The 112,408-nt window shown below is 72.0% G+C and carries 103 protein-coding genes and 2 riboswitches (1 of these 105 running past the window's edge); of the genes, 53 read left to right on the top strand and 50 right to left on the bottom strand.

Annotation, left to right across the window (positions count from 1 at the left end):
• Positions 1-156: 156 nt before the first annotated feature.
• Complete coding sequence (locus ACFYM2_RS26510; RefSeq protein ID WP_358995397.1) at positions 157-1,497, bottom strand: class II 3-deoxy-7-phosphoheptulonate synthase; 1,341 nt, start codon at positions 1,495-1,497, stop codon at positions 157-159.
• A gap of 191 nt (positions 1,498-1,688) precedes the next feature.
• Between ACFYM2_RS26510 and ACFYM2_RS26515 the strand changes: the two genes are divergently transcribed.
• The 3 genes from ACFYM2_RS26515 to ACFYM2_RS26525 all read left to right on the top strand — a co-directional run bounded on the left by ACFYM2_RS26515 (position 1,689) and on the right by ACFYM2_RS26525 (position 5,735).
• Complete coding sequence (locus ACFYM2_RS26515; protein ID WP_388839679.1) at positions 1,689-3,704, top strand: N-acetylmuramoyl-L-alanine amidase; 2,016 nt, start codon at positions 1,689-1,691, stop codon at positions 3,702-3,704.
• Between the two features lie 21 nt (positions 3,705-3,725).
• Positions 3,726-3,782, top strand: a complete 57-nt coding sequence (locus ACFYM2_RS26520; protein WP_073735655.1) for a trp operon leader peptide — start codon at positions 3,726-3,728, stop codon at positions 3,780-3,782.
• 105 nt (positions 3,783-3,887) lie between these two features.
• Entirely contained in the window at positions 3,888-5,735 is a 1,848-nt protein-coding gene (locus ACFYM2_RS26525) for an anthranilate synthase family protein (protein WP_358995402.1), read from the top strand.
• 98 nt (positions 5,736-5,833) lie between these two features.
• On the opposite strand, the gene ACFYM2_RS26530 is transcribed toward ACFYM2_RS26525, so the two are convergent.
• From ACFYM2_RS26530 to ACFYM2_RS26545, 4 genes are all read right to left on the bottom strand, one after another.
• The gene (locus tag ACFYM2_RS26530; protein WP_358995404.1) at positions 5,834-6,862 is read right to left on the bottom strand and encodes a 6-phosphofructokinase; all 1,029 of its coding nucleotides are present in this window, start codon (positions 6,860-6,862) and stop codon (positions 5,834-5,836) included.
• 162 nt (positions 6,863-7,024) lie between these two features.
• Positions 7,025-7,717, bottom strand: a complete 693-nt coding sequence (locus ACFYM2_RS26535) for a response regulator transcription factor (protein WP_350229852.1) — start codon at positions 7,715-7,717, stop codon at positions 7,025-7,027.
• Entirely contained in the window at positions 7,714-8,946 is a 1,233-nt protein-coding gene (gene macS / locus ACFYM2_RS26540; RefSeq protein ID WP_358995407.1) for a MacS family sensor histidine kinase, read from the bottom strand. The genes ACFYM2_RS26535 and macS overlap by 4 nt, the downstream gene beginning before the upstream one ends.
• 93 nt (positions 8,947-9,039) lie before the next feature.
• Positions 9,040-9,819, bottom strand: a complete 780-nt coding sequence (locus tag ACFYM2_RS26545; protein ID WP_388839682.1) for a 1-acyl-sn-glycerol-3-phosphate acyltransferase — start codon at positions 9,817-9,819, stop codon at positions 9,040-9,042.
• A gap of 156 nt (positions 9,820-9,975) precedes the next feature.
• Between ACFYM2_RS26545 and ACFYM2_RS26550 the strand changes: the two genes are divergently transcribed.
• Both ACFYM2_RS26550 and ACFYM2_RS26555 read left to right on the top strand, forming a co-directional pair.
• Positions 9,976-10,755, top strand: a complete 780-nt coding sequence (locus ACFYM2_RS26550; RefSeq protein WP_350229855.1) for an alpha/beta fold hydrolase — start codon at positions 9,976-9,978, stop codon at positions 10,753-10,755.
• Positions 10,664-11,416: a hypothetical protein gene (locus ACFYM2_RS26555; RefSeq protein WP_388839685.1), complete on the top strand. Its 753-nt coding sequence runs from the start codon at positions 10,664-10,666 to the stop codon at positions 11,414-11,416. The genes ACFYM2_RS26550 and ACFYM2_RS26555 overlap by 92 nt, the downstream gene beginning before the upstream one ends.
• A gap of 570 nt (positions 11,417-11,986) precedes the next feature.
• Here ACFYM2_RS26555 and ACFYM2_RS26560 read toward each other — a convergent pair.
• The 6 genes from ACFYM2_RS26560 to ACFYM2_RS26585 form a co-directional block, all read right to left on the bottom strand.
• Positions 11,987-12,736 (bottom strand): endonuclease/exonuclease/phosphatase family protein, encoded by a 750-nt coding sequence (locus ACFYM2_RS26560; protein ID WP_358995414.1) that lies wholly within the window; start codon positions 12,734-12,736, stop codon positions 11,987-11,989.
• 96 nt (positions 12,737-12,832) lie between these two features.
• On the bottom strand, positions 12,833-13,786 hold the full coding sequence (locus ACFYM2_RS26565) for an ROK family glucokinase (protein WP_350229858.1): 954 nt from the start codon (positions 13,784-13,786) through the stop codon (positions 12,833-12,835).
• Positions 13,787-13,904: 118 nt separating this feature from the next.
• The gene (locus tag ACFYM2_RS26570; RefSeq protein ID WP_358995418.1) at positions 13,905-14,336 is read right to left on the bottom strand and encodes a DUF5304 family protein; all 432 of its coding nucleotides are present in this window, start codon (positions 14,334-14,336) and stop codon (positions 13,905-13,907) included.
• Positions 14,337-14,435: 99 nt separating this feature from the next.
• Positions 14,436-15,566, bottom strand: a complete 1,131-nt coding sequence (locus tag ACFYM2_RS26575) for an ArsA-related P-loop ATPase (protein ID WP_388839688.1) — start codon at positions 15,564-15,566, stop codon at positions 14,436-14,438.
• A 2-nt stretch (positions 15,567-15,568) separates the two neighbouring features.
• On the bottom strand, positions 15,569-16,039 hold the full coding sequence (locus ACFYM2_RS26580) for an SRPBCC family protein (RefSeq protein ID WP_358995424.1): 471 nt from the start codon (positions 16,037-16,039) through the stop codon (positions 15,569-15,571).
• A gap of 160 nt (positions 16,040-16,199) precedes the next feature.
• The gene (locus ACFYM2_RS26585; RefSeq protein ID WP_388839691.1) at positions 16,200-16,961 is read right to left on the bottom strand and encodes a metallophosphoesterase; all 762 of its coding nucleotides are present in this window, start codon (positions 16,959-16,961) and stop codon (positions 16,200-16,202) included.
• A gap of 275 nt (positions 16,962-17,236) precedes the next feature.
• Between ACFYM2_RS26585 and ACFYM2_RS26590 the strand changes: the two genes are divergently transcribed.
• Complete coding sequence (locus ACFYM2_RS26590) at positions 17,237-19,033, top strand: AMP-dependent synthetase/ligase (RefSeq protein ID WP_388839694.1); 1,797 nt, start codon at positions 17,237-17,239, stop codon at positions 19,031-19,033.
• A gap of 477 nt (positions 19,034-19,510) precedes the next feature.
• On the opposite strand, the gene ACFYM2_RS26595 is transcribed toward ACFYM2_RS26590, so the two are convergent.
• Entirely contained in the window at positions 19,511-20,653 is a 1,143-nt protein-coding gene (locus ACFYM2_RS26595) for a glycosyltransferase family 4 protein (protein ID WP_358995432.1), read from the bottom strand.
• A 200-nt stretch (positions 20,654-20,853) separates the two neighbouring features.
• Here ACFYM2_RS26595 and ACFYM2_RS26600 point away from each other — a divergent pair, with 200 nt between their 5' ends.
• Positions 20,854-22,074, top strand: a complete 1,221-nt coding sequence (locus tag ACFYM2_RS26600; protein WP_388839697.1) for a glycosyltransferase 87 family protein — start codon at positions 20,854-20,856, stop codon at positions 22,072-22,074.
• Here ACFYM2_RS26600 and ACFYM2_RS26605 read toward each other — a convergent pair.
• Complete coding sequence (locus ACFYM2_RS26605) at positions 21,990-23,408, bottom strand: MATE family efflux transporter (RefSeq protein ID WP_388839700.1); 1,419 nt, start codon at positions 23,406-23,408, stop codon at positions 21,990-21,992. The genes ACFYM2_RS26600 and ACFYM2_RS26605 overlap by 85 nt on opposite strands.
• 98 nt (positions 23,409-23,506) lie before the next feature.
• On the opposite strand from ACFYM2_RS26605, the gene ACFYM2_RS26610 reads away from it, so the two are divergent.
• Positions 23,507-24,034: a PadR family transcriptional regulator gene (locus tag ACFYM2_RS26610; RefSeq protein ID WP_358995441.1), complete on the top strand. Its 528-nt coding sequence runs from the start codon at positions 23,507-23,509 to the stop codon at positions 24,032-24,034.
• Between the two features lie 54 nt (positions 24,035-24,088).
• Here the strand turns inward: ACFYM2_RS26610 and ACFYM2_RS26615 are convergent, their stop codons facing one another.
• The 5 genes from ACFYM2_RS26615 to ACFYM2_RS26635 form a co-directional block, all read right to left on the bottom strand.
• Positions 24,089-25,327 carry a hypothetical protein gene (locus tag ACFYM2_RS26615; protein WP_358995444.1) on the bottom strand — a complete coding sequence of 413 codons (1,239 nt, stop codon included), beginning with the start codon at positions 25,325-25,327 and terminating at the stop codon, positions 24,089-24,091.
• Between the two features lie 16 nt (positions 25,328-25,343).
• Positions 25,344-26,372, bottom strand: a complete 1,029-nt coding sequence (locus ACFYM2_RS26620) for an NlpC/P60 family protein (protein WP_358995446.1) — start codon at positions 26,370-26,372, stop codon at positions 25,344-25,346.
• A gap of 238 nt (positions 26,373-26,610) precedes the next feature.
• On the bottom strand, positions 26,611-27,642 hold the full coding sequence (locus ACFYM2_RS26625) for an NlpC/P60 family protein (protein ID WP_358995449.1): 1,032 nt from the start codon (positions 27,640-27,642) through the stop codon (positions 26,611-26,613).
• Positions 27,643-27,916: 274 nt separating this feature from the next.
• Positions 27,917-29,278: an NYN domain-containing protein gene (locus tag ACFYM2_RS26630; protein WP_388839704.1), complete on the bottom strand. Its 1,362-nt coding sequence runs from the start codon at positions 29,276-29,278 to the stop codon at positions 27,917-27,919.
• Positions 29,279-29,324: 46 nt separating this feature from the next.
• Entirely contained in the window at positions 29,325-29,579 is a 255-nt protein-coding gene (locus ACFYM2_RS26635; protein WP_388839707.1) for a hypothetical protein, read from the bottom strand.
• Between the two features lie 155 nt (positions 29,580-29,734).
• Here ACFYM2_RS26635 and ACFYM2_RS26640 point away from each other — a divergent pair, with 155 nt between their 5' ends.
• Positions 29,735-30,484, top strand: a complete 750-nt coding sequence (locus tag ACFYM2_RS26640; RefSeq protein WP_388839710.1) for a rhomboid family intramembrane serine protease — start codon at positions 29,735-29,737, stop codon at positions 30,482-30,484.
• A complete protein-coding gene (locus ACFYM2_RS26645) occupies positions 30,481-30,762 on the top strand; it encodes an Lrp/AsnC ligand binding domain-containing protein (protein ID WP_350229870.1) in 282 nt (93 codons plus the stop codon). The genes ACFYM2_RS26640 and ACFYM2_RS26645 overlap by 4 nt, the downstream gene beginning before the upstream one ends.
• A 505-nt stretch (positions 30,763-31,267) precedes the next feature.
• On the opposite strand, the gene ACFYM2_RS26650 is transcribed toward ACFYM2_RS26645, so the two are convergent.
• From ACFYM2_RS26650 to ACFYM2_RS26675, 6 genes are all read right to left on the bottom strand, one after another.
• Positions 31,268-32,695 carry an aminotransferase class V-fold PLP-dependent enzyme gene (locus tag ACFYM2_RS26650; protein WP_388839713.1) on the bottom strand — a complete coding sequence of 476 codons (1,428 nt, stop codon included), beginning with the start codon at positions 32,693-32,695 and terminating at the stop codon, positions 31,268-31,270.
• 245 nt (positions 32,696-32,940) lie between these two features.
• Positions 32,941-33,058: riboswitch (SAM riboswitch) on the bottom strand.
• A 111-nt stretch (positions 33,059-33,169) separates the two neighbouring features.
• Positions 33,170-34,234 (bottom strand): anthranilate phosphoribosyltransferase, encoded by a 1,065-nt coding sequence (gene trpD, locus ACFYM2_RS26655; RefSeq protein ID WP_388839716.1) that lies wholly within the window; start codon positions 34,232-34,234, stop codon positions 33,170-33,172.
• A 173-nt stretch (positions 34,235-34,407) separates the two neighbouring features.
• Positions 34,408-36,030, bottom strand: coding sequence for a cytochrome bc complex cytochrome b subunit (locus ACFYM2_RS26660; protein WP_358995461.1), 1,623 nt, complete (start codon positions 36,028-36,030; stop codon positions 34,408-34,410).
• Between the two features lie 4 nt (positions 36,031-36,034).
• The gene (locus ACFYM2_RS26665) at positions 36,035-37,084 is read right to left on the bottom strand and encodes a Rieske 2Fe-2S domain-containing protein (RefSeq protein WP_358995464.1); all 1,050 of its coding nucleotides are present in this window, start codon (positions 37,082-37,084) and stop codon (positions 36,035-36,037) included.
• Entirely contained in the window at positions 37,081-37,890 is an 810-nt protein-coding gene (locus tag ACFYM2_RS26670) for a c-type cytochrome (RefSeq protein ID WP_350229875.1), read from the bottom strand. The genes ACFYM2_RS26665 and ACFYM2_RS26670 overlap by 4 nt, the downstream gene beginning before the upstream one ends.
• 64 nt (positions 37,891-37,954) lie before the next feature.
• Positions 37,955-38,575 carry a heme-copper oxidase subunit III gene (locus ACFYM2_RS26675; protein WP_358995467.1) on the bottom strand — a complete coding sequence of 207 codons (621 nt, stop codon included), beginning with the start codon at positions 38,573-38,575 and terminating at the stop codon, positions 37,955-37,957.
• A gap of 187 nt (positions 38,576-38,762) precedes the next feature.
• Here ACFYM2_RS26675 and ACFYM2_RS26680 point away from each other — a divergent pair, with 187 nt between their 5' ends.
• The gene (locus ACFYM2_RS26680) at positions 38,763-39,164 is read left to right on the top strand and encodes a hypothetical protein (RefSeq protein WP_388839719.1); all 402 of its coding nucleotides are present in this window, start codon (positions 38,763-38,765) and stop codon (positions 39,162-39,164) included.
• Positions 39,165-39,166: 2 nt separating this feature from the next.
• On the opposite strand, the gene ACFYM2_RS26685 is transcribed toward ACFYM2_RS26680, so the two are convergent.
• The 4 genes from ACFYM2_RS26685 to coxB all read right to left on the bottom strand — a co-directional run bounded on the left by ACFYM2_RS26685 (position 39,167) and on the right by coxB (position 43,664).
• On the bottom strand, positions 39,167-40,420 hold the full coding sequence (locus tag ACFYM2_RS26685) for an Ig-like domain-containing protein (protein WP_388839722.1): 1,254 nt from the start codon (positions 40,418-40,420) through the stop codon (positions 39,167-39,169).
• Positions 40,421-40,531: 111 nt separating this feature from the next.
• On the bottom strand, positions 40,532-40,930 hold the full coding sequence (locus ACFYM2_RS26690) for a cytochrome c oxidase subunit 4 (RefSeq protein WP_358995475.1): 399 nt from the start codon (positions 40,928-40,930) through the stop codon (positions 40,532-40,534).
• Positions 40,927-42,669, bottom strand: a complete 1,743-nt coding sequence (gene ctaD, locus ACFYM2_RS26695; protein WP_328313356.1) for a cytochrome c oxidase subunit I — start codon at positions 42,667-42,669, stop codon at positions 40,927-40,929. Before ctaD ends, ACFYM2_RS26690 begins: the two co-directional genes overlap by 4 nt.
• Entirely contained in the window at positions 42,666-43,664 is a 999-nt protein-coding gene (gene coxB / locus ACFYM2_RS26700; RefSeq protein ID WP_388461594.1) for a cytochrome c oxidase subunit II, read from the bottom strand. The genes ctaD and coxB overlap by 4 nt, the downstream gene beginning before the upstream one ends.
• Positions 43,665-43,937: 273 nt before the next feature.
• Here coxB and ACFYM2_RS26705 point away from each other — a divergent pair, with 273 nt between their 5' ends.
• Positions 43,938-45,344: a cysteine desulfurase/sulfurtransferase TusA family protein gene (locus tag ACFYM2_RS26705; RefSeq protein WP_388839725.1), complete on the top strand. Its 1,407-nt coding sequence runs from the start codon at positions 43,938-43,940 to the stop codon at positions 45,342-45,344.
• Between the two features lie 15 nt (positions 45,345-45,359).
• On the opposite strand, the gene ACFYM2_RS26710 is transcribed toward ACFYM2_RS26705, so the two are convergent.
• Positions 45,360-46,334: a carbohydrate kinase family protein gene (locus ACFYM2_RS26710; protein WP_358995483.1), complete on the bottom strand. Its 975-nt coding sequence runs from the start codon at positions 46,332-46,334 to the stop codon at positions 45,360-45,362.
• 141 nt (positions 46,335-46,475) lie between these two features.
• On the opposite strand from ACFYM2_RS26710, the gene ACFYM2_RS26715 reads away from it, so the two are divergent.
• Both ACFYM2_RS26715 and ACFYM2_RS26720 read left to right on the top strand, forming a co-directional pair.
• Complete coding sequence (locus tag ACFYM2_RS26715) at positions 46,476-46,682, top strand: hypothetical protein (protein WP_350229883.1); 207 nt, start codon at positions 46,476-46,478, stop codon at positions 46,680-46,682.
• A gap of 115 nt (positions 46,683-46,797) precedes the next feature.
• The gene (locus ACFYM2_RS26720; protein ID WP_388839728.1) at positions 46,798-48,345 is read left to right on the top strand and encodes a hypothetical protein; all 1,548 of its coding nucleotides are present in this window, start codon (positions 46,798-46,800) and stop codon (positions 48,343-48,345) included.
• Between the two features lie 128 nt (positions 48,346-48,473).
• Here ACFYM2_RS26720 and ACFYM2_RS26725 read toward each other — a convergent pair whose 3' ends face one another.
• Positions 48,474-48,830 (bottom strand): iron-sulfur cluster assembly accessory protein, encoded by a 357-nt coding sequence (locus ACFYM2_RS26725; RefSeq protein WP_030933606.1) that lies wholly within the window; start codon positions 48,828-48,830, stop codon positions 48,474-48,476.
• Between the two features lie 329 nt (positions 48,831-49,159).
• Between ACFYM2_RS26725 and nadA the strand changes: the two genes are divergently transcribed.
• Positions 49,160-50,386 (top strand): quinolinate synthase NadA, encoded by a 1,227-nt coding sequence (gene nadA / locus ACFYM2_RS26730; protein WP_388839731.1) that lies wholly within the window; start codon positions 49,160-49,162, stop codon positions 50,384-50,386.
• Positions 50,387-50,456: 70 nt separating this feature from the next.
• Here the strand turns inward: nadA and ACFYM2_RS26735 are convergent, their stop codons facing one another.
• The 4 genes from ACFYM2_RS26735 to ACFYM2_RS26750 all read right to left on the bottom strand — a co-directional run bounded on the left by ACFYM2_RS26735 (position 50,457) and on the right by ACFYM2_RS26750 (position 53,568).
• Positions 50,457-51,146 carry a response regulator gene (locus ACFYM2_RS26735; protein WP_388839734.1) on the bottom strand — a complete coding sequence of 230 codons (690 nt, stop codon included), beginning with the start codon at positions 51,144-51,146 and terminating at the stop codon, positions 50,457-50,459.
• Entirely contained in the window at positions 51,143-52,363 is a 1,221-nt protein-coding gene (locus ACFYM2_RS26740; RefSeq protein WP_388839737.1) for a sensor histidine kinase, read from the bottom strand. The genes ACFYM2_RS26735 and ACFYM2_RS26740 overlap by 4 nt, the downstream gene beginning before the upstream one ends.
• A gap of 97 nt (positions 52,364-52,460) precedes the next feature.
• Positions 52,461-52,739 (bottom strand): hypothetical protein, encoded by a 279-nt coding sequence (locus ACFYM2_RS26745; RefSeq protein WP_358995496.1) that lies wholly within the window; start codon positions 52,737-52,739, stop codon positions 52,461-52,463.
• A 19-nt stretch (positions 52,740-52,758) separates the two neighbouring features.
• The gene (locus tag ACFYM2_RS26750) at positions 52,759-53,568 is read right to left on the bottom strand and encodes a PspA/IM30 family protein (protein ID WP_350229889.1); all 810 of its coding nucleotides are present in this window, start codon (positions 53,566-53,568) and stop codon (positions 52,759-52,761) included.
• 263 nt (positions 53,569-53,831) lie between these two features.
• Here ACFYM2_RS26750 and ACFYM2_RS26755 point away from each other — a divergent pair, with 263 nt between their 5' ends.
• The 3 genes from ACFYM2_RS26755 (at position 53,832) to ACFYM2_RS26765 (ending at position 56,517) form a co-directional block, all read left to right on the top strand.
• Positions 53,832-54,428: a DUF3043 domain-containing protein gene (locus tag ACFYM2_RS26755; protein ID WP_358995499.1), complete on the top strand. Its 597-nt coding sequence runs from the start codon at positions 53,832-53,834 to the stop codon at positions 54,426-54,428.
• Between the two features lie 41 nt (positions 54,429-54,469).
• Positions 54,470-55,222, top strand: coding sequence for a methyltransferase domain-containing protein (locus tag ACFYM2_RS26760; RefSeq protein ID WP_358995610.1), 753 nt, complete (start codon positions 54,470-54,472; stop codon positions 55,220-55,222).
• A 197-nt stretch (positions 55,223-55,419) separates the two neighbouring features.
• The gene (locus ACFYM2_RS26765; RefSeq protein WP_358995501.1) at positions 55,420-56,517 is read left to right on the top strand and encodes a trypsin-like peptidase domain-containing protein; all 1,098 of its coding nucleotides are present in this window, start codon (positions 55,420-55,422) and stop codon (positions 56,515-56,517) included.
• 40 nt (positions 56,518-56,557) lie between these two features.
• Here the strand turns inward: ACFYM2_RS26765 and ACFYM2_RS26770 are convergent, their stop codons facing one another.
• Positions 56,558-56,767, bottom strand: coding sequence for a hypothetical protein (locus tag ACFYM2_RS26770; RefSeq protein ID WP_267053613.1), 210 nt, complete (start codon positions 56,765-56,767; stop codon positions 56,558-56,560).
• An 80-nt stretch (positions 56,768-56,847) separates the two neighbouring features.
• On the opposite strand from ACFYM2_RS26770, the gene ACFYM2_RS26775 reads away from it, so the two are divergent.
• From ACFYM2_RS26775 to ACFYM2_RS26790, 4 genes are all read left to right on the top strand, one after another.
• A complete protein-coding gene (locus tag ACFYM2_RS26775; protein ID WP_388461610.1) occupies positions 56,848-58,044 on the top strand; it encodes a bifunctional adenosylcobinamide kinase/adenosylcobinamide-phosphate guanylyltransferase in 1,197 nt (398 codons plus the stop codon).
• A 30-nt stretch (positions 58,045-58,074) separates the two neighbouring features.
• Positions 58,075-59,160, top strand: coding sequence for a nicotinate-nucleotide--dimethylbenzimidazole phosphoribosyltransferase (cobT, locus tag ACFYM2_RS26780; RefSeq protein WP_388839742.1), 1,086 nt, complete (start codon positions 58,075-58,077; stop codon positions 59,158-59,160).
• Positions 59,161-59,241: 81 nt separating this feature from the next.
• Positions 59,242-61,008 (top strand): phosphatidylglycerol lysyltransferase domain-containing protein, encoded by a 1,767-nt coding sequence (locus ACFYM2_RS26785; RefSeq protein ID WP_358995510.1) that lies wholly within the window; start codon positions 59,242-59,244, stop codon positions 61,006-61,008.
• Positions 61,005-61,736 carry a hypothetical protein gene (locus ACFYM2_RS26790; RefSeq protein WP_358995513.1) on the top strand — a complete coding sequence of 244 codons (732 nt, stop codon included), beginning with the start codon at positions 61,005-61,007 and terminating at the stop codon, positions 61,734-61,736. Before ACFYM2_RS26785 ends, ACFYM2_RS26790 begins: the two co-directional genes overlap by 4 nt.
• Here ACFYM2_RS26790 and ACFYM2_RS26795 read toward each other — a convergent pair.
• Entirely contained in the window at positions 61,685-62,440 is a 756-nt protein-coding gene (locus ACFYM2_RS26795; RefSeq protein WP_358995516.1) for a hypothetical protein, read from the bottom strand. The genes ACFYM2_RS26790 and ACFYM2_RS26795 overlap by 52 nt on opposite strands.
• 78 nt (positions 62,441-62,518) lie before the next feature.
• On the opposite strand from ACFYM2_RS26795, the gene ACFYM2_RS26800 reads away from it, so the two are divergent.
• On the top strand, positions 62,519-63,301 hold the full coding sequence (locus ACFYM2_RS26800) for an adenosylcobinamide-GDP ribazoletransferase (RefSeq protein WP_388839744.1): 783 nt from the start codon (positions 62,519-62,521) through the stop codon (positions 63,299-63,301).
• Positions 63,302-63,303: 2 nt separating this feature from the next.
• On the opposite strand, the gene ACFYM2_RS26805 is transcribed toward ACFYM2_RS26800, so the two are convergent.
• The 4 genes from ACFYM2_RS26805 to ACFYM2_RS26820 form a co-directional block, all read right to left on the bottom strand.
• Positions 63,304-63,921, bottom strand: coding sequence for a spherulation-specific family 4 protein (locus ACFYM2_RS26805; RefSeq protein ID WP_358995521.1), 618 nt, complete (start codon positions 63,919-63,921; stop codon positions 63,304-63,306).
• Between the two features lie 76 nt (positions 63,922-63,997).
• The gene (locus ACFYM2_RS26810) at positions 63,998-65,434 is read right to left on the bottom strand and encodes a hypothetical protein (protein ID WP_388839747.1); all 1,437 of its coding nucleotides are present in this window, start codon (positions 65,432-65,434) and stop codon (positions 63,998-64,000) included.
• On the bottom strand, positions 65,431-66,981 hold the full coding sequence (gene pelF / locus ACFYM2_RS26815) for a GT4 family glycosyltransferase PelF (protein WP_388839750.1): 1,551 nt from the start codon (positions 66,979-66,981) through the stop codon (positions 65,431-65,433). Before pelF ends, ACFYM2_RS26810 begins: the two co-directional genes overlap by 4 nt.
• Positions 66,982-67,021: 40 nt before the next feature.
• A complete protein-coding gene (locus ACFYM2_RS26820; protein ID WP_388461621.1) occupies positions 67,022-69,067 on the bottom strand; it encodes a hypothetical protein in 2,046 nt (681 codons plus the stop codon).
• Between the two features lie 308 nt (positions 69,068-69,375).
• Between ACFYM2_RS26820 and ACFYM2_RS26825 the strand changes: the two genes are divergently transcribed.
• From ACFYM2_RS26825 to ACFYM2_RS26855, 7 genes are all read left to right on the top strand, one after another.
• A complete protein-coding gene (locus tag ACFYM2_RS26825; protein WP_358995528.1) occupies positions 69,376-70,896 on the top strand; it encodes a leucyl aminopeptidase in 1,521 nt (506 codons plus the stop codon).
• Between the two features lie 330 nt (positions 70,897-71,226).
• On the top strand, positions 71,227-72,615 hold the full coding sequence (gene lpdA / locus ACFYM2_RS26830; RefSeq protein WP_358995531.1) for a dihydrolipoyl dehydrogenase: 1,389 nt from the start codon (positions 71,227-71,229) through the stop codon (positions 72,613-72,615).
• 55 nt (positions 72,616-72,670) lie between these two features.
• Positions 72,671-74,509, top strand: coding sequence for a 2-oxoglutarate dehydrogenase, E2 component, dihydrolipoamide succinyltransferase (gene sucB / locus ACFYM2_RS26835; RefSeq protein WP_388839753.1), 1,839 nt, complete (start codon positions 72,671-72,673; stop codon positions 74,507-74,509).
• A 129-nt stretch (positions 74,510-74,638) separates the two neighbouring features.
• Positions 74,639-75,265 carry a GntR family transcriptional regulator gene (locus ACFYM2_RS26840; protein WP_358995535.1) on the top strand — a complete coding sequence of 209 codons (627 nt, stop codon included), beginning with the start codon at positions 74,639-74,641 and terminating at the stop codon, positions 75,263-75,265.
• A 224-nt stretch (positions 75,266-75,489) separates the two neighbouring features.
• Entirely contained in the window at positions 75,490-78,186 is a 2,697-nt protein-coding gene (gene aceE / locus ACFYM2_RS26845) for a pyruvate dehydrogenase (acetyl-transferring), homodimeric type (RefSeq protein WP_388461625.1), read from the top strand.
• A 98-nt stretch (positions 78,187-78,284) separates the two neighbouring features.
• Positions 78,285-79,058, top strand: a complete 774-nt coding sequence (locus tag ACFYM2_RS26850) for a VOC family protein (protein ID WP_388839757.1) — start codon at positions 78,285-78,287, stop codon at positions 79,056-79,058.
• A gap of 159 nt (positions 79,059-79,217) precedes the next feature.
• Entirely contained in the window at positions 79,218-80,147 is a 930-nt protein-coding gene (locus ACFYM2_RS26855) for a winged helix-turn-helix domain-containing protein (protein WP_358995543.1), read from the top strand.
• Positions 80,148-80,229: 82 nt separating this feature from the next.
• Here ACFYM2_RS26855 and ACFYM2_RS26860 read toward each other — a convergent pair whose 3' ends face one another.
• On the bottom strand, positions 80,230-80,457 hold the full coding sequence (locus tag ACFYM2_RS26860) for a hypothetical protein (protein WP_350229908.1): 228 nt from the start codon (positions 80,455-80,457) through the stop codon (positions 80,230-80,232).
• A 259-nt stretch (positions 80,458-80,716) separates the two neighbouring features.
• Between ACFYM2_RS26860 and ACFYM2_RS26865 the strand changes: the two genes are divergently transcribed.
• Together ACFYM2_RS26865 and ACFYM2_RS26870 are read left to right on the top strand one after the other, a co-directional pair.
• The gene (locus ACFYM2_RS26865) at positions 80,717-81,589 is read left to right on the top strand and encodes a GntR family transcriptional regulator (RefSeq protein WP_388461628.1); all 873 of its coding nucleotides are present in this window, start codon (positions 80,717-80,719) and stop codon (positions 81,587-81,589) included.
• A 211-nt stretch (positions 81,590-81,800) separates the two neighbouring features.
• Positions 81,801-82,322 (top strand): DUF4240 domain-containing protein, encoded by a 522-nt coding sequence (locus ACFYM2_RS26870; RefSeq protein ID WP_388839852.1) that lies wholly within the window; start codon positions 81,801-81,803, stop codon positions 82,320-82,322.
• A 55-nt stretch (positions 82,323-82,377) separates the two neighbouring features.
• On the opposite strand, the gene ACFYM2_RS26875 is transcribed toward ACFYM2_RS26870, so the two are convergent.
• Entirely contained in the window at positions 82,378-83,181 is an 804-nt protein-coding gene (locus ACFYM2_RS26875; protein ID WP_358995549.1) for an SDR family NAD(P)-dependent oxidoreductase, read from the bottom strand.
• A gap of 173 nt (positions 83,182-83,354) precedes the next feature.
• Here ACFYM2_RS26875 and ACFYM2_RS26880 point away from each other — a divergent pair, with 173 nt between their 5' ends.
• Entirely contained in the window at positions 83,355-84,032 is a 678-nt protein-coding gene (locus ACFYM2_RS26880; protein ID WP_388839760.1) for a TetR/AcrR family transcriptional regulator, read from the top strand.
• Here the strand turns inward: ACFYM2_RS26880 and ACFYM2_RS26885 are convergent.
• Together ACFYM2_RS26885 and ACFYM2_RS26890 are read right to left on the bottom strand one after the other, a co-directional pair.
• Entirely contained in the window at positions 84,029-85,273 is a 1,245-nt protein-coding gene (locus ACFYM2_RS26885) for an amidohydrolase (protein ID WP_388461631.1), read from the bottom strand. The two genes, ACFYM2_RS26880 and ACFYM2_RS26885, sit on opposite strands and share 4 nt — an antisense overlap.
• Positions 85,274-85,360: 87 nt before the next feature.
• Positions 85,361-85,888 (bottom strand): GNAT family N-acetyltransferase, encoded by a 528-nt coding sequence (locus ACFYM2_RS26890; RefSeq protein WP_388461633.1) that lies wholly within the window; start codon positions 85,886-85,888, stop codon positions 85,361-85,363.
• Between the two features lie 36 nt (positions 85,889-85,924).
• On the opposite strand from ACFYM2_RS26890, the gene ACFYM2_RS26895 reads away from it, so the two are divergent.
• Both ACFYM2_RS26895 and ACFYM2_RS26900 read left to right on the top strand, forming a co-directional pair.
• The gene (locus ACFYM2_RS26895) at positions 85,925-86,830 is read left to right on the top strand and encodes a TIGR01777 family oxidoreductase (RefSeq protein WP_388839763.1); all 906 of its coding nucleotides are present in this window, start codon (positions 85,925-85,927) and stop codon (positions 86,828-86,830) included.
• A gap of 744 nt (positions 86,831-87,574) precedes the next feature.
• The gene (locus ACFYM2_RS26900; RefSeq protein WP_358995558.1) at positions 87,575-88,891 is read left to right on the top strand and encodes an NAD(P)/FAD-dependent oxidoreductase; all 1,317 of its coding nucleotides are present in this window, start codon (positions 87,575-87,577) and stop codon (positions 88,889-88,891) included.
• Between the two features lie 78 nt (positions 88,892-88,969).
• Here ACFYM2_RS26900 and ACFYM2_RS26905 read toward each other — a convergent pair whose 3' ends face one another.
• Positions 88,970-90,418, bottom strand: a complete 1,449-nt coding sequence (locus ACFYM2_RS26905) for a regulator (RefSeq protein ID WP_388839767.1) — start codon at positions 90,416-90,418, stop codon at positions 88,970-88,972.
• Positions 90,419-90,659: 241 nt separating this feature from the next.
• Between ACFYM2_RS26905 and lipB the strand changes: the two genes are divergently transcribed.
• The 4 genes from lipB to ACFYM2_RS26925 all read left to right on the top strand — a co-directional run bounded on the left by lipB (position 90,660) and on the right by ACFYM2_RS26925 (position 93,828).
• Complete coding sequence (gene lipB / locus ACFYM2_RS26910) at positions 90,660-91,469, top strand: lipoyl(octanoyl) transferase LipB (RefSeq protein WP_358995562.1); 810 nt, start codon at positions 90,660-90,662, stop codon at positions 91,467-91,469.
• A 155-nt stretch (positions 91,470-91,624) separates the two neighbouring features.
• Positions 91,625-92,581, top strand: a complete 957-nt coding sequence (gene lipA, locus ACFYM2_RS26915) for a lipoyl synthase (protein WP_350229917.1) — start codon at positions 91,625-91,627, stop codon at positions 92,579-92,581.
• A 307-nt stretch (positions 92,582-92,888) separates the two neighbouring features.
• A complete protein-coding gene (locus ACFYM2_RS26920) occupies positions 92,889-93,101 on the top strand; it encodes a hypothetical protein (RefSeq protein ID WP_350229918.1) in 213 nt (70 codons plus the stop codon).
• Positions 93,102-93,120: 19 nt separating this feature from the next.
• On the top strand, positions 93,121-93,828 hold the full coding sequence (locus ACFYM2_RS26925; protein WP_358995565.1) for a DUF4191 domain-containing protein: 708 nt from the start codon (positions 93,121-93,123) through the stop codon (positions 93,826-93,828).
• A 149-nt stretch (positions 93,829-93,977) separates the two neighbouring features.
• On the opposite strand, the gene ACFYM2_RS26930 is transcribed toward ACFYM2_RS26925, so the two are convergent.
• Complete coding sequence (locus ACFYM2_RS26930; RefSeq protein ID WP_358995568.1) at positions 93,978-94,445, bottom strand: RDD family protein; 468 nt, start codon at positions 94,443-94,445, stop codon at positions 93,978-93,980.
• Positions 94,446-94,655: 210 nt separating this feature from the next.
• Between ACFYM2_RS26930 and glnA the strand changes: the two genes are divergently transcribed.
• The gene (gene glnA, locus ACFYM2_RS26935; RefSeq protein WP_350229921.1) at positions 94,656-96,065 is read left to right on the top strand and encodes a type I glutamate--ammonia ligase; all 1,410 of its coding nucleotides are present in this window, start codon (positions 94,656-94,658) and stop codon (positions 96,063-96,065) included.
• Between the two features lie 362 nt (positions 96,066-96,427).
• On the opposite strand, the gene ACFYM2_RS26940 is transcribed toward glnA, so the two are convergent.
• Positions 96,428-96,727, bottom strand: a complete 300-nt coding sequence (locus tag ACFYM2_RS26940; protein ID WP_358995571.1) for a hypothetical protein — start codon at positions 96,725-96,727, stop codon at positions 96,428-96,430.
• 233 nt (positions 96,728-96,960) lie between these two features.
• Between ACFYM2_RS26940 and ACFYM2_RS26945 the strand changes: the two genes are divergently transcribed.
• The 3 genes from ACFYM2_RS26945 (at position 96,961) to ACFYM2_RS26955 (ending at position 99,428) form a co-directional block, all read left to right on the top strand.
• Positions 96,961-98,322, top strand: a complete 1,362-nt coding sequence (locus tag ACFYM2_RS26945; RefSeq protein WP_388839770.1) for a hypothetical protein — start codon at positions 96,961-96,963, stop codon at positions 98,320-98,322.
• A 370-nt stretch (positions 98,323-98,692) separates the two neighbouring features.
• Positions 98,693-99,004, top strand: a complete 312-nt coding sequence (locus tag ACFYM2_RS26950; protein ID WP_358995576.1) for a hypothetical protein — start codon at positions 98,693-98,695, stop codon at positions 99,002-99,004.
• A 169-nt stretch (positions 99,005-99,173) separates the two neighbouring features.
• Positions 99,174-99,428, top strand: coding sequence for a hypothetical protein (locus ACFYM2_RS26955; protein ID WP_388461642.1), 255 nt, complete (start codon positions 99,174-99,176; stop codon positions 99,426-99,428).
• Positions 99,429-99,458: 30 nt separating this feature from the next.
• On the opposite strand, the gene ACFYM2_RS26960 is transcribed toward ACFYM2_RS26955, so the two are convergent.
• Positions 99,459-100,565 (bottom strand): HoxN/HupN/NixA family nickel/cobalt transporter, encoded by a 1,107-nt coding sequence (locus ACFYM2_RS26960; protein WP_358995580.1) that lies wholly within the window; start codon positions 100,563-100,565, stop codon positions 99,459-99,461.
• A 27-nt stretch (positions 100,566-100,592) separates the two neighbouring features.
• A riboswitch (cobalamin riboswitch) is annotated at positions 100,593-100,810 on the bottom strand.
• Between the two features lie 174 nt (positions 100,811-100,984).
• Here ACFYM2_RS26960 and ACFYM2_RS26965 point away from each other — a divergent pair.
• A complete protein-coding gene (locus tag ACFYM2_RS26965; protein WP_388461646.1) occupies positions 100,985-101,374 on the top strand; it encodes an ArsR/SmtB family transcription factor in 390 nt (129 codons plus the stop codon).
• Between the two features lie 40 nt (positions 101,375-101,414).
• Here the strand turns inward: ACFYM2_RS26965 and ACFYM2_RS26970 are convergent, their stop codons facing one another.
• Positions 101,415-101,696 (bottom strand): hypothetical protein, encoded by a 282-nt coding sequence (locus ACFYM2_RS26970; RefSeq protein ID WP_358995586.1) that lies wholly within the window; start codon positions 101,694-101,696, stop codon positions 101,415-101,417.
• A 118-nt stretch (positions 101,697-101,814) separates the two neighbouring features.
• On the opposite strand from ACFYM2_RS26970, the gene ACFYM2_RS26975 reads away from it, so the two are divergent.
• Positions 101,815-102,177: an arsenate reductase family protein gene (locus tag ACFYM2_RS26975; RefSeq protein ID WP_358995589.1), complete on the top strand. Its 363-nt coding sequence runs from the start codon at positions 101,815-101,817 to the stop codon at positions 102,175-102,177.
• A gap of 7 nt (positions 102,178-102,184) precedes the next feature.
• On the opposite strand, the gene ACFYM2_RS26980 is transcribed toward ACFYM2_RS26975, so the two are convergent.
• Complete coding sequence (locus ACFYM2_RS26980) at positions 102,185-103,090, bottom strand: Gfo/Idh/MocA family protein (RefSeq protein WP_388839775.1); 906 nt, start codon at positions 103,088-103,090, stop codon at positions 102,185-102,187.
• Positions 103,091-103,291: 201 nt separating this feature from the next.
• Between ACFYM2_RS26980 and ACFYM2_RS26985 the strand changes: the two genes are divergently transcribed.
• From ACFYM2_RS26985 to ACFYM2_RS27020, 8 genes are all read left to right on the top strand, one after another.
• A complete protein-coding gene (locus ACFYM2_RS26985; RefSeq protein ID WP_388839778.1) occupies positions 103,292-104,713 on the top strand; it encodes a hypothetical protein in 1,422 nt (473 codons plus the stop codon).
• A complete protein-coding gene (locus tag ACFYM2_RS26990) occupies positions 104,710-105,813 on the top strand; it encodes a hypothetical protein (protein WP_388839780.1) in 1,104 nt (367 codons plus the stop codon). The genes ACFYM2_RS26985 and ACFYM2_RS26990 overlap by 4 nt, the downstream gene beginning before the upstream one ends.
• A gap of 151 nt (positions 105,814-105,964) precedes the next feature.
• Positions 105,965-107,005 (top strand): glutamine synthetase, encoded by a 1,041-nt coding sequence (gene glnII, locus ACFYM2_RS26995; protein WP_388839783.1) that lies wholly within the window; start codon positions 105,965-105,967, stop codon positions 107,003-107,005.
• 505 nt (positions 107,006-107,510) lie between these two features.
• Entirely contained in the window at positions 107,511-108,095 is a 585-nt protein-coding gene (locus tag ACFYM2_RS27000; protein WP_358995601.1) for a winged helix-turn-helix domain-containing protein, read from the top strand.
• Positions 108,096-108,233: 138 nt separating this feature from the next.
• Positions 108,234-109,499 carry a sensor histidine kinase gene (locus ACFYM2_RS27005; protein ID WP_388839786.1) on the top strand — a complete coding sequence of 422 codons (1,266 nt, stop codon included), beginning with the start codon at positions 108,234-108,236 and terminating at the stop codon, positions 109,497-109,499.
• Entirely contained in the window at positions 109,484-110,131 is a 648-nt protein-coding gene (locus tag ACFYM2_RS27010) for a response regulator transcription factor (RefSeq protein WP_359007003.1), read from the top strand. Before ACFYM2_RS27005 ends, ACFYM2_RS27010 begins: the two co-directional genes overlap by 16 nt.
• Before the next feature lie 53 nt (positions 110,132-110,184).
• Complete coding sequence (locus ACFYM2_RS27015; protein WP_359007006.1) at positions 110,185-111,339, top strand: methyltransferase; 1,155 nt, start codon at positions 110,185-110,187, stop codon at positions 111,337-111,339.
• A 97-nt stretch (positions 111,340-111,436) separates the two neighbouring features.
• On the top strand, positions 111,437-112,408 hold the 5' portion of the coding sequence (locus ACFYM2_RS27020; RefSeq protein WP_388839789.1) for a DUF1996 domain-containing protein. It continues 432 nt past the right edge of the window; only the first 972 of its 1,404 coding nucleotides appear in the window; it begins with the start codon at positions 111,437-111,439; the stop codon falls past the right edge of the window.

Genomic DNA, 112,408 nt, shown 5'->3' on the forward strand with positions numbered 1-112,408 from the left:
ACCGGCGCTTGTGGATCTTCAGGAGTAAGTAGCGGATGCTCCGCGACGTCATCCCGAAATGACACCCGCGGCGGGCCGGGGGGCGCCCCCCCCCCGTACCCCGGTGGGGGCGGCCAAAAATGGAAACCGCCCCCCACTGCTGTGAACGGCGAAAAACTACTGGTCGCGGTACATCTCGGCGACCAGGAACGCCAGGTCGAGCGACTGGCTCCGGTTCAGACGCGGGTCGCAGGCCGTCTCGTAGCGCTGGTGGAGGTCGTCGACGAAGATCTCGTGACCGCCGCCCACACACTCGGTGACGTCGTCACCGGTGAGCTCGACATGGATGCCGCCCGGGTGGGTGCCGAGCGCCTTGTGGACCTCGAAGAAGCCCTTGACCTCGTCCAGGACGTCGTCGAAGCGGCGCGTCTTGTGGCCCGATGCCGCCTCGAAGGTGTTGCCGTGCATCGGGTCGGTGACCCAGGCGACGACCGCGCCGGAGGCCGTGACCTTCTCGACCAGCTCGGGGAGCTTGTCGCGGACCTTGTCGGCACCCATGCGCACGACGAAGGTCAGCCGGCCCGGCTCGCGGTCCGGGTCGAGGCGGTCCACGTAGGTGAGCGCTTCGTCGACGGAGGTCGAGGGACCGAGCTTGATGCCGATCGGGTTGCGGATCCTGGCGGCGAACTCGATGTGCGCCCCGTCCAGCTGCCGGGTGCGCTCACCGATCCAGACCATGTGGCCCGAGGTGTCGTACAGCTGCCCGGTGCGCGAGTCGACGCGGGTGAGCGCCGACTCGTAGTCGAGCAGCAGCGCCTCGTGCGAGGCGTAGAACTCCACGGCCTTGAACTCGGCCGGGTCGGTGCCGCAGGCCTTCATGAAGTTCAGCGCGTTGTCGATCTCGCGGGCCAGCTGCTCGTAGCGCTGGCCGGACGGGGAGGACTTCACGAAGTCCTGGTTCCAGGCGTGCACCTGGCGCAGGTCGGCGTAGCCGCCGGTGGTGAAGGCGCGGACCAGGTTGAGCGTGGAGGCGGACGCGTGGTACATCCGCTTCAGGCGCTCGGGGTCGGGCACCCGGTCCTTCTCGGTGAAGGCGAAGCCGTTCACCGAGTCGCCCCGGTAGGTGGGCAGGGTCACGCCGTCGCGGGTCTCGGTGCCCTTGGAGCGGGGCTTGGAGTACTGGCCGGCGATGCGGCCGACCTTCACCACGGGCACGGAGGCCGCGTAGGTGAGGACGGCGCTCATCTGGAGGAGGGTCTTCAGCTTGGCCCGGATGTGATCGGCCGACACGGCGTCGAAGGCCTCGGCGCAGTCACCGCCCTGGAGCAGGAACGCCTCGCCCCGGGCGACGGCTCCCAGCCGGGCACGCAGCTGGTCGCACTCGCCCGCGAAGACGAGTGGCGGATACGACTCGAGGTCCGCGATCACATCGCGCAGAGCCTCGGCATCCGGGTACTCGGGCTGCTGCGCCGCGGGAAGGTCACGCCAGGTGTTTACGTTCACGGTCACCGCACCCACATTACGGGGTCCGTCCGGCCGTCCAGCCCGGCGACCACCTAATGAGACACCGGCCACGCGGACATGACCGGAAGGGCAGGCATGCCGTCCGGGCGGTCCTCGGGCGTGACCGACCATGATCATCCCCTGTTACTGTCACGCCAGTTACTTAATTCCGGACAAAGGCGACCAGGGGGGGCGTGATCCGAAGCATGACCAGCGGGCAGCGGAAACACAGGAACCGCACGGGCGGGAAGCTCGTGGGGTACGCGGCGGCGGGGGCCCTGGCGTTCACCGCGCTCGGCCCCCAGGCGTTCGCCGCGCAAGGTCCGGGGGCGACGGTGGCGGCCGGGACCCAGGGCGCCGCCGGCGCCGGCGCCTCGGCCCTTCAGGACCAATTCGCCCGCGCGGCAAGGGAGTTCAAGGTTCCCCAGAGCGTCCTGATGGCGGTCTCCTACCGCCAGACGCGCTGGGAGGACCACGACGGAGAGCCCAGCACGTCGGGCGCGTACAACGTCATGGGCCTGACCCGGGTGCGGCCCGGCGACGTGGAGCGGCCGAGCGCCGCCGACCGGCTCGCCCATCTCGACCTGAGCGGCGACCCGGCCGTCATGAAGCGGTTCGACGCGCGCCGGGCGCCGCTCGCCGACCCCGCCGTCGACACCACCGACCCCCGGCTGCACACCCTGGAGGAGGCCGCGCGGCTCATCGGCGAGCCGGTGGAGACCGTACGCGCCGACGCCGGGCAGAGCGTCCGGGCGGGCGCGGCCCTGCTGGCCCGCTACCAGCGGGCGGCGACCGGCTCGCTGCCGGCCGACCCCGGCGCCTGGTACCCGGCGGTCGCCCGCTACAGCCAGGCCCCCGACGCCAGGAGCGCCGACGCCTTCGCCGGGCGCGTCTTCGACTCGGTGCGCTCCGGCGAGCGCCGCGTCACCGGCGACGGCCAGGTGCTCGCGCTGCCCGCCGACCCCGGCATCGAGCCGGCGAAGCCCGCCACGAGGGCGCCCGCGGCGGACCCTGCGGCCCCGGCCCCCGAGTGCCCGGCCGGGCTCACCTGCGACTACCGGCCGGCCGACCCGAACAACTACAACGTGGCGATGCGGCCGCAGGGCGGGTACGACATCCGCCAGATCGTCATCCACGACACCGAGGGCTCCTACGACGGCTCCGTCAAGACCTTCCAGGACCCCAAGAGCTCGGCCAGCACGCACTACCTCGTCAAGGACGACGGCAGCCTGGTCACGCAGGTGGTGGCGACCAAGGACGAGGCCTACCACGCGGGCAACAAGACGGTGAACATGCACGCGCTCGGCATCGAGCACGTGGGCTTCGCCATGAAGCAGGGCAGCTGGTACGGCGAGCCGCTGTACGACGCGTCCGCGACGCTCGTGAAGTACCTGGCCGGCCGGTTCTCCATCCCCCTGGACCGTGAGCACATCATCGGCCACGACGAGGTGCCCGGTCCCCTGGACGGCTACGTCGCAGGGCAGCACTGGGACCCGGGCCCGTTCTGGGACTGGAACCACTACATGTCCCTGCTCGGCGCCGACGACTGCGCGCGCGCCAAGATGCCCGTCGCCGGGCAGGTCGTGAAGGTCGCGCCGCCGTTCGAGGCCGGCACGACGACGACGTACTACGACCCCGCCACCAAGGTCCGCACCACCTTCGACCAGCCGGTCAACTTCGGCTATCTCTACGCCGCCCCGTCCACCGACGCCGCCCCGCTGAGCGACCCCTACCTGGGACAGCAGGTCGCCACGGAGGGCCCGAACTGGGCCAACAAGGTCGTCGCGGGCGGCCGGTACGTCGTCGCGGACCAGCAGGGCGACTGGACGGCGATCTGGTACGGCGGCCAGAAGGCCTGGTTCCACAACCCGGGCGGCCGCTACACCTCCGTCGTGGGACGCTCGGCGGCCCCGGTCGTCCTCACGGCCAAGGGCAGCGACCCGGTGGCGGTCTACGGGCGCTCCTACCCCGAGGACGCCGCCTACGCGGGCACCGGGGTGCCGGTGCAGGGCAGCAACTCCGCGTCCCTGACCAAGTACGGCATCCCCGCCGGCCAGGCCTACGTGGCCGCGGGTGACATGGTCGCGGGCGACTACTACTACGGCGGCACCACGCTCGGCACCCTGGTCAAGGGCGCCCAGACCTTCTACCCGATCCGCTACAACCACCGGATCGCCTGGGTGCGGGCGGCCGACGTCCAGCAGGTCACCCCCGGCCGCTAGACATCGGGTACAGTGCCCGGCATGTTCGCGCACTCGACCCGTAACTGGTGGTGGACCGCTCATCCGGCGGCCCACTGATTCCCGCGCGTACCCACAGACGCACGAAGGCCGCCCCGAGGGGCGGCCTTCACTGTTTTCCCGGGCCGCTCCTCCCGCTCACCACCGGAAGGAAGCCGCCACCTCATGCTCATCCAGAGGCTGTTGGAAGAGAACTGCCCGCCGTTCGCGCTGCTGCGCAGACGCACCCCCGGCCGTGACCACGACACCGTCGAGGTACTGATCGGCCCGGTCCACGAGGTTGAGCGCCTGGCCGACCTGCCGGTCGGGGAGCGGCCCGCGCTCGCCCTGGTGCCGTTCCGCCAGATCAGGGAGCGCGGCTTCGACGTACGCGACGACGAGACGCCGCTGGCGGTACTGGTCGCGGACGAGAGGTACGAACTGCCGCTCGCGGACGTGCTCGCCGCGCTGCCCGCGCACGAGGTCCGGGTCGAGGGCGGCGGCTTCGACGTCGGCGACGAGGAGTACGCGAGCACCGTGCGCCGGGTCGTCGACGACGAGATCGGCCGGGGCGAGGGCGCCAACTTCGTCATCCGGCGCACCTACACGGGCGAGATCCCGGGCTTTTGCCGGGCCGACGCGCTGGCCCTGTTCGGCCGGCTCCTGGCGGGCGAGCGGGGGGCGTACTGGACGTATGTGGTGCACACCGGAGACCGTGTGCTGGTGGGGGCGAGCCCCGAGGTGCATGTGCGGATGTCCGGCGGCACGGTGGTCATGAACCCGATCAGCGGGACCTACCGCTACCCGGCGGGCGGCCCCACCGCCGATGGCCTGCTGGCCTTCCTCGCCGACCGCAAGGAGACCGACGAGCTGTCGATGGTCGTCGACGAAGAGCTCAAGATGATGTGCACGGTCGGCGACATGGGCGGCGTGGTGATCGGGCCCCGCCTGAAGGAGATGGCCCATCTCGCGCACACCGAGTACGAGTTGAGGGGCCGCTCCTCGCTCGATGTGCGCGACGTCCTGCGGGAGACGATGTTCGCGGCGACGGTCACCGGCTCGCCGGTGCAGAACGCGTGCCGGGTCATCGAGCGGTACGAGCACGGCGGGCGCGGCTACTACGCGGGCGCGCTCGCGCTGCTCGGCCAGGACGCGGGCGGCAACCAGACGCTCGACTCGCCCATCCTGATCCGCACGGCGGACATCGCGGCCTCGGGCCGTCTGCGGGTGCCGGTCGGCGCCACCCTCGTACGGCACTCGGATCCGGCGGGCGAGGTCGCCGAGACACACGCCAAGGCGGCGGGCGTCCTCGCGGCGCTCGGCGTGCGGCCCGCCCGCCCCGCCACCGAGCCCGGGCAGGCGCGCCTGGCCGACGATCCCCGGGTGCGGGCCGCGCTGGACGGGCGGCGGGCCGGCCTCGCGCCGTTCTGGCTGCGGATGCGGGACCGTCCGCAGGCGCCGGCCGGCTCGGCGCTCGTGGTGGACGGCGAGGACACCTTCACCGCGATGCTCGCGCACATGCTGCGCTCGCTCGGCCTGGACGTGGCGGTGCTGCGCTACGACGCGCCCGGGCTGCGCGAACGGGTGCGGGGCCACGAGGGTCCGCTGGTCCTCGGCCCGGGGCCCGGCGACCCGCTGGACGCGGACGATCCCAAGATGCGCCTGCTTCGCCCGCTCGCGGCCGAACTGCTGCGCTCGCACCGGCACGGGCTGCTCGGGGTGTGCCTCGGCCATGAGCTGATCGCGGCGGAACTCGGCCTGGAGATCGTGCGCAAGCAGGAGCCGCACCAGGGGGCGCAAGCGGTGATCGACCTGTTCGGGCGCGAGGAGACGGTGGGGTTCTACAACAGCTTCGCGGCGCGCTGCGAGGTGGCGCCCTCGGGCGTGGAGGTGTCGCTCGACCCGGTGACGAGGGAGGTGCACGCGCTGCGGGGCCCGGGGTACGCGGGGATCCAGTTCCACCCGGAGTCGGTGCTGACGCTGCGCGGGCCCGAGGTGGTCCGCGAACTGCTGGCCGGGGTGAGGGTGAGCTGACCCCGGCCCTGGGGCGCGGGGCGGCCGGGGCGGGGCGGCCGGGGTGGGCCGGACATCGACGGTGTCCGGCCCGGCCCCGGGCGCGCCCCCTGGCCGTTTCAGCCGAAGAAGACGCCCACCTCGGCGTAGAGCGCGGGGTCCACGGTCTTCAGCTTCGAGGTGGCCTGCGAGATCGGTACCCGGACGATGTCCGTGCCGCGCAGCGCCACCATCGAGCCGAAGGCGCCGTCGCGCACCGCGTCGATTGCGTGCAGGCCGAAGCGGGTCGCGAGCCACCGGTCGAACGCGCTCGGAGTGCCGCCGCGCTGGACATGGCCAAGCACGGTGGTCCTGGCCTCCTTGCCGGTGCGCTTCTCGATCTCCTTGGCCAGCCACTCGCCGACGCCGGACAGGCGTACGTGGCCGAAGGAGTCGAGCGTGCCGTCCTTGAGCACCAGCTCGCCGTCCTTGGGCATGGCGCCCTCGGCGATGACGACGATGGGGGCGTAAGAGGCCTTGAAGCGGGAGGTGATCCAGCCGCAGACCTGGTCGATGTCGAAGCGCTGCTCGGGGATGAGGATGACGTTGGCGCCGCCGGCCAGGCCCGAGTGCAGGGCGATCCAGCCCGCGTGCCGGCCCATGACCTCGACGACGAGGACGCGCATGTGCGACTCCGCCGTGGTGTGCAGCCGGTCGATGGCCTCGGTCGCGATGCCCACGGCGGTGTCGAAGCCGAAGGTGTAGTCGGTGGCGGAGAGGTCGTTGTCGATCGTCTTGGGCACGCCGACGCAAGGGATGCCGTACTCGTCGCTCAGGCGGGCCGCGACGCCCAGGGTGTCCTCGCCGCCGATCGCGATCACCGCGTCGATCTCGTACTTGGCGAGGTTCTCCTTGATGCGGCGCACACCGTTCTCGGCCTTGAGGGGGTTGGTGCGCGAGGAGCCGAGGATGGTGCCGCCGCGCGGCAGGATGCCGCGCACCGCCGGGATGTCGAGGGGGACGGTGACGCCCTCCAGCGGGCCGCGCCAGCCGTCCTTGAACCCGGTGAACTCGTATCCGTACTCCTGCACACCCTTGCGGACGATGCCCCGGATGACGGCGTTGAGTCCGGGGCAGTCACCGCCTCCGGTCAGTACTCCGACCCGCATGGAATGGTCCCTTCACCTGGGAGTGACGTACGCGGTCCACGCTAGTGGTGACGTACGTCACTCCGGGATGGGGCGAAAGGTCAATTCCCGGGACAATCAAGGAAGTTGACGCCCCGTCGTTCACCCGTACGAGGGATGGTCCTCGGCCTTGGCCGCGCGGCCTCAGCCGACGCTGTCGAGGCCGCGTTCTATCGCGTACCGCACGAGCTCCACCCTGTTGTGCAGCTGGAGCTTGCCCAGGGTGTTCTGGACGTGGTTCTGCACCGTGCGGTGCGAGATGACCAGGCGCTCGGCGATCTGCTTGTAGCTCAGGCCCTTGGCGACCAGGCGCAGCACCTCGGTCTCGCGCTCGGTGAGCTGGGGGGCCTTGGGCTCGTCGGGGGTCGCGGGCGCCGGGTCGCTCGCGAGCCTGCGGTACTCACCGAGGACCAGGCCGGCCAGGCCGGGCGTGAACACCGGGTCGCCGACGGCCGTGCGGCGCACGGCGTCGGTCAGCTCCTCGGCGCTCGCCGACTTCAGGAGGTAGCCGAGCGCGCCGGACTTCACCGCCTCCAGGACGTCGGCGTGCTCGGCCGACGCCGAAAGGACCAGGACCCGCAGCGCCGGGTTGGCGGCGACCAGCTCCTTGCAGACCTGGGCGCCGGGCATGCCCGGCAGGTTGAGGTCGAGTACCAGGACGTCGGGCGCCACGGCCTGGGCCCTGCGCACCGCCTGCGGTCCGTCGCCCGCCGTGGCCACCACGTCGAAGCCGGCGGCCGCGAGGTCACGGGCGACCGCGTCGCGCCACATCGGGTGGTCGTCGACCACCATCACCCGTACCGTCGCGTCCGCCCGCGCCGTCTGCTGCTCCGTCATCCGTACCGTCCTGCCTTCCCCCGAGGGACCTTCAGTTCCACTTCCGTACCCTGGCCCGGCACCGAGATCAGCTCCGCCGTGCCGCCCAGGTCGCGCAGCCGACCCCGGATCGAGAGAGCGACGCCCATGCGCCCCTCCCCCTCGGCCTTCTCAAGCCGGCCCGCCGGGATGCCGGGCCCGTCGTCCCGCACCGTCACGATCACTTCGTCCCCCCAGTCCTCCACCAGGATCCAGGCCCGGGCCGCCTCGCCCGCGTGCCTGCGGACATTGTCCAGGGCGGCACTGACAGCGGCCGCGAGCTCCCGCGCGGCGGCGGGCGCCAGCAGCACCGGAGCGCCCGGTTCCGCGAAGGAGACCCGCGATCCCGCGTGCGGGGCGAGCAGCGAGCGCAGATCGACGGTGCCGGCCCCCTCCGACCCGGCGCGCTCATCGGCCTCGTCGGGGACCTCCACCACGCGGACGACGGCGCCGTTGGCCGCGTCCTCGGAGGCCCGGCTCGTGGCCACCATGCCGCTGGAGACCAGGGTGCGCAGGGCGACCTCCTGCTCGCCCGCCATCCGTCCGAGCTCCGCCGCCTCGCCGCCTAGCGCGCTGCCCCTGCGCTGCACCATGGCGAGCACCTGGAGCACGCTGTCGTGGATGTCGCGGGCCAGGCGCTCGCGTTCGCGCGTGGCCGCCTCGATCTCCAGGGCGCGCGCGAGCGTGGCCTCACTGGCCCGGGCCACCTCGACGATGTAGCCGATCGCGATGGAGGCGATCCACACCAGGAGCACGTTGTGGAAGGTGTCCCGGGTGGGGTGGGCGCGCTCCACGATGTTGGCGACGGCCACCAGGGAGGAGGCGAACGCGGCCCAGCGCCAGCCGCCCTTGATCGCACACGCGAGCACCGCGCCGGCCGCCGCTATCGACGGCAGCGTCGGGCCGTCGATGTGCTGGGCGTCCAGGTCGGCGAGCGGGGTCAGCAGGATGCCGGTGAGGACGACGGTGAGGTCGATGGCCAGAAAGCGCTTGGTGCAGGCGGCCGCGCCCGCCACCCTGGGCAGCGTCGCGGCGTTCCACAGGGTGAGCACCGCGAGGTAGCCGATGCCGACCCAGGGCCGTTCGAACTTCGCGTACCCGTTGGCGAAGAGCGCCAGGGCGTAGAGAGTGGTGAGCACCCGGTAGCCCGTCAGGGCACGCCACAGCGGCAGCTCCACCGACATGCGTACGACTCGTTCGCGCTTCGCCATCTCCCCCACCCCGCGCCCGCCCCCTGGAAGAACGCGGCTAGGGGGTGTCTGGTGGACCATGGCCGGGGGCGCGCCTGATCCACCAGACACCCCCTAGTCGCCCGGTCGTTCCGCCCGCTTGGCCTGCTCGGCCTCGCGGGCCCTCTCCGCCTTCTCAACGGCCTTCTGCTCGTCGGCGGCCCGCTTGGCCTCGTCCGCGATCTGCCGCTTGGCCGCGGTCGCGTAGATGTCGACGTACTCCTGGCCGGAGAGCTTCATGATCTCGTACATGACCTCGTCGGTCACCGACCGCAGGATGAAGCGGTCGCCCTCCATGCCCTGGTAACGGCTGAAGTCGAGCGGCTTGCCGATCCTGATGCCGGGTCGCATCAGCTTGGGGACGACCTTGCCGGGCGGCTGGATCTTCTCGGTGTCGATCATGGCGACCGGGATGACGGGGGCACCGGTGGCCAGCGCGACCCGGGCGAGGCCGCCCGGCTTGCCCCGGTAGAGGCGGCCGTCGGGCGAGCGGGTGCCCTCGGGGTAGATGCCGAAGAGGCCGCCGCTCTTGATCACGTCGATGCCGGCCTTGATCGCGGCCTCGCCGGCGCCGCGCGCGCCCGAGCGGTCCACCGGGAGCTGGCCGACGCCCTTGAAGAACGCGGCCGTCAGCCTGCCCTTGACTCCGGGTGAGGTGAAGTACTCGGCCTTGGCGATGAAGGTCACTTTCCGGTCGAGTACGGCCGGCAGGAAGAAGGAGTCCGAGAACGAGAGGTGATTGCTCGCGAGGATGGCCGGGCCCTCGGCGGGGATGTTCTCCAGGCCCTCCACCCACGGCCTGAAGGCGAGCTTCAGCGAGCCGCCGATGGAGAACTTCATTGCGCCGTAGATCACTCGGATGCCTTCCTGTGCTTGTCGAACAGACCTTAACCCGTGCGGGGGCCGCCCTCCCCGCGTGACGGCTCTGGTCGGTGTCGGTCCGGTCGCGTACCGTGAAGTACGACTCCCCCGCAACACCCCTCGCCCCCGCTCATGAACAGGAGACCCCTGGTGCCGGTCCTCCCTGGAGCCGAGCCGTTCCGCCACGAGGGCGGAGAGGTCGGCGTCCTCCTCTGTCACGGTTTCACCGGTTCCCCGCAGTCGCTGCGCCCCTGGGCCGATCACCTCGCGGAGCGCGGTTTCACCGTCTCGCTGCCGCTCCTGCCCGGCCACGGCACGCGCTGGCAGGACATGCAGCTCACGGGCTGGCAGGACTGGTACGCGGAGGTGGACCGCGCCCTGTGCGAGCTCCTTGAGCGCTGCTCCCGGGTCTTCGTCTTCGGGCTCTCGATGGGCGGCGCGCTCGCGCTGCGCCTCGCCGCCAAGCACGGCGACGCGGTGGCGGGCCTCGTGCTCGTCAACCCGGGCAACAAGGTGCACGGTCTGGCCGCCCACGCGCTGCCGGTGGTGCGCCACCTCGTGCCCTCCACCAAGGGCATCGCGAGCGACATCGCCAAGGAGGGCTCCCGGGAGATCGGCTACGACCGGGTGCCGCTGCACGCGGCGCACTCGCTGCGCACCTTCTTCACCCTGGTCGACGGTGAACTGCCGCAGGTCACGCAGCCGTTGGTGATCCTGCACAGCCCGCAGGACCATGTGGTGCCGCCCGCCGACACGGCGCGGATCCTCAGCCGGGTCTCCTCCACGGACGTCAAGGAGATCCTGCTGGAACAGAGCTACCACGTGGCGACGTTGGACCATGACGCGGAGCGGATCTTCGAAGAGAGCCTTGCCTTCATCGGCCGCCTCGCTCCTGGGGTCGGGACGAAGGGGAGCACGAGCGGTGGCTGAGCACGACGCGGACCGCGAGCCGCAGCCGATCGACGAAGAGGCTGCGTGGGCGGCGATCGTGGCGGGGTACGGCGAGGAGCCGGCCGACCCGCCCGGTAGCAGACCGTTCAGATCCGTGGAGGATCTGGCGCTGATCGAGGAAGAGCCGGACGGGCGGGGTGCGGCGGGCGTGGTGCCGGGTGCGCCCGGTGCGCCGGACGCGGCTGGGGACGAGGGTGGCGCGGCCGAGGCCGAGGAGTCCGAGAAGGACCGGGACAAGGGGCCGGACACCGGGCCCGACAAGGGGCTGGGCAAGCCGGCGCTGGGCAGCTCGGTGGTGTTCGCGCCGGGCGTGCGCGGGCCGCGTGACTTCTCGCCCGCCGAGCCGTCGGGTGGTGCGCGGGACGACGCGGACGGCTCGGACGGCTCGGACGAGGGCCACTTCGTGCCGCCGGAGCCGCCGCCGCTGCCGGAGGCCGACGCGACGGCGAAGTTCGCGTGGCTCGGCGTGGTGGGCGGCCCGCTGCTGCTCGTCCTGGCGGCGGTGTTCGCCTGGGACATGACGTGGTGGCTCACGGCGCTGGGGGTGGGCGGGTTCTTGGGTGGCATCGCGACGTTGTTCGCGCGGATGCGGCCGGATGACGAGGATGACGACGACCCGGGTCGCGGCGCGGTCGTCTGAGACCCCGCCGGGCCGGTGCGGGGTGGGTTGCGCGGGGTGGGTCGGCGCGGGCCCGGTCGCACGACCCGGGTTGCCGTTCGCGCAGTTCCCCGCGCCCCTGACTACTCGGCGCGGGCCGGCATTGGCATCCTCAGCCCGTCCGGCGTTTGAGGACGAGGCCGTTCAGGCCGATCGGGAACCCCGGCTGCCGGCCGTGGGTGGCTGGTCGCGCAGTTCCCCGCGCCCCTGGCAGGGTCGGTGCGGGCCAGCATTGGCATCCCCAGCCCTACGCGGCGCGGGCCAGCATGGGCATCCCCAGCCCGTCCGGCGTTTGAGGACGAGGGCCCTTCAGGCCCGAACGGGGTCTGGGGCGGAGCCCCAGGGACCCCGGCTGCGGACCGTGCGTGGCTGAGCGCGCAGTTCCCCGCGCCCCTTAACTACTCGGCGCGGGCCGGCATTGGCAACCTCAGCCTGCCATGGGGGTCCCCCTGGCCCTTAAGGCCTTGGGGGAGTTTGAGGGCGAGCGCCTTCAGCGCGAACGGGGTCTGGGGCGGAGCCCCAGGGAGCCGGGCGCCGCATGGGTATCGTGGCTCACCGGGTTGGGACGCGGAGGGTGGCCAGGACGGGGAGGTGGTCCGTCGCGGCCAGGAGGTCGTCCCGCCGCGTCAAGGACAACGGCACCCCGCAGGCCAGCACTTCGATCCCCGCCGTGACGAAGACCGCGTCGATCCGCTGGTGCGGATCACCCGGCGTGGAGGTGAACTCCCCTCCCCACGGGGCGACTTCCCAGCAGTCCCGCAGCGTCCCGGCGATCCGGGCGAAGGCCCGCCCGCCGGGACGCTCGTTCAGGTCGCCACCCGCGACCGCGTGGTCCACCCCCATCGCGGCGAGCTTGTCGAGCAGCGCGCCCGCCTGCCCGTACCGCTCGGCCTCCTGAAGGCTGAGATGCGCGCTCAGGACGCCGATCCTGGCGCCCCCGATCCGTACCACGGCGGTCGCGAAACCACGCCGGTGCAGCCCTGGAGTGAGCGGAAGCAGCACGTCCTCGGTGCGTTCCACGGTGGCACGCAGGGAGCAGAGCAGCATCGGGCCCGCGGCCGTGGCCCCGCCGCCAAGGATCACCAGATCGCTCGCCGCCGCGAGGCGCGCCGCGGCCTTGCGCCAGCGGAAGAAGCGCGGCGCCTCCTGGATGAGGACCAGATCGGGTTCGCAGGCCCGGATCACCCGGGCGAGCGCCGCGTTGTCGTCGCGCATCGAGCGGATGTTGTAGCTGAGGACGCGGATCACGGCCGCGCCGTTCTCCGTCGCGGACGCGGGCAGTTCGCCGCCGGGGGTCGTCATGGTCCACAACGTATGACAGCGCCCGCCGGTCCGGACAGGACGCGGCGGGCGCCGATGACGCACGCGGCGCCGACGGGGTCGCCGGCGCGGCGTGCGCTACATGATCGGGTCGGGCTGGCGCGCCAGGTCGGCGGCGCCGACCAGCCCGGCCTTGTTGCCGAGCTGGGCCGCGATGACGTCGGCGACCGGGCGCCAGTTGCCGCCGACCAGCCAGCGCTTGTAGGACTTGCGGATCGGGTCGAGCACCAGCTCGCCCTCGTCCGAGAGCCCGCCGCCCACGATGAACGCGGAGGGGTCGAAGAGCGAGGCCAGATCGGCCAGGCCCGCGCCCGCCCAGCGCGCCAGCTCCCGGTAGGAGTCGACCGCGACCGGGTCGCCCTGACGCGCGGCCATCGAGATGTGCTTGCCCTCGATGCCCTCGGGGGTGCCGTCGCCGAGCCCGAGCAGGAACTCGGCGCGCTCGGGGGTGGCGTTGGCGCGCTGCATCGCGTACCGCACGAGGGCGCGGCCCGAGGCGTACTGCTCCCAGCAGCCCTGGCTGCCGCAGCCGCACAGCAGCCCGTCCGGCACCATCCGGATGTGACCGAACTCGGCGGCCACCCCGAAGTGTCCGCGGCGCAGCTTGTTCCCGATGATGATGCCGCCGCCGAGGCCGGTGCCGAGCGTGATGCAGATGACGTTGCGGTGGCCCTTGCCCGCGCCGAAGCGGTACTCGCCCCAGGCGGCCGCGTTGGCGTCGTTCTCGACGACGACGGGGAGGCCGACGCGCAGCTCGACCTTCTCCTTGAGCGGTTCCTGGCGCCAGTCGATGTTGGGCGCGAAGTAGACGGTGGAGCGCTGGCGGTTGACGTAACCGGCGGCCCCGATGCCCACGCCCACGATCTCGTGTCCGGCGCGCGCTCCCTCGACGGCCGAGGCGATCGCGTCCACGATGGCTTCGGGCGTGCCGGGGGTCGGCACCTTGTGGGTCGAGAGGATGTTGCCCTCCTCGTCGACCACGCCCGCCGCGATCTTCGTGCCGCCGATATCGACACCGATGGTGAGTCCCATGAATCCCTCAGTTCGGTCGAGCCCCGCTACGGCCAACCGTACCCGAGGCGGGGCGGCCCTCAGCGTGCCGCGTCCGCGTTCGTCCGGGGTGTGAGACCAGCGCCGTCTCCCGGCCGTCTCAGTCGAGGTCGATGTGCTCGGCCGCTCCCGGACCCTCGTCGCGCTTGGCGTCGTCGGCGGCCGTCCAGCGGCGCTCGTGCCGCTCGACGGCGGAGCGGTAGGCCGCGAGCAGTTCGCCGCCGGCCGCGGCGAGGTGGTCGAAGACCTCGGGGTTGCGCTCGATGACGGGCTCGACGGCGGACTTCGCCTGGCTGATCAGCTGCTGCACGGCCCCCTGGGCGGCGAGCCCGGAGAGCCCGGCCGGGCCGGTGAAGAGCCCGCCGACCTTGTCGCTCACGGCCTCGAACAGCTTGCGCAGCTCCTCGGCGGCGGAACCCGGTGGGGTGCCGTACTGGGCGCGGCGGCGCTCCTTCTCGGCGGCCAGGTCCTCGGCGCAGGCGTCGGCCCAGGCATCCGCGTCGGGTGCGGGGCGCTCGGTGGCTTCGCTCATGGCGGACTCCAGCGGCTGGTTCCTACGGGCTGTTTCCCTCGACGTTACCCGAACGGGGGTATCGCGTTCAGTGTCCGCGGGGCCATGGGCCGGGATGTCTCAGTGTCCGCGGGGCCACAGGCCCGGATCGGGCGCGAAGCGGATGTCCAGTACGCCCTCGCGCAGCGCCGCCCCGGCCACCGAGCAGCGGCGCAGCGCGGAGGGCAGCGCCGCGACGCGCCGGAACGGGCCGACGGTGAGCAGGAGTTCGTCGCCGCGCCGCACCAGGGAGAGACCGTCCTTGACGGCGCCGGGCAGCGGCAGGCGCCACACCAGGACGCCGTCCTCGGCGAGCCGGTCCTCGACGGTCCACGCCGGGGCCGGCACCGTCGCGCGGTCCGGATCGAGGCCGGGGTCGAGCAGGTCGAGGTCGTCGTCGCCGCGTGGGTCGCGGCCCAGGTGGGCCACCTCGCGCACGGTGGGGAACTCCTCGTTCAACGCGTCGAGGTGCTTGCGCTGCTGGGCGACGAGCCCGGCGAGCCAGGGATCGGGGGTCTCGGCGGGCAGCAGCCGGTTGGCGATCACCGCGTCGAGGGCGAGGCGCTGCACGGCGAGGCCGAGCCGCGCGGTGCGCAGGGCGTCGGCGGCGGCAGGTCCCGGCTCCACGACGAGCCGTACGACGGTGTCCTTGTCCTCGATCACGGCCTGCACGGCGGCCAGTTCCAGGTCCCAGCGCGCGGCGGTCTCATACAGCCACCGCGCGGGCATCGGCACCCCGGCGAGCTGGGCGAGGACCGGGCGCAGCGAGCGGGCTGCCTGGCGCTCGGGCGGCAGAAGACGGCGCAGATAGCGGCGCAGCTGCTCGGGCAGAGCGAGCGTGGCGAGCGCGGTCGCGGTCGGCGGGAGGTCGACGACGAGCAGACCGGGTGCGTCGGCTGCGGCCTCGCGCAGGGCGCTGAGCAGGGCGAGCTGTTCGGCGCCGGGGAGTTCGGTGAGTTCGTCGGCGTCCAGGCGGGAGGCGCCGAGCAGATCGAGCGCGGCGCCCGCGCGGTCCTGGAAGGCGAGGAGTTCGGCGCGGAAGTGCGCGGCGGCGTCGATCCGCCGCACGGTGACCCCGGCCAGCTCGCCGGGGAGGGGGTCCGAGGTCAGCAGGGTGACCAGGGCGCCCCGACGGGCGGCGGCGAGCGCGGTCGCCGCCGCGTGGATGGTGCGGCCCGCGCCGCCGGGGCCGGTGACCAGGACCGTACGCACGTCTACGGCTTCTCGGCTCCGTCGGCGGCGGGGGCGCCCGGGCCGCTTTCGACGCGCTTCTTCAGGCCGGCGAGCGCGCGGTCGATGATGACCTTCTCGGCCTTGCGCTTGATCATGCCGAGCATCGGGATCTTGACGTCCACGGTCAGCTGGTAGGTGACCTCGGTGTGGCCGCCGGGGGCGTCGGCGAGCGTGTACGAACCGTCGAGGGTGCGCAGCATCTGGGACTTGACCAGGGTCCAGCTGACCTGGTTGCCGTTCCAGCGGTAGGCGAGGGTGTGGTCGTCCTTGATGGCGCCCGCGTCGAGCAGGAGGCGCACCTTCTCGGCGTGGCCATCGGCGTCGGTGGCGAGCACTTCGGCCTCCTTCACCTCGCCGGTCCACTCCGGGTAGCGGGCGAAGTCCGCGATCACGCCCATGACGTCGGCGGGGGCCGCCTCGATGGTGATAGACGAGCTGGTGTGTTCCGCCATCGTCGTGGCTCCTCCAGTGCGCGGTCCGGTGGGTCTGGGTCTCCCCCGCCCGGCGGTGCCGGCGGCGGCGGGGAGGTGGGTGCAGGCTATCGCGTACCGGCCGGTGGCCCGTCCAGTGGCCGGTGGGCCGGGAACGGGCGGCTCCGCGCGGGTGGCCGGATCACCACTCCAGGGCGAACGGCCGGGAGGTGGCCGCGAAATGGCCGACGTTCACGCACTCGGTGCGGCCGATCCGCATCCGGCGGGCCAGCGGCTGGTGGACGTGGCCGAACAGGGAGTAGCGCGGCCGGGTCTTCCTGATCGCGGCGAGCAGCGCGCGTGAGCCGCGTTCGAAGCGGCGGGCGACGGTGTCGTACACGAGCTCGGGGACCTCGGGCGGGATGTGCGAGCAGAGCACGTCGACCTCGCCAAGCGCCTCGACCTTCGCGGCGTACTCCTCGTCGGAGATTTCGAAGGGCGTGCGCATCGGGGTGCGAAGGCCCCCGCCGACGAAGCCGAAGACGCGCCCCGCTATCTCGACGCGCTCGCCGTCCAGGACGGTGGTGCCGGGGCCCGCGTACTGCGGCCACAGGTGAGGCAGGTCGACGTTTCCGTAGGTGGCGTACGTCGGGGCGGGGAAGGCGGCGAACAGCTCGGCGTACTGGCGGCGCACCGCGGCCTCGATCGCGGCCTCGCGGTCGAGACCGGCCCACAGGGAACGGCCCAGCTCACGGGCCTCCTCGAAGCGCCGTGCGGTGCGCAGCGCGACGATCCGATGGGCGTTCTCGACGCCGAACAGGTCGGGGAAGATGCCGCGCGCGTGGTCGGCGTAGTCGAGGAAGAGGACCAGGTCACCCAGGCAGACCAGGGCGTCGGCCCCCTCGCCCGCCTTGGCCAGACCCTCGGCGTTCCCGTGCACGTCACTGACCACATGAACTCGCATGGCTGCCACCTTAGGCCGTCGGACCTGCGGTTACTTCCGGGTGGTGAGCGGGGTGGACTACTGTGCGCGAAGCAGAGTCAAAGTTGTGTGACGCACCGAACATCTGGCCGGAACCCCCTATCGGGAACCCACTACCCATGGGTAACGTCCGGGCAGTCCAGTCGTGCTCGGATGATCCGCCCCCACGGAATCCCCCGGGCACCTGCCCGATCTTGGACCGCAGCCGGCGCGTCACACAGAGCCGTGGCGCCGGCGCCCGATGAGGAGCAGCAGTCTTGCGCGAGTTCAGCCTTCCGGCCCTGTACGAGGTCCCTTCGGACGGCAACCTGACGGATCTGATCCGCCGCAATGCCACGCAGCATCCCGATGTCGCGGTGATGGGCCGCAAGATCGCGGGCGCCTGGGCCGATGTCACCGCCCGCCAGTTCCTCGCGGAGGTCCGCGCCGTCGCCAAGGGCCTGATCGCCTCCGGCGTCGAGGCCGGCGACCGGGTGGCGCTGCTCTCGCGCACCCGCTACGAGTGGGTGCTCCTCGACTTCGCGATCTGGAGCGCGGGCGCGGTGACCGTGCCGGTGTACGAGACGAGCTCGCCCGAGCAGATCCAGTGGATCCTCGGTGACTCCGCCGCGACGCTGGCCCTGGTGGAGTCCGAGGCGCACGAGGCGTCCGTGGAGTCCGTGCGGGCCGCTCTGCCCGCGCTCAAGGGCATCTGGCGCATCGAGGCCGACGCCGTGGCCCGGCTCACCGCCGCCGGCGCGGACGTCTCCGACGCCCTGCTCGACCAGCGGATGTCCTCGGCGCACGCCGACGACCCGGCCACCATCGTCTACACCTCGGGCACCACAGGCCGCCCCAAGGGCTGTGTGCTGACCCACCGCGCCTTCTTCGCGGAGTGCGGCAACGTGGTGGAGCGTCTGAAGCCCCTCTTCCGTACCGGCGAGTGTTCGGTCCTCCTCTTCCTGCCGGCGGCCCATGTCTTTGGGCGGCTGGTCGAGGTGGCCTCGGTGATGGCGCCGATCAAGCTCGGCTGCGTCCCCGACATCAAGAACCTCACCGACGAACTCGCCTCGTTCCGGCCGACGTTGATCCTCGGCGTGCCGCGCGTCTTCGAGAAGGTCTACAACTCGGCCCGCGCCAAGGCGCAGGCGGACGGCAAGGGCGCGATCTTCGACAAGGCGGCCAACACGGCGATCGCCTACAGCACCGCGCTCAGCACGCAGGCGGGTCCCTCCGTCGGCCTTCGGATCAAGCACAAGGTGTTCGACAAGCTCGTCTTCAGCAAGCTGCGGGCGGTGCTCGGCGGGCGCGGCGAGTACGCGATCTCCGGGGGCGCGCCGCTCGGTGAGCGCCTTGGCCACTTCTTCCGGGGCATCGGCTTCACGGTCCTTGAGGGCTACGGTCTCACCGAGTCCTGCGCGGCGACCGCGTTCAACCCCTGGGACCGGCCCAAGATCGGCACGGTCGGGCAGCCGCTGCCGGGCTCGGTGGTACGGATCGCGGACGACGGCGAGGTGCTGCTGCACGGCGAGCACCTGTTCCAGGGGTACTGGAACAACGAGGCCGCGACCGCCGAGGCGCTGGCCGACGGCTGGTTCCACACCGGTGACATCGGCACCCTGGACGAGGACGGCTACCTCGCGATCACCGGCCGCAAGAAGGAGATCATCGTGACGGCGGGCGGCAAGAACGTCGCGCCGGCGGTGATCGAGGACCGCATCCGGGCGCACGCGCTGGTCGCCGAGTGCATGGTGGTCGGCGACGGGCGGCCGTTCGTGGGCGCGCTCATCACGCTGGACGAGGAGTTCCTTGGCCGCTGGGCCGAGGAGCACGGCAAGCCGGCGGGGGCGACGGCGCTCTCGCTGCGCGACGACGTGGAGCTCCTGGCGGAGGTGCAGCGGGCGGTGGACGACGGGAACGCGGCGGTCTCCAAGGCGGAGTCGGTACGGAAGTTCCGGGTCCTCGGGGCGCAGTTCACGGAGGAGGCGGGGCACATCACGCCTTCGCTGAAGCTGAAGCGGAATGTGGTGGCGAAGGATTTCGCCCCGGAGATCGAAGCGATCTACACGACCTGACCGGGCCGCGGGTTTCCAGCCCGGGCCGGCGGCAGGTGCCCAGGGTCGCGGCTTTCCGGCGCGGGCGGATGCCGGGTTGCCCAGGGGCGCGGCTTCCCGGTGCGGGCGGACGCCAGGTGCCCAGGGGCGCGGCTTCCCGGTGCGGGCGGACGCCAGGTGCCCAGGGGCGCGGGGAACTGCGCGACCAGCCAGCCACGGTCCGCAGCCAGGGTCCCTGGGGCTCCGCCCCAGACCCCGATCGGCCTGAACGGCCTCGTCCTCAAACGCCGGACAGGCTGAGGTTGCCGGTACGGGCCAGCACGAGCCCTGCCAGGGGCGCGGGGAACTGCGCGCCCAGCCACGTACAACCCGCACCCGAAGCGAACCGAAGTCCCCAGGGGCGCGGGGAACTGCGCAAAACGCGCCCGGCCCGCACGGACACGCCGCCCCGCACGGGCAGAGGCAACCCGCCCCGCCCCGCACGGGCAGACGCACTCGCTACAGCAACCCCCGCAACTTCTCCGCCAGGAGGTCCCAGCGCCACCTCCGCTCAACCCACTCCCGCCCCCGCTCCCCCATCCGCCGCCGCAGAGCCGCATCCTGGAGCAGGGTCACGACGCGCTCCGCCACCGGCTCCGGCGTGGCGCCCGGGACCACCCAGCCCGTCTCCCCGTCGAGGACCGCGTCCGGCGCCCCGCCGGAGTCGCCGGCGATCACGGGCAGGCCGGTCGCCGAGGCCTCCAGGTACACGATGCCAAGGCCCTCGACGTCCAGACCCCCGCGCCGCGTCCGGCACGGCATCGCGAAGACGTCACCGGCGCCGTAGTGCGCGGGCAGCTCCGCCCACGGCACCGCCCCGGTGAAGCGGACCGACGCCGAGACCCCGGCATCCGCCGCGAGCCCCCGCAGCTTCGACTCGTACGGCCCGCCCCCCACGATGAGCAGCACCGCGTCCGGCACCGCCGCCAGGATCGCCGGCATCGCGCGGATCAGCGTGTCCTGGCCCTTACGCGGCACCAGGCGCGACACGCAGACCACGACGGGCCGCTCGGCGAGCCCGAGCCGGGCGCGTACGGCGTCGCCGCCCGAGCCGGGGTGGAAGGTCTTCTCGTCGACGCCCGGCGGGAGGTGGACCATGCGGGCCGCGGCCTGCGGGGTCAGCGCGCCGGCGATCCGGGACCGGGTGTACTCGCCGAGGTAGGTGATCGTGTCCGTACCCTCACCGATCCGCCGCAACAGCTGCCGCGCGGCGGGCAGTTGGGCCCACCCCGCCTCGTGTCCGTGCGTCGTCGCCACCAGGCGTTCGGCCCCGGCGGCGCGCAGCGCGGGCCCCATGAGGCCGAGCGGCGCGGCCGCCCCGAACCACACCGAGGCGCAGCCGTGTTCGCGCAGCAGGCCGACGGCGCGCCGGGTGACCCGGGGCGTCGGCAGCAGCATCGTGGCGCGGTCCCGTACGACGGTGAACGGCTGCTCGGCGTCGAAGGCCGCGGTCGCCTCGACGCCCTCCCGGCCCCGCTTCCACGTCGAGGCGTAGACGACGATCCGCTCGGGATCCAGCCGCAGCGCCATGTTGTGCAGGAACGCCTGGATCCCGCCGGGGCGCGGCGGGAAGTCATTGGTCACGATCAAGGTCTTGTGCATCGCCGCCGACAGTACCGAACCCGGGGCGCGGAGCCGAAGGGCCGCCCGGGCGGCGGTGGCGCGCAAGCGGACGGCGCGCGGCCGCGCCTGACGGCCGGGCCGCGGGGGCACCCGGCATCATGGCTGGTTCCGGACCCCTCAACCGAGCCTCTTGGACCTTGAACAAGGACGCAAGAAGGACGCAAGGACGACACGGACACATGAGCATCCCCCGGCGCACCCTCGCGGTGGCGGCCACCTGGGCCGCGACCCGCTATCTCCTGCTGCTCTGCGTCTTCAGGGTGCTGGTCCTGCCCGGCCCCGACGTGACCAGCGACGTCCACGTCATCTACCGGGGCTGGGCGCAGGTGCTCGGCGCGGGAACGTACCCGCTCGACGACGTGACCTGGCAGTACCCGCCGCTCGCCGCCCTCGCGGTGCTCTCCCCCGAGGCGCTGCCCTTCCTCGGCTACGCCTCGGCGTTCTTCGTGCTCGCCTTCCTCGCGGACGTACTGGTGTTCGGGCTGCTGATGCACGCGGCGGACCGGCCGGGCACGTCCTTGAACGGCGCGTGGATGTGGACGCTCGGCGTGCCGCTGCTGGGCCCGACCGCGTACGCCCGTTACGACCTGATGGTGACCGCCGTCGCGGTGGCGGCGCTGCTCGCGGGCGTCCGCCGCCCCCGGCTCCTGGGCGCGCTCGCCTCCGTGGGGGCGCTGCTCAAGGTGTGGCCCGTGCTGCTCCTGGTGCGTGCCCCGCGCCGCGCCCTGACGAGCGCGGCGGTGAGCGCCGCCGCGCTCCTGGCGGCCTGCGTCGCGGCGGCGCCCGGCGCGCTCGCCTTCCTCACCTTCCAGCGCGAGCGCGGCACGGAGGTCGAGTCGCTGGGCGCGCTGGTCTTCCATGTGGCCCGGCACTTCGGCTGGCGCGGCGAGGTGCGGCTGAACTACGGCTCGGTGGAATTCCTCGGGCCGTACGTGTCGCTGGTCTCCGCGCTGTCGATGGCGCTGAGCGCGCTCGCCCTGGGCTGGCTCGTGCTGTGGCGCGCCAGGGCCCGGGGCCCGCTGGGGGCGAGCACCCTGGCGGACGCGGCGTTCACGGCGGTGCTGCTGTCCACGGCGACCAGCCGGGTCATCAGCCCCCAGTACCTGCTCTGGCTGGTCGGACTCGCCGCGGTGTGCCTGGTCTTCCGGCGCGGTCCGATGGCACGGCCCGCGCTGCTGGTCCTGGTCGCCACCGGTGTGACGGTCCTGGAGTTCCCCATCTGGTTCTCCCACGTGGTGGCCAGCGACCGGCTCGGCGTGCTCCTGCTGCTCGTGCGCAACGGTCTCCTGGTGGCCGCGTCCCTGATCGCCTGCCGTCAGCTGTGGCGCTCGACCGTGTCCGCCCGAGAGGCGCTGCCCCCGCGCCCGGCCCGCGCCGCCGCGCCGTCCGCCGTCGGCTGAGCCGGCGTACGGGTACGGCGCCTCAGCCGCGCCAGGGCCGCGCACTGGACGCCCATGGCCAGCGCCATGGCGAGGCACACCCCGGGCAGTCCGAGCCCCGACAGGCCCTGGGCGAGCGCCAGTTGGAGCGCCACGCCGCACCCGGTGATCCTGGCGAGCGCCGGCCCCGAGCCCCCGCCCTGGAGTACGCCGCCCAGCGCGATGAAGCAGGCGAGCAGCACCAGGTACGGTCCGAGGCAGCGCAGATACAGCGTCCCGGCGGCGGCCACCTCGCCCCGCGCGCCGAACGCCGCCATGATCCAGGGCGCGCCGCCCGCCAGGACCAGGGCCCCTGCGCACCCCACCGCGCCCGAGAGACCGAGCGCCGCGCGCCCCACGGCCGCCCGCTCGTCCCGGCCTGCGCCCAGCAGACGCGCGGTGTGCAGGGCGGCGGCCTGGCGGATCGCGTAGAAGGCCATGGTCGCCGTATACATCGCCTTGGTCGCGATGCCGTACGCGGCGACCTCGGCGACCCCGATCCTGGCCACCACGGCGACCAGGGCCAGCGCCCCGCCCATGCGCGTGACGAACTCGGCCGAGAGCGGCAGACCGGTAAGGACCGTACGGCGCAGATCCGCGCCCAGGGTGCGCGGCGGGGACCCGGGCGCGGGCGCAAGCGTGCGACGCAGCACCACGAGCCCCCGGGCCAGCGCGGCCGCGCGGCCGGCCACGGTGGCCAGGGCCGCACCCTTGACGCCGAGGCCGCAGCCCAGGATGAGCAGCGGGTCGAGAACGAGGATCAGGCCGTTGGCGAGGAGGGCCAAGCGCATCGGGGTGCGGGTGTCGCCGGTGCCCTTGAGGATGCCGTCCACGACGTTGGCGGCGAAGAAGACGGCGACGCCGGGCAGGGCGACGGAGAAGTATGCGCTCGCCAGGCGCAGCGCCGCGCCGCCGTCCCCGCCGAGCACGAGCCGGGCCAGAGGCTCGCGTCCGCAGAACCCGCCCACCGCGACGAGCGGGGTGAGCAGTGCCCACAGCGCCCACCCGCCCCGCACCGCGGCCCGGGCGCCCCCGGGGTCGTCGCCGCCCCGGGCCCTCGCGACCAGCACGGTGGTGCCCGACCCGGCCATGAGGATGACGCCGAGCAGCACGTTCTCCACGTTCGTGGCGACGGCGACGGCTGCGACCGCCCCGGCGCCGAGCAGGGCCACCCAGACGGTGTTGATGATTCCGGCCGTGACCCCGGACAGCAGCTCGAAGTAGACCGGGTACGCCAGCGACGCGAGCCGCCGCCGATGATCGGCCGGGCCTGCCTCGCGCCCCTTCCTGAAACCCGGTGTGACACCCGTAGCCATGCGACCCCCCGTATCCCGCCCCGACCAATACCTCGATTCGAGGTAACTCGATAAGAGGTAGCATGGCAGGTGTCGGCCGGACAAGACGAGGGGCGCACATGCTGGAGCTGTCGATCCTGGGGTTCCTGTACGAGGAGCCCCTGCACGGGTACGAGCTCAAGGAGCGCATCAAGGGGCTCAGCGGGCACATCCGGCCCGTCAGCGACGGGGCGCTCTACCCGGCGATCACCCGGCTCGTGAAGGCCGGCGCCCTCGACCAGCGCACCGGGCCGGGCAGCGGGGCGGCGCCCCGGCGGATCCTCTCGCTCACCGACGCGGGCCGCGCCGACCTCCTGGCGCGGCTGCGGCACCCGAAGGACGGCGACATCACCGACGGCCAGCGGTTCTTCACCCTGCTGGCCTTCCTGCGGCACCTGCCCGACCCCGCCGAGCAGGCAGCCGTCCTGCGCAGGCGCCAGGCCTTCCTCGCCACCCCGACGAGCTTCTTCTACCGCGAGGGCGAGCCCGTCGCGGCCGAACAGGCCGGCGACCTCTTCCGTCAGGGCATGCTGCGCATCGCGCGCGCCACCTCGGCGGAGGAGAGGGCGTGGCTGACCGAGGCCATCGACCGCCTCACCACCGCCTGACGCCCACGGCGGGCGGCCCGGCGCGGCGCGTGGACGGCCCGGGCGCCGCGTTGGTCAGGAGAGCTGGGCGCGGACGTACGCGCGCCACTGGGTCGTGAACTCCCTTGGGGACAGGCCCAGTTGATCGGAGAGCGCCTTTTCCGTCGCGCCCTCCCGGCGGGGCTGGTCGCCGACCTGCGTGTAGAAGCGGGCCAGCGCCCCCTCACCCCAGCGGGACGCGATCATCCGGCACGCCAGCCAGCCCCCCTCGTACGCCCGCGCCAGCCGGTCCGCGCCGCCGCTGAAGCCGAAGTCGGCGTCGGTGGGCAGGTCGGCGGGGAGGCCGCCGGCCCGGACGGCTCTTTGGAGTTCGGGCGCGGCCTGGGACGCGGTACGGCCGGTGCGGCGGTAGCCGACCCAGTCGGCGTACCCCTCCGAGAGCCACATCGGAGTGGCGGGCGAGGTGTGCGCGCGGGTGGCGACATGGGTGGTCTCGTGGGTGAGGACGACCTCGCGGCCGAGGTCGCCGAGGACCGCGTACGCCTCCGGATTGACGATCACCCGGTCCGCCGGCGCGGCCCCCGCGCCGCCCGCCTCGCCCGTGGTGACGGCCGCGATGCCCCGGTAGGAGGCGGCGGGCGAACCGAGCAGCGCGCCCATGGCGTCCAGGGATGAGGGGACCAGGACGACGACCCGGCCGGCCCATGTGCCGGGCCAGGCCTCGGACACCGAGGGCACCGCCGCGTCCTCCGCCGCCGCGATCGACCGCAGCTTCGCGAGATCCTGGCCCACCCCAAGGATCAGGCAGTGGGCGCCGCGTACGACGGTGACCGGGCCCTGTTGCCACAGCGGTTGGGCGGCGCCGTCGGCGGGCCGGTCGCCGGTGACGTACCAGGTGGCGCCGCGCCGGCCGAGGGTCAGGGTGCGCGCGGTGGTCACGGGCGCGGTGTCGTAGCCCTGGATCCGGTAGCGCAGGTCCACCGAGGCGGTGGCCGTCGTACCGTGCCGCTGGACGCCGGTGACCTGGTACGTCCACGACGTGAGCGGCAGCTTCGTGAGGTTGGCCAGCTCCGCGCGCTGGGCCGTCCGCAGGGTGCTCGCGCCGGGGTCGACGACGGCGAGGTAACCGTCCGCGTCGTGCTTGAGGACGGCCGTCGCGCGCCGGTCGAGCACCCGCTGCACCGCGCCCGTGGTGGCGTCGGGCGCGTGGCCGGGCGCCGAACACCCCGAGGCGGACAGCAGCACGGCGAGCGCGCACCCCGCCGCCCGGCCACGCCATGCTCTTCGTCCGCGCCCGCGTCCCTGACCTGCCACGCCGCCGATCGTACGGTCACACCCGCGTCACCGAGGAAATGGGCATCATCCCGACGGGGTCGTAGCGCACCGGGGCGCCCGGATAGGGGGCGTGCACGACCTGGCCGTTGCCGACGTACATCGCGATGTGGCTGGCGTCGTGCCGGTAGGCGATCAGGTCCCCGGGCTTCGCCTGGGACAGCGGCACCTGACGGCCGGCGTAGCGCTGCTCCTGCGAGGTGCGCGGCAGGCCGACGCCCGCGCGCGCGTACGACCACTGCATCAGGCCCGAACAGTCGAACCCGGAGGGCCCGTTGGCGCCCCAGATGTACGGTTTGCCGACCGCCGAGCGGGCCGCCATGACGGCCGCCGCGGCCCGCGAGGAGGCGGGCGCCGAGCCGGAGAGCGGGGGCGCCTCGCCCCGCCCGGAGCGGGAGGAACGGTCGAAGGCGGCGCGGTCGGCGGTCGGCAGCGCGTTGAGCATCCGGCGCGCCTGGGCCAGCTTCGACTCCACCGCGCGCTTGTGCCGCGCCACTTCGGTGCGGCTGTGTTCGAGCTCGGCGAGCGTGCGGGACGCCTGCGCGCGCCGCTGTGCCAGCCGGCTCTGTTCCCGCTGGAGCTCGCGCAGCTCGCCGCTCTGGCGCTCGCTCAGCCGGTCGAAGGTGAGGGCCCGGTCGAGATAGGTGTCCGGGTCGGAGGACAGGAGCAGTGCGAGCGCGGGGTCGATGCCGCCCGAGCGGTACTGCGCCCCGGCGATCGCGCCGAGCGCGCCCCGCATGCGGTTGATCTTTTCCTGGCCGCGCGCGACGGCGTCCTGCGCGTGCTTGACCTCGACGCGCAGCTTCTCGGCGTGCTCATCGGCCTTGTCGTACTCCTCGGTGGCCTGCTCGGCCTGCGCGAAGAGCCGGTCGACCGCGGCCTGCCCCGTGGGGGCCGGCTCGTGCGGGGCCGCGCTCGCGCCGGGTGCCACGAAGGCGACCGCGGCCGTCGCGGCCGCCGCGGAAAGGACGGTGACGCGGGCGCTCTGGGTCAGGCCCGACTGAGTAGGCCGGCGATGGGACGCCACGGATGCCGCACTCCCTTGCACTGCGTGCGGCCCCTGCCGCCCGGGCGGGCGGCGAGTCACCGGGGAAACCGCACGCCGGACAGTAACCGGGCGGATACCCGCGGGCCAACGACCGCCCCGCCCACACACAGTGACGCCCCGCCGGAGAACACAGGTCACCGGCGGGGCGTCGCGTCAGCGACGGGTGCCGCGATTCGCCCGTTTGGGCGGTGTCGGGCGCTGACGAAGGCGAAGGCGGTCAGCCGATGCGCACACCGAACTGGAAGGGCATGTTGTTGATCGACTCGTAGCGCACGACCGCGCCGGTGTGCGGGGCGTGCAGCACCATGTTGTTGCCGGCGTACAGGCCGATGTGGTGCAGGTCGCCGAAGAAGAGCACGAGGTCGCCGGGCTTGAGGTCGCCGCGGCCGATCCGGGTGCCCCGGGTGGCCTGCTCCTGGGAGGTGCGCGGCAGGTGGACACCGGCCTGGGCGTACGCGTATCCCGTCAGACCCGAGCAGTCCCAGCTCGCCATGCCGGTCGCGCCGTAGCTGTAGGGCTTGCCCAGCTGGGTCTGGGCCGCCGCGAGGGCGGCCGCGCCGACGCCCGAGGCCGGCACGTCCTTGCCGAGGTCGGGGCGTTCGGTGGTGCCGGCGGTGTTGGCCCGCGTGGTGTCGGCGGCGAGCGCCGCCTTCTCCTGCGCGGTCAGCGAGTTGAGCAGCTGCTGCGCGTCGGCGAGCTTGCCCTGGACTTCCTTCTTCTTCGCGTCCAGCACCGCGCGGGTGTCGGCGAGGTCCTTCAGCTTGTCCTGGGCCTCCTTGCGCTCCTGGGTGAGGGTGCGTTGCTTGGCCTGGATCTTCTGAAGGGCCTCGGCCTGCGTGCTGCTCAACTGGTCGAGCGCGGAGGCCTTGTCGAGGAAGTCGTCCGGGTTGGAGGAGAGGAAGAGCGCGAGCGAGGGGTCTATGCCGCCGGAGCGGTACTGGGCCGCCGCCATCGAACCGAGGGTGCCGCGCAGGGCGTTGAGGTCCTGCTGGCCGCGCGCCACCTTGTCCTGCATCTCGTTGACCTGCTTTTCGAGCTGGCCCTGCTTCTCCTTGGCGCCGTTGGCCGCCTCGGTCGCCTGCTCGGCCTCGTCGTAGAGCTTGTCGACCTTGCTCTTGACCTCGTCCTTGGTGGGCTTGGGGTCGGCCTGGGCGGCCTGCGAGGTGAGGGCCACGACCGCGGCGGCGGTGGCGCTGAGCACGGTCACACGAGTGCGGCTCGCGGGCTTGGGACGACGGTGGGACCCCACGAAGGCGAGCTCCTTCTTCCTCTGCCGCCGAACGGCGCGAGTCGGCGGGACCTTCATGGACACCCCGAACGAGTGATCAACCGCATGAAGGTACGAGCCCCGACCCTAGTGACCTTCTTGTGATCAGTTCAAATCCTGATGGCGAAAAAGACGGTCACCGAGAGGATTCTTTACTGTCATCCCACGCGCAGTAGCGGGCACTTGACGGAGCGCTCGGCGGCGATCACCCGAATTCGGGCATTGAACACAGGAGTTGCAGAACGCCCGTTAAGCCTCAGATCCGTGAAAGCCGCTTGAGGAGCAGCAGCGAGGCGACCGGGCGCGCGCCCGCCTTGGCGACGCCGTCCGCGACCTCCTTGTCCGTGGAGACGACCACCACGGGACGCCCCGACGGCTCGGCCCGCACCAGCTGACGGATCAGCTCGTCGGCGGTCACGCCTGGCTTGGAGAACAGCACCCGCACACCCCTGGGCGGGGCGAGCAGCACCGGAGCCGCCAGCTCCGCGCCGTCGAAGACACAGGTGACCTCGGCGCCCGTCTGGGCGGCGAGCACGGAGAGCCCGCCGAGCAGGCGCAGCCGCTGCTTCTCCAACGGCATCGTCGGATAGCCGGTCTTGGTGACGTTGTACCCGTCCACCAGGAGATGCACCTGGGGCAGCCCGAGCAGCTGGTCCAGGAGGGCCGGGTCGGTCTCGGACAGGGCGCGGGCCGCGATGTCCTTGGGCGACATGGTGCCCGGCGCGACCGCGTCCACGGTGTCGGCGGGGCGTACGGAGGCGGGGGGCAGGGCCAGTTCACGACGCAGGCCCTGGGCGCCCTCCAGGACGGTGTCCAGGAGCAGCCGCAGCCGCATGTCCTCCACCGAACGCCCCTCGCGCACCGCGCGCCGGCTCGCCTCCAGGCCCGCCTCCGCCTCGCCGAGACGCGTCTTGAGCCGCCGTGTCTCGCTCTCGGCCGCGGCCACCTGGGCGGCCGCCTCGGCCTTCGCCCCGTCGATCTCGGAGACGACCTTGCGCAGGGCGGCCTCGCCGCGCTTCACATCGCTCTGGGCGCTGCGGAGTTTGCGCTGGAGCGATTCCGCCTCCTTGCGGGCGGCCAGCAGCTCCGCGCGCAGCGTCTCGTTCTCGGACTTGATCAGGGCGCGTGCCTCGGCGAGCTCTTCGCGCAGCCGCTCCAGCTCGCGCCGGCCCTCCTCCTCGGCCCGTTCGGCGAACGCCCGCTGGGCCTCCTCGCCGGCCGCCGCGACCAGCTTGACCCAGCCCACCGGGCGCAGCACATAGGCGACGGCCGCCACGTCCACCGGGTCGGCGGCGGCGGGCGGCGAGCCGGCCTCGACGGCGCCGGCGAGCTCGGGCTGCGACTCCTTGAGGCGTTCGCCGATGCGCTGGCGGAACACCGGCTCGCCCTCCAGGGCCGCGGCCATCGCGTTGCCCGCGAACTTGGCGCGCCTGGTCGGCGTGAAACGGGCGTACTGGCGCAGCTGTCCGGGCAGTTCGGCGACGGTCAGGCCGCCGAACGCCTCGGACACGAAGGCGACGACCCGGCGCCGCACCGCTTCGGGCAGCGGGCGGTCGAGCACCTCGGCGGGGCCGTCATCGGCCGCAGCGGCCGGTTCAGCGCCGCTTGCATGCTCCACAATCCGTCACCCCAACTGTCATGCGTGCCGCCCGGACGGCCGCCTCTCAGGAAGCGGTCGCCGAGTCGGCATCCGGCCGGTCCACGAGTTCGATCTGGTCCACCGCGTTGCACCAGCGGCAGCGGACCGACTCGATGGTCTCACTGACCACCTCGCGTTCCTCCACCTTGGGCTCCCCGGCGAGGTCCAGATGGACGTACTCGATCACTTTCGACGAACGGGTGACATCGAAACGGGTGAGGTTTCCGCAGAGCGTGCAGCGCCACCGGGTTTCGGTGGTCGGCTGGGGAACGGTGGTCATGTGGTGCCGCCCTCTTTTCCACTTCCATGGTCCAGGATCTCGCGGTGCGCCATCGAACTGCGGGAGTACTGCCCGCAACCCTACGGCCTACCCGTCGGCCGCCGACACGGCGAGGCGGTCTGTACCGAAAGCTCCCTTTAGGCCATTCTCTCCCCATGATCAGGTGGCGGGGAGCGGCGATCGTCAGGGGCGCGGTACGGGGCCCGACCGTGACGTACGGGCTGATCGCCGCGTGCTGTCTGCTCTTCGCGCTGAGCCCGGTCTCCGGCCTGGACCCGGGCTACGGCACCGGCGACGCGATCCTCAGCGCCCAGAGCGACTACTTCGCACGCTGGGGCGTCGTACCGGACGAATTGATGGCGGGGCGCCCGCACTCCCTGCTCACGCCCCTCACCGCGCTCTTCGTCCACGGCAGCTGGCTGCACCTGCTGGGCAACATGCTGTTCCTGTACGTGTTCGGCGCGATGGCCGAGGAGCGCGTGGGCCGGATCGAGTTCGCCCTGTTCTACCTCCTGGCGGGCTATCTGGCCCTGCTCGGGTACGCGGTGGCGCACGCGGATTCCGATCAGACGCTGGTGGGGGCGTCCGGGGCGATCTCGGCGGTACTCGGCGCGTTCCTCTACCTCTTCCCCCGGGCCCGGGTGACCAGCGTCTTCCCCTTCCTGCTCTTCCTTCCCCTGCGGTTTCCCGCGTGGATCGTGCTCGTCTTCTGGTTCGCTTTGCAGTGGCTGGCGATCCGGGGCGCGTCGTCCGGGCCCGGGGTCGCCTATCTCGCCCATCTCGTCGGCTTCGGCCTGGGCTTCCTGTACGCGTGGGGCCGTTTCCGGGGGGCGGATAGAGTGCAACCCCGAAAGCCCGTGAAGCCCGCGGGTCCGGCCGCCACCGAGGGAGAAAGCCAGCCGTGATCACCGCGATCGTGCTCATCAAGACCAGCGTGGACCGGATTCCCGAGATCGCGGAGTCCATCGCGGCGCTGGACAGCGTCAGCGAGGTGTACTCGGTGACCGGTACGTACGATCTGATCGCGCTGGTCAGGGTGGCCCGCCACGACGACCTCGCGGATGTCATCCCCGGCCGCATCAGCAAGATTCCCGGGGTCGAGGGGACGGATACGCATGTGGCGTTCCGCACGTATTCCCAGCACGATCTGGAGGCGGCGTTCGCGATCGGCCTCGACGCGTAGCCCCTCCGGGGGTCACACGCCTTCGGTCCGGGCCCACCCCCCGCGCAGTTCCCCGCGCCCCTGACGGGGCTGGTGCCGGCCCACACCGGCACCCTCAGCCCGTCCGGCGATTGAGGACGAGCGCCTTCAGCGCGAACGGGGTCTGGGGCAGAGACCCAGGGAGCTCGGCTGCGGACCGTGGGCGCTTCTCGCGCAGTTCCCCGCGCCCCTGGCGGGGTTGGTGCCGGCCCGCGTGGCTGTCCTGGGGCAGGGCTCGTGCTGGCCCATTCAGGCAACCCCAGCCCGTCCGGCGATTGAGGACGAGCGCGTTCAGCGCGATCGGGGTCTGGGGCGGAGCCCCAGGGAGCTCGGCTGCGGGCCGTTGGCGCTTCTCGCGCAGTTCCCCGCGCCCCTGGACGGGGTCCGTGCTGGCCTGCGCCGGCAACCCCAGCCCGTCCGGCGATTGAGGACGAGCGCGTTCAGCGCGAACGGGGTCTGGGGCGGAGCCCCAGGGGGGCCGGGTGGGTCAGGTGGCTGGGACGCAGCGGCCGGCTTCCGTGTGGTACTGCCACGCCGCCCCGTCCCGGACCAACTCCCCCACCGCCCGCACAAACCGCTCCACATGCTCATCCGGCGTCCCCGCGCCGAAGCTGACCCGGATCGCGTTCAGCGAGCGCTCCCCCGGCTCCGCCTCCGGCGCCCCGCACTCCCCCGGGTCCCCCGGCTCGCTGCCCAGCAGCGTCCGCACCAGCGGGTGGGCGCAGAAGAGCCCGTCGCGCACCCCGATCCCGTACTCCGCCGACAGCGCCGCCGCGAAGTGCGAGCTGTTCCAGCCGTCGACCACGAAGGAGATGACCCCGACCCGGGGCGCGTCGTCCCCGAAGAGGGACAGGACCCGCACCTCGGGGACCTCCGCCAGACCCGCGCGGACCTTCGCGATCAGGTGCCGCTCCCGCTCGACCAGCGCGTCGAACCCCGCCTCGGTCAGCGCCTTGCACGCGGAGGCGATGGAGTAGACGCCGATGACATTGGGCGAGCCGGCCTCGTGGCGCGCGGCCGTGGTGTGCCACTCGACGTGCACCCCGCCGTCCTCACGCCGCGCGACCCGCTTGGAGGCGCCGCCGCCCGCCAGGTACGGCTCCGCCTCCTGGAGCCAGTCCGCCCGGCCGGCCAGCACGCCCGAGCCGAACGGCGCGTACAGCTTGTGCCCGGAGAAGGCGACCCAGTCCACGTCCAACTCCCGTACGGAGACGGGGCGATGGGGCGCGAGCTGAGCCGCGTCGAGCACGATGCGCGCCCCGTGCGCGTGCGCGGCGGCGGCGAGTTCCCTGACCGGCCACAGCTCACCGGTGACGTTGGACGCGCCGGTCACGCAGACGAGCGCGGGCCCGTAGGGGTCCCGGTCGGCGAGCGCGCGCTCCAGCGTCTCGACGGCCTGGCGCGGGGTGCGCGGCGCGTCGAGATACGTCACCCGCGCGTCCTGCCAGGGCAGCAGCGAGGCGTGGTGCTCGGTCTCGAAGACGAAGACCTGGCAGCCGGCGGGGAGCGCGCGGGCGAGCAGGTTGAGCGAGTCCGTGGTGGAGCGGGTGAAGACGACCTGGTCGCTGGGGCGGCAGTCAAGGAACTCCGCGACCGTCACGCGGCTGTTCTCGAACAGGTCGGTGGAGAGCTGCGAGAGGTAGCCGGCCCCTCGGTGCACGCTGCCGTAGTAGGGGGCGTACGCGGCGACGTCGTCCCAGACCCGTTGGAGGGCCGGCGCGCTGGCCGCGTAGTCGAGGGCCGCGTAGACGACCTCGCCGCCGGTGACGAGCGGCACGGTGACATCGCGGCCGAGCACCGCGAGCGGCGCCGCGCAGCAGGGCTCGGCGGGCTCGGAGATGGAGGAGGCCGAGGAGGCGCAGGACGCGGAGGAGGCGGAAGGCGCGTGGGCGGCGGTGGCGGGGCGTGCGGACATGGCGGTATCTCCCAGCAGGGCAAGGCGAGTTGGCTTCTGACCCCGGGTACGGCGGCGCGGCCCCTGATGAGAAAGGGGTCGACTGGCGTGCCGCATACGGGTGTTGTCCTCGGACACGCGACGCGAAGGGGCCGCGCGGAGGAGGGTGGAGAAGGGGCGGATACGCCCTATCGCATTCGCTTGCTCACGAGACTGCTCCCTTGAGGACCAGGACCCCAGGGCTGTGACATCACGCGATGTCCAGGGGTCCGCGCTTGCCGTGGGCCTTGCTGCCCACGACCTGGTCTTCACCCGGGGCACCCCGCCACGGACGGAGGGTTGCCGGACAGCGAGCCGGGGCCTAAATCGCTGTCACTCATGACCTTGGACAGCATCCTGCCACACGTCACCACGTGCGCAAGGCGCAGTCCGCGATCCGGACTGCGCCTTGGGTCACATCATTGGGTCACATCATTGGGTCGCGGCAGCTGCGGCTCAGGCGTTGCTCGCGGCCACCCAGCGCTCCAGCGTGCGCTGCGCCGCCCCGGAGTCGATGGCCTCGGCGGCCCGGGCCATCGCGGCGCCCAGCTGCCCGGCGAGCGGGTCTTCGCCCGGCTCCAGGGCGACCAGCGCGGCCGCCGAGTTCAGCAGGACGGCGTCGCGCACCGGGCCCTGTTCGCCGGCCAGGAGCCGGCGGACGATCTCCGCGTTGTGCGAGGGGTCCCCGCCGCGCAGCGCCTCGATCGGGGTGATCGCGATGCCGACGTCGCGCGGGTCGAAGCGCTCCTCGCGCACGGCGCCGTCGCGCACCACCCACACCCGCGAGGTGGCCGTGGTGGTGAGCTCGTCCAGACCGTCGTCCCCGCGGAAGACCAGCGCGCTGGAGCCGCGCTCGGCCAGCACGCCCGCCACGATGGGCGCCATCCTCGGGTCGGCGACGCCGGTGGCCTGGGCCCGTACCTTCGCCGGGTTGGTGAGCGGCCCCAGCACGTTGAAGGTGGTGCGGATGCCCAACTCCTTGCGCGCGGCGGCCACATAGCGCAGGGCGGGGTGGAACGTCACCGCGAAACACATGGTGATGCCGGCCTCCTGGGCCACCTGGGCCACCCGCTTCGGGGACAGTCCGAGATTGACCCCCAGCTTCTCCAGGACGTCGGAGGCGCCGCTGGCGGAGGAGGCCGCCCGGTTGCCGTGCTTGACGACCTTGGCGCCGGTCCCGGCGACGACGATCGCCGACATGGTGGAGATGTTGACGGTCTTGGCGCCGTCGCCGCCGGTGCCGACGATGTCGACGCTGGGGCCCGGCACCTCGATCAGGTGGGCGTGCTCGTACATGGTGCGTACCAGACCGGTGATCTCGGCGACCGTCTCTCCCTTGGCGCGCAGCGCGACCATGAACCCCGCGATCTGCGCGTTCGTCGCCTCGCCGCTCATGATCTGGTCCATCGCCCAGGCGGTCGCGTCCTCGCTCTGGTCGACGCCGTTCAGGAGCGAGTCGAGGACACCCGGCCAGGAGTGGGCCGCCACGGTGTCGCCTCCGGTGGGGGTAACAGCGCTCATGCTCGCTCCTGGTAATCAGACGGCCGGGATGCCGCCCGTCAGCCTATCGACAGGCGCCGGGCGCCCAGCGCCCGTGCCCGCACTGCGGACGCCGGGAAAAAGACTCCGGCCCGGCCCCCGCGAAGGGGCCGGGCCGGAGCCTCGGTTGTGGCGACCGTCAGGTCAAGCGGAGATCAGTGGTGGCCGTGGCCGCTGGTGATCTCCTCGTACTCCTTGGCCGTCGGCTTGGGGATCTGGTTCCCCTCGCCGTAGTAGCCCTTGCTGAGCTTGGCGCGCAGCTTCTGCGCCCGCGAGATCTTGCGCGTGACACCGTTCTCGTCGGTCTCGGGACCGAGGTCGAGCGGCTTGTACTGCTCGTGCGCGGTGAGCTTGTAGCGCGCACCGGCGTCCAGCGGCTCGTGGATCTCGACGAACTCGCCGTGCGGCAGCCGCTTGATGATGCCGGACTCACGTCCGTGCAGCACCTTCTCGGCGTCGCGCCGCTGAAGACCCAGGCAGATCCGCTTGGTGGCGATGAAGGCCAGGACCGGAGCGACGAAGAACGCGATCCGCACGAACCAGGTGATGACGTTGATCGAGAGGTGGAAGTGGGTGGCCCAGAGGTCGTTTCCACCACCGACGAGCAGCACCAGGTACCAGGTGATCCACGCGACACCGAACGCGGTACGCGTCGGCGCGTTGCGCGGCCGGTCCGCGATGTGGTGCTCGCGCTTGTCGCCGGTGACCCAGGACTCGATGAACGGGTAGACCGCGATGGTCGCGAGGACCAGCGGGAAGATCACCAGCGGGATGAACACACCCAGGACGAGCGTGTGGCCCCACAGGTTGATCTCCCAGCCCGGCATCACACGGATGAGGCCTTCGGAGAAGCCCATGTACCAGTCGGGCTGGGCGCCGGTGGAGACCTGGTCGGGCCGGTAGGGGCCGATCGCCCAGATCGGGTTGATCGAGGCGATCGCCGCGACGACCGCGATGACGCCGAAGACCAGGAAGAAGAAGCCGCCCGCCTTCGCCATGTACACCGGGAGCAGCGGCATGCCGACGACGTTCTTGTTCGTACGTCCCGGACCCGCGAACTGGGTGTGCTTGTGGTAGAAGACCAGGATCAGGTGGGCGACCATCAGGCCCAGCATGATGCCCGGCAGCAGCAGGATGTGGACCGAGTAGAACCGGGCCACGAAGTCGCCGCCGGGGAACTCCCCGCCGAACAGGAAGAACGACAGGTACGTGCCGACGACCGGCACGGACAGGATCGCGCCCTCCATGAAGCGGACACCGGTGCCCGACAGCAGGTCGTCCGGGAGCGAGTAACCGGTGAAGCCGGTGAACATGCCGAGGACGAACAGCAGGAAGCCGAAGAGCCAGTTGACCTCACGCGGCTTGCGGAAGGCGCCCGTGAAGAACACGCGCATCATGTGCACGAACATGCCGGCGAGGAAGATCAGCGCCGCCCAGTGGTGGATCTGCCGGATCAGCAGACCACCGCGCACATCGAAGCTGATGTGCATGGTCGAGTTGAACGCCTCGGACATGTGCATGCCCTGAAGCGGCACGTACGAGCCGTCGTAGACGACCTCGTTCATGCTCGGGTGGAAGAACAGCGTCAGATACACACCCGTGAGGATGATGATGATGAAGCTGTACATGCAGATCTCGCCGAGCATGAAGGACCAGTGGTCCGGGAAGATCTTGCGCATGTTGGCCTTGGCCAGGGAGTAGATCCCCAGCCGGCCGTCGGCCCAGTCCGCGATCCGCTCGCCGGCCGGTGCCTGCTCGCGTGAATCCTTCGCAGTCATCAGGTCAGCCCCTCTCGAAGAAGGCAGGACCGACGGGCTCTTCGAAGTCGCCGAGCGCTTCGAGGTAACCCTCGTCATTCACGCCGATCCGCAGCTGCGGAAGGGCGTGACCGGCCGGGCCGAAGATGACGCGGGCGCCGTCGGAGAGGTCGAAAGTGGACTGGTGGCACGGGCAGAGCACGTGGTGCGTCTGCTGCTCGTACAGGGAGATCGGGCAGCCCACGTGGGTGCAGATCTTCGAGTACGCGACGATGCCCTGGTGCGACCATTCGAGCTCGCGCTTGTCCTTGATGTCCTCCGGCTTGATCCGGACGAGCATCAGGGCGGCCTTGGCGATCTGCGTCTGGAAGTCCTCCGCGTCCTCCTCCAGGCCCTCGGGCTTGGCGAAGGTGAGGGAGCCCACCAGCAGGTCCTCGGGACGCAGCGGCTCGTTGGTGTTCATGTTGATCAGGGCCTTGCCCTTGGACCACATGGTGTGCCGCAGCTTGTCCTCGGGCAGCGTGCCCAGGTCGCGCAGGAGCATCACACCGGAGAGCGGCACCATGGCGAGCGCGCCGAACATGGTGTTGCGGATCAGCTTGCGCCGTCCGAAGCCGGACTCGGCCGCGCCCTGCTTGAAGTCGGCCAGGACCTGCGCCTTGACCTCCGGCGGTGCCGCGATCTCGTGCCGCTCGGCCGGCATCTCGACGTCCGACATCAGGGTGCGGGCCCAGTGGACCGCGCCCGCGCCGATGCAGAACAGCGCCACGCCGAGGGTCAGACCCAGGGCGAAGTTGAGGATGCTGACGTGCCCGAACGGGAAGATGAAGACGATCTTGTCGACCGGGAAGATCACGTACGAGGCGATGAAGCCGACCGTAGCGATCATGGACAGGAGGAACAGGAACGCGACCACGCGCTCCGAGCGCTTGGCCGCCCGCTCGTCGATGTCCTGGACGCGCGGCTTGTGGGCCGGAAGTCCCGGGTCGGCGAAGGGGTCGCCCGCGGTCGCTACCGCGCCGTGCGCGGTGGCCTGCGCTTCAGGCAGGCTCTCGGAATTCTCTTGGCTACTCATGACTTCTTGGCCTTAGCGGTGTGGGCCGCGACCCAGATGGCTACTGCGATGAGGGCACCCAGACCGAAGATCCAGCCGAACAGACCCTCGCTGACCGGGCCGAGCCCGCCGAGCTTGAGACCACCGGGGCTGGCGGACTTGTCGCTGTTCACGGCGTGCAGGTACGCGATGATGTCCTGCTTCTGCTTCTGCGGCATCGTCGTGTCCGGGAAGGACGGCATGTTCTGCGGGCCGGTCTGCATGGCCTCGTAGATGTGCTTGGGGTCCACGTCCTCCAGGCTGGGGGCGAACTTGCCGTTCGTCAGGGCACCGCCCTCACCCGTGAAGTTGTGGCACTGGGCGCAGTTGGTGCGGAACAGCTCGCCACCCTTGGCGATGTCCGCACCGCTCGGGTTGTACTGCGAGTTGGTCGGCACGCTCGGTCCGGCGCCCAGCGAGGCCACGTACGCGGCGAGCTGGTCGATCTCGGACTGCGAGTAGATGACCTTCTTCTTCGGCACCTGCGCGCCGGGCTGCTGCGCCGGCATGCGGCCGGTGCCGACCTGGAAGTCCACCGCGGCGGCGCCGACGCCGACCAGGGAGGGGCCGTCAGAGGTTCCCTGACCGCCGGTCCCGTGGCAGCTGGCGCAGCCGACGGAGTAGAGCTTCTTGCCCTCGTCGATGGCGAGGGACTGGGCGGTTTCGTCAGCCTGAGCCTTGCCCGCGGGCGCGAACGCGGCGTACAGCCCCCCGGTGGCCGCCAGCGCGAGGAGTAGGACGACGACCGCCGCCAGCGGATGGCGTCGTCGTGCGGAGAGCTTTTTCACGGATTACCCCGGTGTCAGGATCTTCTGCGTCGATGGCGGATGTGGTGCGGACCTACGGGTCCGGTTACTGGATCAGGTAGATCGTGGCGAAGAGGCCGATCCACACGACATCGACGAAGTGCCAGTAATAGGACACGACGATCGCCGCGGTCGCCTGTTCGTGGGTGAACCTCTTCGCCGCGTACGTCCGGCCGAGAACCAGCAGGAAGGCGATCAGGCCGCCTGTCACATGCAGTCCGTGGAAGCCCGTGGTCAGGTAGAACACCGAACCGTACGGATCCGAGGACAGCGAGAGGCCGTCCGTCTTGACCAGGTCGGTGTACTCGTAGACCTGGCCACCGATGAAGATCGCACCCATCACGAACGTGATGGTGAACCAGGTGCGGAGCTTCTTCACATCGCCCCGCTCGGCGGCGAAGACGCCGAGCTGGCAGGTGAGGGAGGAGAGCACCAGGATCGTGGTGTTGGTCGCCGAGAACGGAATGTTCAGGGACGAGGCCATCTCTGACCAATGCGCGGCACCCGTTACCGATCGCAGAGTGAAGTACATCGCGAAGAGGGCCGCGAAGAACATCAGCTCGGAACTCAACCAGATGATGGTTCCGACGCTGGTGAGGTTCGGCCGATTGACCGACGGGTGCGCGTGCCCGGTTTCTACTGTCGTTGCTGTCGCCACGACCGACATTATGTCGGTCGCTTATCCCGCCCTCACTCCGGGGGGTGCCGTTCGGTGTGTCAGCGGCGTATGCAGGGCCCGAACGGCCCATCGAAGGGCTGCTCGAACCGGTGTTGACGGGCTGTTGGACGGAGTAGCATCCGCGCATCGGTTCATGAGCCAACGCCGGCGACGCCGCCGGACCTTCGGAGGATCCATGCAGTCGAGCGCCACCGTTCTGGTCTACAGCCACGACGCGAACACCCGCGCGCAGGTCCGGCTCGCGGCCGGGCGCAGGCCCGCCTCGGACGTGCCGCCCGTGAAGTTCCTTGAGTGCGCGACGCTGCCGGCGGTCCTCAAGGAGCTGGACCGCGGCGGTGTGGACGTGTGCGTCCTGGACGGCGAGGCGGTCCCCGCGGGCGGTATGGGCGTGTGCCGCCAGCTCAAGGACGAGATCTTCCGGTGCCCGCCGGTGCTGCTCCTGATCGGCCGCCCGCAGGACGCCTGGCTGGCCACGTGGAGCCGCGCGGACGCCGCGGTGACGCTGCCCGTCGAGCCGGTCGAGTTCGCGGACGCCCTGGCCTCGCTGCTGCGCGGGCGCCTCGCCGTGGGTGCCTGAGCTCACACTCCCGGCCGCAGCCGGGCGGAGTTCGCCTTGCTCTGCCCGGCCTTGAGGTCGGCCGTCAGGACGCTGCCCTCGCGCCACTTGTCCCACGACACGTTCCAGTCGCCGAACCCGTTGTCGAACGGCGTCATCTCCTCGCCGATGCTGTTGACGACGGTGACGATGTCGCCCTCGTTGATGTTCTCGAAGAACCACGCGGCGTTGCCGGTGCTCATGCCGGTGCAGCCGTGGCTGACGTTCTCGGCGCCCTGCGAGCCCACCGACCAGGGCGCGGCGTGCACGTACTCGCCGCTCCAGGTGACCCGGGTCGCGTAGTACACCGGCAGGTCGTAGGCGTCCGAGCTGCCGGCCGAGATGCCCACCGTCGTCCCGCGCATACGTACGAAGTACTGCTTGCCCAGGACCACCTTGACGCCGTTGCGGGTGGCGAATCCGGGCTTGCCGGTGGTGACCGGAATGGTATTGATCACTTCTCCGTTCCGCTTGACCGTCATGGTGTGCCCCGCGGCGTCCGTGATGGCCTCGACGCGGTCGCCCGTGGTGATCGTCAGGGGCTTGGCGGGACCGCCGTACAGCTTGTCGGCGATCTTCACGCCCTCCAGGTTGGAGTGCACGCGGATGGTGGCGTGGGTGGGCCAGTACTCCTTGGGCCGGTAGTGCAGCACCTTGTCGCCCACCCAGTACCAGGCGCCCTCCACCTTCGGGGTGGACTCGACCTTCAGGGCCCGCTCCACGATCGCGCGGGCGGCCTTGTCCTTGACCGGTTTGCTCAGCTGCGCGGTGATGGGCTGTCCGACGCCGTACTTGCCCGCGTCCGGGCCGAATTCGACCTCCACGGCGTCCTTGGCCGCCTCCGTGTCGAACGTCAGCGTGCGCAGCCCCGGAGAGCCGTCCTCGTTCTCCGTGGAGACCTTCACGGTGTAGTGCGCGCCGGCCACCAGAGGGGCGGTGGAGTGCCAGCGGGTGCCGTCGGCGGTCAGCTCGCCCGCCAGGTAGCGCCCGTTGCCGTCGACGGCCGTGACGTCCGTGATGCGGCCGCTCTTGTCCTTGGCGGTGATCTCCAGGGGCTTGTCCGGATCGGCCTTGCGGCTGCCGTCCGGGCCGTTGTACGCGACCTGTCCGGCCGCGTCGTACGGCTTGGCGGAGAGCGGGTTGCCCTGGGACCCGCCGCACCCCGTGACCCCCACACCGAGGGACAGGACCAGGAGGGTGCAGCTCACTACGGTGGGGATGCGCGGTGCGTGGCTCATGACCACACGGTATGAAGATTCATCAGATCCGGCGCGTCGGACGACTGCAAACGAGGGGCCCCCGTCTCGTGGTGAGACGGGGGCCCCTCGGGTGCGGCGCGTGCCAAGGACCTACTGGTTCTGGTTCTCGCCGCGGTAGTACTCGAACACCCAGCCGTACAGGCCGACCAGGATCAGCGGAGCCGAGAAGTACAGCAGCCACCAGCCCATGGCGATCGCGAGGAAGGCCAGGGCGCCGCCGATGCCGAGCGCGAGCGGCTGCCAGGAGTGCGGCGAGAAGAAGCCGACCTCACCGGCGTCGTCCGCGACGTCGGCCTCCTTGTCGTCCTGGGCGCCCACGTCGACCCGCCGGGCCGTGAAGACCAGGTAGAAGCCGATCATGACGCTCAGGCCGAAGGCCATGAAGAGCGCGGTGGTTCCGGCCGTCTCCTTCGACCACACGCCATACACGATGGCCATGATCAGGACGAAGGCGGACAGCCACAGGAACATCTTGCCCTGGATCTTCACTTCCCGGCCTCCTTGCCACCGGTGAGCATGTTGTCACCGTGGACGTCGCCGTGGTTCTCGAGCTGGTCGAGAGCCGCGATCTCCGGGTGGTGAAGGTCGAACGCCGGCGATTCGGAGCGAATGCGCGGCATGGTGAGGAAGTTGTGCCGCGGCGGCGGGCACGACGTCGCCCATTCGAGCGAACGGCCGTAGCCCCACGGGTCGTCGACCTCGATCTTCTTGCCGTACTTGGCGGTCTTCCAGACGTTGTAGAGGAACGGCAGGATCGACAGGCCGAGCAGGAAGGAGGAGATCGTCGAGATCGTGTTCAGCGCGGTGAAGCCGTCGGCCGCGAGGTAGTCCGCGTAACGACGCGGCATGCCCTCGACACCCAGCCAGTGCTGCACCAGGAACGTGCCGTGGAAGCCCACGAACAGCGTCCAGAAGGTGATCTTGCCAAGCCGCTCGTCCAGCATCTTTCCGGTGAACTTCGGCCACCAGAAGTGGAATCCGGAGAACATCGCGAAGACCACGGTGCCGAAGATGACGTAGTGGAAGTGCGCGACGACGAAGTACGAGTCGGAAACGTGGAAGTCCATCGGCGGCGAGGCCAGGATGACGCCGGTCAGACCACCGAAGGTGAAGGTGATCAAGAAGCCGACGGCCCACAGCATGGGCGTCTCGAAGGACAGTGAGCCCTTCCACATCGTGCCGATCCAGTTGAAGAACTTCACGCCTGTCGGCACGGCGATGAGGAACGTCATGAAGGAGAAGAACGGCAGGAGCACGCCACCGGTGACGTACATGTGGTGCGCCCACACGGTCACGGACAGACCCGCGATCGCGATGGTGGCGCCGATCAGACCGCTGTAGCCGAACATCGGCTTTCGACTGAACACCGGGATCACTTCGGAAATGATTCCGAAGAATGGCAACGCGATGATGTACACCTCTGGATGGCCGAAGAACCAGAAGAGGTGTTGCCACAGCAGCGCGCCGCCATTACTGGCGTCGAAGACATGCGCACCGAACTTGCGGTCCGCCTCCAGGGCGAACAGCGCGGCCGCGAGGACCGGGAAGGCCAGCAGGACCAGCACACCGGTCAGCAGGACGTTCCACACGAAGATCGGCATACGGAACATCGTCATGCCGGGAGCGCGCATGCAGATGATCGTGGTGATGAAGTTGACCGAGCCGAGGATCGTGCCGAAGCCGGAGAAGGCAAGACCCATGATCCACATGTCGGCGCCGACGCCCGGCGAGCGGACCGCGTCCGACAGCGGGCTGTAGGCGAACCAGCCGAAGTCGGCCGCGCCCTGCGGGGTGAGGAAGCCACCGACCGCGATGGTCGAGCCGAACAGGTAGAGCCAGTAGGCGAACATGTTCAGCCGCGGGAACGCCACGTCGGGCGCGCCGATCTGAAGCGGCATGATCCAGTTCGCGAATCCGGCGAACAGCGGCGTCGCGAACATCAGCAGCATGATCGTGCCGTGCATCGTGAACGCCTGGTTGAACTGCTCGTTCGACATGATCTGCGTGCCGGGACGGGCGAGTTCGGCGCGCATGAAGAGCGCCATGATGCCGCCGATGCAGAAGAACGCGAACGACGTGACCAGGTACATCGTGCCGATCGTCTTGTGATCAGTGGTGGTCAGCCACTTGATGACGACGTTTCCCGGCTGCTTGCGCCGGACCGGCAGCTCGTTCTCGTACGAGTCGTCTGCTGCCGCGGCACCCTGAGATTCGTTGAGGATGCTCACAGTTTGTTCGTCTCCGCGTTCTTGGCGGGATCGGTCTGGGCGATGCCCGCCGGCACGTAACCGGACTGGCCCTTCGCCGCCAGCTCCTTGAGGTGCTGCTGGTAGCGCTCCGGGGAGACGACCTTCACGTTGAAGAGCATGCGCGAGTGGTCGACGCCGCAGAGCTCGGCGCACTTGCCCAGGAAGGTGCCTTCCTGGTTCGGCGTGACCTCGAACGAGTTGGTGTGCCCAGGAACGACGTCCTGCTTCATCAGGAAGGGCACGATCCAGAAGGAGTGGATGACGTCGCGCGAGGTCAGCACGAAGCGGACCTTCTCGCCCTTGGGCAGCCACAGGGTCGGGCCCGGGTTTCCGGTCTGCGGGTTACGGGTGCCGGGGATGCCGACGTCGTAGACACCGCCCGCGTTGGCGGGGAAGTCCTTCTTGAACCGGTCCGGAATCGCGTCCAGGTTCTTGTCCGTCTTGGCGTCGCCCTTCACACCGGGCACGTCCTCGACGTAGTTGAAGCCCCAGCTCCACTGGTAGCCGACCACGTTGACCGTGTGAGCGGGCTTCGGGGACAGGGCCAGGAGCTTCGATTCGTCGCGTGCCGTGAAGTAGAACAGCACGGAGACGATGATGAGCGGAACCACGGTGTACAGCGCCTCGATGGGCATGTTGTACCGGGTCTGCGGGGGTACCTCGACCTTGGTGCGGCTACGCCGGTGGAAGATGACGCTCCACAGGATCAGGCCCCAGACCAGCACGCCCGTGGCGAGCGCAGCCGCCCACGAGCCCTGCCAGAGGGACAGGATCCTGGGAGCCTCGTCCGTCACCGGAGTGGGCATACCAAGCCGAGGGAAGTCTTTCCAGTTGTACGAGCAACCGGATGCTGTCGCCAGGACCAGGCCCGCAGTCAGCACCTGCGGCAGCTTCCGCCGCATCGGGCGCCTCGACGTGGGGGAACCACCCGCGCCTTCCAGGCAGCGGGGGAGGTCGGAGCCGTTGGGACTCACGTAGCGCCTTCCCGAGAGTCTCGCCCGCGGTGGTCGGCTACGGCCGTCTCGCTGGTCGGTCGCCGCCCTGGCACACGGGCAGGGGTTTGGATGTTTATGCGGAGCAAACCCTACTGGACGCTATTTGGGGTCGCGCGGGGAGGGTGCCCAACGCGCCGTCCGAGTCCCCGAAGGGGTGGAGCCCCGGCGGAATCCCGGCCTCCGGCCGCCATCTGACGGGCCCTCGCCCCGGCCACCGGCGCCCGCCCGGCCGACCGGGGTTAGCGTGGCGCCGTGCCCTACTTCGACGCGGCCTCCTCGGCCCCCCTGCACCCCGTCGCCCACCAGGCCCTGCAAGCCTCCCTGGACGAGGGGTGGGCCGATCCGGCCCGGCTCCACCGGGAGGGACGGCGCGCCCGGCTGCTCCTGGACGCGGCGCGCGAGGCCGCCGCCGAGGCCGTCGGCTGCCGCCCCGACGAGCTCAGCTTCACCGGTTCGGGGACCCAGGCGGTGCACGCGGGAATTTACGGATCCTTGTCCGGGCGTCGGCGTGTCGGGCGGCACCTGGTGGTGTCCGCGGTCGAACACTCCTCGGTCCTCCATTCGGCCGCCTCCCACGCGTCGCACGGCGGCACGGTCACCGAGGTCGCGGTGGACCGTACGGGCCGGGTCTCCCCCGACGCGTACGCCGCGGCCCTGCGCCCCGGCACCGCGCTCGCCTGCCTCCAGTCCGCCAACCACGAGGTGGGCACGGTCCAGCCGGTCGCCGAGGTGGCCGAGGTGTGCCGGGCGGCGGGGGTGCCGCTCCTGGTGGACGCGGCGCAGTCGCTGGGGTGGGGACCGGTCGAGGGCAGCTGGTCCGTCCTGGCGGCGAGTGCCCACAAATGGGGCGGTCCGGCAGGAGTCGGACTGCTCGCGGTGCGCAAGGGCGTACGGTTCGCGCCCCAAGGCCCGGCCGATGAGCGGGAGTCGGGGCGCGCTCCGGGCTTCGAGAACATTCCGGCCGTCGTCGCGGCGGCGGCCTCGCTGCGGGCCGTGCGGGCCGACGCGCAGGCCGAGGGTGCGCGCCTGCGGGTCCTGGTGGACCGGATCAGGGGCCGGGTCGCGGAGCTGGTGCCGGACGTGGAAGTGGTGGGCGATCCCGTGCGGCGGCTGCCGCACCTGGTCACCTTCTCCTGTCTCTATGTCGATGGAGAGACGCTGCTGCACGAGCTGGACCGGGCGGATTTCTCCGTTTCCTCCGGTTCGTCCTGCACGAGCAGCACCCTGACGCCCAGCCATGTGCTGCGCGCGATGGGCGTCCTGAGCGAGGGCAATGTGCGGGTGTCGCTGCCGCTGGGCACGTCGGCGCAGGACGTCGACCGCTTCATCGAGGTGCTGCCCGGCGTCGTCGACTCCGTACGGACCAGGCTCGGGGCTCCGGCCGCGGCCGCCGGGCCCGCTGTCGGCGTCGGCAGTGCCGCCGACGCCGACAGCGCCGAGTTCACGGTGGACTCGCTCGGAAGGCTCTGCCCGATCCCGGTGATCGAGCTGGCGAAGGCCATCGGGAACGTGCCCGTCGGCGGCACGGTGACCGTGCTCGCCGACGATGAGGCGGCCCGTCTGGACATCCCGGCGTGGTGCGAGATGCGCGGCCAGGAGTACCTGGGCGAGCACCCGGCGGCGGCCGGGACCGCCTACCGGGTGCGCCGGGTCGGCTGACCGCCGCCGCGCGGCCTACTTGAGGTGGGCGCGCACCTCGGCGGCGGCCTCCTCGCCGTACGCCTTGGTGAAGCGGTCCATGAAGTCGGCCCGGCGCATCGTGTACTCCTGGGTGCCCAGGGTCTCGATGACCAGCGTGGCCAGCATGCAGCCGACCTGGGCCGCGCGCTCGTGCCCCACGCCCCAGGACAGGCCGGTCAAGAAGCCCGCGCGGAACGCGTCGCCCACGCCCGTCGGGTCGACCTTGGCCTCCTCCTCCGGTACGCCGACGACGATGGGCTCGGCGCCGGTCCGCTCGACGCGCACCCCGCGTGAGCCGAGGGTGGTGACGCGGTAGTCGACCTTGGCCAGGATCTCCTCGTCGCTCCAGCCGGTCTTGGACTCGATGAGCCCCTTCTCGTACTCGTTGGAGAAGAGGTACGTCGCGCCCTCGAGCAGGGTGCGGATGTCGCCGCCGGACATGCGGGCGATCTGCTGCGAGAAGTCGGCCGCGAAGGGGATGCTCCGCGCCTTGCACTCCTCGGTGTGGCGCAGCATCGCCTCGGGGTCGTCGGCGCCGATCAGGACCAGGTCGAGCCCGCCCACGCGGTCGGCGACCGCCTTCAGCTCGATCTGGCGGGCCTCGCTCATCGCGCCCGTGTAGAAGGAGCCGATCTGGTTGTGGTCGGCGTCGGTGGTGCACACGAAGCGGGCGGTGTGCAGGACCTCGGAGATCCGCACCGAGCCGGTGTCCACGCCGTGCCGGTCGAGCCAGGCGCGGTACTCGTCGAAGTCGGAGCCCGCGGCGCCGACCAGGATCGGCCGGCCGCCGAGCTGGCCCATGCCGAAGCAGATGTTGGGGCCGACGCCGCCGCGCCGTACGTCGAGGTTGTCGACCAGGAAGGAGAGGGAGACCGTGTGCAGCTGGTCGGCGACCAGCTGGTCGGCGAATCGGCCGGGGAAGGTCATGAGGTGGTCGGTGGCGATGGAGCCGGTGACTGCGATACGCACGACGGGGGCGCTCCTGATGAGAATGCGGAGGGGCGGGCGTTGACAGCTCACGCTACCGGGTCGCCCCCGCCGGGCCGACCGGCGGAAACTACCCAATAGTAGGTCTTTCTGCGCAGACGCTGTGCTGCGTACGGTGCGGACATGGAAACCAAGCTGAACGGCGGACGGGCGGCGGCGACGGACCGGGGTCTTGAGGGGTTGCGCGGGGATTGCGCGCGGATGGCTCCGCACTGGGTGGTGCCGGCCATGACCGCGCCGGAGCCGGTGCCGCCGTCCCGCATCCACGGTGTGACCATTCCGTCCTCCTCGGTACGTCTGATCGCGGACATGTCCGAATACGGGGACTGAAACGGCCTGATCGCGCGGGGTGCGGCGCGCGGAGGGAACCGTGCGCTCCCCCGCTCCGTCCAATCGCCGTCCCCCGCCAAGGGGATGCGGGATACGACTGGACAGGAGCGATCTGGTGAGCAGCGAGCACACGCAGGACGAGCCCCAGCAGCGGCGTTCTCGGCGGTCCGCCCTGGTCCTCGCCGCGGCCGCCGTGGCCGTACTGGCCGTGGGCGGCGGCGGGGCGTACTGGGCCACGACGGCGTCCTCGGGCGGTGGCACCGCGCCCGGCAAGGACGGCGCTCCGCCCCCGCTCGCACTCGACAACGCGCCCGAGGGGGGCGCGGCGGGGAGCGACGGCGGGAGCGGCGCGCGGGGCAGCGGCGGCGGCAACGGCATCGCGCCCGGCGAGCCCGACCCCAACGGGGTGGTCTACCGGGCGTCGGTGAAGCTGCCCGGCGGGCCCGGCGAGGCATCCGTCTACCAGCCACGCGGCACGGTGAGCGAGGCCGATGTGCACCGCTTGGCGCGGGCGCTCGGCGTGGACGGGGCGGCGCGTCTTGAGGGCGGCACCTGGAAGGTGGGCGCGACGAAGGACGGCTCGGGGCCGACGCTGACGGTCACTCACAAGGCGCCGGGCACCTGGTCGTTCGCGCGGTTCGGCAGCGGCGGCACGGACAACTGCCCCAAGGGGAAGATGTGTCCGATGCACACCACCGGCGCGGACGGCGGTGGCACCGGTGGCGCCGCGAGCGGCGGCGCTCCGAGCGGGGGCGCTCCGGTCAGCGAGCAGGCGGCGAAGGCGGCCGCCGCCCCGGTCCTCAAGGCGCTCGGCCAGGACGACGCCAAGCTGGACGCCAAGGAAATCCTCGCCTCTGCCCGGGTGGTGAACGCCGATCCGGTGATCGGCGGGCTTCCCACGTACGGCTGGACGACCGGCATCCAGGTCGGCCCGGACGGTCAAGTGGTCGGCGGCAGCGGGCAGTTGAAGGCTCTCGACAAGGGCGCCACCTATCCGGTGATGGGCGCGGACCAGACGCTGGCCCAGCTCAACAGCCATGGCGCCGGGCGGCCGAGGGCCAAGGAGTGCGCGGCCCCGGTGCCGCTGGACGGGCAGCCCACCAAGGGGCGGCTGCCGAGCGATCCGCAGGGCACCATCAAGCAGCCCTGCGACCAGCCGCCGCCCACGCCCTCGACCGTGACGGTCGACGGCGCGGTCTTCGGTCTGGCCGCGCAGTCCGTGGGCGGCACACCGAGTCTCGTACCGTCCTGGCTGTTCCAGGTGAAGCCGGACGCGGGGCAGCCGTTCACGATCACCGCTCCCGCGGTGGCCCCGCCGTACATCACCAAGCCCCCGCCGCCGTCCACCGGCGCCCCCGTGCCGGCGCCGTCCGGCTCCGCCACGGCGCCGGGCACCCATGGCCAGTTGGAGTCCTACGCGCTCGCGCCGGACGGACGGACCCTGGACGTGACGTTCTGGGGCGGAGTGTGCGACACGTACACGGCGAGCGCCGACGAGGCGGGCGACGGGGTACGCGTCACGGTGACCGGGCAGCTCAAGAACCCGAAGAAGATGTGCGTCGCCCTGGCCAAGCAGCAGACCGTGTCGGTGCAGCTGCACGAGGCGCTGGGAGCGAGGAAGGTGACCGACGCGGACACGGGCAAGGAGCTGCCGAAGAGGTGAGCGAGCGGCGTGCGCGCGGACGCCACCCGGGCGGGTACCCGTGAGCCCCGTCGGGCAGGTGCCCGGGCACGACGAAGGCGGGTGCCCCCGTGAACCGGGGGCACCCGCCCTTCTCGTCGGCGTCAGGCTTAGCTGAAGGAGTCGCCGCAGGCGCAGGAACCCGTCGCGTTCGGGTTGTCGATGGTGAAGCCCTGCTTCTCGATGGTGTCGACGAAGTCGATCGAGGCACCGCCCAGGTACGGGGCGCTCATGCGGTCGGTGACGACCTTGACGCCGTCGAAGTCCTTCACGACGTCACCGTCGAGCGAGCGCTCATCGAAGAACAGCTGGTAACGCAGGCCGGAGCAGCCACCCGGCTGAACGGCGACGCGCAGCGCCAGGTCGTCCCGGCCCTCCTGCTCAAGGAGGCCCTTGACCTTGGCGGCGGCGGCGTCGGACAGGAGGATGCCGTCGCTCACGGTGGTGGTCTCGTCCGATACGGACATCTGCTTCTCTCCCGGGTTGTACGGAGACTGCTTGCCGACGGTTGCAACCGGCGGGGCCCCGGATTCATTCCGGGCGCTTCGGGTTCTTCTCTTTCATGCTCGCACACAAGGAGGCAGGCGGGAAAAGGCCTGTGGACAACGGCGTACCGGACCGGACATCTCAGGGGGCGAGGCGGGACGGAGCCGGGTGCGTCACATCGACACTATGGCCATCGTCAAAGTGACGTGAACCGGCTATGATAGATAGCGTCATTTAGACGAAAACCCTTGGGTGCAAGCATCCCGGGGCCACTGGAGCGGCACCGCCGCACGCTTGAGGAAAAGAAAGGGTGCGTGACGTGACCACCGCCCAGCCCCGTCAGGACCTCGCCGGCCGCGTCGATCTCGACGTGCGTCCGACGCCCCTCGCCCTGCTCCTGCTCGGCCGCGAGGCCGACCCCAAGAGCGAGCGCGGTGTGGAATGTCCCGGCGACCTTCCCTCGCCCTCCGACCCGGATCTGGTCGAGCGCGCCCGCGCGGCCAAGGCCAAGCTCGGAGACAAGGTCTTCATCCTCGGGCACCACTACCAGCGCGACGAGGTCATCGAGTTCGCCGATGTGACGGGCGACTCCTTCAAGCTGGCCAGGGACGCGGCCGCCAGGCCCGAGGCCGAGTACATCGTGTTCTGCGGCGTGCACTTCATGGCCGAGTCCGCCGACATCCTGACCGGTGACGACCAGAAGGTGGTCCTGCCGGACCTCGCCGCCGGCTGCTCGATGGCCGACATGGCCACCGCCGAGCAGGTCGCCGAGTGCTGGGACGTGCTGACCGAGGCCGGGGTGGCCGACCAGGTCGTGCCCGTCTCCTACATGAACTCCTCGGCCGACATCAAGGCGTTCACCGGCAAGCACGGCGGCACCATCTGCACCTCCTCCAACGCCGAGCGGGCGCTGAACTGGGCCTTCGAGCAGGGGGAGCCCGGCTCGGCCCAGGTGCTGTTCCTGCCGGACCAGCACCTGGGCCGCAACACCGCCGTACGCGACCTCGGCATGTCGCCCGACGACTGCGTGCTCTACAACCCGCACAAGCCGAACGGCGGCCTCACCGTCGAGCAGCTGCGGAACGCGAAGATGATCCTGTGGCGCGGCCACTGCTCGGTGCACGGCCGCTTCTCGCTCGACTCCGTCAACGACGTCCGCGAGCGGATCCCTGGCGTGAACGTCCTGGTGCACCCCGAGTGCAAGCACGAAGTGGTGGCCGCGGCGGACTACGTCGGCTCGACGGAGTACATCATCAAGGCCCTGGAGGCCGCCCCGCGCGGCTCGAAGTGGGCGATCGGCACCGAGCTCAACCTGGTGCGGCGCCTGGCCAACCGGTTCGCCGCCGAGGACAAGGAGATCGTCTTCCTCGACAAGACGGTCTGCTTCTGCTCGACCATGAACCGCATCGACCTGCCCCACCTCGTGTGGACCCTGGAATCGCTCGCCGAGGGCAAGCTGATCAACCAGATCCAGGTGGACCGGGAGACCGAGAGCTTCGCGAAGCTGGCCCTTGAGCGGATGCTGGCCCTGCCGTAGCCCCGCCCGCGCGAGCCGGCGAAGGCCGCCTCCCTGTGCGGGGGGCGGCCTTCGCCGTACCGGCCCGAGGTCAGTCGGTCCTCGGGCGCACCAGGCCGGACTCGTACGCGATGACCACCAGCTGGGCGCGGTCGCGGGCACCCAGTTTGGCCATCGCCCGGTTCACATGGGTCTTCACGGTGAGGGGGCTGACGGCAAGGCGCCCGGCGATCTCGTCGTTGGAGTGGCCGCCCGCCACCTGGACCAGCACCTCGCGTTCGCGCACCGTGAGGGCGGCGAGCCGTTCGCCGTGCCGGCCCGCGTCCTCCTGGCCCGCCTCCCAACTGCCGCCCTGCGCGAGGAACGTGGTGATCAGGCCCTTGGTCGCGGCCGGGGACAGCAGGGCCTCGCCGGCCGCTGCGAGGCGGATCGCGCCGAGCAGTTCCTCGGGCTCTGCGCCCTTGCCGAGGAAGCCGGACGCGCCGGCCCGCAGGGAGCGCACCACGTACTCGTCGACCTCGAAGGTCGTCAGCATCACCACATGGACGCCGGAGAGCGCCGGGTCGGCGGTGATGGCACGGGTGGCGGCGAGACCGTCGGTGCCGGGCATCCGGATGTCCATCAGGACCACGTCCGGCAGCGTCGCGCGCACCACGTCGACGACCACCGCGCCGTCGGCCGCCTCGCCCACGACCTCCATGTCCGGCTCGGAGTCGACCAGGACACGGAACGCCGAGCGCAGCAACGCCTGGTCGTCGGCGAGTACCACCCGGATGGTCATGGTGTGCCTTCCCCCGTGGCCCCGCCCGCCGGCGCCGTGACCGGCAGTATCGCCTGGACGCGGAAGCCGCCGCCGTAGCGGGGCCCGGCCGTGCAGCGGCCGCCCAGAGCCGTGACGCGCTCGCGCATGCCGAGCAGTCCGTGGCCGCCGCCGTCGCCCGCCGCGCCCGCGCCGGTGCCGTCGTCGATGACGGTGATCTCGGTGTCCGTCCCCACGCGCACGATGCTCACCTCGGCCTTGGCGCCGGGGCCCGCGTGTTTGCGCACATTGGTCAGGGCCTCCTGGATCACCCGGTACGCGGCGAGGTCGACGGCGGCCGGCAGCGGGGCGTGGTCGGTGCGGGCCAGCTCCACCGCGAGTCCGGCGCGCCGGAACCCGGCCAGCAGATCGTCCAGGACGGCGAGGCCCGGGGCCGGTTCGGTGGGGGCCGCCGGGTCGCCGGACTGGCGCAAGAGGCAGACGGTGGAGCGCAGTTCGTCGAGCGCCGAGCGGCTGGCCTCGCGCACATGGGCGAGCGCTTCCTTGGCCTGGTCGGGCCGCTTGTCCATGACGTGGGCCGCGACGCCCGCCTGGACGTTGACCAGGGCGATGTGGTGGGCGACCACGTCGTGCAGGTCTCGGGCGATGCGCAGCCGCTCCTCCGCGACCCGGCGCCTTGCCTCCTCCTCGCGGCCGTGCTCGGCCCGCTCGGCGCGCTCGCGGATCGCGTCGACGAAGGCGCGCCGGCTGCGCACGGCGTCGCCGGCGGCCGCGGCCATGCCGGTCCAGGCGAAGATCCCGAGGTGTTCCTGGGCGTACCAGGGCGGGGTGCCGAGCAGCATGGCGGTGCCGGTGAGCACGGCGACGGTGAGCACGCCGACGCGGTAGGTGGTGGGGCGGTCGGTGTGGGCGGCGACCGTGTAGAGCGCGACGACCGCGCTCATCGCGACGGGGGCGGGCGGGGCGCCCAGCGCGAGCTCGACCATGGTGAGCGCACTGGTGCAGGCGAGCACGGCCATGGGCCTGCGCCGCCTCGGTACGAGGGCGAGGGCGGCCAGCGCCATCAGAACGAGTGAACGCGCGCCGGGTGTCCGGGTGCCCAAGGTCGGCCCGGCGGGCCCGTGCGGGTCGGCGAACGACCCGATGACCATGGAGATCAGCACGCCGATGGCGAGGGCCGCGTCCAGGACCAGCGGGTGCGCCCTGAGCCAGGGCCGGGCCCGGTCGATGAGGGTCACGGCCACCTACCGTAAGGGGCCCGGGGGGCCGCACGGGACGCGGGAGCCGCCCCGGCCGCACGACGACTCGCCCCGGCCCCCTGAGGGGTTGCCGGGGTCAGCCCGGGATCAGGCCGTCGTCGCTGAGCATGTCCCTGACCTCGTCCAGGCTCGCGTCGGGGCTCGGGAGGATCAGCTCGGACGGTTCGAGGGCGTCGTCGGGAAGGGGCTCGCCCAGGCTGCGCACCGCGTCCAGGAGCGCGCCGAGCGTGCGGCGGAAGCCGTCCTCGTCACCGGCCTCCATCTCTTCGAGGAGGTCGTTGTCGAGCTTGTTGAGCTCGGTGAAGTGGCCGTCCGCCAGCTTCACCTGCCCCTCCCCCATGATCCGGACGATCATGAACGTCTCCTGCCGTTCGTCACTGCTTGTCGAAGCGCGGGCTCTGCTGCGGGGTGCTGCCGCCGGGGTTGCCGGCCTTGTCGGACGTGGTGCCGCCCTCGATGGCCTGCTTGCCCGCGGACCCGCCGCCCATCAGCTCGGCCTTCATCCGCTGCAACTCCAGCTCTACATCCGTACCACCGGAGAGCCGGTCGAGCTCGGTCTGGATGTCGTCCTTGGCCAGGCCCGACTGGTCGTCCAGCGCGCCGGAGGCAAGCAGTTCGTCGATCGCGCCGGCCCGCGCCTGGAGCTGCGCGGTCTTGTCCTCGGCCCGCTGGATGGCCATGCCGACGTCGCTCATCTCCTCGGAGATGCCCGAGAAGGACTCGGCGATCCGGGTCTGCGCCTGGGCCGCCGTGTAGGTCGCCTTGATCGTCTCCTTCTTGGTGCGGAAGGCGTCGACCTTGGCCTGGAGGCGCTGGGCCGCCAGGGTGAGCTTTTCCTCCTCACCCTGCAACGTCTGGTGCTGCGTCTCCAGGTCGGTGACCTGCTGCTGAAGCGAGGCGCGACGGGACAGGGCCTCGCGGGCCAGGTCCTCACGGCCCAGGGACAGCGCCTTGCGGCCCTGGTCCTCCAGCTTGGAGGACTGGCTCTGGAGCTGATTGAGCTGCAACTCAAGACGCTTGCGGGAGGTCGCGACGTCCGCGACGCCGCGGCGCACCTTCTGCAACAGCTCCAGCTGCTTCTGATACGAGTAATCGAGGGTCTCGCGAGGGTCCTCGGCCCGGTCAAGGGCCTTGTTCGCCTTCGCGCGGAAGATCATCCCCATACGCTTCATGACACCGCTCATGGGCTTCGCGCGCCCCCTTCTGACGGACTCCAGCTCCAGCTGCTGCAACAGAACCCACAGTACGGGCCCTGCATCCATTACCGCACTGTTGGGACGCCGATGCGCTCATCCCCAAGGACGACTACGGTCCGCGCCGATCCGGCGCAGGGAGTAGGTGGACCTCGGGGGGAACAGTACGTCCCGCCTCTACGGACGCAAGGCGTTGTGGGATCGTTCCCCACCGGCCTGGGGTCCATGCCGGGCACCCCGTACCCTTGGGGATTGTGTTCCGTAGCCGTTCCAACGCAGAGAAGGCCCCCACCGACAAGGTGACGGCGGACCTCTCCAAAGCGCCCCGCGACCCCGAGGCCCCCAAGGGGCGCCCCACTCCCAAGCGGAGTGAGGCCCAGACCCAGCGCCGCCGTGCCTCGACCGTGCCGACCGACCGCAAGGAGGCCGCCAAGCGTCAGCGCGAGGCGCGCCGGGTCGACATGGCCAAGCAGCGCGAGGCGCTTGCCAATGGCGACCAGCGTTATCTGCCGGCCCGCGACAAGGGTCCGGTGCGCAAGTTCGCCCGCGACTTCGTCGACTCCCGGTTCTCGGTCGCCGAGATGTTCCTGCCGCTCGCGGTGATCATCCTGGTGCTCTCGATGATCCGGATCGGCAGCCTCCAGAACCTCTCGCTGCTGCTGTGGCTCGTGGTGATCGTGCTCATCGTGCTGGACTCGATCGGGCTCGCCTTCCGGCTCAAGAGGGCGCTCGCCGCCCGCTTCCCCGACGAGCCGAAGAAGGGCGCCGTCGCCTACGGTCTGATGCGCACGCTCCAGATGCGCCGGCTGCGGCTGCCCAAGCCGCAGGTCAAGCGCGGAGAGAAGCCCTGAGCGGTAAGCCGTCCGGGTTCACCGGCGCCTCCGGCGCCTGGCTGAAGGGTCTTGGCGGGCTGCGCAACGTCGTCCGCCAGGAACTCGTTGCCCGTCACCTCGACGAGCAGATATCCGGGCGTTTCCCCGTGGGCCGGCGCCTGCGCGTCCTGGACGTCGGCATGGGCCAGGGCACCCAGGCCCTGCGCCTGGCCCGCGCCGGGCACTCCGTGACCGGGCTCGAATCGGACGCGGCGATGCTCAAGGTCGCCCGGGACGCGCTGGCCACCGAGCCGGAGGGCATCCGCGAGCGGGTCCGCCTGATCGAGGGCGACGGCCGCGAGACCGGGGTGCACTTCCTGCCGGGCTCCTTCGACGTGGTCCTCTGCCACGGCGTCCTGATGTACATCGAGGACCCGGACGCGATGCTCGCCGGTCTCGCCCGGATGCTGGCCCCCGGCGGCCTGCTGTCGCTGCTCGTACGGAACGCGGACGCGCTGGCGGTGCGGCCGGGGCTCGCGGGCGACTGGGCGGGCGCGCTCGCCGCCTTCGACACCGACGCCTACACCAACCGGCTCGGGCTGCCGGTCCGCGCCGACCGGCTCGCGGCGCTGACCCGCACGCTGGACGGGATCGCCGCGCCCCTGCACACCTGGTACGGGGTGCGGGTCTTCACCGACAACGTGCCGGGCGAGGCCGAACTGCCCCCGGCGGACGAGCTGGAGCGGATGCTCGCGGCCGAGGACCGCGCCGGGCGCACCGACCCCTACCGGCAGGTGGCCGCGCTGCTGCACCTCTTCGGCGTACGGGACTGAGGCGTGCGGGGCCGAGGCGTACCGGACTGAGGCGTGCGGGACCAAGCCGTTCGGCACTGAGGCGTACGGGCTGAGAAGGCGCGCGGATGCCCGGCGCGGGCCCCGGGTATCCGCCGGGTGGGCCCCGGCCCGGGACCCCGGTACCTGATCGGGTGCACCGACAGGCCGTCATATCGGACCAAAGGGATACTCCTGCCATGGATGCATCTCTTCGCCCCGGCCGGGTGCGCCGTGCGGCATGGCCGGTGACCGCCGCCGTCGCCACCGCCCTTGTACTGGGCGGCTGTTCGCCCGCCGGCTCGGCGGCCCCCCAGGCGTCGCCGAGCGCGTCCGCGAACCCGTCGGCCCCCCAGCGCAACGGCTCGGGCGGGACCGACAGCCTCCAGAGCGACTACCAGCGCGTCATCAAGGACGTGCTGCCCTCGGTGGTGCAGATCGACGCGTCCAACAGCCTCGGCTCCGGCATCGTCTACGACGCGCAGGGGCACATCGTCACCAACGCCCATGTCGTGGGCAACGAGCGGACGTTCAAGGTGACGGCCTCGGGCAGCGGTTCCGCGATCACCGCGAAACTGGTCGCGGCCTACCCCGAGCAGGACCTCGCCGTGATCAAGCTGGATTCGGTGCCCAGCGGTCTGAAGCCGGCCAGGTTCGGGGATTCGTCCAAGGTCGAGATGGGCCAGATCGTACTGGCGATGGGCTCCCCGCTCGGACTCTCCTCCAGCGTCACCCAGGGCATCGTGTCCGCGACCGGGCGCACGGTCTCGGAGGGCCGGGACGGCGGCGGGACCGGCGCCACCATCGCCAACATGGTGCAGACCTCGGCCGCGATCAACCCCGGCAACAGCGGCGGCGCCCTGGTGAACCTGGACGACGAGATCATCGGCATTCCCACGCTCGCCGCGACCGACCCGGACATGGGCGGCAGCGCGGCCCCCGGCATCGGCTTCGCGATCCCGGTGTCGATGGTCAAGACGGTCGCCGACCAGATCATCAAGAACGGCAGGGTCACCGACTCGGGCCGGGCCGCGCTCGGCATCACCGGACGCACCGTGGTCGACTCCGGCTACCAGCCGGCCGGTGTCGCGGTGGTGGCGGCCCCGGCGAACGGAGCCGCCGCCAAGGCGGGCCTGCGCGTGGGCGACGTCATCGTCCGGCTCGGCGCCACCGACATCACCTCGATCACCGCCCTCACCGAGGCGCTGGCCTCGGACAAGCCCGGCCAGAAGGTCCAGGTGACGTACACCCGCGACGGCGCCAGGAGGACGGCCGACGTCACCCTCGGCGAGATCTGAACCCGGCCGGGCCGGGCGCGGACCCGGCCCGGCGCCGGCCTCAGACCTGCTCGGCGTGCAGGCTCATCGGGCCGTAGATCTTCGTGCCGTCCTCGAAGAGGAAGACCTGGTCGGCCCCGCCCTCCAGCAGGTCCTTCCACACCTCACCGATCCAGGACTCCGCATCGCCCTGGGTCGTGAACTCCTCCGGCGCCACCGCCGGCTCGACCTCCGTACCGTCCGACTTCTCGAAACGCCACGTCCACGCCATGTCCGCCTCCATACGTCACGTTGCTGCCCGCAGCGTAACCGGGCGCGCAAGAGGGCCGGTTACGCGGGAGGATCGTGGCTGTGGAACTGACTCTCCTCGGCACCGGGGCCCCCGCAGGCCTGCCGCGCCCCGACTGTCCCTGCGCCGCGTGCGCGCTCGCCCTCGCCGGCGACGCGCGCGCCGCCACCGCCCTGCTCGTCGACGGCGCGCTGCTGCTCGACCTGACCCCGGGCGCGGCGCTCGCCGCCGCGCGGGCCGGGCACTCGCTCACCGGGGTGCGCCAGGTGCTGCTCACCCATCCGCACGACGGGCCCGCCGTCGAGCTGCCGGCGGGGCTGCCCGCCGCCGGGCGGGTGCCCGACGGCCGCAGACTGACGCTGATCAGCGGCCACCGGGTGCTGGCCGTCCCCCTTGACGCGCCGGGCACCGGATACGAGGTGACCTCGCCCGACGGCGAGCGGCTGCTGTATCTGCCGCCGGGGGCCGCGCCCGCCGGGCAGAGCGCGACGCGCCCGTACGACATGGTGGTGGCCGACGTCACCGGCCGCCCCGACGCGCTGGCGCGGCTGCGGGCCGCCGGCGGCATCGGTCCCGCCACGGATGTGATCGCGGTGCACATCGACCACGACGTGCCGCCGGGGCGGGAGTTGGCGCGCCGGCTCGCGGCGCTCGGCGCGCGTGCGGTGCCCGACGGCACGACGCTCGTGGTCGGCGAGTACCACGCGGTGCCCGATCTGCCCCGGCGCACGCTCGTGCTCGGCGGCGCGCGCTCGGGCAAGTCGGTGGAGGCGGAGCGGCGCCTCCAGGGCTTTCCCGGCGTCGTGTACGTGGCGACGGGCGGCTGCCGCGAGGGCGACAGGGAGTGGGCGGCGCGGGTCGGGCTGCACCGCGAACGCCGGCCCGCCACCTGGCGTACCGAGGAGACCTGTGAGCTCGCCGCGCTGCTCGACGAGCCGGGGCCGCCGCTGCTGATCGACTGTCTGGCGCTGTGGCTGACCGACGCGATGGACCGGGTCGGCGCGTGGGACGACGAGAAGTGGGCGGCGGGCGGCGAACGGGCCCTCGGTGAGCGTACGGCCGAGCTGGCCGCCGCCGTCCGCTCCACCGCGCGCACGGTGGTGGCGGTGAGCAACGAGGTGGGCTCGGGCGTGGTGCCCGCGACGGCGTCGGGGCGGCGCTTCAGGGACGAACTGGGGCGCCTGAACGCGGCGTTCGCGGCCGAGTGCGAGCAGGTGCTGCTCGTCGTGGCGGGCCAGGCGCTCACGCTGCGCGGCTGAGGTCGGCCCGCTGGCGGTACTGTTCGGCAGATGAGCAGGCTGAACCTGGACGACTTCTCCGATCTGATCGAACGCCCCGACAACGGTGTGCGGCGGGATGCCGAGGAACGCCGGGAGCGGCAGAGCGTGCCCCCCGGCGCGCTCGGCCGGCTCGACGAGCTGGCCACCTGGCTCTCGGCGGCGCAGGGCGCGAGCCCGGTCCGGGCCGTCGAGCGCCCCCGCGTGGTGCTCTTCGCCAGTGACCACGGCGTGGCGGGCCTGGGCGTATCGGCCCGCCCCGCCTCATCGGCGCACACCCTTGTCCGTTCCGTCCTGGACGGCGCGAGCCCGGTCGCGGTGCTCGCCCGCCGCCAGAACGTACCCGTGCGTGTCGTCGACGCCGGGCTCGACTGCGATCCCGCCCTGCTGCCCGACGACGTGGTGCGCCACCGGGTGCGGCGCGGCAGCGGCCGCGTGGACATCGAGGACGCGCTCACCGTGGAGGAGGCGGAGGCGGCCGTACGGCTCGGCGTGAAGATCGCCGACGAGGAGGCCGACTCCGGCACCGACCTGGTGGTGCTCGGCGATCTCAGCGTGGGCGGCACCACGCCGGCGGCGGTCCTGATCGCCGCGCTGTGCGGGACGGACTCCTCGGTGGTCACCGGGCGCGGCGGCGCCGCCATCGACGACCTGGCCTGGATGCGCAAGTGCGCCGCGATCCGTGACGCGCTGCGCCGGGCCAGGCCCGTCCTGGGCGACCAGCTCGAACTGCTGGCCGCCGTCGGCGGCGCCGACCTCGCGGCGACCACGGGTTTCCTGTTGCAGTGCGCGGTGCGCAAGCTGCCGGTGATCCTCGACGGCGTCGTCTCCGCGGCCGCCGCCCTGGTGGCCCAGCGCGCCGCGTTCCGGGCCCCGGACTGGTGGCTGGCGGGGCACAGGAGCGGTGAGCCGGGCCAGGCCAAGGCGCTGGACCGGATGGCGCTCAACCCTCTGCTCGATCATGGCGTCACAGTGGGCGAAGGAACCGGGGCACTGCTCGCTCTTCCTCTCGTCCAAGCCGCGGCCGCACTCGCCGCGGAACTGCCCGAGCGCGCCGACCAGCGCGCGGGGGGCACGAAGGAGAGCGGCGACGCGTGAGCCGCGGGCCCGGCCGGGGGCTTACCCGGCCGGGCCCGCGGCCACCGTGGAACGCCTTGGTCCCCCATATCATCGCGTTTCATGGGAGAAGTCCGCTTGAGCACCGAAGCAACAGACCGGAGCACCGCCCGGTCGCGTCATGGCGCGGCGTTCGCCGTCTGGTACCTGCGCGTCGTGACGTTCATCAACTTCCTCAGTGCCGTGTGGGTCACCCTCGGCCAGGGGCTTCGGCGTCACAACACGGACGACTACTTCACGCCGTACCTGCTGGAAGCCGGCTTCACCTCCGGCGTCGTCACGCTCTTCCTCGCCGTCACCATGCGCCGCCGCAAGCGCGCCGCCTGGATCCTGAACATGGTGCTCGGCGGGCTCTTCCTGCTGCTCTTCGCCTACGTCATGGCGCTGCCGGGCTTCCACCGCTACGCGCAGAACTGGATCTCGCTCGCCCTCACCACCGCGTTCGTGGTGGCGCTCGTAATGGGACGGCGCGAGTTCTACGCCAAGGGCGACCGCTCCAACCCGCTGGCCGCGGTCGTGACCGCCGTCGGCGGCCTGCTCGTCACCTCGCTGATCGCCGCGGTCCTGGTCAGCGCGACCAACACCTATGACGGCACCGACCAGTCGACGTTCCTCGATCGCTGGCGCTACGGCCTGATGCGGCTGGTCTTCCTGGTCCCCGACGACCGGCACACCCAGGGCATCACCACCCCCGGCTGGGTCAACGTCGTCATCAACGTGCTGGCCACACTGCTCCTGATCGCCGTCATCTACGCCGCCTTCCGCAACCGCAGGGCCGTCGACCCGCTGACCGTCGAGGACGAGGAGAGGCTGCGCGCGCTCCTGGACAAGCAGGGCGAACGCGACTCGCTCGGCTACTTCGCGCTGCGCCGCGAGAAGGCCGTGATCTGGTCGCCCACCGGCAAGGCCGCGGTCACCTACCGCGTGATCAACAGCGTCTCGCTGGCCTCCGGCGACCCGATCGGCGACCCCGAGGCGTGGCCGGGCGCGATCGAGCCGTGGCTGGCCGAGGCCCGCGAGCACGGCTGGATCCCGGCGGTGACCGGGGCGAGCGAGGAAGCGGGGCAGATCTATGCCCGGCACGGCCTTGACGCCCTGGAGATGGGCGACGAGGCGATCGTGGAGATCGCCGAGTTCACCCTGGAGGGCCGCGCGATGCGGACCGTGCGCCAGGCCTACAACCGGGTCAAGCGGGCCGGGTACGAGGTGCGGATCCGCCGCCACGCGGACATCCCCGCCCAGGAGATGGACGAACTGCTGCGCAAGGCCGACGACTGGCGCGACGGCGCCACCGAGCGCGGCTTCTCCATGGCGCTCGGCCGCCTGGGCGATCCCGCCGACGGCCAGTGCATGATGCTCGAATGCTTCGACGGGGAAGGCGAGTTGAGGGCGCTGCTCAGCTTCGTGCCCTGGGGTCCGCGCGGCCTCTCGCTCGACCTGATGCGCCGTGACCGCGGCTCCGAGAACGGTCTGATCGAGTTCATGGTGATCGAACTCCTCCAGCGCGCCAAGGAGATCGAGATCACTCAGGTCTCACTGAACTTCGCGATGTTCCGTTCCGTCTTCGAGCGCGGCTCGAAGCTCGGGGCAGGACCCGTGCTGAGGCTGTGGCGTTCGCTCCTCAGCTTCTTCTCCCGCTGGTGGCAGATCGAGTCCCTCTACCGGTCCAACGCCAAGTACCGGCCGATCTGGGAGCCTCGGTTCACCTTGTTCGAGAAGAGCGCGGACCTGCCGCGCATCGCCATCGCGTCCGCGCGCGCCGAGGGGTTCCTCGAAGCCCCCGGCCTGCCCAAGTGGCTGCACCGCAGACACCTGGAGTCCCACAGATGAACGGTGGTGCGCGACGGGGGCTGCGCCGGTTCGCCCGGCGCGAGTGGGGCCCCCTGTTCACGACCGTGGCGGACGCGCTGCGCACCCGGCGCCTGCGGGCGATCTGGCTGACCCTCTCCGCCGTCGCCCTCACCTCGCTCTTCCAGACCGTCCAGAACCAGTCCTGGGGCTTTCGGCCGATCCAGATCATCGGGTCGGTCAAGGCCCAGTACCCGCTGTGGCTCTCGCTCCTGCGCACCCCCTTCTCGCTCTTCGTGCCCGCCCTCGACCTGCCGGTCTGGGGCGCGCTCGCCCAGGTGCTGCTCGTCTTCGGCGTCGCGGAGATCTGCATCGGACGCGGCCGGATGCTGCTCATCGCCTACGCGGCGACACTGGCCGGCACCCTGTACGCGCGCGTCGGCATCCACATCGGCCCCGACAGCGTCTTCGGCCTGCCCGCCTCGGCGGCAGCGATGGTCGACACCGGGCCCTCGGCGGCCGTGGTCGCGCTCGCGGTGTACGTGTGCTGGCGCTACCGGGCGTATCTGACGGCCGCGGTGGTGGTGGGCTCGATGGCCGTCGAGGTGGTGGTGAAGAACAACCTCGCGGGCAAGGAGCACATCGCGGCCCTCATCACCGTCGCCGTGATCTGCTGGCTCACCTGGGTGCGGCGCGGCCCCCGGGGCGGCGACGGGGATCAGGACCGGCGCGCCGGAAGCTTGTCGGGCGCGCCGCCGATCCAGTCCTGAAACCTGCGGCGCGGCGCTGACCAGCGCCGGTCGTGGTGGTAGGCGCGCAGCGTGGCCCTGGCACGGGCGCGCGGTCGCCGGCGGTAGAGGCGCCGGGCCCACGGGGAGCCGGGGCGGGCAAGGCGGATCGCGCCGAACAGGGCCACGAACGGCACGAACGTGCCGATCATCGCGAGCCGCACCTTGCCCTTGAGCAGCGCGATCACCACGAAACAGAAGTTGACCGCGATGGTGGTGATGAACGAGCTGCGGTCCTGGCGCTCCCCCGCGCTCACGTCGTTGACGCCGAGCGGTGAGAACCCGGCGAGCACCAGCGCCATCAGCGCGGCCGCCAGGACCACGATCTCGACGCTCTTGCGCCCGTTCTCGCTCCAGTACACGTCGTCCAGGTGCAGGATCAGCGCGAACTCGTCGAGCACCAGGCCCGCGCCCATCCCGAAGAGCACGGCGAAGACGGCCGGCGCGACCCCGTGCCGGCCGCTGCCGACGGCGCCGAAGCCGCCGACGATGGTGAGGATGACCCCGGGGACCACGTGGTGGATGTGCAGGCCGCCCGGCTTGATGTTCCCGAACGGGCCGCGCCCGGCCCGGATGAGGCGGGTGATGGAGCGCGTCACGACGAACGTCAGGACGAACGCGGTCAGCGCGAGCAGCATGGGGAGCTTGCCCGGCTCGGTGATGTTCCGATAGAACCAGTGACCCATCCCACCCGCTCCTGTTTGCGCTGGTATGCGCAATTTACCGCCGGGGGCGGGCGGGGCGCGCAGGATAGCCTGCGCCGGGTGAACGCAAGGAAGGCCCTGCACGGCGTACGTTTCGCCTTCGGCACCCTCACCGTCTTTCCCGCCCGCATCACCCGCTGGGACCGCGACGCCGCACGGGCGGGCATGACGCTCGCCCCGCTCGCGGGCCTCGCCGTCGGCCTGTGCGCGGCGGCCGCGGGCGCCGGGTGCTGGGCGCTCGGCACGGGCGCCCCGCTCGCGGCGGTGGTGGCCGCGGCGGTGCCCGCGCTGCTGACCCGGGGCCTGCATCTGGACGGACTCGCCGACGTCGCCGACGGCCTGGGCAGCGCCAAGCCCGCCGAGGACGCGCTGCGCATCATGAAGCAGAGCGACATCGGCCCGTTCGGCGTCATCACCCTGCTGTTCTGCCTGGGCGCCCAGATCGCGGCCCTGGCGCGGCTGTACGAGCACGGCTGGGCCCGGGCCGCGGTGGCCACCGTCGTCGCCGCCGTGGCCGCCCGCACCGCCCTGACGCTGGCCGCGCGGCGCGGCGTGCCCGCGGCCCGCCCCGAGGGCCTGGGCGCCGTGGTGGCGGGCACGGTGCCCGTCGTCCGCGCGGCCGTGGTGGCCGTCTTGGTGACGGCGCTGTGCGCGGCGGCGGGGCTGGTGTCGGGGGTGCGGGCGGCGCCGCGCTTCGCGCTGGCCGTGGTGGCCGCGCTCGCCGTCGCGCAGGTGCTGCTGCGGCGCTGTGTGCGGCGGTTCGGCGGGGTGACGGGCGATGTGTTCGGCGCCGTCGCGGAGAGCGCGACGACGGTGACGCTGGTCGCGCTGACCGTCGGCTGATTTCACAAGGCTGGTTCCAGATGGTGCGGCAGCGTGCCCCAGGGGTGCGGGAGCCCGCCGGGTACGAGGCAGTGGACCGGCGCCCGGGAGAGGGCGCCGGGCGGCGCGTCGTAGACCAGGTGGCAGGTGTCGGGCCCGGCGGCGAGGTTCGGCCGGTACGCCGACCAGGGCCCCTCGAAGGTGACCAGGAGGTCGGCGATCCTGGCGTAGCCGGGCTCGGGCACGGCGCCGTGGTTGAGGACCAGCGTGACGTAGGTGTCGTGGGTCGCGGCGAGCGCGGTCCGCAGGTCGGCGTAGTAGGGCAGGTGCAGGGCGCTGGTGGCCGCCTGGTCGAGGAAGAGGCCGTGCGTCCCGTACCAGTCGTGGTGGCGGGCCGCCTCCCGTATGACGTCCTGCGGCGGGCGCCGGCCGTAGGCGGTGTCCACATAGCCGAGTACGCGTACGCCCGCCGAGCACAGGCGGGCGGCCACCGCCGCGAAGGCCGCGTCGGGCGAACTCCCTGGCCCGTCGGCCGGGTTGAGGACCACCCCGTACAGCGAGGGCGCGGCGGCGATCAGCGCGTCCCAGGCGTCGGGGCGCTCGGCCGGGTGCTCGTAGTAGGGCACCAGGAGCTTGCTCATGCCACTTCCTCGCTGCGCGCCCGGGACGCTCGGTGTCCGGGAGGGGTTGACCGGGGGGACGGGGGGAGCGACGGGGTCAGGGTCGGTGGGCGGTGGCCCTTCCCAGCAGGACACAGGCCAGCGCGGCGAGCAACGCGGCGGCGCCGCCCGGGACCATGAGACCGGTGGTCGCCGGCGCGGCGAGCACCAGGGCGAGCGTCTGGGCGAGCGCCGCCGCGCAGCACACCACCGCCGCGGCCACCGCCGCCCCGAACGACTGGAGCAGGAGCCCGGTCCACAGCACGGCGCCGATCAGCAGCAGCGTGGCGAGGCCTACGCCGTCGAGCGGCGGGGCGCCCGGCCACAGCCCGGTGCCCGCCTCGGCGAGCGCGGCGAGCACCAGGAGGTAGGCGCCGAGGCAGAGCAGCACGGTGACGGCGACCGAGCCCCGGAAGCCGCGCGCGCTCAGGGAGCCGCGCAGCCCGGCCAGGCTCTGGGCGCGGAAGCGGTGCAGCAGCCATTCGGCGGGGCCCATGCTGAGGGTCAGGGCGACCGCGGAGGGGCCCGCGACCGTGCCCGTTGAGCCGTGCCGGAAGACGTCGCCGAGGGCGGCGTACAGGACCAGCACCCCCGCCCCGAGCCCGAACAGGCCGTACGGCACGGACGCCGTGAGCCGGGGCGAGACGGCGCCGCCCGGTCCCGGCCCGGCCGGCTCGGCGCACAGGGCGCGCACGGCCAGCGTCACCGCCGAGCCCAGCGAGACGAGCAGCAGGAGGGGGCCCGCGGCGGACGGCAGGCCCGGCAGGAGGCCGAGGGTCAGGGGCAACAGGGCCCAGAACAGGGCACGTTCACGGCCGAGGACGAGCAGCGCGGTGGCCGCCGCCAGATAGCAGCACTGGCCGGCGGCGAACGCGGCGCCCGGCAGGTCGTCGGGGCCCGCCACGGCGAACGCGGCCAGCGCGCTCAGGGCGGCCCCGAGCGGGGCGCCGAGACGCAGGGCGCGGACGGCGGCCGGGCGGTCGGCGAGACTGAGCCAGGAGTGGGCGCGGTGCGAGAGCGACTGGTTCCACACCCAGCCGGTGACCGCGCCGGCGAGCAGCGAGAGCGTGCCCGCGGGCAGTCCGAGCGCGGCCGGGGGCCCGGCCAGCAGGGGTGCGCCCAGGACGTAGGCGAGCCCGGGCAGCGCGAAGACGAGGCCTCGCAGCAGACAGGAGCCGAGGTGGGTGTGCCAGGGCTCGGGCGGCGGCGCGGGGGGCGAGGGGTAGCGGCGCCCGACCCGGCCGTACAGCTCCTCGGCCAGCGAGAAGGAGTCGGGGTGGCCGTAGACGGCGCTTATCCGCGCGTCGGTCATGCCGTCGGACTCGATGATCGCGGCTATCTCGTCCGGGTGGACGGCGGCCGCTATCAACCCCTCCAGGCGCAGGGCGAGTTGGGCGACGGGTTCATCGGCGGCCGGCCCGGGCGGGCGCTGGCGCGGGATGAAGGGCAGGGTGTCCTGCCCCTCGTCCCCGCCGGGGCGCGGGGATCCGCTCACCGCGCCGCACCGCCGAGGGGGACGGCCCCTGCGTCCTCGGCCAGGCCGCGGTACCAGGGGGCGGCGAGCCGCAGCGTCCAGTCGTCGTCGGGTGTGAAGGCGGCGGGGGTGGGCTCGGACGCGTCGATTCCGGCCAGCTCGCGGTAGATGCGGCGGAAGCCGTCCACCGAGCGGTGCAGGGTGAACTCGTCGATCACGCGTTGGCGTGCGGCGGCGCCGAGTTCGGCCCGCCGGGTGTGGTCGCGCAGCAGCCCGATGGCGGCTTCGGCCATCACGGCCGGCTCGCGCGGCGGCACGATGAGCCCCGCGTCGCCGGCCGCCTCGCGTACGCCGCCGACGTCCGTGGACACGGTGGCGCGGCCGCAGCTCATGGCCTCGATCAACGAGAAGGGGAAGCCCTCGCTGATGCTGGAGAGCATCACCACGGTGCCCGAGGCGTAGGCGCTCGCCGTGTCGCTGACCCGGCCCTCGTAGGAGATGCCGTCGCTCACACCCAGTTCGGCGGCGAGCTTTTCGAGCCGGGTCACATAGTCGCCGCCGCCAGCCGGCACAGGACCGTACAACCGCAGCCGGGTCTCGGGGAGTTCGGCCCGCACGATGGCGTACGCGCGGATCAGGGTCTCCAGGTCCTTGATGGCGTCGATGCGTCCGCACCAGCTCAGGGTGGGGACGTCCGGGTCGGGCCCGGCGTGCGGGAAGAGCTCGGGGTCGACGCCGTTGTAGACGGTACGGATCCGCTCGGACGGCGCGCCTTGGCGCTCCTCCCAGCGGCGGTTGTACTGGTTGCACGGCGTGATCAGGTCGGCATCGCGGTATCCGAGCGTGTTGAGCTCACGGTAGAAGCCGAGCAGCACGGCCTTGACGGGCCAGCTCTGCTCGCACGCGCGGTGGCCGAGGTAGCGCTCACGCAGATAGATGCCGTGCTCGGTGAGCAGGAACGGCACCCCGTCGAAGTGCCGCGCGGCGAGCGCGGGCAGCGTGGCGAGGCCGCTGCTGACCGCGTGCGCCACGCTGTCCGCGCGAACGCGGGCGGACAGCGGGCGCAGTGCGTGTTCCAGGAGGTCCGTGGCGGTCAGGGCGTCGTACACGGACGGTTTCGCCTTGGACAGGGCCAGGTGCGGCATGGTCCAGATCCACATCAGCGACTTCAAGGCCGCTTCGGAGCGCAGCGCCGCCGTGAGCCGCCCGGCCCGGGCGAACTCCGCCAGCCCGTAAAGGGCCGAGGCGAAGTCGCAGCCGGACTCCGGGTCGAGCAGGGCGAGCAGGAAGCGCTCGTAGGTGTCGGTGAACCGGCGCCTTTCCTTGCCGAGGAGCGGCCTTCGCCCACCGGGCCTCGGCCCCCACAGAGGGAAGGCCGCATGGCTGCGGACGTTGGCCGGGAGTTCCCAGGCGACCGGCTCACGGCCACTGCCGGTGAGGGCGACGACGGTGAAGTCGACCTCCGGCATGCCGCGTATGAGCTGGTCGCACCATGTGCTCACACCCCCGTGCACATGTGGATACGTACCTTCCGTGAGCATGGTGACATGACGGCCACTGCTCGGCATGGATGTCCCCCCAGGACAAGCGGTCGTGCGTGACGAGCGATCAGGCGGTCGGCGTGGCCGGCAGTTGCAGCGTGATCGCCGACTGAAGCAGCTCGGGCGACGACCAGTCGGAACGCAGCCCCGCGTAGGCGGTGCCGAACGCCGTGGTGCCGACGAACAGTTGCTTGCGCGTCCCCTCGGGCGCGGTGACGGGTGCGTACACGCCCTTGGGCGCCTGCACCGTGACGACGTTGCCGATCCGGTAGGCGGTCACCGTGCCGGCGGCCAGTGCCTTGTCCCAGGACGCCCGGCGGGCGAGTTCGGTTCCCGCGTCCTTTTCGCGCAGGTTCACGATCGGGGCGTTGTCGGCGTACAACGCCTTGTAGTCGCCGAGCACCTTGTCCAGGACCGGGTAGAGGATGCGCTCCTCCGCCAGGTTGGACTGGTGGACGTACGTCGGCCTCGGGTCGTTCCACAGGACGTGCGAGAGGGCGGTCTTCGCCTCCCGGGGGACGATGTAGTCCTGGTAGCCGGTGGCCGTGTCCAGCGGCGCGGGCATGCAGGTGGAGACCGGGTTGTTCTCGCAGATGCCGCTTCCGCCGCTTGCCTTGGAGGTGTACAGCCAGTTGTACTCGTCGGTCATCTCGGCGGCCTTGCCGACGTTGTAGTACACGTTCATCGGGTGCCTCGGAACGGTCAGCGCGGCCCCCACCGCGCGCTGGTCCGGCTCGCGCGAGGCGTCGCTGCCGGTCCACTTGACGCCGTTGTCGGCGAGCGCGCCCGCCAGGTTCGGGTTGTCGTCGGGCTGCTGCGGCAGGACCCGCATGCCCGAGTGCTCGCCGGTGACCAGCTCGCTCCTGTCGACCGGGAGGCCCTTCTGGGCGGCCCAGGTGTTGTTCTGCGAGATCTGCGCGGAGATGTCGGCGCGGCTCATCCACTGCGTGGAGCCGTCGGCGTTCTTCTTGCATTGCCACGGCACCACGGTGGTGTCCTGCACGCAGCCGAGGAATTCATGGGTGTACGTGTGGTTCACCCAGCGGAACTTGGCCTTGTCGGCGATGAGTTGGGCGGCCAGCGCGTCGGTGCCGCCGTTCTCGGACTTCCACTCCTCGCCCGCGCCGCCGTTGAAGACCATGTCGAGCGTGAAGCCGTTGGCGGCCTCCCACTGCGCCGCGTACTGCGCGTCGGCGGCCGTCATGCGGATGTCCGGGTTGTTCGCGCCGCCGGCGGGGCAGTCGAGGTCGCCCGGGGTGCAGTTGTTGACGCTGTCCCAGCGGGAGTCGGGGGCGAACACGTCGTCCACGTGCACCGCGAAGTAGTTGCGGCTCTGGCCCAGGTGGACGCCCTGGGTCAGCCACTCCACCATGCCCTTGGACAGCGCCTGGAACTGCTCCTGGTACTGGTTGTAGGCGAAGGTGACCACGAGCTCGCTGCGGCCGTCGTGGGTGTACTGGCCGAGCATGGAGCCGCCGGACGGCGCGTCGAGGTAGCTGGTGAAGCCGTCCCTGGGATGCGCCGCGTAGCCGTAGCTCTCGGGCACGGCGGGGTCGTTGTCCTCGAAGGTCAGCGGCCCGTCGAGATAACCGAAAGGCCCCGCCTTGCCGGCCGCGGTGACCTGCGTGGTGGTGCCGTCCAGGACGCCGGAGAAGCCGCCGGGCTGGTCGGTGTAGTCGAGCCCGACCTCGGGGTGCGCCCAGGTGTAGGCGTCGACCTGGCGGATCCCGAAGGTCTTCTCGTACGCGGCGAGAGCGGTCTGCTCGGGCGAGCCGGCCGCGCCGAAGGGGATCTCGTTGGGCGCGACGACGCCCTGGAACTTCGCCCGTGGCCGGCCGCCCACGGTGTCGCTGAGGAAGGCCGCGTCGACGACCGGCCGCCCCGACGCCCCCAACGCGACGCTCTGGTAGGGCACTTGGGTGTTCTTCAACTCGGCCACCAGGGCCGCGACCGCGCTCCCGCCGTCGTCCAGGACCAGCACTTTCAGGTCGACGCGCGGCACGGTCGTGCCCACCGCGCCGGCGGCCGGTACGGCCGTGGTGAGAAGTCCGGCGGCCATCAGGGCCGTGAGCGCCCACCTGGTTCTGCCGTTTTTCAAGGCCTTCGCCTTCATGTGTCCCCCCTCATGAGCCCCCTGTACGCGGGTGCGTATGACGGCTCGTGGTGATGATGCAAAGGGGCACGCTGCCCCCTGTGCCCGATCGAGGTGAGTGTGGCGGAGCTCCCAGGGAGTGTGTGGGCCAAACGTGAAAGAGACACCACGGATGAGTGAATTAAGGCCACCGCGATCGAACGCCGTTCGCGCGCGTAGGCTCGTGGCTGGTGGTCGACCGGCCCCAAATACGATGGACCGGGCCTCGGCCGGCCCATACGACGGTCGAACACTCCACCGGATTCTCAAGGAAGAGAGATCTCACCACCGTGACTGCTCTGACTCTCAGCACTGCCGGCGCGGCGACGCTGCGCGCCGACGCCCTCGTCGTCGGCGTCGCCAAGGCCGCCGGCCCCAAGGGTGGGCTGGTCGTCGCGCCGGGCGCCGAGGCCGTGGACAAGGCGTTCGACGGAAAGCTCGCCGCCGTCCTGGAGACCCTCGGCGCCTGCGGCGCTGAGGGTGAGGTGACCAAGGCCGTGTCGCCCTCCGGCCTCAAGGCGCCGTTCGTCCTCGCGGTCGGCCTCGGCACCGCCCCCGCCAAGGACGAGGCGTACGGCTCCGAGGTGCTGCGCACCGCCGCGGGCAACGCCGCCCGCGCCCTGCACGGCATCAAGAAGGCCGCCTTCGCTCTGCCCATCGAGGCCGCCGAGGACATCGAGGCGATCGGCGAGGGCGCCCTGCTCGGCTCCTACGCCTTCACCGCGTACCAGGACCGCGGCGCCGACGCCAAGGGCCCGCTCGCCGAGGTGACGCTGCTCGGCGCCAAGCCGCGCGACAAGGCCCACAAGGCCGCCGTCGAGCGCTCCCTGGCCCTGGCCGAGGAGATCAACCGCGCCCGCGACCTGGTCAACACCCCGCCGAACGACCTGACCCCCGAGGCCTTCGCCGCGGTCGTCTCGGCCGCCGGCAAGGAGCACGGCCTCAAGGTGCAGGTGCTCGACGAGAAGGCGCTGGAGAAGGGCGGCTTCGGCGGCATCCTCGGCGTCGGCGTCGGCTCGAAGAACCCGCCGCGCCTGGTGAAGATCTCCTACACCCACGCCAAGAACGCCAAGCACCTGGCCTTCGTCGGCAAGGGCATCACCTACGACTCGGGCGGCATCTCGCTCAAGCCGGCCGGCCACAACGAGACGATGAAGTGCGACATGGCCGGCGCCGCCGCCGTGTTCGCCGCCGTCGTCACGGCCGCGCGCCTGGGCGTCGAGGCCAACGTCACCGGCTGGCTCGCGCTGGCCGAGAACATGCCGTCGGGCTCCGCTACCCGCCCCGGCGACGTGCTGCGCATGTACAGCGGCAAGACCGTGGAGGTCCTGAACACCGACGCCGAGGGCCGGCTCGTGCTGGCCGACGCGCTGTGGAAGGCCTCCGAGGAGAAGCCGGACGCGATCGTGGACGTCGCCACCCTGACCGGCGCGATGGTGCTGGCCCTCGGTGACCACACCTTCGGGATCATGGCCAACGACGACGCCTTCCGCACCGCGATCCACGAGATCGCGGAGGAGGCGGGCGAGCAGTCCTGGCCGATGCCGCTGCCGAAGAACCTGCGCAAGACGATGGACTCCCCCACCGCCGACATCGCCAACATGGGCGTGCGGATGGGCGGCGGCCTCATCGCCGGCCTGTTCCTGAAGGAGTTCGTCGGCGAGGGCATCACCTGGGCCCACCTGGACATCGCGGGTCCCGCCTACAACGAGGGCGGCCCGCACGGCTACACCCCCAAGGGCGGCACCGGCTCCTCGGTGCGCACCCTGGTCCGGCTCGCGGAGCGCGCCGCCGCGGGCGACCTCGGCTGAGCGGCCGCGCACAGCCGGCACACGGGGCGGCTCCGGGCATCCGTGCCGGGGCCGCCCGCCTCGGCGCTCCGTACCGCGGGACCTCGGCCGGATTTCGCTGTCGATGAAATCCGTGTGCCGAGGCGCGGTGCGCAGTCACCGCTGAGACCGCCGAGTCCGGCGATCAGCGGTCTCAGACCCCGGCCCCGCGTCCCGCCTTCCGTCAACAAGTGCGAAGATGGGTTCTCGGCAGGACAGGGCCCCCACCACAGGGCCGAAGACAAGCGGCCGATACCAGCCGCCGCCGGTCATCGACGACCGCGCCCGGCGCACATGCATGGAGGACGTGACGTGGCGAACGACGCCAGCACCGTTTTCGACCTAGTGATCCTCGGCGGTGGCAGTGGCGGCTACGCCGCGGCCCTGCGCGGAGCGCAGCTGGGCCTGGACGTCGCACTGATCGAGAAGAACAAGCTCGGCGGCACCTGCCTGCACAACGGCTGCATCCCCACGAAGGCCCTGCTGCACGCCGGCGAGATCGCCGACCAGGCACGCGAGGCCGGCCAGTTCGGCGTCAAGGCCACCTTCGAGGGCATCGACATCAACGCGGTCCACGCGTACAAGGACGAGGTCATCTCGGGCCTGTACAAGGGACTCCAGGGCCTGGTCGCCTCCCGCAAGGTGACCTACATCGAGGGTGAGGGACGCCTGTCCTCCCCGACGTCGGTGGACGTGGGCGGCCGGCGTGTCCAGGGCCGTCACATCCTGCTGGCGACCGGCTCCGTGCCGAAGTCGCTGCCGGGTCTGGAGATCGACGGCAACCGGATCATCTCCTCCGACCACGCGCTGACCCTGGACCGCGTCCCGCAGTCCGCGATCATCCTGGGCGGCGGCGTCATCGGCGTCGAGTTCGCCTCGGCGTGGAAGTCCTTCGGCACCGACGTCACCGTCATCGAGGGTCTGAAGCACCTCGTGCCGGTCGAGGACGAGAACAGCTCCAAGATCCTGGAGCGCGCGTTCCGCAAGCGCGGCATCAAGTTCAACCTGGGCACCTTCTTCCAGAAGGCGGAGTACACCGCCAATGGCGTGAAGGTCACGCTGGCCGACGGCAAGGAGTTCGAGGCCGAGGTCCTGCTCGTCGCCATCGGCCGCGGCCCGGTCTCCCAGGGCCTCGGCTACGAGGAGCAGGGCGTCGCGATGGACCGCGGTTACGTCCTGGTCGACGAGTACATGCGCACCAACGTGCCCACCATCTCCGCCGTCGGTGACCTGGTCCCCACGCTCCAGCTCGCGCACGTCGGCTTCGCCGAGGGCATCCTGGTGGCGGAGCGTCTGGCCGGCCTCAAGACCGTCCCGATCGACTACGACGGCGTGCCCCGGGTGACGTACTGCCACCCCGAGGTCGCCTCCGTGGGCATCACCGAGGCCAAGGCCAAGGAGATCTACGGTGCGGACAAGGTCGTCGCTCTGAAGTACAACCTCGCGGGCAACGGCAAGAGCAAGATCCTCAAGACCGCGGGCGAGATCAAGCTCGTCCAGGTCAAGGACGGCGCCGTGGTCGGCGTCCACATGGTCGGTGACCGTATGGGCGAGCAGGTCGGCGAGGCCCAGCTGATCTACAACTGGGAGGCGCTGCCGGCCGAGGTCGCGCAGCTCATCCACGCGCACCCGACGCAGAACGAGGCGCTGGGCGAGGCCCACCTGGCCCTGGCCGGCAAGCCACTGCACTCCCACGACTGACAGCCCCCGGGCGCGACGACCACTTCCCCGCAATTCGTAAGGAGCAACCGAAACCATGTCGGTTTCCGTAACCCTTCCGGCGCTCGGCGAGAGCGTCACCGAGGGCACCGTCACCCGCTGGCTGAAGGCCGAGGGCGAGCGCGTCGAGGCCGACGAGCCGCTGCTCGAGGTCTCGACCGACAAGGTCGACACCGAGATCCCCGCCCCCGCCTCCGGCATCCTGGCCTCCATCAAGGTGGCCGAGGACGAGACCGTCGAGGTCGGCGCCGAGCTCGCCATCATCGACGACGGCTCGGGCGCCCCGGCGGCCGAGGCCGCCCCGGCGCAGCAGGCTCCGGCCCAGGAGGCCCCGGCTCAGGAGGCTCCGGCCCCGCAGGCCGCGCCGTCCACCGAGGCCGAGGCCCCCGCCCCGGCCCCCACGGCCGAGGCCGCCTCCGGCGGTGGCTCCGCCGAGGGCACCGACGTCGTCCTCCCCGCGCTCGGCGAGAGCGTGACCGAGGGCACCGTCACGCGCTGGCTCAAGGAGGTCGGCGAGGAGGTGGCCGAGGACGAGCCGCTGCTCGAGGTCTCCACGGACAAGGTCGACACCGAGATCCCGGCTCCGGTCGCGGGCGTGCTGCTCGAGATCGTCGTCGGTGAGGACGAGACCGCCGAGGTCGGCGCCAAGCTCGCCGTCATCGGTGCGCCCGGCGCCGCTCCGGCCGCCGCCCAGGCTCCGGCCGCCCCGGCCCCCCAGGCCGCTCCCGCTCCGGCTCCGGCCGCCGCCCCGGCGCCCGCCCCGGCCGCTCCGGCACCCGCCGCCCCGGCTCCGGCTCCTGCCCCGGCTGCCGCTCCGGCACCGGCTCCCCAGGCCCCGGCACCGGCCGCCGCCCCGGCACCGGCACCGGCCGCCCAGGCACCGGCCGCCCCGGCGCCGGCTCCGGCCGCCGCCCCGGCCCCGCAGGCTCCGGCCCCCGCCGCGACCTCCGCTGACGACGGCGCGTACGTCACGCCGCTGGTCCGCAAGCTCGCCTCCGAGTCCGGTGTGGACCTGGGCGCGGTCAAGGGCACCGGCGTCGGCGGTCGCATCCGCAAGCAGGACGTCATCGCCGCCGCGGAGGCCGCCAAGGCCCCCGCTCCGGCCGCCGCCGCCCCGGCCGCGAAGAAGGCCGCCCCGTCCCTCGAGGCGTCCCCGCTGCGCGGTCAGACGGTCAAGATGACCCGCATGCGCAAGGTCATCGGCGACAACATGATGAAGGCGCTGCACTCGCAGGCCCAGCTGACCACGGTCGTCGAGGTCGACATCACGAAGCTGATGAAGCTGCGCAACGCGGCGAAGGACGCCTTCGCCGCGCGTGAGGGCGTCAAGCTGTCCCCGATGCCGTTCTTCGTGAAGGCGGCGGCCCAGGCGCTGAAGGCCCACCCGGTCATCAACGCCCGGATCAACGAGGACGAGGGCACCATCACGTACTTCGACTCGGAGAACATCGGCATCGCCGTCGACTCCGAGAAGGGTCTGATGACCCCGGTCATCAAGGGTGCGGGCGACCTCAACCTGGCCGGCATCTCCAAGGCCACGGCCGAGCTGGCCGGCAAGGTCCGCGGCAACAAGATCACCCCGGACGAGCTGTCGGGCGCGACGTTCACGATCAGCAACACCGGCTCGCGCGGCGCGCTGTTCGACACCGTCATCGTCCCGCCGAACCAGGTCGCCATCCTGGGCATCGGCGCCACCGTCAAGCGTCCGGCGGTCATCGAGACCGCCGAGGGCACCGTCATCGGCGTCCGCGACATGACGTACCTGGCGCTGTCCTACGACCACCGTCTGGTGGACGGCGCCGACGCCGCCCGCTACCTGACGGCGGTCAAGGCGATCCTGGAGGCCGGCGAGTTCGAGGTCGAGCTCGGCCTGTAAGGCTCTCCACGGCACCCTGGGACGGCTGTAACACTCGTCTCACCAGCGGCCGCGTCCCCGTCCGGGCTCTTTCGGACGGGGACGCGGCCGTATTGTTTGGCACGTCGCCGCTCGCCTGAAGGAGCCCCCATGACCGTGCCCGTAGTCCACTCGCTGCGCGAGCAGATCCGCGAGCACATCGTGGAGGGGATCGTCAGCGGGCGCTGGAAGCCCGGTGAGCGGATCGTGGAGCGGCGCATCGCGGTGGAGCTCCAGGTCAGCCAGACGCCCGTGCGCGAGGCCCTGCGGGAGCTGGAGAGCCTGCGCCTGATCGAGTCGGCGCCCAACAAGGGCGTACGCGTGCGCAATCTGAGCGCGGCCGACCTGGAGGAGAGCTATCCGGTGCGGGCCGGCCTCGAACAGATCGCGGCGGAGCTGGCGGCCGAACGGCTCGCCGAGGACTGCTCGGCCCTTGAGCCGCACGTGGCGGCCCTGTACGAGGCGGACCGCGCGGCCGACGGCACCGCGCAGGTGCGGCACACCGTCGGCTTCCACCGCGAGCTGGTGCGGGCCGCCGACAACAGTGTGCTGCTGCACACATGGGAGGGCCTGGGCATCGAGGTGTTCACGGCGCTCTCGATCCGCTGGCTCGGCACCGTACAGAAGTCGTACGCGGAGGAGCACGAGGACCTGGTGGCGGCCTTCCGGCGGCGGGATCCGGCCATCGGCCCGCTGGTGAAGGCGCATGTCCTCGGGTGCGCCCCGCGCAGCGCCTGACCGGAGCGGCGCCGGCCGCCGACCCCCCGAATGCAAGGCACCGGGTGCCCGCATCAGCGGCACCCTGTGCCGACTTTCGTGATTCGAGCAAGTTTTTGGGCTCACACTTTGATCGATCATCGATCGTCGGCATACAGTCAACGGCGGACTCACCGGTCCAGGCCCCGTCCTGCCAGACAAAGGCCCCTTTTCTCCACCCCCCTCCTGTCCGGAAGGCGGCGATCATGATCGACCCCGTAGCCAAGTTTCCGAGCGAGCTCGACCAGCTCCCGGACCGTGACACCGAGGAGACCGCCGAATGGGCGGCCTCCCTCGATGCCGTCGCCAAGGCCGCCGGCCCGCACCGGGCCGCGTATCTGATGCGCCGCACGCTCCAGCATGCCGAAGGCGCGGGCCTCGCCCTGCCGAAGCTGCTGGAGACGGACTACGTCAACACCATCCCTTCCGCCGCTGAGCCCGTCATCGACGGCGACGAGGAGATGGAGCGCCGGATCACCGCGTGGAACCGCTGGAACGCGGCCGCCATGGTGACCCGGGGCTCGAAGTACGGCGTCGGCGGCCACATCGCGACCTTCGCGTCCGCGGCCTGGCTGTACGAGACCGGCTTCAACCACTTCTTCCGCGGCAAGGAGGGCGACGGATCGGGCGACCAGCTCTACATCCAGGGACACGCCTCGCCCGGCATCTACGCCCGCGCCTTCCTCGACGGCCGCCTCACCGAGGCGCACCTGGACAAGTTCCGCCAGGAGTCCGCCGGCGACGGCCTGCCGTCCTACCCGCACCCGCGCCGCCTGCCCTGGCTGTGGGAGTTCCCGACCGTCTCCATGGGACTCGGCCCGCTCTCCGCGATCTACCAGGCGCGCTTCAACCGGTACCTCACCAACCGGAACATCAAGGACGTCTCCCACTCCCACGTGTGGGCGTTCCTCGGCGACGGCGAGATGGACGAGCCCGAGTCGACGGCGGCCCTCGCGCTCGCCGCCCGCGAGGGTCTGGACAACCTGACCTTCGTCATCAACTGCAACCTCCAGCGCCTCGACGGCCCGGTCCGCGCCAACTTCAAGATCGTGCAGGAGCTGGAGGCCCAGTTCCGCGGCGCCGGCTGGAACGTCGTGAAGTCGCTGTGGGGCGGCGCCTGGGACGAGCTCTTCCAGCTCGACACCACCGGCGCCCTCGTCCGCCGCCTGCGCGAGGTCCCCGACGCCCAGGTGCAGACGTACCAGACGCGCGACGCGGCCTACATCCGCGAGGACTTCTTCGGCAAGGACCCGGCGCTCGTCGAGATGGCCAAGCTGCTCTCGGACGACAAGATCCTGGAGTGCTTCCACCTCTCGCGCGGTGGCCACGAGCCGCGCAAGGTGTACGCCGCCTACAAGGCCGCCCTGTCCCACAAGGGCGCGCCGACCGTCATCCTGGCGCAGACCGTCAAGGGCTTCACCCTCGGTGAGGGCTTCGCGTCCAAGAACGCGAACCACCAGATGAAGAAGCTCACCAACGACGAGTTCAAGAACATGCGTGACCTTCTTGAACTGCCCATCTCCGACGCCCAGTTCCTCGACGGCCAGGTCCCCTACGGCCACCCCGGCGCCGACTCCCCCGAGGTCCGCTACCTCCAGGAGCGCCGCGCCGCGCTCGGCGGGCCGGCCCCGGCCCGCCGCAGCCACGCGCTCGCCCCGCTGCCGGCCCCGGCCGACAAGTCCTTCGCGGCGTTCGACAAGGGCTCCGGCAGCCAGTCCATGGCCACCACCATGGCGTTCGTGCGCCTGATGAAGGACCTGATCCGCGACAAGACGTCCGGCAAGCGCTGGGTCCCGATCGTCCCGGACGAGGCCCGCACCTTCGGCATGGAGTCGCTGTTCCCCTCGCTCGGCATCTACTCGCCCAAGGGCCAGACGTACGAGCCGGTCGACCGCGACCAGCTCATGTACTACCGCGAGGCCAAGGACGGCCAGATCCTCAACGAGGGCATCACCGAGGCCGGCTCGATGGCCGACTTCATCGCCGCCGCCAGCGCGTACGCCACGCATGGCGAGCCGATGATCCCGTTCTACATCTTCTACTCGATGTTCGGCTGGCAGCGCACGGCCGACCAGATGTGGCAGCTCGGCGACCAGCTGGGCCGAGGCTTCCTGGTGGGCGCCACCGCCGGTCGTACGACGCTGACCGGTGAGGGTCTTCAGCACGCCGACGGCCACTCCCCGGTGATCGCGGCGACCAACCCGGCGGCCATGTCCTACGACCCGGCCTTCGCCTACGAGGTCGCGGCCATCGTCAAGGACGGTCTGCGCCGGATGTACGGCGAGGCGGCCCCGGGCGAGGACCGGGACGTCTTCTACTACCTCACCGTCTACAACGAGCCGATGCCGCAGCCGGCGAAGCCCGCGGGCATCGACGAGGGCATCGTCAAGGGCCTGTACCGCTTCAACACGGCGGAGACGGCCGGTGTGACCGTCCCGGCGAACGCCTCGCGCATCCAGCTCCTGGGCTCCGGCACGGCGATCCACTGGACGCTCGAAGCGCAGAAGCTGCTCGCCGAGGAGTGGGGCGTGGCCGCCGACGTGTGGTCCGCGACCTCCTGGACCGAGCTGCGCCGCGACGCCCTCGAAGCCGACGCGGCCCTGCTGCGCGGCGAGGAGCGGATCCCCTACATCCGCAAGGCGCTCGACGGCGTGGACTCCCCCGTCCTCGCGGTCTCCGACTACATGCGTCAGGTCCCCGACCAGATCGCGCAGTGGGTCCAGCAGGACTGGTCCTCGCTCGGCGCGGACGGCTTCGGTCTGTCCGACACCCGTGAGGCGGCCCGCCGTCACTTCGGCGTCGACGCGCAGTCGATCGTGGTGGCGGCCCTGGCCCAGCTCGCCAAGCGCGGCGAGGTCCCGGTCACGGCCGTGAAGGAAGCGCGCGAGCGCTACGGCCTCTGAGCCGCACCCGCTGCGCACGCGTGCCCCGTCCCGATTGCCGGGGCGGGGCACGCGTGCGTGAATGTCGACCGGGGGCGACACGACTCCGGGAGCACAGCGTGAAGATCTACAACCGTCCTTCGGCGCCCGCCTGGGCCGACCTGTCGACGACCGACGTGAGCGCGGCCAAGGCCTTCTACGGGAGCCTCTTCGGCTGGCGGGGCGCGGACGTGCCGATGGAGGAGGCCGGCGGGTACGGCATGTTCCTGCTCGGCGAGGAGTACGTCGGCGGGTACGGGCCCTGCATGGCGCCGGGGCAGCCGGTGGCTTGGCTGGCGTACATCCAGGTCGAGTCGGCCGACGAAACGGCGGCGAAGGTGACCGGCAACGGGGGCTCGATCGTGGCGGGCCCCATGGACGTCTTCGACTCGGGCCGCCTCGCGGTGTTCGCCGACCCGGCGGGCGCGGTCTTCGGCGTATGGCAGCCCAAGGAGCACAAGGGGTTCGGGGTCGTGGACCGGCCGGGCGGCATGTGCTGGTTCGAGCTCCTGACCCGGGACACCGATCAGGCCAAGACGTTCTACGGGGCGGTCTTCGGCTGGGGCGCCGACGCGGCCGACCCGTACGGATCGTCCTCCTCGTACACCGAGTGGAAGCTCGAAGGCGAGAGCTTCAGCGGCATGATGCGGATGGGCGAGGACTTTCCGCCGGAGGTGCCGGCGCACTGGATGGTGTACGTCCAGGTCGAGGACTGCGACGCGACGGCGGCGAAGGCCCGCGAGCTGGGCGGAGACGTGCATGTGCCGCCCACGTCGATCCCGCCGGGCCGTTTCGCCCTGCTGCGCGACCCGCAGGGCGGCGTCTTCTCGGTCATCGCTCTGACCGCCGGGTAGCCGGCGCTGGTCGGCACCGGGGAGCCGGCGCTGGCCGGCGGGGGCCCGCCCGCGACCCCCGGCCGGCCCGGAGCGCGGCCAACTGGCGGGCGGCGTCGCCACATTGGCGATGGCGACGGACAACTCCCCCACAATGGCAGGGCGTTGTAGCATTGACGCGTGCCTGGACACAGCGATTCGGCCGAGGAACAGCGCCGTCCGCGGGACGTGGTCGCCGACGGCCTGCGCGCCCTGATCCGCGGGGGTGAGCTGCGGGTCGGGGAGCGGCTGCCCACCCAGGCGGAGCTCGGCGCGCGGTTCGCGGTGCCGCGCGGCGCGGTCCGTGGCGCCGTCGAACTCCTTGAGCGGGAAGGCCTGATCAGACGGGCCCAGCAGGGCACACCGCCCACGGTCGCCCGCTCGGCCGCCCCCGGCCGCGACGGTCGTGAGGGCGGCGACGGCGGCGACGTGCCGGGCCGGCGCCGCCACGCGCCCCGGCCCGCGGGGGTCTTCCTGGGCGAGCGGGTGGCGCGGTGCTTCCGTGAGGAAGAGGTCACCATCGACGCGTACTGCCTCAATGGCGAGACATTGGCCGCCGCGCTGGCGGGGCCCCTGGTCGCCGTGCAGGCGGCGGGTTCGGGCCCGCGCAGGGTGACGGTGCGGGTCCTGCTGCCCGACGCGGAGGCCCCGCTGGCGCTGCCGCGGGTGATCGGGGACCTGGGCAACGTCAGGCCGCGCGAGCGGCTGCGGATCACCAGCAACCACATCTACGGTTCGCTGCGCCACTCCCTGCGGATGCTCAAGGTCCGCGATCTGGTCGAGGACGTGAGCGTGGAGGCCCGCAAGGTGGCGATCACCCCCACGCAGAAGGTGTACATCCTCAACGGCCGCGAGGTGCTGGCCGGCCACTACCAGGTCACCGAACGCACGGTGGACCTCGACCGGAACCCGATCGACATCTACGACATGCTCGGCGTGGAGGGCATGCTGTTCCGGCACGCCGTGGTCGACGACGACCCGGTGACCCGCGGCTATGTCGAGCAGACCCAGCAGTGGTTCGACTCGCTGTGGAACACCATCGCCCGCCCCCTGGACCCCAATCAGGACTGAGCCGTCGGGGGGGCCGGGCGCGGGCGGGGCGCCGGAGCCGTCCGGCGGCGGCTCAGGCGGCAGCGGTTCAGGCGGAGGCGGTTCAGGCGGAGGCGATCAGCAGGAGCACCACCAGCACGGCCGCCACGCACACCAGGTTCACGCGCGGCCCGGCCGGCACCGGCTTCGGCTCCGGGGACCGCGCGCCGCCGCCCTTGGTGAGCAGGACGCCGAGGACCAGCGCCAGCAGGCCCGACGGGCCGAGCAGGGACACCACACCCGCGTTCGACAGCAGTTCGAGGACGATCCGCACCCGCGTCTCCAGTCCCATGGAACACCTCCTTTGGTAGTCGCCGCCGGGGACCGCGCGCAGTGACGATCGGTGCCTTCCTTGGCCGGCGATTGTGTTCCCTCCTCCTACCCGGCGTGAATGGCTGCCATCTATGGTCAGCCGCCTGCATATTGGGCAACACAGCCGCGCCAATGGCGAGTTGAGCGGTCAGGGCGGTCAACCAATCGGTCAGGTACGTGAGTTGACCGCTTGCCGCGCTCATCTGGTCGCACATGCACCCGAGTTGTAGCCTCACGTGGTGACGACCCACACCACGGGGCCCGGCCGGGACGACGCCGGGGAGACCCCCCGCTACCGTCTGGTGGCCGACGCGCTGCGCCAGGACATCCAGAACGGCGCCCCGGCGCCCGGCGAGGCGCTGCCCAAGCAGGAACAGCTGATGCGGCGTTTCCACTGCGGGCGCGGCACGGTCCAGAAGGCCCTCCAACTGCTGCGTGACGAACAGCTCCTGGAGGCCGGGGTGTCGGGCCGGGGCGCCCGGGTGGCCCGCCAGGCTGCCATCGGGCGGCCATTGGCCCACTACATCTCCCGCGCGTTCGAGGCGCCCCACGTCTCACTCGACGTGTGGTCGCTGCACACCGAGGAGCTGTCCCGGGCCGTGCAGCAGCAGGCCGAACTCATCAGGCTCGGCGACCGCCCGGCCCCGGATTCGGTACGGGTGCGGGTCCTGGTGCCCGATCTGGACACCCCGCACCCCTATCCGCGCCATGTCGACGACCCGGACGACCCGCGCCCGCTGCGGCGGCTGCGCCGGGTCATCCGGATGTACGCCGAGGCGCTGCACCACTCGCTCACCCAGCTGGCCGAGGAGGGCACGGTCGCCTCGGTGTCCGTGGAGATCCGCAGCCTGCCGACGGTGCCCGGCGAGAAGCGCTACCTCATCAACGGCACACAGATGCTGACCGGCTACTACTTCCTGCGCCGGACCCGCATCCTGGTCGACGCCGCGTCCATAGAGGTACTTGAGCTGCACAGCGACACCCTCTTCCCGGCGGGGTCGGAGGTGAACGGGGCGCGGTCCCTCGACCGGGCCGAGCTCCAGCAGGCGCAGGCCTGGTTCGACTCGCGCTGGGAGATGGCCGCGACGCCACTGCGGCCGCTCGACGAGTGAGGACCCGCCCCACCCGGCGCTGGCCGCCAGGCGCCGACGGCCCGGGGGCGGGGTAGCGCGGGCGCCGACAGCCCGGGGCGGCGCGAGGCGGGGCGAGGCGCGAGGCGGCCCGATGGCAACAGGTGTGCCAGGGGTGGCGGATGGCGGCAACCGGACGAAAAGCGCCGCTCCGCGTGCGCCGGGACCCGCCACCCACGATGCTGGGTGCGTGATGGACGAGACGGAGTTCTGGGAGATCGTCGACCGTACCCGCGAGGACGCCGACGGCGACCCCGATGAGCAGGCCGACCTGCTCATCGAGCGGCTGCTCCAGCTCGACCCCGAATCCGTGCTCGACTTCGCCCGGCACTTCGAGGCGCGCTACAACCGCGCCTACCGCTGGGACCTGTGGGGCGCGGCGGCCGTGCTGCTCGGCGGGGCGAGCGACGACGCGTTCGACTACTTCCGCTGCTGGCTGATCGGCCAGGGCCGGGAGGTCTTCGAGGGCGCGGTGCACGACCCCGACGCGCTGGCCGGCCTCGTCGGCGAGTTCGACGAGGAGGTCGACGGCGACGGCGAGGAGCTGGGGTACGCGGCGGACGAGGCGTACGAGCAGCTGACCGGCGTGGTGGCGCCCGACCTCGGCATCCCGCCCCAGGCCGACGAGCCGGAGGGGACACCGCTGGACTTCGAGGACGAAGCGGCCCTCGCGGACCGTTTCCCGCGCCTGTGGGAGCGCTTCGGCCCGGGCTGAGCCGGTCCGGCCCGGGCGCGGGCGCGGGCTGAACGCGGGCCGGCTCCCGGGGGTGTCAGAAGTGCGTTCCGCCGTCGACGCGGACCTCGGTGCCGGTGATGAAGCGGCCGTCGTCACTGGCCAGCATCGCGACCACCGACGCCACCGTCTCCGGGCCCGCGAAGCCCTGCCCGATGGCCGGGGCGAGCTTCACGAAGAGCGACATGTCGGCGTCGGCGGGCAGGCCCGGGCCCACACTGGAGCGGGACGCGCCGCTTCCGTCGGTCATGCCGGAGGAGATCGAGCCGGGTTGCACGGCGGTGAAGCGGATGCCCTGCTTGGCGTACTCGGCGGCCAGCGCGTGCGTCATCGACTGGACGCCGCCCTTGCTGGCCGCGTACGCCGCCATGTAGGGGTGGGCGAACACCGCCGAGGTCGAGCTGAAGTTGACCACGGCCGCGCCATTGCCTTCGAGCAGCGCCGGGATCGCCTCGCGGATCATCAGGAAGGTGCCGGTCAGATTGACCGCGACGACCTGGTTGAACTCGGCGAGGCTCGTCTGGTGGGTGTGCGAGGAGCGCAGGATCCCGGCCGCGTTGACCAGGACGTCGAGGCCGCCGAGCACGGAGACGGCAGCGGCCACGCCCTCGCGGACCGATTCCTCGTCGGCTATGTCGATGACCAGGGTGGTCAGCCGTCCGATGGCGGCGCCCGCCTTGTCGGCGGTGTCCTTCAGGCCGGCCTCACTGACGTCCGCCGCGACGACGTGCCCGCCCTCGGCGAGCAGGCGCAGCACCGTGGCCTGCCCGATGCCGGAGCCGCCGCCGGTGACCAGGGCGCGGCGTCCTTCGTAGCGGTCGGTGACGGGGTTCACGCTCATTGCGGTCCAGCTTTCTTGTGACGGGCGCGCGGGGGTCGCTCGATGCGCGGCCCGAGGGGACGGCCGATGGGGGCGGCCAACGGTGGGGCAGCTTCCACCGTACGCCCGGGTGGCACGTTTTGCCACCATGTCACTTCATGCATACGCCGAGGGTGCGGGCGTAGGCTGCCCCCGTGACCCAGCCCAATCCGCAGCCACACACCCCTTCGCCCCCGTCGGCCCCATCCCCCCCGCCGCTTCAGCCCTCACTCACCGAGCGCCGCAAGGCCGCGACCCAGCTCGACATCGCCCGCGCCGCGGCCGCGCTCTTCGCCGAGCACGGGCCCGACGGCACCACCGCCGAGGCCATCGCCCGCCACGCCGGGGTCGCGCTGCGCACCTTCTACCGCTACTTCCGCTCCAAGCAGGACGCGGTCGGCCCGCTGCTCTCGGGCGGCGCCGAACGCTGGCGCGTCCTGCTCGAAACCGCGGGTCCCGGCCCGCTGGCCCCCGCCCTGGAAACCGCCGTACGGGAAGCGCTGGCGGTGCCCGACGCGCACGCGGCCGAACAGCTGCGGTGGACCCGGGGGCTGCTGCGCGCGGCCGAGCACGACGCGGCGCTGCGCGCGGTCTGGTACCGCGTCAACCAGGACTCCGAGGAGCGCCTGCTGCCGGTCCTCGCCCGCCTCGCGGGACCGGGCGCGGACGCCCTGGAGGTACGCCTCGCCGCGGCCGCCGCCACCGACGCGATCCGGGTCGCCCTCGAATCCTGGTCCGCGACCGACGCCCCGGCCACCGGCCCGGGCTCCCCCGCCGAACTCGCGGTGCGCTGCCTGCGCGAACTCACCGGCGGGATGCGCCTCGGACGCTAGCGGGCGTCGAGCCAGGCCAGGGCCGCGGTGGTGAGGGCGGTGACGCCGGTGGTCAGGGTGGGTTCGACGACCGGCGCGAAGTACGGCGAATGGTTGGAGGGGATGTCCCGCTCAAGGGTGCCTGCGGCGAGTGCGGCGCCGAACGCCTCGGGGTCGGCTCCCCCCAACAGCCAGTAGCAGAGCGGCACTTGGGCCTCGGCGCCGAACAGGCCGACGTCCTCGCTGCCCGTGACCGGGCCCGGGTCGAACACCTTGTCCGCGCCGATGACCGCGCCGACGGCGGCCATGGTCCGCGCCACCGCGTCCTCGTCGTTGACCAGGAGCGGGAAGGAGGCCGTCGTCTCGATGTCGGGTTCGCGCGCGGCCCCGGCCACGGCCGCCTCGCCGCGCACGATCCGCTCCACGGCGGCGAGCACCGTACGGCGCACGTCCTCGGTGTACGTACGGATGCTGAGCTTCAGCTCGGCCTCGTCGGGGATGATGTTGTCCTTGGTCCCGGCGTTCAGGGCGCCCACGGTGACGACGGCCGTCTCGCTGCCCGCGATCTCGCGCGAGACGATCGTCTGGAGGCGCAGCACGGTCGAGGCCGCCATCACCACCGGGTCGACGGACGTCTCGGGCCGTGAACCGTGCGCCCCCTTGCCGTGCATCACGACCCTGAGCGCGTCGGCGGCGGCGAAGGCGGGGCCCGCGTGCGCACCGATCGTCCCGGCCGGGAACGGCCCCACGTGCTGGCCGAGCACCACGTCGGGCGTCCCGAACCGCTCGTACAGCCCGTCGTCGAGCATGGCCCGCGCGCCCTGCCCGGCCTCCTCGGCCGGCTGGAAGACCCCGAGGACGGTGCCGCTCCACAGCGCGCGGGAATCGGCGAGCAGTTTGAGCGCGCCGAGCAGACAGGCGGTGTGCATGTCGTGCCCGCACGCGTGCATGACCCCCTCGACGGTGGAGGCGTGGCCGAGTCCGGTGCGTTCGGTCACGGGCAGCGCGTCGAAGTCGGCCCGGACCAGCACGGTGGGTCCCGGCCCGTTCCGCAGCACGGCCACCACCCCGGTGCGCCCGACGCCGGTGGTCACCTCGCAGCCGTACTCCCCTGCCCGGCGGGCGACTTCGGCGGCGGTGCGGTGCTCGGCGAAGGAGAGCTCGGGGTGGGCGTGCAGATCGCGGTAGATCCCGGCGAGCTCGGCGCGGATCGCGTCGAGCCCCAGCAGGGCGGTGGGGGCGGAGGGGGTGGGGTGGGACACGGTGCCTGCCTGCTCTCGGGTCGGGGTCGGGACTGGGACTGAAGACTGGGACTGGGGACGGGTTCGGTGTCGGGTGTCCTGGGGGTGTCAGTCGTCCAGGAGCGAGCGGCCCATGAGGACGTCGTCCACGTACGCGCCCTCGATCAGGAACTCACCCGGCTGTACGCCCTCCACGACGAAGCCCTCCCGCTCGTACAGCGCGCGGGCGGGGGCGTTGTGGCCGAGCACCCGCAGGGTGATCCGGGTGGCACCCTGGGCGCGGGCCGTCTCGCAGGCGGCGCGCAACAGGGCGCGGCCCACGCCCCGCCGGCGCGCCGACGCGTCGATCTCCAGGCCCTGGATCTGCCGGACGTGGCGGTTGCTGGGCAGCGGCGTGGGCGGGACCACCCGCACGAAGCCGGCGATGTCGCCGTCCACCTCGGCCACGAGGTAGTCCCCGGGCTCGTGCCGGTCGTCGAAGAAGGGCTCGTACGGCGGCGCCGGGCGCGGCGCCACGGCGTGCAGCGGGGACCAGGCCTCCCGGGTCAGCACGCCCAGGCGGTCGCCGTCGGCGTGCCGGGCGGGGCGTATGAGCGGGAGCGGAGAAGTACGGGGCTTGGTATACGACTCGGGCATACCGCCACTGTGCCATGGAGGCCTCGGCGCGCGAGGATGGCAACCATGAAGATCGCGGTGACGGGTTCGACGGGGCTGATCGGTGCGGAGCTGGTGCGCTCGCTGCGGGCGGACGGGCACGAGGTGCTGCGTCTGGTGCGGCGCGCGCCGCGGGGGCCCGACGAGGTCGCGTGGGATCCGGTGCGCCAGTACGTGGACACGGCGGGCTTGGCCGGCTGCGAGGGGGTGGTGCACCTGGCCGGGGCGGGAGTGGCCGACCGGCGCTGGAGCGCCGCGTACAAGAAGGAGATCCGGGACAGCCGGGTGCTGGGCACCGCCGCGCTCGCCGAAGCGCTCGCCGGCCTCGACACCCCGCCGAAGGTGCTGGTGAGCGGGTCGGCGATCGGCTACTACGGCGACACGGGCGAGCGCGTGGTGGACGAGTCCGCTCCGCCCGGCGACGGTTTTCTGCCCTCCGTGTGCGTGGACTGGGAGGAGGCGGCCGGGGCGGCGCGGGAGGCGGGCATCCGTACGGTGTTCGCGCGTACGGGGCTCGTGGTGGCCCGCCGGGGCGGGGCGTGGGCCAAGCTCATCCCGCTGTTCCGGGCGGGGCTCGGGGGGCGGCTCGGCAGCGGACGGCAGTACTGGTCGTTCATCGCGCTGCACGACGAGGTGGCGGCGCTGCGGTTCCTGCTGGACACGGAGTCCCTTTCCGGGCCGGTGAACCTGACGGCGCCTCAGCCGGTGACGAACCGGGAGGTCACGGCGGCGATGTCCCGGGTCCTGCGCCGCCCGGCCCTCCTGCCCGTGCCGGCCCCGGCGTTGCGGGTCGCGCTGGGCGAAGCGGCGGGTGATGTGCTGGCTGGGCAGCGGGTGGTGCCGGGGCGGTTGCTCGAAGCGGGCTTCAGGTTCGCGTTCCCCACCGTGGAGGAGGCGGTACGGGTGGCTGCCGCCGGCAATTGAGGATGCTGGCCCGCAGCCGGGTCCCCTGGGGCTCCGCCCCAAACCCCGTTCGGCCTGAAGGGCCTCGTCCTCAATCGCCGGACAGGCTGAGGGTGCCGATGCAGGCCAGCCCAAGCCCCGCCAGGGGCGCGGGGAACTGCGCGCTCAGCCAGCACGGCCCGCAGCCGGGGCCCCTGGGGCTCCGCCCCAGACCCCGTTCGGCCTGAAGGGCCTCGTCCTCAATCGCCGGACAGGCTGAGGGTGCCGATGCAGGCCAGCGCCAACCCTGCCAGGGGCGCGGGGAACTGCGCGCCCAGCCCGACGCGACCCGCACTCGGAAACCGGCCTCCCGGACAGGCCGAGGCCTCCCATCCGGGCCAGCACCGCATAGTCAGGGGCGCGGGGAACTGCGCGCCCAGCCCGACGCGACCCGCACTCGGAAACCGGCCTCCCGGACGGGCTGAGGCACGCCGGATGGGCCAGCGCCCACCCCGCCAGGGGCGCGGGGAACTGCGCGGCCAGGTCGACGCGACCCGCACTCGGAAACCGCCCCCGGACGGGTCGCGGGCGGCCCGGGCCGAGGGGCAACCCCCTTTCCGCGCACCCCCGGAGGGCCCCGTGCGCCCGCCATGCCCCAACGCCCACCCCCACGCGCGACGCCCCACCCCACCCCCCATCCCTACTCTCTCCTCGAACTCCGGCATTCCGTGGGCCAGTTGGGGGCATGAGGCCTCCACCTACCGCGCCTACCTCGGGGAGGGCCACGTGCTCAGCACCGCACATCATGCGGACGTACTCATCGTGGGAGCCGGGCTCGCGGGCCTGTCAGCCGCGCATCGGCTGACCGGCGCGGGAGTCACGGTCAGTGTTCTGGAGGCGGCCCCCGACGTCGGCGGCCGCATGGCGACCCGCTCCGTCGACGGCTTCCGGCTCGACCGGATCGGGCAACTGCTCTCGACCTCCTACCCGGACCTGACCCGCACCCCGGGCCTGGCGGACCTGCCGCTGCGCCCGTTCGCACCCGGCGTCCTCGTACACAGCGAGGGCCGCCACTACCGGGCGGGCACGACCGGGAGCGCGAGGGGCGCACTCGCCGCAGCGCGCGCCCGCGCGAGCGCCCCGCGCGGCACGGCCACCCCGCTCGGCGGCGCGCTGGACCAGGCCCGCCTGGGCAAGGCACTCGCCAGGCTCGCCGCCACTCCCTTGGAGCGGATCACGGCCCGCCCCGAACTCCCCATCGGCCAGGCCCTGTTGAGCCGGGGCCTGCCCGCCCGCACTCTGGACGGCTTCGTACGCCCCCTGCTGTCCGCCCTGCTCTGCGACCCCGGCCTGACCACGTCGAGCCACTGCGCCGACCTGGCGCTGCGCGGCTTCGCGCGCGGCCGGCTGTGCGTGCCGGAGGGCGGCGCGGCCACCCTGCCGAAGCTGCTCGCCGCCGCCCTGCCGCCCGGCACGGTGCGTACGGACGTGAAGGTGACCTCCGTCGCCACGACCTCGGTCACCACCGCGGACCACGGCGTGCTCGGCTGCCGTTCGCTGCTCCTGGCCACCGACGCCCCGGCCGCCGCCACGCTCCTGCCGGGTCTCAGGGTCCCCGCCTTCCACCCGCTGACCGTGCTGCACCACACCGCGCCCCGCTCCCCGCTCGCCGATCCCGCGCTGCTCCTGGACGCGGACCGCGGCGGCCCGGTGGCGTACACGTCGGTGATGAGCGAGGTCGACCCGAGCCGGGCTCCGCGGGGCCGGGCCCTGATCACCTCGGCCGTGCTCGGCACTCCGCCGGAGGACGTGGAGCGCGCCGTACGGCGCCAACTGGCGCGCCTGTACGCCACGTCCACGTCCGACTGGGAGCTCCTGGCCCTGCACCACACCCCGCAGGCCGTGCCGTCGATGCCCGCCCCGCACGATCTGCGCCGCCCGGTCCGGCTGCTCGCCGGCCTGTATGTGTGCGGCGACCACCGCGACACCAGCACCGTGCAGGGCGCCCTGTACTCGGGGCGCCGCGCGGCCGACGCGATCCTCAGCGATCTGGGCGTCCCGTCCTGGCAGGCGAGGCCGGAGGTGATCCACAAGGCGGCGTGAGCCGGGGGCGGGCGCCCGCGGCCTGAGCCGGGGCGGGCGCCTTCACCCCGCGCCCCGCGCCCCGAGCCCCACGCCCCCTCACCCCAGCGCGGCCACCCGGTCCCGGTAGGTGCGGACCGGCGCCGCGTCCCGGTACGGCTCGAGGCGGCGCTCGAAGTCGCGTACGTACTCCACCGCGCGCGCCGAGCGCATCTCGCTCGCCTGCTGGGCCGCCTCCGCGCCCAGCGCGCACGCCTGGTCGAGTTCGCCGAGTCCGAGCCGCGCGGTGGCGAGCACGACCCGGCAGAACAGGCGCGAGCGGGCGTACGCGGGGGCGCGCAATTGCAGCGAGCGCTCCGCGTGCTGCGCGCAGGCGCGGTACTGCTGGAGGTCGCGGTGGCAGTGGCCGAACTCGTCGGCGAGCTGTGCCTCGTCGAAGCAGCGCGCCCAGTGCGGCACGTCGTCGCCGGCCCGCGCGCTCTCCAGGGCCCGCTCGGCCCGCGCGAGCGAGGCGGTGCACGCCCGCACCTCGCCGAGCACTCCGTGTCCGCGCGCCTCCACCGCGTTGAGCAGCGACTGCACCACGGGCGGCGCCGCCGATCCCACGCCCTGCTGGGCGACCCGGGCCAGCTGGACCGCCTCGCGGCCGTGCCCGAGGTAGACGGCCTGGCGGCTCATCGTGACCAGCACATACGAGCCGTACGCCCGGTCGCCCGCGGCCTGCGACAGCCGCAGCGCCTGCACGAAGTAGCGCTGGGCGAGCCCGTGGGCGGCGATGTCGTACGAGGTCCAGCCGGCCAGCCGCGTCAGGTCGGCGGCGGCCGCGAACAGGCGCCGCCCCACGCTCTCGCCGTAATGACCGCGCAGCATCGGCTCGGCCTCGTGCTCCAGGTAGCGCACCAGGGCCTGGCGCGCGTGGCCGCCGCCGTAGGCGTGGTCGAGGGTGCGGAAGAGTTCGCCGACCGAGCGGAGCGCCGCGATGTCTCCGCTGGTCACGCGCTGTCCCGGGCCCCGGTCGGTGGTGCGCTGGCGGGGCACGGAGGGGCGGCCCTGGACGGGGACGCGAGTGGCGCCGCCCGGCGGGGCGGGTTCACCCCGTCCCACCCGGTCGTCGGCCCGCCCGATCAGCCAGTCCCGGCTCGGGACCACCAGGCCCGCCGGGGTGAAGGCGATCTTGCGCAGTTCGGCGTGGCTGCCCGAGTCCTTGCGCCACAGGCCGCTGACGATGTCGATGGCCTCCTCGGGCGTCGCCGCGAACTCCAGGCCCGCGTACACCGGCGCACACGCGTCGAGCCCGAGATCCTGGGCGGAGAGCCGGCGGCCGAGCCGGCGGGTGAACACCTCGGCGATCAGCGCGGGTGTGGTGCCGCGCGGCTGCTGGCCGCGCAGCCACCGCGTGACCGAGGTCTTGTCGTAGCGCAGGTCCAGGCCGTGCTCAAGCCCGAGCTGGTCAACGCGGCGGGCGAGCCCGGCATTGGAGAACCCGGCTTCTGCGATGAGTGCGGCGAGCTGGCGGTTGGGGGTGCGCTGCGAGGGTCGTTCCGTCATCAGCTCTGCGTTCTCCTGCCTTCCGGGCCAAAGCGTGCAGCCCTCATGGAACGGCGAGAATTTAGCGGTCAATACGGCCGGTGCCGCCGCCTCGGCCCCGCATTCATCCGATCGTGTGGTGACGTGCCGTTTCTGCCGGGCCCAGGGGGCGTGCGGAGGGTGTCGAACACGGTCGTACAGTGAATGAGGACGCGCACCGATCGCATCCACGGGGATCCACGAGGTTCGACAGGGAGCTGGCGTGAACGAGCTGCGATGTGTCCGGCTGGGTTTCGGCGAGGACGCGGTCGACTACCAGGAGGCCTGGGACGAGCAGCGGCGCGTGCACGCGGCCCGGTTCGCCGACGAGATCCCCGACACCTGTCTGCTCGTCGAGCACCCCCCGGTCTACACGGCGGGGCGGCGCACGCAGGACAGCGAGCGCCCCCTGGACGGCACCCCGGTCATCGACGTCGACCGGGGCGGCAAGATCACCTGGCACGGCCCCGGCCAGCTCGTCGGCTACCCGATCCAGAAGCTGCCGCGCCCCGTCGACGTGGTCGCGCACGTACGCCGGCTGGAAGAGGCCCTGATCCGTACCGCCGCCGACTTCGGCGTGGAGACCACCCGGGTCGAGGGCCGCAGCGGGGTGTGGGTCCTCGGCGATCCGGTCGAGCGGCGCCCCAAGCTCGGCGGGCTTTCCCTGGACTTCGACCCGCGCCTGAACGACGACGAGTTCGACGCCCGCCTCAACGGCCCCGAGTACGCGCCCTCCAACGCCGGCCAGCGCCGCGAGGACCGCAAGCTGGCGGCGATCGGCATCCGCGTCGCCAAGGGCGTCACGATGCACGGCTTCTCCTTCAACGTGAACCCGGACAACACCTGGTTCGACCGGATCGTGCCGTGCGGGATCCGGGACGCGGGTGTGACGTCGCTCTCGTACGAACTGGGCCGCGAGGTGACCATCGCGGAGGTCCTGCCGGTGGCCGAGAAGCACCTGCGCGACATCCTGGAGCACGCGCAGCCGGCTCCCCGGGTGATCGAGCGGGAGACCGAGCGGGCGTCGGCGTAGCGGCCCGGCCCTGAGACCCACCCGCCCAGGGAACAGCCGGGGAATGCGGCCGCCCCCCTTCGAGTTACCCCCCGGGGGGAAGCCGCACCTCACCCGAGCAAACAACGGGCGTACCCTAGGGTTCGCCGAAGAATCGAAGTCACAGGGAGCCGGACGTGTCCGCAGTCGCACCCGACGGACGCAAGATGCTGCGCCTGGAGGTCCGGAACAGCCAGACCCCCATCGAGCGCAAGCCCGAGTGGATCAAGACCCGGGCGAAGATGGGTCCCGAGTACAACCAGCTGCAAAAACTGGTCAAGAGCGAGGGGCTGCACACGGTCTGCCAGGAGGCGGGCTGCCCCAACATCTTCGAGTGCTGGGAGGACCGCGAGGCCACCTTCCTCATCGGCGGTGACCAGTGCACCCGGCGCTGCGACTTCTGCCAGATCGACACGGGCAAGCCCGAGGCGCTGGACCGCGACGAGCCCCGCCGCGTGGGCGAGTCGGTCGTCACGATGGACCTGAACTACGCCACCATCACCGGCGTCGCCCGCGACGACCTGGCCGACGGCGGCGCCTGGCTGTACGCGGAGACGGTGCGCCAGATCCACGCGCAGACCGCGGACCGCGCCGAGGGGCGCACCAAGGTCGAGCTCCTGGCCCCCGACTTCAACGCGGTCCCCGAGCAGCTGCGAGAGGTCTTCTCCTCCCGCCCCGAGGTCTTCGCGCACAACGTCGAGACCGTGCCGCGCATCTTCAAGCGGATCCGCCCCGGCTTCCGTTACGAGCGCTCCCTCGACGTGATCACCCAGGCCCGCGACTACGGCCTGATCACCAAGTCGAACCTGATCCTCGGCATGGGCGAGACCCGCGAGGAGATCAGCGAAGCGCTTCAGCACCTGCACGACGCGGGTTGCGAACTCATCACGATCACCCAGTACCTGCGCCCCTCCGTGCGCCACCACCCCGTCGAGCGCTGGGTGAAGCCGCAGGAGTTCGTGGAGCTGAAGGAGGAGGCCGACGAGATCGGTTTCTCCGGCGTGATGTCGGGCCCGCTGGTCCGCTCCTCCTACCGCGCCGGGCGCCTGTACCAGCAGGCGATGGAGGCACGGAGCGCCGCCACCACGGCGTGAGCCGCGCGCCTCGCGCGTAAGCCGCGCGGCGCTCCGTGTGAACCGAGGGGGCTCCGCGTGAACCCGCTCACAAGCTCCTACCGATCGGTAAACGCCGCGCCGACGCGGCTCGTACCGTCCCCGCAGGTCGGGGCACGCGTACGGGCCGCGTCGGCGTTTTCCGGGCCCGCGTCAAGGTTTCATTGGGGTTTGACCGCTTCGACACGCCCTGGTAACACCAAACAGTGACGATGGCTCTACGCACCGCGCACACCGCCGCACCCCATCCGCCCGTTCCCGACTTCCGTCCCGAGGGGGGACCTCGACGATGCAGGCCGCTACCGCTCAGCAAACCGTGCGAGCCACCACGCTTCCGTCCGTGACCGGCGCCCTGCGCGCCATGGAATCGCTCCTCATCGGCTCCGGCCAGCGCACCGCCCGCCGCAACGCCTGGACGGCCGTTCTGGAGGACCGCCGCCGGGCCAAGGACCGGGTCGAGGCGCAGCACGTACTGGAGGCCGTGGCCACCCGTCACCCGTAGGCCACGTAAACTTCCTGGTATGGCGAGGAAGGCAACCGCAGAGAGCGCTGCGAACGATGCGAATGCGGGGCGACTGAAGCAGATCGCCCTGACCTACAAGATGACCCGGAAGGCCGATTCCAAGATCGGGCTGGTCATCGCCGGCGTGGGAATCGTCGTCATCGGCGTCTTCCTCGCGATCGGGTTCCTGCTCGGGCACCCGGTCTACCTGGGCATTCTCGGCCTTCTTGTGGCCGTGCTCGCGATGGCGATCGTCTTTGGACGGCGTGCCGAGCGGGCGGCCTTCGGCCAGATGGAGGGCCAGCCGGGCGCGGCCGCGGCCGTGCTCCAGAACATCGGGCGCGGCTGGACCACCACCCCGGCCGTGGCGATGAACCGCAGCCAGGACGTCGTGCACCGGGCCGTCGGCCGGGCCGGCATCGTGCTCGTCGCCGAGGGCAACCCGAACCGGGTGAAGGCCCTGCTGGCCGCCGAGAAGAAGAAGATGGCCCGCATCGTGGTGGACGCCCCGGTCCACGACGTGATCGTCGGCGACGGCGAGGGCCAGGTGCCGCTCAAGAAGGTGCGCACCACGCTTCTGAAGCTGCCCCGCGTCCTGTCGGGCCCCCAGGTCACCGCGGCCAACGACCGGCTGCGCGCGATGGGCGACCTGATGAGCAACATGCCGCTGCCGAAGGGTCCGATGCCCAAGGGCATGCGGATGCCACGCGGCGGAAAGACGCGCTGACCCTCACCACCTCGTACGCGAACGAACATTTCGTACGCGAACGAAGGCGGCCCGGACCGAGATGGTCCGGGCCGCCTTTTCGTGTCCGGTCTTCGCGTCCGGTTGTCTCCGTGTCCGGGCGTCCGGTTTGTTTCCGTGTCCGGCCGGGGTCAGATCCTGACCTGCACCGCGCGCGCGAGGCGGTCGTGCAGGCCCCGGCCGTCGCGGTCCCAGATCAGCGCGGGGATGGCCAGGCACAGCAGGACGGTGCGTACGGTGACCCGCACGATGCCGAGCCGGCCGCCCTCCTCGGCGACCACGCGCAGGCCCAGCAGCCGCTTGCCGGGGGTGGACCCGACGGTCCCCACGGTCAGCACGCCGAGCAGGAAGAAGACGAGGAGCGCCCAGTTGTTGGCGGCGTGCGTGTTGCCGTGGGCGATCAGCTGGTAGGCGATCAGGGCGCACAGGGCCCAGTCGATGAAGATGGCGCCGAAGCGCCGGCCGAGAGGGGCCACCGAGCCGGGCCCGTCCTTGGGCAGACCGAGCCGCTGGCCCCGGTAACCGAAGTCGACACCCATGTCCTCGGCGGCCGCGCGGGGCCCCGAGAGCCACGATCCCATTGCTTGCCTGTTGTCCACGGCTCCCACGGTACTGCGCCCGTTTTCGATCAGTTCGGCCCGGGTCGGTCTTGGGCGGTCGTCACCTGGCCGGTTAACTTGGGCGAAACAAACGGGTCACGCTTGAGAAATGCCGTCTGCCTATGGTCGGGTCCAGCGTGTGCCACCGCAACGGCCGCACGACCGAGCCGCAACCCCGCCCCCTCCCCGGGTGGGAGTAGGAGGAGTTGGATGTTCCAGAACGCCGACGACGCGAAGAAGTTCATCGCGGACAACGACGTGAAGTTCGTCGACGTCCGGTTCTGCGACCTGCCGGGCGTGATGCAGCACTTCACGATCCCCGCGAAGGCGTTCGACCCCGCCGAGGAGCTCGCCTTCGACGGTTCGTCGATCCGCGGCTTCCAGGCCATCCACGAGTCCGACATGGCGCTCCGCGCGGATCTGTCGACGGCGCGCGTCGACCCGTTCCGCCGGGACAAGACGGTCAACATCAACTTCTTCATCCACGACCCGATCACGGGCGAGCAGTACAGCCGCGACCCGCGCAACATCGCCAAGAAGGCCGAGGCCTACCTCGCCTCGACCGGCATCGCGGACACCGCGTACTTCGGCCCCGAGGCCGAGTTCTACGTCTTCGACTCGGTACGGTTCGAGACCTCGGCGAACCAGTCCTTCTACCACATCGACTCCGAGGCCGGCGCCTGGAACACCGGCTCGGAGGAGAACAACCGGGGCTACAAGGTCCGCTACAAGGGCGGCTACTTCCCGGCCCCGCCGGTCGACCACTTCGCCGACCTGCGCGCCGAGATCTCCCTGGAGCTGGAGAACTCCGGCCTTCAGGTCGAGCGCCAGCACCACGAGGTCGGCACGGCCGGCCAGGCGGAGATCAACTACAAGTTCAACACGCTGCTCGCCGCGGCCGACGACCTGATGCTCTTCAAGTACATCGTGAAGAACGTCGCCTGGCGCAACGGCAAGACCGCGACCTTCATGCCGAAGCCGATCTTCGGTGACAACGGCTCGGGCATGCACGTCCACCAGTCCCTGTGGGCCGGCGGCGACCCGCTCTTCTACGACGAGCAGGGTTACGCGGGCCTGTCGGACATGGCGCGCTACTACATCGGCGGCATCCTCAAGCACGCGCCGTCGCTGCTGGCCTTCACCAACCCGACGGTGAACTCCTACCACCGCCTGGTCCCCGGCTTCGAGGCTCCGGTCAACATGGTCTACTCGCAGCGCAACCGCTCCGCCGCGATGCGCATCCCGATCACGGGCTCCAACCCGAAGGCCAAGCGCGTCGAGTTCCGCGCGCCTGACCCGTCCTCGAACCCCTACCTCGCCTTCTCCGCGCTGCTGCTCGCGGGCCTCGACGGCATCAAGAACAAGATCGAGCCCGCCGAGCCGATCGACAAGGACCTCTACGAGCTGGCCCCCGAGGAGCACGCGGGCGTCCAGCAGGTCCCGACCTCGCTCCCGGCCGTCCTGGACGCGCTCGAGGCCGACAACGAGTACCTTCAGGCCGGCGGTGTCTTCACCTCCGACCTGATCGAGACGTGGATCGACTACAAGCGCACCCACGAGATCGCCCCGATCCAACTGCGCCCGCACCCGCACGAGTTCGAGCTGTACTTCGACCTCTAAAGATCAACAGCTAGTTGACCTCCAGGTTCGCGTTGCGGACCCTTCGCCAGTCCGTGAGGGGTCCGCAATTCTTTTGTTCCCTCCGGCCCTCGTTCGCGCGACAGCGTCCCGGGTCGGCCGTCCGTGTCCGGGATCGGGATGGCGGCGCCACTCGGGCACAGCCAGGCCGGGCAACACCCACAGCTGCGTCCTGGCACGTATGCGGCCAGCCTCCGCACGTCAATTGACTCGGACCAGCGTCCGCAGCGGCTCAGGGCTACCCGGACACCTGGGGGATCCGGAAACCGGTGGCCGGTAGCAGCGCTCGGCCGATGCGTCCGTTCCCGAAGCCTGCTCTTGCCGAACCCGGCGCCCCGTGGGCGTCACTGGCCGCCCCAAGCGGCCTGGCGCTGTGGCGAATGTGCGGCAGCCTTTGGCCTACGGAAGATCAGGAACGCTGAGGCGTGGTCCCTGTGGTCATGTGAGAAGGACGCTTGATCGAGCTGCCAGCCCAGAGCTTCGACCGCTTCGATCTGCTCCGCCACCCCTGACAGGGAGCCGGAATAGTTGCTCTGCAGAGATCCCTGGTTGACACGGCACACGAACACGGTGCGGCCTTCATCGAGAGCCCGCTGCGCTTCCTTGCTGATCGCCTCGGCCTTGGCGTCCTTGATCCACCCCATGGTCCCCCCAGGAATCGTCGAGGCAAGGACGTTACCGCCGCTATGACGGTGACGTCAGCAGATCAACACACAAGGGTCGGCGTCGGATGGAGTGGCACCAACCTCGCCACCGTGGACCCCGCCGCCGTGCTTCCCGGGGTGAACACCACGTCGCGGCCAGTGACGTGCGAATTCATGACCGGACGGTGGCCAGGATCCGTGGCACGGACGAGAGATAGCGGTACGCACGCACGTTGATCAGCCGCAACCACGTCCGGCCCTACGGTGGCCCGCTTCCTGGAAACGGCCTGTACGAGTGCCAGGAGAACGGCCCGCATGACAGGCTTCGTGTCCTGTTCTTGGGTGAGGGGATGTTCCGCAAGAAGGTGCAGTTGGTGACCCGGGAGGATGCCGCGCGGATGGCCTGCCGGATGGGACCGAAGCCTTCGAGTGATCCGCCCTCCCAACTGGGGGTGGCCAACGAGTTCGGGCTCACTCGTCTCGGGGGCCCAAAACGGCCGTTTCCCGATGCGGCACGACACGTCGAGGTACCGTGGGAGGGCGTTGCTGCGGCGGCGCGTCTCGCCAGATCCGGTCCCGGCGCCGGAGCGAGCAGTGGGCTCTTGAGAGTCACCCGCAGTCGGCAGTCGGTACAAATCAGGGCATCCAACCTGTCTCTTTTGTCGTCGCCGGGCGACAAGCGGAAGGGGCACGGTATGTCCAGGTCACGTAATGCAACGAAGCTGGCGAAAAGCATCGTTCGCCGAACATCGCTCAAGCAGTCGACTGCTTCAAGACTCGCGAAGCAGGCTCACATGCATCTCGGGTCCCCGGTCGCCGATTCCCCCGACCCGCTCCAACGCCGCCTGGAAGCGTACGTGGCCCATGTACTGGCCGACGGGCTCCGGGACCATCAGCTCAATGGCGCCCTCCTCGGGGTGCGGCGGGCCGAACTGAGGGACCAGAACCTGAAGTTGCAGCTGGAACCCGATATGGCGAACGAGGTGCTGCGCATACTCCTTCCCAGGTTCGACCACTCGTACGGCGGCGTCCGAGGAGTGGCCGGTCTGCGAGTTCGCGGCAACGAACGGTGCTTGGACCTCTATGACGCGACGACTGCGGCCCAGGTCACCGTCGCCCGGTCGGATGGAGGGCCCATTCGTCTGCCGTCGGCCCGCGACAACGAGGTGCTGCTGTGGAAACGGGTTCCAGGAGGTTCCTCGCGCGACGAACAGCAGGAGGCCGAGGACTGGACGGCGTCACGGGGAATCGAGGATCTGCGGGTGCGTGACCTTCTGTTCAGCCGCTTGCTTCGCTGCCCGGAACTGGTCAATGGAACGGCGGCGCCCCATGGGTTCGCCAACTGCTACACCCATCACCCCGGCGACCTTGTGATCGAATGGTGTTGCGGAGAATCCGTGGAAGCGCTCTGCGCGCACCTCCTGGCCCACGGCTTCGCCGACGACGTACCCCGAGCCGACGCGATCAGACTGTTCTCCCAGCACTCCGCCCAGTTCGGCCGTGCCACGGTCATCCTCAATCGTCACGCGTCATGTCTGTACGGTCGGCACGCGCAGGAAATCACCCGTTCCATCAGGGAGGGGTACGCGTCATGACCCTGTCCGGGGTGGCGCTCGTGCTCCCGGCCTGCATGGCGCTGGCAATAGTCGCGCGTTACCTGCGCGATCTCGCCGTGCTCCGCCAGTTGGAACGCCTTCTGCGGGGGTGCGATGAGACACAGAGAGTGGAAGTCTGCCGGATCTTGGCCTCGTCGCTGCGCAGCGGTGTGCAGTCTGAGAACACCGCGCCGCCCGATCAAGCATGTCACCGGTAGGAGGCCACCCGCTCCGATCCTGCTTGCACGCAGTCAGCCCCCGCAGCACGCCACCGTCCTGTCGAGCGGCGGGGCCAGGAGCGACGCGGTTGCCTTGGTTCGTGCGGAAGATGAGGAGCCGCCGGGCTGGGGGCGCTGCTCCTGCTCCCCGCGTGCCGCAGCGCGTCGCCGGGGTGAAGGCCGCCCGCGTGCACTACGAGGCGTCGCGGGCGATGAGCACGGAGCGCCGCGCGCTGAACTTGCTGCGGTGGTTCGGGCTCGACAAGGGCACCGCCGGCCAGCTGCGCTCCCGCACGATGGCGCACTCCATGCTCGACCGGTTCCGGACGATCGGCGGGCCGGTGGACGCGGCCGCCGACAAGGCCGTGCACCTCCTACTCGGTACTTGGCACGCTCGCGGGCGGGCTCGCGGCCGGCGTGGTGTGGGTCGCGCCGGCCTGGCTGCTCGGGCCGGATGTCGGTAGCTGACGCCTCCGGCACCGGACGTCGTACGGGCCGAGGCCCTGACGTACCGCTGTCCCGGCAGCGAGGGGCCCGCCCTGAAGAAGGACATTTTTGAGTGTGCAAGGGCGGAGTGCTCGTAGGCGCCGGAGTGGGCGGCCGCACGGCGTACCGACGCGTCGTCCCACCAGCGTGCTCGACGCCAGGGCCGAGCACCTTATCTTCCCCGGACTGCGGAACGTCGTCCGGAACCGCGTGGTGGTCCTGGTGGCCCGCCGCCTGGCGAACGTCGCGGTCGCCGACGGCATCGTCATCCTTGGCCGGGGCCGGATCATTCAGGAGAGCACCTTCGTCGAACACACCGCCGCCGACGGCCTGTTCAGGGCGTTGTGGCTCCCGCAGAACGACTGCGGGGTGCCGGGCCCGCGAACGCCCGGTAAGGGGTGAGGGACGGGGGCCGGGGCCGGGCCGGCTAGCTCACGCCCCCGTCCCCGCCCACTTCTGCTCCACCTTCCCCAGCCGCCAGTACGCCAGCGCCGCCGCCCAGACCACCACGAACAGGCCGACGATGACGAAGCCCACGTTGTCCAGGTCCAGGGCCGCGATCCAGCCGCTGACCGGGTCGGTGAGGTCGAACTTCTCGTGGATGACGCCGACCAGTTCGATGGTGCCGATGAAGAACGCGACGGCGATCGAGAGGCCGGTGATGGTGAGGTTGTAGTAGACCTTGCGCACGGGGTTGGAGAACGCCCACTGGTAGGCGAAGTTCATGAACGTGCCGTCCAGCGTGTCGAACAGGCTCATCCCCGCGGCGAACAGCAGCGGCAGGCACAGGATGGCGTACCAGGGCAGTCCGGCGGCGGCGCCCGTGCCGGCCATGACCATCAGGGTGACCTCGGTCGCGGTGTCGAAGCCGAGGCCGAAGAGGAAGCCGAGCGGGAACATCTGGCCCGGCCGCGAGATGGACTTGGTGAAGCGGCCCAGGACGCGGTTCATGAACCCCCGCGAGTCCAGGTGCGCTTCGAGCTCCTTCTCGTCGTACGCGCCCGACCGCATCGCGCGGAACACCTTCAGGATGCCGAACAGGGCGACGAGGTTGAGCGCGGCGATGAGGTAGAGGAAGGATCCGGAGGCTGTGGTTCCGAGGACGCCGAGCACCTGGTGGGTGTCGGACTTCTCGTTCATGATGGTGCCCGCGAGCTGTGCGCCGCCGGCCACCAGGGCCGCCATGATGACGACGACGCTGGAGTGGCCGAGCGCGAACCAGAAGCCCACGGACACCGGCCGCTTGCCGTCGGCCATCAGCTTGCGGGTGGTGTTGTCGATGGCCGCGATGTGGTCGGCGTCGAAGGCGTGCCGCATGCCGAGCGTGTACGCGGTGATGCCGAGGCCGATGCCGTACGTCTTGGCGCCGACCGCGTAGTGCGCGGGGGCCACCAGGAGGAAGAGGATGCCGAACGCGGCCACGTGCAGGGCGGCTATCACCGCGAGCAACAGGCCGGTGCGGACGGTGTCCTCGCGGCGCCAGTGGAAGGCCGGTGAGGCGGCGCCCGCCTCGGCGGACGTGGGGGTGGACAGGGTCATGCGGTCACGCTCCAGCACCTCGTGGATCACTTCGTGAGATGCCGCGGCCGGTCTCCTGGCTGACGGGTGGGTGCGACCGCCCCGGCCTTCCCAGCCAGGTGGATCCTGGCCAGTGGCCCGCGAGGGGACGGCTGCTCCCCCGTGGAACCGATGGGGGAACCCGATCACAGTGGCGAGGGCCGCTCCGGTTTCCCACCGGTCTTCCCGAACACCACGGCCAGGTCACCCTAGACGCTGGAGAGTTGCCCGCACAGCTGCACAGCTGTGCAGGTATCGAAGATCACACGGCGCGTCCGCCGCAGCCGGGCCTCGTGAGGACCGGGCCCCCGGGCGGACCGGGGCTCGAACGCGCACGGCCCGGCTCGGACGCGCACGGCCCGGGGCTCGGACGCGCACCGCGCTCCTGCGAGGATGCCGGTATGCATCTCGTCCCCGCCGACCGCGCCGGCCACCGCACCATCGACGGCCACCGCGTGTGTGACGCCATCGCCGCGATCGGCGACCCCGCGCGCGTACGCTCCTGGGCCGACCGCTTCTCGCTGCTCGCCGACCCCAACCGGCTCGCCCTGCTGCTCGCGCTGCGCCGGGCCGGACCGCTGGCCGTCTCCGACCTGGCCGTCGCGACCGGCATGCGCGACCCGGCCGTCTCGCAGGCGCTGCGTCTGCTGCGGGCCGCCGGCGCGGTCGCCGGCGAGAAGGACGGGCGGGTGGTGCGCTACCGGGTGGTGGACGAGGCGACCGCGCGCCTGTTGGACCAGTACGCGATGACGCCCTCGGGGACCGGCCCCGGCCACGCCTCGACGGCATGACCGGGACCGGATGCGGCGACGGACCGGCCGCCGCCGGTGATCAGCGGCCGTCGTAGATCAGCGCGCGCACCATCCGGCACGTCGTCTCCGACGGCGGGTGGACGCCGATGAGGGCGGCGACGGTCCGTATCGTGCGGTCGGGCGCCTGCTCGGGCCGGTAGACGCCCGTGTCGAGCAGCGCGACGGCCAGGCGCATGGCCTTCAGGCGGCGGTTGTGCGACTCGTACCACGCGCGCGGACGCCCGGCGGGCAGCGGCACTTTGCGAAGGGGCGCGAGGGACAGCTGTTTCGGAGCGCGCGAGGTGAGTACGGCAGCGGTCATGGGCATCCTCCTGGGCAGTCGGGAACCCTCACTTACTGCCTCGATTTTACTGGGCACCACTGACAATCGGCCCTGGCCAGCGGCGCTTTGGGGACGTACTGCGGGTACTCTCGCGGGCATGGAGATCTGGATCAACCCGGCCTGTTCGAAGTGCCGCGGCGCGGTGAGCCTGCTCGACGCGGAGGGCGCCGACTACGCGGTGCGCCGCTACCTCGAAGACGTGCCGTCCCCGGACGAGATCCGGGCCGTCCTGGACCGGCTCGGCCTCGAACCGTGGGACATCACACGCACCCAGGAACCCGACGCCAAGGAACTCGGCCTCAAGGACTGGCCCCGTGACGCGGACGCCCGCGAGCGCTGGGTCACGGCGCTCGCCGAGCACCCCCGGCTCATCCAGCGCCCGATCATCACGGCGGACGACGGCACGGCCGTGGTGGGCCGCACCGACGACGCCGTACGCGACGCCCTGAGGCGGAAGTAGCGCCGCCTCAGGCCCCGTCGAGCTGGGCCTGCGCGTCGGCCAGAAGCTCGGTGACGCGCGCTCCGTACCGTACGTCGCAGGGGTGCGGCGTCCCGGTGCGGGCCGACGCGATGAGCGCGTCGAGCGCGGCGCCGAACGCGTCGAGCGCGCCGCCCCAGCCGGGCATCGTCACCACGCCATCGGCGCCGGTCAGCGTCACCTCGACGCCCGCGGCGGCCTCGGGCGCGGTGAAGCTGAGGGCGGCCGTGCTGGAGGCGCCCGAGGCGTGCCGCAGGATCAGGTGCGCGGTGTCGCCAGGTCCCGCCGCGGCCGTCACCGCCGTCACCTCGCCGAGCGCCCCTTCGAGCACGGCGACGGCGTGCGGTCCCACGTCCCACAGCGCGCCCTTCTCGCCGCGCCAGGGCGACGCGGCGTAGGGGCCGCGCTCGGCGTCCGGCGTGAACAGCGCCGCGTACCACTGGGCGTGCCCGGTGAACCAGCCGTCGCGGGCCGCCTGTTGGGACACCCACGCGGCGGTCTCGCGCGCGAAGCGCAGGGTGAGGAAGACCACGGAGGCCACCCCCGCGCCCTCGGCTGCGGCCGTCAGCTCACGCGCGCTTTCGACGTCGGTGGCGACGGGCTTGTCCAGGAGGAGATGGCAGCCGGCCCGCGCCGCCCGGAGCGCGAGGGGCGCCTGCACGTCCGGCGGCAGCGCGAAGGCGACGGCGTCGCAGTCGGCGAACAGCGCGTCCACGTCCTCGTACACCGCCACGCCGTGCTCCCCCGCGAGCGCGGCCGCTGCCTCGGGCCTGCGCCCCCACACCCCCACGAAGTCGACGTCGCGATGCGCGGCGAGCGCCGGCGCGTGCGTGGCGACGGCCCAGGGGCCCGTGCCTAGGAGACCGATGCGAACGGTGTTACCGGTGGTGTTCATGGGGCCAGTCTGCCCCGGCCCCCGGTCGTCCGCCCCGGCCGGGAATTGAAGTGGCGGGGCCACCGGGGCCGGATGTTAGGTTTCCCGGGCCGGCCGCGGGACTCCGGCGCGACTTCCGGGACTTGCCTCTACCGCAAACATTTCGCAGTTCGCGCCCCCATTCCCCGGCCGGCTCCCCCATTCGCACAACGGAGATCTGCCATGGCCGAGGAGAGCCGCGCCGACCTGGTGGCGGCCGAGGACGTACTCCTCTTCGTCAACGCCGCCATCACCGCCACCGGACAGCGCGAGTTCCACTCGGGCGCGGGCGCACAGCGGCTCTCGCTGGATTTCCTGCACGAGTACGTCCGGGTCAACTACCGCACGGTGTACGCCGCCGCGCTCGCCCTCGACATCAACGACCACAACGCGGCTCTCATCGTGCGCCACCTCCTGGTGAGCGCGGGTGAGGCGAGCGCCGAGGACAAGCGCGTCGAGGGGCGGCTGATCGCGGCGCGGCTCGCGGCGCTGCCCCCGCAGCGGGTGTACCGGCTGATGCGCGCGCTGCGCGCGGCGAAGGTCAACAACCGGCGCACCCGGGCGATCTTCCGCGACTGGCTCGGAGCCCGCCCCGACCTGGGCTTCGACGCGGTGAAGTACCGGGCAGGACTGAAGTCCGCCGCCCGTCATGTCCATCTGCCCTGCCCGGACGCGGAGTTGGGGGATTTCCTGTTCCGGCCCGGGCGACGGTCCCGCTACGCGCATCCGCTGCTCGACGCCCACCGCCGTGCCCATTACGAGCAGGGGGCCCTGTACGAGCTGCCGTTCACGGTCGCCGAGGGGTTCGCGGCCCGGCACGGGGTGGCGCGCGAGACGTTCCTCAAGCGCGTCGCGCCGCGCGCCACCCGGCTGGAACGGCTGCGCCTCCAGGGGCAGGCGGGGGCGCCCGTCGCCGATCTGGCCGGCCTGCCGCTGACCCGGCTCGCCCTGTTCGTCCTCTCGCTCGCACCCGGTGAGCGCGCGGCGCGCCGGGCGGAGCTGACGGACGCGCTGCGGGCGGCGGCGCTGCGCGCGGCCGGGCCGCACGCGCGCTCCTGGGGCCGCGTCGCCGCGGTGCTCGACGACAGCTACTCATCGGCCGGCTCGGGCCTCAAGCGCCGCCGCCCGCTCGCGGTGGCTCTGGCCTGCCATTTCCTCCTGGAGGCGCTGGCCGCGCCGGGGGCCTACCGGGGGTGGTGGACCTCGGGCGCCACCGACGCGCTGCTCGTACGGCCGCGCGGCGCGACGCCGCTGGGCAGTCGCCTCCTGGACGCCCTTGAGGAGGGTCCCGAGCGGGTCGTGGTGGTCTCCGACGGCTGGGACAACGCCCCGCCGGGCCTGGCCGGTGAGGTGCTGCGGGTGTGGCGCACCCGGCTCGACCCGGGCCTGCGCACCCGAGTGGTGCACCTCAATCCCGTATACGACGCGGACGGTTTCGACGTGCGACGGCTCGCCCCCTCGGTCCCCACGGCCGGCATTCGCGACGCGGAGGACCTGCCCGCCCTGGTGGAGATCGCCGCGTTCGCCGAGGGGCGCACGGGCCTGGCCGAGCTGTCCACGTATCTGGACCGCCGCACGGCCGACTTCGTCGCGAGCGTCCGGTGACCGCGCTCGACCTGACCGGGCTGAGCGCCGGACCGGCCCAGGTGTGGGGCGGCATCCGGCTGGTGCCCCTGCTGCGCGCCGAGCCCGTGGCGGGGCTCCGGCTGCACCGGGAGGCGTACGGCGGCGGGGACTTCGCCACCGAGGACGTGCGCCTGAACGACGGCACCCACTACACCTCCTACATCCCGCACGGCTTCGTGGCCGACTGGTCGGGCGAGGGTACGGCGGCGGCGTACGGCACGAACCTGGGCGGCGCGGCGCCGGCGGGCCGGGTGGCGCTGCACCGGATGGCGAAGCGGCGGCCGGGCGACCGGCTGCGGTTCCTGCCGCTGCACCTGGCCCTCGAGGGCTATCTGGCGCTGCACTTCGGCGGGCCCTCGACGCTGTGGGACACCTGGTCGCGCGAGGCGCTGCGCTCCGGGCTCTCGCCGCGCGTCGAGAGCGCCTACCTCGGCGCGGACGTGCCCGGCCTCGCCGACGCGCTGCGCGTCTTCGAGATCCATCCGCGTCAGTGCGGCGTCCTGGTGTACGCGGCGGACGCGCTCGGCGCCGCCTTCGCGGTGCCGCACCCCGACGACTACCGGGCGCTGCACGCGACGCTGCTTCAGGATCTGTTCGGTGAGCTGATCCACCAGTACGCGCTCTTCGGCCGCCCGGCGGCGGAGTTCACCGCCCGCATCGAGGACCGTCACGTGCGCGGAATCGGCGATCTGCGCGCGGCGGTCCGCGCGCAGGAGCGGGCCTGGCGCGAGGCGCACGACACGGTGATGGCCGCCGAGCTGTACGCCACGTCGTACGCCTTCAGCCGGGTGTACCGGATGGGCGGCTTCGACCTGTGGCGCTTCCTGCCGCCGTTCGAGCGCGGCGGCGCCGCCCAGCACATCGGTGAGGCCATCACCGACCGCAAGGGCCGGGTGGCGTACCTGAAGACGTTCCGCCTCTCCGAGAACCAGGTGCGGCGCGGTCATCTGCTGCGGAGTCTGGCCGCGCACGACTGGCATCTCGGACGATGCGCCGAGGCGCTGGGCACGCGGCCGGCGGAGCTGACCAGGCGCATCCGCGACGCGGGCTTCGCGTCGCTCTTGCGCGAACGCGGGTAACACCGGGTTCACCTACGGGCAACGGACGGGAAATTTCGCCGTGTGAGGCTGCCGCTCGGACAGCGGGCGACGCGGCGTGGCAGGGCGCGGGCACCCCGCGGCTCCCCCGCAGCTCCCGCAGCTCCCGCAGCTCCCGCAAAGGATGGCTTCCGTGACGTTCAAGGCCGAGTACATCTGGATCGACGGCACCGAGCCCACCGCCAAGCTCCGCTCCAAGACGAAGATCATGGCCGGTTCGCCGGCCGGCGTCGAGGAGCTGCCGCTGTGGGGCTTCGACGGGTCGAGCACCAACCAGGCCGAGGGCCACGCGTCCGACCGCGTGCTCAAGCCCGTCTTCTCCTGCCAGGACCCGATCCGCGGCGGCGAGAACATCCTGGTCCTGTGCGAGGTCTTCGACATCGACGGGACGCCGCACGCCTCCAACACCCGCGCGCTGCTGCGTCCGGTGGCCGAGCGCTTCGCGGCGCAGGAGGCGATCTTCGGCATCGAGCAGGAGTACACGTTCTTCGACGGCGCCCGCCCCCTCGGCTTCCCCGTGAACGGCTTCCCGGCCGCGCAGGGCGGCTACTACTGCGGTGTGGGCGCCGATGAGATCTTCGGCCGCGAGATCGTCGAGAAGCACCTCGACCACTGCCTGGCCGCGGGCCTCAGCATCTCGGGCATCAACGCCGAGGTGATGCCGGGCCAGTGGGAGTTCCAGGTCGGCCCGGTCGGCCCCCTGGAGGTCTCCGACCAGCTGTGGATCGCCCGCTGGCTGCTGTACCGCACCGCCGAGGACTTCGACGTGTCGGCGACCCTCGACCCCAAGCCGGTCAAGGGCGACTGGAACGGCGCGGGCGCGCACACCAACTTCTCCACCCGGGCGATGCGGGAAGGTGACCGGAGCTGGGACGCGATCACCACCGCGTGCGAGGCGCTGGGCGAGGGCTCCAAGCCGATGGACCACGTGAAGAACTACGGCGCGGGCATCGACGACCGGCTGACCGGTCTGCACGAGACGGCCCCCTGGGACGAGTACAAGTACGGCGTCTCGGACCGCGGCGCCTCGGTGCGCATCCCGTGGCAGGTCGAGGTGGACAAGAAGGGTTACATCGAGGACCGGCGCCCCAACGCCAACGTCGACCCGTACGTGGTGACCCGGCTCATCGTCGACACCTGCTGCGCCGGCCTGGAGAAGGCCGGCCGGGCCTGACCCCCACGGCCGTCCGGACGCGGGCGCGGCCGGCCCCGCGCCGCCGTGCCCGGGCTGTGCTCGGGCCGCGCTCGGGCCGCGCCCCGGCTGTGCCCCGGCTGTGCTCGGGCCGCGCTCCGCCCCCGCCCCGGTCAACTGGGCGCCCCCGCCCCGGCGGTGGCGCCCTTCGCCATGTCCCCACCCAACCCGCGCCCCCTCGGCCCGGGGCGCATGATTCCGGGTGACGCAGTGCCAGCGGTACGTGCCAGTCCGTGGGAGGGGCTGCTGCGCGGGCCGGTCCGTCTGGTTGAATGGGCCCATGTCCAGCTTCCAGAACTCCGTGACGGGTCGCAGCGACCTCGAGCCGTTCTGGCCGTCCCGCCAGGACCACGACTTCGACCGGGTGTGTTGCCGCGCGAGGAACGCGCCGGCCCTCTAACGCCTCGATCCACTCCAGGCCTTCGGCCCGCGCGCACCGACGTACGTCCCCCGTTGACGACTCCCCGCGCGAAAGAGCTGACCCCTCATGGCGAACACCCGTACCTCCCCGGCCCCCGACGCCACCGCCCCGCTGCCGCTCGGCCGCCACCGCCTGCGGGCCGTGGACCGCGACGAGGTGGCCGGGCCCGGCGCCGGCCAGGTCCTCGACTTCCTTCCGCCGGGCGCCACTTGGCTGCCCGCGCCCCAGCACTCCCTGCCCGCGCTGCCGGGCCGCCCGCCGATGGTGGGCTACCTCGTGCTCGTCCCCGCCGACCAGCGGGCCCCGGTGCTCACCACGGCGCCCGAGCCCCTGACGCCGGCGCCGGCCGGGCCCTCCGCCGCGGGCGGTGACGCGCTCGTACGCATCGACTCCGCGCGCCGCACCGCCGAGGTGGACGGCCGCCAACTCGACCTCACCTACCTGGAGTTCGAGCTCCTGGCCCACTTCGTGGCGCACCCCCACCGGGTGCACACCCGCGACCAGCTGGTGAGCACCGTGTGGGGCTACGGGCACGTCGGCGACGGCCGCACCGTGGACGTCCACGTGGCGCGGCTGCGGCGCAAGCTGGGCGCCGAGCACCGGGGGGCGATCCAGACGGTGCGGCGCGTGGGGTACAAGTACGCGCCCTGATCGGCGCCCCGCCCGAGCCCCCGTCCGCACGGTGGTGCCGGCACCACCGTGCGGACGGGGGCGAAACCCCGTGACCCGCGCCGCGGCATGCGGCGACACTGGGGGCCGGACCAGCGGCACCAGGGAAACGGGGCAACGATGGCGGCGAGCAAGGCACGGGACGCGTTCTCGGCGGGGGTGCGGGGGCTCGCGCTCGCACCGGCCGCGCTGGTGGGGTCGCTCCTGCTGTTCACCCTGAGCGTCGTCGCGATCGCCCTCATACCGGCCGGCGTCGGCGTGTTCGCCCTCCCGTGGGCCCTCGGGGGCGTGCGGGCCCACGCCGAGCGCCGCAGGAACCTGGCCCTGCGCTGGAGCGGCGTACGGATCCCGCCGCCCCGCCCGGCCGCACCGGCCCGCCCGGGCCTCGCGGGCCCGGTCCTGCGGTGTGCCGCGCTCCTGCGCTCCGGCGCCACCTGGCGCGCCCTGCTCTGGCTGCTCGCCGACATGACGGCCGGGTTCCTCACCGCGATCCTGCCGGCCGTCCTGCTCCTGTACGTGGTGTACGGCTGGGTCATCGCGCTCGGCGCCTGGCGGCCGCTCGCCGGCGCGGGCGGCGTCTGGTTCCTGTTCGTGCACGTCACCGACCGCGCGAGCGGTTACGCGGCGGCGGCGCTCGGAACCGCGATCTGCGTGCTCGGCGTGTTCGTCGGACCGGCCCTGCTGCGCGGCCACTTCCGGCTCACCCGCGCGCTGCTCGCCCCCTCCCGCGAGAGGGAACTGGAGCGGCGCGTGGACCGCCTGACCGAGACGCGGCACGACGCCGTGGACGCCTCGGCGGCCGAACTGCGCCGCATCGAGCGGGACTTGCACGACGGGGCGCAGGCCCGCCTGGTCGCCATGGGCATGGACCTGGGCGCCGTGGAAGCGCTCATCGACCGGGACCCTCAGCGGGCCAAGCGCCTGGTCGCCACGGCCCGTGCCGCCTCCGCCGAGGCCCTGACCGAGCTGCGCGACCTGGTGCGCGGCATCCACCCGCCGGTGCTCGCCGAGCGCGGACTGCCCGACGCGGTACGGGCGCTCGCGCTGCGCCTGCCGGTGCCGACCGAGGTGACGGTGGATGTGCCGCACGGCGCGCGCGCCGAGGCGCCGGTGGAGTCGGCGGCGTACTTCGCGGTCAGCGAGCTGCTGACCAACGCCGTCAAGCACGCGGGGGCCGGCCGGCTGTGGGTCGATGTGTCGTACGGCAGGGGCGCGCTGCGGGTGCTGGTCGGTGACAATGGCGGGGGCGGCGCGAAGGCCGGGGCGGGCGGCGGCCTGAGCGGGGTGGAGCGGCGGCTCGGTACCTTCGACGGCGTCCTGGCCGTCAGCAGTCCCGTCGGCGGTCCCACCGTGGTGACGATGGAGATCCCGTGCGCGTTGTCCTAGCCGAAGACCTGTTCCTGCTGCGCGACGGTCTCGTCCGGATGCTGGAGGCCTTCGGTTTTGAGATCCTTGCCGCCGTGGCGAGCGGGCCGGAGCTGACCTCGGCCCTCGACGAGCTCACGCCGGACGTCGCGATCGTCGATGTGCGGCTGCCGCCCTCGGGCACCGACGAAGGCCTCCAGTGCGCGCTCGCCGCCCGCCGCGCCCGGCCCGGCCTGCCGGTGCTCGTCCTGTCCCAGCACGTGGAGCAGCTGTACGCGCGCGAGCTCCTGGCCGACGGCACCGGCGGGGTGGGCTACCTGCTCAAGGACCGGGTGTTCGACGCGGAGCAGTTCATCGACGCGGTGCGCCGGGTGGCGGGCGGCGGCACCGCGATGGACCCGCAGGTGATCCAGCAGCTGCTGGCACGCCGCGAGCGCGACCGGCCGCTCGGGATGCTCACGCCGCGCGAGCGCGAGGTCATGGAGCTGATGGCGCAGGGCCGCTCGAACACGGCGATAGCCGAACGCCTCGTGGTCACCGAGCGGGCCGTCGCCAAACACACCTCCAACATCTTCGCGAAGCTGGGCCTGCCGGTCTCCGACGACGACAACCGCAGGGTGCTCGCGGTGCTCGCCCATCTCGACCGGGGCTGAGCCGGGCCCGGGCGGCGGAGCCCCGGGGGCGTTCCGGGTTAGCCTGGCACACAATGAACCGCATGATCACGCCCTGGGGCGAGCACGACCTGACCCGATTCCCCGAAGACCCCCGCGACCCGCTGCGGGCCTGGGACGCCGCCGACGAGTATCTGCTGCGCCACCTCGCCGAGACCGGGGGCGTGGACCCGGCGGGGAGTGTCGTCGTCATCGGCGACCGCTGGGGCGCGCTCACGACGGCGCTGGCCGCGCACCGTCCGGCCCAGATCAGCGACTCCTTCCTGGCGCAGGAGGCGACCCGCGCCAATGTGGCACGGGCCGGCTTCGCGCCGGATTCCGTGACGCTGCTTTCGACCCGGGACGAGGTGCCCGGGCGGGTCGACGTGCTGCTCGTCCGCGTACCCAAGAGCCTGGGCCTCCTGGAGGACCAGCTGCACCGGATCGCGCCCTCGGTGCACGCCGGTACGGTCGTGCTCGGCACCGGCATGGTCAAGGAGATCCACACCTCGACGCTGAGCCTGTTCGAGCGGATCCTGGGCCCGACGAAGACCTCGCTGGCCGAGAAGAAGGCCCGGCTGATCTTCACCACGCCGGATCCGGAGCTCACCAGGCCCCGCAACCCCTGGCCCTTGACGTACTCCCTCGAGCTGGGCATCGGCCCCGCCTCCGGGCTCGCGGTGACCAATCACGCCGGGGTGTTCTGCGCCGACCGCCTCGACATCGGCACCCGCTTCCTGCTCCAGCACCTGCCCGAGCGCACGGGCCCCGACCGGGTGGTGGACCTGGGCTGCGGCAACGGCATCGTGGGGACGGCGGCGGCGCTCGCCAACCCCGAGGCGCACGTCACCTTCGCCGACGAGTCGCATCCCGCCATGGCGTCGGCCGAGGCCACGTTCCGGATGTGCGCGGGGTCCGCGCGGGAGGCCGACTTCCATCTCGGTGACGGGCTCGCCGCGTTCGAGCCGGGCACGGCCGACCTGGTCCTGAACAACCCGCCCTTCCACACCCACCAGACCACGACGGACCGCACCTCCACGCGCATGTTCGCCGACGCCCGCACCGCGCTGCGCGACGGCGGTGAGCTGTGGGTGGTGGGCAACCGCCATCTGGGCTACCACGAGAAGCTGCGCCGCATGTTCGGCACCTGCGAACTGGTCGCGTCCGACCCGAAGTTCGTGGTGCTGCGGGCGGTGAAGCGGGCGCGCTGACGCCGGCGGCGGCCCAACTCCCCTGGATCTCCTGAGGCGTTGAACGCCCCACGCCTCACATCCGTATGGAACTGCGCGCTTCGAGCGAAGGAGTTCCATGGGACGCATCGCACGCTCATCCCGAAAACGTCCGGCCCTCCCCCGCCGGATGATGCTGGCCGCCGCCGCCCTCCTGCTGGGCGGTGGTGGGCTCGCCGCGGTCAATGTCTACGCATCCGCCAGCGAGAGCGGCCCCCCGGGCGGCTCAGGCTCCGGGTCCGGGTCCGGCATGGCGCAGATGAGGATGGTGTCGACCATCGACTGCCCCGACGTCGGCGAGGCGCTGGCCACGGTGCCCGAGACGGCCAAGTCCCGCGTGGGCCGCCAGCTCGCGGCCCTGGACACGCAGATCACCGACGCGTACACGACGTTCGCCGACAACCAGGACCGGATCCAGCGCGATCCCTCTCTCGCGGACAGCATGGTGCTCGCCCCGCTCAAGAAGCAGCGGACCGCTTCCATCGGGCAGATCGCCGACACCACTGGAGAGCCGGCCCTCAAGGACCGGGGTCTTGCCGCCTGCACGATGCGGGCCGACGACACCCGTCCCGGCCCGGCGCCCGCCCTCGCCGCCTCGGGCCCCGCGCGGAGCGACTTCGTCGACATCCGCTCGGTGCGGCCCGACACCTCCGCGCCCGCGCCCGGCCGCGCCGCCTCGACCGGCACCTTCACCAGCGACTGCGGGCGCAACGAGAACGCCAAGCGCAACCCCGACAACGTGATCGTCGCGCCGGGTGTGAGCAATGGCGCCCACCACACCCACGACTACGTCGGCAACCAGGCGACCGACGCGTTCTCCAGCGACGCCGACCTCGCAAGGGGCGCCACCAGCTGCCGTGACCAGGGCGACAGGTCCACCTACTACTGGCCGGTCGTGCGGGTCCTGAACCAGGGCAACGACGCCGACGCGCGGGCCGACGGCGGCGGCAAGGACCGCAACGTCGGGAAGATCCAGACCCCGGCGCAGGCCACGATCACCTATGCCGGATCCCCGGTGAGCAAGGTCACCGCGATGCCGCGCTTCCTGCGG

Origin of the sequence: Streptomyces sp. NPDC006711, assembly GCF_042869775.1 — a bacterium.
GTDB lineage: Bacteria > Actinomycetota > Actinomycetes > Streptomycetales > Streptomycetaceae > Streptomyces.

What these genes read in the sequence shown, in the direction of transcription:
- ACFYM2_RS26515 (WP_388839679.1), top strand. Translation starts at nt 1,689, where the DNA reads ATGACCAGCGGGCAGCGGAAACACAGGAACCGCACGGGCGGGAAGCTC.
- ACFYM2_RS26525 (WP_358995402.1), top strand. Translation starts at nt 3,888, where the DNA reads ATGCTCATCCAGAGGCTGTTGGAAGAGAACTGCCCGCCGTTCGCGCTG.
- ACFYM2_RS26530 (WP_358995404.1), bottom strand. Translation starts at nt 6,862, where the DNA reads ATGCGGGTCGGAGTACTGACCGGAGGCGGTGACTGCCCCGGACTCAAC.
- ACFYM2_RS26535 (WP_350229852.1), bottom strand. Translation starts at nt 7,717, where the DNA reads ATGACGGAGCAGCAGACGGCGCGGGCGGACGCGACGGTACGGGTGATG.
- macS (WP_358995407.1), bottom strand. Translation starts at nt 8,946, where the DNA reads ATGGCGAAGCGCGAACGAGTCGTACGCATGTCGGTGGAGCTGCCGCTG.
- ACFYM2_RS26555 (WP_388839685.1), top strand. Translation starts at nt 10,664, where the DNA reads ATGACGCGGAGCGGATCTTCGAAGAGAGCCTTGCCTTCATCGGCCGCC.
- ACFYM2_RS26560 (WP_358995414.1), bottom strand. Translation starts at nt 12,736, where the DNA reads ATGACGACCCCCGGCGGCGAACTGCCCGCGTCCGCGACGGAGAACGGC.
- ACFYM2_RS26565 (WP_350229858.1), bottom strand. Translation starts at nt 13,786, where the DNA reads ATGGGACTCACCATCGGTGTCGATATCGGCGGCACGAAGATCGCGGCG.
- ACFYM2_RS26570 (WP_358995418.1), bottom strand. Translation starts at nt 14,336, where the DNA reads ATGAGCGAAGCCACCGAGCGCCCCGCACCCGACGCGGATGCCTGGGCC.
- ACFYM2_RS26580 (WP_358995424.1), bottom strand. Translation starts at nt 16,039, where the DNA reads ATGGCGGAACACACCAGCTCGTCTATCACCATCGAGGCGGCCCCCGCC.
- ACFYM2_RS26585 (WP_388839691.1), bottom strand. Translation starts at nt 16,961, where the DNA reads ATGCGAGTTCATGTGGTCAGTGACGTGCACGGGAACGCCGAGGGTCTG.
- ACFYM2_RS26595 (WP_358995432.1), bottom strand. Translation starts at nt 20,653, where the DNA reads ATGCACAAGACCTTGATCGTGACCAATGACTTCCCGCCGCGCCCCGGC.
- ACFYM2_RS26600 (WP_388839697.1), top strand. Translation starts at nt 20,854, where the DNA reads ATGAGCATCCCCCGGCGCACCCTCGCGGTGGCGGCCACCTGGGCCGCG.
- ACFYM2_RS26605 (WP_388839700.1), bottom strand. Translation starts at nt 23,408, where the DNA reads ATGGCTACGGGTGTCACACCGGGTTTCAGGAAGGGGCGCGAGGCAGGC.
- ACFYM2_RS26610 (WP_358995441.1), top strand. Translation starts at nt 23,507, where the DNA reads ATGCTGGAGCTGTCGATCCTGGGGTTCCTGTACGAGGAGCCCCTGCAC.
- ACFYM2_RS26635 (WP_388839707.1), bottom strand. Translation starts at nt 29,579, where the DNA reads ATGACCACCGTTCCCCAGCCGACCACCGAAACCCGGTGGCGCTGCACG.
- ACFYM2_RS26640 (WP_388839710.1), top strand. Translation starts at nt 29,735, where the DNA reads ATGATCAGGTGGCGGGGAGCGGCGATCGTCAGGGGCGCGGTACGGGGC.
- ACFYM2_RS26650 (WP_388839713.1), bottom strand. Translation starts at nt 32,695, where the DNA reads ATGTCCGCACGCCCCGCCACCGCCGCCCACGCGCCTTCCGCCTCCTCC.
- trpD (WP_388839716.1), bottom strand. Translation starts at nt 34,234, where the DNA reads ATGAGCGCTGTTACCCCCACCGGAGGCGACACCGTGGCGGCCCACTCC.
- ACFYM2_RS26660 (WP_358995461.1), bottom strand. Translation starts at nt 36,030, where the DNA reads ATGACTGCGAAGGATTCACGCGAGCAGGCACCGGCCGGCGAGCGGATC.
- ACFYM2_RS26665 (WP_358995464.1), bottom strand. Translation starts at nt 37,084, where the DNA reads ATGAGTAGCCAAGAGAATTCCGAGAGCCTGCCTGAAGCGCAGGCCACC.
- ACFYM2_RS26675 (WP_358995467.1), bottom strand. Translation starts at nt 38,575, where the DNA reads ATGTCGGTCGTGGCGACAGCAACGACAGTAGAAACCGGGCACGCGCAC.
- ACFYM2_RS26680 (WP_388839719.1), top strand. Translation starts at nt 38,763, where the DNA reads ATGCAGTCGAGCGCCACCGTTCTGGTCTACAGCCACGACGCGAACACC.
- ACFYM2_RS26685 (WP_388839722.1), bottom strand. Translation starts at nt 40,420, where the DNA reads ATGAGCCACGCACCGCGCATCCCCACCGTAGTGAGCTGCACCCTCCTG.
- ACFYM2_RS26715 (WP_350229883.1), top strand. Translation starts at nt 46,476, where the DNA reads ATGGAAACCAAGCTGAACGGCGGACGGGCGGCGGCGACGGACCGGGGT.
- ACFYM2_RS26725 (WP_030933606.1), bottom strand. Translation starts at nt 48,830, where the DNA reads ATGTCCGTATCGGACGAGACCACCACCGTGAGCGACGGCATCCTCCTG.
- ACFYM2_RS26735 (WP_388839734.1), bottom strand. Translation starts at nt 51,146, where the DNA reads ATGACCATCCGGGTGGTACTCGCCGACGACCAGGCGTTGCTGCGCTCG.
- ACFYM2_RS26745 (WP_358995496.1), bottom strand. Translation starts at nt 52,739, where the DNA reads ATGATCGTCCGGATCATGGGGGAGGGGCAGGTGAAGCTGGCGGACGGC.
- ACFYM2_RS26750 (WP_350229889.1), bottom strand. Translation starts at nt 53,568, where the DNA reads ATGAGCGGTGTCATGAAGCGTATGGGGATGATCTTCCGCGCGAAGGCG.
- ACFYM2_RS26765 (WP_358995501.1), top strand. Translation starts at nt 55,420, where the DNA reads ATGGATGCATCTCTTCGCCCCGGCCGGGTGCGCCGTGCGGCATGGCCG.
- ACFYM2_RS26770 (WP_267053613.1), bottom strand. Translation starts at nt 56,767, where the DNA reads ATGGCGTGGACGTGGCGTTTCGAGAAGTCGGACGGTACGGAGGTCGAG.
- cobT (WP_388839742.1), top strand. Translation starts at nt 58,075, where the DNA reads ATGAGCAGGCTGAACCTGGACGACTTCTCCGATCTGATCGAACGCCCC.
- ACFYM2_RS26785 (WP_358995510.1), top strand. Translation starts at nt 59,242, where the DNA reads ATGGGAGAAGTCCGCTTGAGCACCGAAGCAACAGACCGGAGCACCGCC.
- ACFYM2_RS26790 (WP_358995513.1), top strand. Translation starts at nt 61,005, where the DNA reads ATGAACGGTGGTGCGCGACGGGGGCTGCGCCGGTTCGCCCGGCGCGAG.
- ACFYM2_RS26795 (WP_358995516.1), bottom strand. Translation starts at nt 62,440, where the DNA reads ATGGGTCACTGGTTCTATCGGAACATCACCGAGCCGGGCAAGCTCCCC.
- ACFYM2_RS26805 (WP_358995521.1), bottom strand. Translation starts at nt 63,921, where the DNA reads ATGAGCAAGCTCCTGGTGCCCTACTACGAGCACCCGGCCGAGCGCCCC.
- pelF (WP_388839750.1), bottom strand. Translation starts at nt 66,981, where the DNA reads ATGCCGAGCAGTGGCCGTCATGTCACCATGCTCACGGAAGGTACGTAT.
- ACFYM2_RS26820 (WP_388461621.1), bottom strand. Translation starts at nt 69,067, where the DNA reads ATGAAGGCGAAGGCCTTGAAAAACGGCAGAACCAGGTGGGCGCTCACG.
- sucB (WP_388839753.1), top strand. Translation starts at nt 72,671, where the DNA reads ATGTCGGTTTCCGTAACCCTTCCGGCGCTCGGCGAGAGCGTCACCGAG.
- ACFYM2_RS26840 (WP_358995535.1), top strand. Translation starts at nt 74,639, where the DNA reads ATGACCGTGCCCGTAGTCCACTCGCTGCGCGAGCAGATCCGCGAGCAC.
- aceE (WP_388461625.1), top strand. Translation starts at nt 75,490, where the DNA reads ATGATCGACCCCGTAGCCAAGTTTCCGAGCGAGCTCGACCAGCTCCCG.
- ACFYM2_RS26860 (WP_350229908.1), bottom strand. Translation starts at nt 80,457, where the DNA reads ATGGGACTGGAGACGCGGGTGCGGATCGTCCTCGAACTGCTGTCGAAC.
- ACFYM2_RS26870 (WP_388839852.1), top strand. Translation starts at nt 81,801, where the DNA reads ATGGACGAGACGGAGTTCTGGGAGATCGTCGACCGTACCCGCGAGGAC.
- ACFYM2_RS26875 (WP_358995549.1), bottom strand. Translation starts at nt 83,181, where the DNA reads ATGAGCGTGAACCCCGTCACCGACCGCTACGAAGGACGCCGCGCCCTG.
- ACFYM2_RS26890 (WP_388461633.1), bottom strand. Translation starts at nt 85,888, where the DNA reads ATGCCCGAGTCGTATACCAAGCCCCGTACTTCTCCGCTCCCGCTCATA.
- ACFYM2_RS26895 (WP_388839763.1), top strand. Translation starts at nt 85,925, where the DNA reads ATGGCAACCATGAAGATCGCGGTGACGGGTTCGACGGGGCTGATCGGT.
- ACFYM2_RS26905 (WP_388839767.1), bottom strand. Translation starts at nt 90,418, where the DNA reads ATGACGGAACGACCCTCGCAGCGCACCCCCAACCGCCAGCTCGCCGCA.
- ACFYM2_RS26920 (WP_350229918.1), top strand. Translation starts at nt 92,889, where the DNA reads ATGCAGGCCGCTACCGCTCAGCAAACCGTGCGAGCCACCACGCTTCCG.
- ACFYM2_RS26925 (WP_358995565.1), top strand. Translation starts at nt 93,121, where the DNA reads ATGGCGAGGAAGGCAACCGCAGAGAGCGCTGCGAACGATGCGAATGCG.
- glnA (WP_350229921.1), top strand. Translation starts at nt 94,656, where the DNA reads ATGTTCCAGAACGCCGACGACGCGAAGAAGTTCATCGCGGACAACGAC.
- ACFYM2_RS26940 (WP_358995571.1), bottom strand. Translation starts at nt 96,727, where the DNA reads ATGGGGTGGATCAAGGACGCCAAGGCCGAGGCGATCAGCAAGGAAGCG.
- ACFYM2_RS26960 (WP_358995580.1), bottom strand. Translation starts at nt 100,565, where the DNA reads ATGACCCTGTCCACCCCCACGTCCGCCGAGGCGGGCGCCGCCTCACCG.
- ACFYM2_RS26965 (WP_388461646.1), top strand. Translation starts at nt 100,985, where the DNA reads ATGCATCTCGTCCCCGCCGACCGCGCCGGCCACCGCACCATCGACGGC.
- ACFYM2_RS26970 (WP_358995586.1), bottom strand. Translation starts at nt 101,696, where the DNA reads ATGACCGCTGCCGTACTCACCTCGCGCGCTCCGAAACAGCTGTCCCTC.
- ACFYM2_RS26975 (WP_358995589.1), top strand. Translation starts at nt 101,815, where the DNA reads ATGGAGATCTGGATCAACCCGGCCTGTTCGAAGTGCCGCGGCGCGGTG.
- ACFYM2_RS26980 (WP_388839775.1), bottom strand. Translation starts at nt 103,090, where the DNA reads ATGAACACCACCGGTAACACCGTTCGCATCGGTCTCCTAGGCACGGGC.
- ACFYM2_RS26985 (WP_388839778.1), top strand. Translation starts at nt 103,292, where the DNA reads ATGGCCGAGGAGAGCCGCGCCGACCTGGTGGCGGCCGAGGACGTACTC.
- ACFYM2_RS27000 (WP_358995601.1), top strand. Translation starts at nt 107,511, where the DNA reads ATGGCGAACACCCGTACCTCCCCGGCCCCCGACGCCACCGCCCCGCTG.
- ACFYM2_RS27005 (WP_388839786.1), top strand. Translation starts at nt 108,234, where the DNA reads ATGGCGGCGAGCAAGGCACGGGACGCGTTCTCGGCGGGGGTGCGGGGG.
- ACFYM2_RS27015 (WP_359007006.1), top strand. Translation starts at nt 110,185, where the DNA reads ATGAACCGCATGATCACGCCCTGGGGCGAGCACGACCTGACCCGATTC.